This is a genomic window from Agrobacterium sp. (genome assembly GCF_032092815.1).
In the GTDB taxonomy this organism is placed as follows: domain Bacteria; phylum Pseudomonadota; class Alphaproteobacteria; order Rhizobiales; family Rhizobiaceae; genus Agrobacterium.
Window position 1 is genome coordinate 1 of the sequence record NZ_DAMDBP010000004.1, and the last position, 93024, is coordinate 93024.

Consider the following 93024-nt stretch of genomic DNA (forward strand, 5'->3'; position numbering starts at 1 on the left):
ACCGGCTACGGCGCAATCCGCTATTACAAATTGGGCCTGATCGATGGTGAAGGCAGCCCCGATACGATGATGCTCGGCGCCTATTACATTCTCGACGGTGCCTTGCGGCAGACCATGCCGAAACGCGCAACCTATCCATTCCCTGACGGTGGCAATGTGCTGGTCAATTGCCGCAGTGGCCGCAGCCGGTCTGTGTCCCTTGTGGCGCTGTTTCTGCACAAGCAGCAACCTGAACTTTATCCGACGCTCGATGATGCCGTCGCCGTAATCCGGGAACGCCGTGAATTGCGCCCGGACGAGTGGTTCGAAACGCCAAAACCAAGCCTTTATGAGGCCGCGCGCCGCGCATCGGTCTGGATTGACGTGATCGAAGGCCGAAAGAAGGCTTGATCATGGGTTCACGCAGTTTTCCACCCGTAGCAGTGATCGCCGACGCGCATTTTCATGACACGGCGGCAGATTTTGGGTTTGCCGGCATCGCTGTCGATGGCCAGCAAATGACCATGCGCAGCTGGTCTGATACGCGCCAGTCGACCCGCGTTTTTAATGAAAGCGCAGATGCGTTGCGCGCCGCTTTGGACAGAGTGGCGGCCCGCAATATTCGCCACGTCGTGCTGCTTGGTGACTATACCGATGACGGCCAGCGCGCCACGACGGAAACGTTGCGAGGCCTGTTGCAGGCCCATTCGGAGAAACACGGCACGGCCTTTTATGCCTTGCCAGGAAATCACGATATTTTTGGTCCGAAAGGCCGCCATCACAGCAAGGAGTTTCTGGGCGAAAACGGCCAAGGTGTTGATATTACCAGCGATCCAACACTGGCAGGCAATGGTGCCGTTTTTAGTGAGGACATGTATTGCGAAGGTTATCCTTCCGGCCTCAACCCAATGGCGGATTTCGGATATTTCCGCCGTCCGGAATATCTGCATTGGGAAACACCGTTCGGCACAAGCGATGCCGTTGAAGACCGTGTTTACACGGTGGTCTCGCCGGACGGTAGAAACCGGTATGAGCTGATGGATGCGTCTTATCTGGTCGAACCGGAACTTGGGCTTTGGCTGGTGATGATCGATGCCAATGTTTTCGAGCCATTGGATGGCAGTTTCGCTCCCGGAGAGGAAAAAGCCTTTACCGACAGCACGTCAGGCGGTTGGAACGCCATGTTGCGGTCCAAGCGCTTTATCATCGACTGGCTTGTCGATGTCAGTCAGCGCGCGCGTCAACAGGGCAAAACACTGCTCGCATTTTCGCACTATCCGGCGCTCGACCCGTTTGACGGTGCATCCGGTGCGGAGGCCTCGTTGTTTGGTGAAACCAATGTGGTGCGCCGTACGCCTGTAAAGGCGGTTGAAGACGCATTGATTGCAGCTGGCATATCTGTGCATTTCAGCGGCCATCTGCATGTCGAGGGTGTGACGCGGCGAGAGCAGGGTGATCACTCGCTGACCAACATTGCCGTTCCATCGCTGGTGGCTTTTCCACCGGCCTTCAAGGTGGTCCATGCCGCGGGTCATGAGATCGCAATCGAAACGGTCGAAATGTCCGACTTGCCGGTCAATGCGGGCCTGAGTGCAGGTTATGCGCGGGAAACGGACCTCAGAGGTGAGAAGCCGGATCCTGCATTTTCTGCCGAGGATTACGGTGACTTCCTGCTGCAACACAAACGGGCGCTGGTTCGCCACCGTTATTTCGTCAAGGAATGGCCGACCGAGATTGTTGCGGCGATTGGTGACAAAAGCGTTATTGACGTGATTGGACCTATCTTTGCCGTCGATGAAGCGGCCACCAGCCGGTTTGCCAGGCTGGCTGGCCTGCCAATGTTTGAATTGATTGCCGATTGGTACTGTCTGCGACAAGGCGCGTCGCTGGCTTTGCTGCATATCGAACCGGAAAAGCTGATGTTTTACCGTTGGCTGGCCTCAAGATTTGGGCAAGCGCCGGATGCTAATGATGGTTCGCGTTCAAGATTTTTTGCGATATTCTTGGGTGCTCTCGGGCTTTTCCTTGATCGTGCCGAGGGTGGTTCGCAAAATCTGGTTCTGCCGGTTCCGGCGGTTGGTGATGCCGTGCCGGCATGATTGTCGATAAGGGGTGAATGCATGGAATCGGCCATTGTCAGCATCAATCTGTTCGGCGCTGTTGCCTTGCTGCTGTTTGGCCTGCGTCAGATCAAGGACGGCATGTCGCGGGCACTTGGCGCAAAGCTGCGTACAGGTCTTGCCGCCGGTACACGTAGCAGCCCACGTTCCTTCCTTGCCGGGTTCCTGGCCACTGTCGCCTTGCAAAGCTCCACCGCCACTGCCTTGATGGTTGCGTCTTTCGTAGAGAAAGAAATGATCGTGCCTGCCATGGCCCAGATCGTCATGCTCGGGGCCAATATCGGCACAGCAACGACGGCCTGGATTGTCGCCCTTGGGCTTGGCTGGCTATCACCCTTGTTGATCCTGGCCGGTGTCGTTTTGATGCGCATGGCATCATCGACCAAACAGGGTGCCGGTACGGCTCTCGTCGGTGTTGGCCTGATGCTTCTGTCGCTGCATCTCTTGTCGGCTGCGACGGATCCGCTTCGCCAGTCTCCGGTTCTCAATCTTTTCATCACCATGCTTGGCAATGCCTGGCCGGTGGCGCTGCTGTTTGCGGCGGGTCTTGCCATACTGGCATCCTCAAGCCTGGCGGTGGTCATTCTGATCCTGTCATTGGCGGCGAGCGGCAGCATCGATTCCAGCCTTGTCATCGTTCTGGTGCTAGGCGCCAATCTTGGCGGTGCCGTGCCGCCAGTTCTAGCGACCATGAAGGCATCGATTGCGGCAAGGCGCGTGACGCTTGGCAACCTGATCATTCGCGCCATTGGTTGCGCCACTGCCATGCCGCTCGCCGGTTATGGTGCCGCGATTTTGGAACTTCCCTATTTTTCCCACCAGCAGCTCGCAGTTGATGCGCATCTGCTGTTCAACATCGCCGTGGCGCTGATTGCCTGGCCATTGTCGCCGTTCATCTTGCGACTGACGGCGACCATCCTGCCGGAGAAAAAGACAGGCGATGATCATCGCAGCTTCCTTGATAGCCATGATCTTGATCAGCCAGTTGCAGCCCTTGCCGGTGCAAGCCGTGAGGTGATGCTGGTCGGCGATCTGGTCGAGCGCATGTTGCGTCAGGCTGCCGAAGCAATGCGCCGGAATGACCTGTCGCAGTTGAGCGAAATCAGCGCGCTTGAGGGTCGCGTTGACCGTATTCAGCACGAAATCAAGGTTTTCGTGTCGCGGGTCGGGCAGGGGCAGTTGAGCGATGAAGACTATCGCCGCTCGATGGATATCGTCGAATATGCCATCAATCTCGAACATATCGGTGACATCATCGAAAAGGGTATCCGGCCGGAGATTGCCAAGAAAGTTGGCCTTGGTCTGACCTTTTCCGAGGATGGCCAGCAGGAATTGCTGCGCCTGTTTACCATCACACTGGACAATCTGCGCATGGCGCAGACCGTTTTTGCCACCAAGAATTCTGAACTTGCCCGTCGTCTGGTCGAGGTGAAGGAAGACGTACGTCGACTGGAAAAACAGTCTTCGGCTCGCCATCTCCAGCGGCTGCGTGACGGAAGAGCCGACAGTATCCAGACGAGTTCGCTGCATCTCGACCTGCTGCGTGACCTGAAACGGATCAACGCCCATGTCGTGGCGGTGGCGCTTCCCATTCTGGATGACAGCGGTCTTTTGAACGAAAGCCGAATTCGTCAGATGAGCTAACGGGCGGTTGTCCGTTCGACCATGCTGACCGGCACCACCTGCAAACGGGTTTCCGGTTCATCGCTATCCAGCGCCGCCAAGACCTTTTCCGTCAGCGCATCGAAGGACTGGGCGATGGTGGTCAACTGATAGCTTTTCCAGCCGGCCTGGGGAATGTCGTCAAAACCGACAATGGAAAGATCCTGCGGAACGCGTCTTTTCATTTCCAACCGGGCGGCATCAAGAAAACCCAGCGCCAGAAGGTCGGTGACACAAAAGGCTCCGTCGATATCCTTGTCCTTCAACAATTCGCAACCGGCCTGGTAACCGCTTTCATAGCTGGTGGGGCCATCTGACCAGGAAACAACGGAAATTCCTTCGCTTTCCATGCGTTTTGTGAAGGCGTTGGCACGGCGGATTTGCGCCGGTGTCTGACTGCCGCTGGTGACCACGGCCACCTTCTTGCATTTCGCAGACCTCAGTCGCATTGCAGCAAGATCGGCACCATGCGAGTCGTCACTGAGCACGACATTTGTGTCAGTGCGGTCCATGCTCTGGTTGATCAGGATGAGGCGCACGCCATTGGCAATACATTCATCGACAATCGAGGCTGGCGGTTCACCGGACAGAACAACGATTGCCTGGGCGCGAAACTCGAACAGAAGTTCGATAAGAGGGGCGATATCCTTGCGGGCATCGGCAGCGTTCAGCAACAGGCATTGCGAACCGCGCCGCAGAAGGCCAAGGCTCAAGGCGTCGAGCTGTTTGGAAATGAACGGCGAACTTAGATTGGCACCGACCACGCCAATCAGGTTGGATCGGTCGTTGTTGAGACCCTGCGCCAGACGATTGACGCGGTAACCCAGTTCCTGCGCGGCTTTCAGAACCTTTTTGCGTACGGCCTTTGACACGCTGCCACCTGGAGTAAAGGTACGCGATACCGCAGACCGCGACACGCCGGCCCGTTTTGCCACTTCTTCTGCCGTTACAAAGCCTCGTGCCATCCACTCCCCCTGACTATTCCTTGGTACATCACAGGCCACAAAGTTGGGGTTTTTCCAATCCCCAAAATGTCGAAACCTTGATTTCTAGTGCCGGATTTTTCTGAAATCAGGAACCAGACAGTTGTATTTTTAGCCTGTCGCTCAACCATGCCAATGAAAGGTCTGGCGATGTTTTTACATATCAGATTTCGAGTATGATCGCGTGTGCAATAAATATTCAAAATATACACGAAATAATCAAATAAAAACAATTGATTACAATATTGCACACGTGAGCATTTTTATGATTGACAAAACCTTCTGCAACATTGATCATCCCCCTATAGACGAGGGCCGTGGATCGTAAAATTCAGGTGTTCGATGTGCAAAGGGTCCGGATCGGGCATTTGCTAGGGCTGACGGGTCGGGAGTCCCGTTGGGAGGATTGAAGACATTGCTAGTGCCTGGACAACGCAGAGCCGCTTGAGTGCGGTTTTGGCGAGAGGACAATCGTGTGTCCTTCACCACGAAGCGTTTGGCACCGCGATTGATGGCCTGAGGAGGAATGATGGCTCTTCTAAGTGATACAAACAAAGCCGACACGCTGGAGAAAGGCGCCGTTGGTGCGCCTTCCGCTTGGCAGGCATGGCGATATCGATTGAAGATCGCGCTACGAGAGCCGACGACATTGATCGGCGTTTTGACGGCCCTGCTGTTCACCTATCTGATTGTTGTACCGATCATTTCGATCGTGCTGGATTCTGTTCGGGTGCAGTTCGGGCATGAACGCCGTCTCGGCAAGGGTGTCGGTGATTTCACCACCTATTATCTGGACCGTGCGTTTTTCTCACCCGTTGCAACAGATTTGTTCTGGCGACCTCTGGCCAACACGCTGACCGTGGCGCTGGGGGCGATTTCTCTGTCGCTGGTCATCGGTACCGTGCTCGCATGGTTGATCAGCCGTACTGACATGTTTGGTCGTCGCTGGTTTGCGACCGCGCTGATCGTGCCTTACATGCTGCCGGCCTGGACATTTGCGCTTGCCTGGACAACTCTGTTCAAGAACCGCACTGTTGGTGGCCAGCCCGGCTGGTTTGAAACCATTGGCCTGACGCCGCCGGATTGGGTTGCCTATGGGCGTTTCCCGATCACCATCATTCTGGCGTTGCATTACACTCCATTCGTCATCCTGCTGTTTGGTTCGGCCCTGCGCCGCTTCGACTCGCAGCTGGAAGATTCTGCCCGTATTCTTGGCGCGCGCCGTTATCAGGTCGCCATCCAGATCATCATGCCATTGATGCGTCCGGCACTTCTGTCGTCCATGGTACTGATCTTTGCAAAATGCCTGGGCGAATTTGGTGTGCCCTATGTGCTTGGTCTGCCTGTGAAATTCGAAGTGCTTTCGACGTCGCTGTTCCGCAGCATTGCCTCGCGCCAAACCGGTGTTGCCGGTGTCGTTGCAGCATCGATCATGCTGATCGGCATCATCACTTTGATGATCGATGCAAGGCTGGTGCGTGAAGCCCGTCGTTTCGTGACGATCGGTTCAAAGGGATCGATGAACCGTCAAAGCCGGCTCGGCAAGCTACGTCTTCCGGCAACCGGTTTTGCTGCTGCCATCTTCATCCTGAGCGTTGGCCTGCCGCTGCTGACCCTCGTTTTGTCGACGGTGATGAAGGTGCCAGCCCGTTTCAGTCTCGACAACTTCACGCTTGATTACTGGATCGGCACCAACCTGCATACGGTTGCCTTGCAGACCGGTGTGTTGCTGAGCCCTGATCTGTGGGCTGCTGCGAAAAACACCATGATGATTGTCGGTCTTGCATCGCTGACATCAGGTGTTCTCGGTCTGCTGGTTGGTTATGTGGTCATCCGCACTCCGGTGCGCAGTCTGTCGGTGTTCCTGCGTCAGGTTACCTTCCTGCCATATCTGGTGCCAGGCATTGCCTTCGCCGCCGCTTATCTCTCGCTGTTTGCGGTCCAGCGCGGTCCAATGCCAGCCCTGTACGGCACGGTGACCATCCTGATGCTGGCCCTGATTGCCGACCAGATGCCTTATGCCTCACGCGCCGGTATTTCCGCCATGACGCAGCTTGGCAAGGATCCAGAAGAAGCAGCACAAATTGCCGGTGCCGGCTGGTTCCGCCGCATGATTTCCATCGTGATCCCGATCCAGAAGGGCTCACTGGTCACCGGCGTGCTGTTGCCATTCATCTCGGGCATCAAGGGCCTCAGCCTCTTCGTGATCCTGGCGGTGCCAAGCACTGATGTTCTGACCACATTTTCCCTGCGACTGGTCGATTACCACTACACCCAGGCAGCCAATGCCGTGGTGCTGATCATCGCCGCAATCGCCTATTTCGGCACCCTGTTGGCCCAGAAGCTGACACGTACAAATCTTGCAGAAGGACTTGGAAGCTAATGCCTACGATCAATTTGCGCGGGGCGCAGAAGAACTATGGTGTCAATGCTGCAAATGCGGTGGCCGATCTTGATCTGGAAATTCGCGATGGCGAATTCATGTGCCTGCTTGGCCCTTCGGGCTGCGGCAAGACCACGACATTGCGCATGATTGCCGGGCTGGAAAACCTGTCAGGCGGTGAAATCAAGGTGGGTGAACGGGTGGTGGATTCCGTGCAGCAGGGCATCTTCGTGCCGCCGGAAAAACGCGAAATGGGCCTGGTATTCCAGTCCTACGCGCTGTGGCCACACCTGACCATCGAGCGCAACACCGATTTCGGTCTGAGACTGCGCAACCTGCCAAAGGCCGAGCGTGAAGCACGGGTGGAGCGGGTCATGCAGGCGCTGGATATCGCCAAATACCGTGACCGATATCCGTCACAGCTGTCCGGTGGTCAGCAGCAGCGCGTGGCACTGGCCCGTATGCTGGCGGTCAATCCGGGTGTGCTTCTGCTCGATGAGCCGCTGTCCAACCTTGATGCGCGCCTGCGTCTTGAAATGCGTGCCGAATTGAAGCGCCTGCACAATGAATTCAAAACAACGATCGTCTTTGTGACCCATGACCAGTGGGAAGCGATGACGCTGGCAACAACCATCGCCGTGATGAATGAAGGCACATTGCAGCAGATGGGCACGCCCAACGACATCTATGATCGTCCGGCCAATCGGTTCGTTGCGGAATTTGTCGGCAGCCCGCCCATCAACATCCTGACCTTTGGAAAGTCTGGCGTGTCCGACATTGCCGACAAGGCTGAGGCCTACTTCGAGAAGAACTATCCAAAACTGCGCGGTATCGGTTCTGTCGGTATTCGCCCGGAGGCACTGGAATATACGACGAAGCAAAAATCCGTACCGGATAATCATTTCAGCATGGAGATGACGGTGACCGGCGTGCTGCCGACCGGTGGCAGCTGGATCCTCGAACTGAAAAGCGCAAACCACACATTGTTCCTGACAACCCACGTGTTGCCACGCATCGACAGCGGTGAACGGATTGTTGTGCATGCGGCACCTGAAGCCTTGCATGTGTTCGATGCAGAGGGACGGCGGGTCAACGAGGCCGACCTGCTGTTGAGGAAGAGCACGTACAACTGAACAGATCGGTTACTGAAATCGACAGGATATTGGGCGATTACTGAAGGAGGAGCAGTATGAAGCGTGATGTAAAAGGGTGCATGGGCCGGCTTATGCTGACGGCTGCGGTTTTGACGACATTGGGTGGCGCGGTAAAGGCGGAGGAGCCTTTTAACCTCGACGCTCTGGTCGAGGCCGCCAAAAAGGAAAAGCCGATCACTGTCTATGACAGCACCGGCAAGATCGTTGAAATGGCGAACAACTTCGCCAAGAAATACGGACTTTCCGCGGAGGGTTCCAAGGTCAAGGCGACGGCGCAGCTTGAGATGATCATTCGTGAGGCGCGCGCCAACAACATCCAGGGTGATGTATCCATCATCAGTGATGCACCGGCGGCCATGGCGCAGCTGATCCCGCAAGGCTTTGCGGAAAGCTGGCTGCCGCCAGATCTCGCCGACAAGATCCCAGCTGAATACCAGTCGCCGCTGACCGTGGTGAATAGCGCCAATGTCTGGGCCTACAATACCGAGCTTTTCGACAAATGCCCGGTCAGCAACATCTGGGAGCTGACCGAGCCGAAGTGGAAGGGCAAGGTTGCCATGCAGGATCCGCTCGGCAAGGCGTCCTATGTCGACTGGTTCAACCAAATGGCCAAACACGGTGATGACAAGGTGGCGGCTGCCTACAAGGATTTCTACGGCAAGGACCTGGAAAAGGGTGAGGAGACGGCAACGGCAGCCTGGATCAAGGCGCTTGCAGCCAATGCACCACTTCTGACCGATGCTGATGCGGCGGCGGCCGATGCCGTTGGCGCACCCGGACAGTCTGAACCCTTCATGGGTCTGATCAGTTCGGCCAAGTTTCGCGACAATGCCGACAAGGGCATGAAGCTGGGTCTGTGCAAGGATCTGAAACCATGGCTCGGTTGGCTTTATCCCGGTGTGGGGCTGATTACCAAGGGCACGGACAGCCCGCACGCTGCCAAGCTGTTCATGCATTACGTGATGACCGCCGAAGGCATCGCGCCGCAGGCAATCGACGGCAAGATGTCGACCAACCGCGATGTCGGTCTGCCAGGCGACGAGCCATCCGGCATCGGTGCCGTCCTCGATCAGGTCTTCCCCTACAGCATGGCAAGCGCCCTTGAAGATTGGGACGCACGGGAAGACTGGCAGGATTTCTGGCGGATGAATTACAAAAAATGAATGACGGATGTGGAGCCAATATCATGACCAAAACCAACCCGACCACGCTCAATCGGCGCAAGTCTGCGGTTTCCGCTCTTGCGCTGATGTTCGCGGCAGCTCTCAGTGGCGCGGCCCATTCGGAAGAAGCCTTTGATCTCGATGCCATGATCGAAGCGGCGAAAAAAGAGCCGCCAATCACTGTTTACGCCGTGACTGGCAAGATCGTCGATACCGCCAAGTCCTTCACCGAAAAATACGGTGTTCAGGCCAGCGGCAAAAAGGTGAATGAGGCAACGCAGATCGAGCTGATGATCCGCGAGCATCAGGCTGGCAATATCGTTGGTGACGTTAGCGTCGCCACGGATGTTGCTTCTGCGATGGGTGAGCTTTTGCCTCAGGGCATTGTTACCAACTGGACGCCGCCGGACCTCGCCGGCGATATTTCGGAAAAGCTGCGAGATCCGCTTGTTGTCGTCTCGGACCCACATGTGTGGACCTACAACACCGAGAAATACGACAAATGCCCGGTCAACAACATCTGGCAACTGACGGAACCGCAGTGGAAGGGCAAACTTGCGATGCTCGACCTCTTCGACAAGCCGCTTTACGCCGACTGGTTCAACCAGATCGAGACCCACCATGACGCGGATGTCGCCAAGGCTTATGAGGCGCTTTATGGCAAACCGCTCGATACGACCAACCAGACGGCGACAGCGTCCTGGGTGAAGGCTTTTGCCGAAAACGCGCCGCTATTGTCGGATTCCTCGACGGTTGCCGAAGCGGCCGGCGCGCCGGGTCAGGCGGATCCGTTTTTCGTCATCACCTCGACGGCGAAATATCGCGATAACGAAGCCAAGGGTCTGAAACTAGGTCTCTGCACCGGGGTCCAACCCTTCACCGGCTTTCTTTATCCCGGTTTCGGTCTGATTGCCGGCCAGACGAAAAGCCCGAACGCCGCGAAACTCTTTGTTCGTTATCTGATGACCGAAGAGGGCATTGCGCCACAGATCGCTGACGGAAAAATCTCGGGCAATTCCAAGATTGGTTTGCCAGCCGATGAGCCGTCGGGCGTTGGCAAACATCTGGATGAGTTGATGGTATTTGATGCAGCGACTGCCGGTGATGACCTGGAAAAGCGCGAAAGCTGGCAGGATTTCTGGCGTGTGAACTACAAGAAGTGACATGCGGGCAGGCGAGAGGCCTGCCCCATTTTTCCTTGGGAGGGGAAGTCATGTTGAACAGCAAACATATGATGCCGGTGCTGATGGCGGCGAGCCTTATGGCGGGTGTATCGGCGACGGCCTTACGAGCCGAAGAGGCCTTTGATCTTGATGCGCTGGTTGCTGCTGCCAAGCAGGAAAAGCCGATCAATATCTATGACAGCACAGGCAAAATCGTTGAGATGGCCGAAAACTTCAGCAACAAATACGGGCTGAAGGTGACGGGCATGAAGGTGTCGGCCAACAGCCAGCTTGAAATGATCATCCGCGAAAGCCAGTCAGGCAATGTGCAGGGTGATGTGGTGCTGATTACTGATGCGCCTGCCGCGCTGGCTCAGCTTTTGCCGGAAGGTTTCGTCGAGAATTATCTACCGGGCGACATGGCATCCAAAATTCCCGCCGAGTTCCAGGATCCTCTGGCGATTTCGACCAATGCCAATGTTTGGGCCTATAATACAGAGGCTTACGACAAATGCCCGGTCAGCAATATCTGGGAGCTGACCGAAAGCAAATGGAAGGGCAAGGTAGCTCTCGTCGATCCCCTGACCAAGGGCACCTATACTGACTGGTTCAACCAGCTTGAAACGTATGGCAATGACAAGGTTGCTGCCGCCTACAAGGCGCATTTCGGCAAGGATCTGGAAACATCCGAGAAGAGTGCCGCCGCCGCATGGATCAAGGCTTTGGCGCAGAATGGTCCACTTGCAACCGATGGTGACGATCCCATCTCCGAAGCGGTGGGCGCTGCAGGCCAGAAGGAGCCGTTCTTTGGGCTGCTCAGTTCCGCCAAGTTCCGTGACAATAAGGACAAGGGATACAAACTCGGCGTGTGTGCCGATCTCGATCCATGGGTGGGCTGGACCTACATCAAGCTCGGTCTGATTGCCGCCAAAACGAAAAGCCCCAACACTGCAAAGCTCTTCGTGCATTACATTTTGACGGAAGAGGGTATTGCACCTCAGATGAAGGACGGCAAGATCCCGACCAATATCGACATCAAGATGCCTGACAGTGAACCATCCGGTCTTGTGAAAGTGGCCGACAAGCTGCTGGGGTATCGTTCGGCAACCGGTCTCGATGATTTCGACCGCCGCGAAGAGTGGCAGGATTTTTGGCGGGTCAATTACAAGAAATAACACAGTGCGGCGCGGTTTACGCCGCGCCGTCCATCAATCGCGCAGAGATGAGGTAAATATGCAGACCGGCCAGACTTCCCCATATCAACACAAAGAACCGCAGGACGCGCTTGATCGTTCAAGGCGTCTGATGGAACTTGCCAAATCGGCGGCACTGGCGGTGCGTGAGCCATTGCTTGATGCGTTTCGCTCGGACATGGCGGTGGATTACAAGGTTGATCTGCATGATGTTGTGACGGTTCACGACAAACGCGCTGAAGCAACGATCAGGTCCTTTATTCTCGAGCGGGAGCCCAACTCGGCGATCATGGGCGAAGAGGGCGGTCAGATCGGTGCCGGCGACATCCAGTGGTATGTCGATCCGATTGATGGCACGTCGAATTTTGCCCGAGGTCTGGCGTTTTGGTGTGTGTCTGTTGCTGCGGTAATTGATGGGGTCGTGGTGGCAGGAGCAATTTATGATCCTGTGGCGGATCTGATGTTTTCTGCCGATCTTGAGGTGGCCTATCTGAATGGTGAGCGGATCCAGTCTCAAGCGGTGCCGGACGAAAGCAAGGCAACACTGATCACCGGTTATCCGGTCTCGCGGGACTTTCGTTTTGACGGAAAAAGCGCAGCACTTGCCAATCTCGGCGTGTTGATTGAAACCTTCTCGACACTGCGTCGTCCCGGCAGTGCTGCCTTAAGTATTGCTCATGTCGCAGCCGGTTGGGCAGATGCGGCAGCCGGGTTCGGCGTCAACGCCTGGGACGTGGCAGCAGCCACGCTTATTCTAAAAAATGCCGGCGGAACCTACGAACCGCTAACGCTTGGCAAGGTGTCGCCGGGTTCCTTGGATTTTCTGTGCCCTGGTTATATCGCAACCGGGCAGGGCGCGAATTATCCGGTTCTGGAGGGTGTGGCGCGCTCCATTTCAGAAATTCGCATTGCCAAGGTCGCACAGACAAAAGTCGCGACACGGGCTGGATGAAAAGGCGACAGGCCATATTCACCAGCCGATATTTGCAGAGGACATCATGCAGCAACTTGAAGTTGAGAATACAAAAATGCCGGAAAGCAGCACGCTGCCAAAGCTAAGCCTGATCTATGAACAACATCCGACCTATGGCGTCGATCTGTTTATTTCAGGCAAGGAGGGCGCCAGCAATCTAGAGCTGTTGCGTCGCAATGGCATTACCACTGTCGTCAATTGTGCGGTCAATCTCGATTTCAATTATGTGCGTCAGCCGCAGGTGGTTTCCGATCATGAAGGCAGTGTCTATGGGCCGGGTGAAATCCGCTATTACAAGATTGGCCTGATCGACGGTGCCGGTAATCCTCAGACGCAGATGGTGGCGGCACACTATATTCTTCGTGCGGCGTTGGAGCAGATCCTGCCCGACAAACCCTCCTATCCGCGCCGGGAACGCGGCAGTGTCCTGATCAACTGCCGGGGCGGCCGATCCCGTTCGGTTGCCGTTGTTTCGCTGTTTCTGCACCTGACCTTGCCGGACGAATTTCCGACGCTTGATATTGCGATCAGCTATGTGCGTCTGCAGCGGGAACTTCCGGAAAATGAATGGTTCAAGGCGCCTAAACCGGTTCTGGCCGACGCTGCGCGCAGCGCTGCCGCCTGGATACGAATGATCGATAACGCCAAATAGGCGTCTGCGGACACTTCGACTTCGATGCGGTGAAACAAAGACAGGTATCGTCAGGGGGGCGATGCCTGTCCTTGTGTTTTTACGCATGCCCAGTGAGGCGTAGCGTCTACCACACGCGCTTTTGAATGCGATGAGCCGCTTTCGGCTGACAGCGATATTTTCAAAACCGATCATAAACTTCACTGTGATGACACCGCATTGGTTTTGCCAAGGCGGGTCTCTCCTGGTGCGCCTACTTGGACCCACGACAATTGTGAATTTTATGATTGTATTATTGTCATTTTGTGATATTACCCTTTGCAAGGGCTAGGTTACGCAAAAGGGGAGGTTTGCATGCCGACACTGGAGGGACTGCGTGCCGTTGTTACAGGTGGAGCGAATGGCATTGGACTTGCCATCGCGGTAGGCCTGGCAAAGGCCGGTGCGACGGTCGGCGTGCTTGATAATGATGCCACGCGACTGGATGATGTGATCAGCCAAAACAAAGGTCTCGATCTTGTTGCCATGCCTTGCGATGTCAGTGACCGCCAGGCTGTTCACGATGTGATCGGTGATTTTGCCGCCAAGGGCGGTCTGGACATTCTCGTCAACAATGCTGTGGTTTTCCACTATTCACCGCTGGCAGCATTCCCTGAACACGAAGTGCATCGCATGCTGGATGTAGGCATCAAGGGCTTCCTCTGGGCAACGCAGGCTGCAACGCCATTCATTGAAAAAAGCGCGAACGGCAGCGTCATCAATCTTTCCTCCATTGCTGTTTCGATGGCCGTCGGCCGCACCTCGGTTTACACGACGATCAAGGGTGCTATCGACGCTTTCACGCGCCAGCAGGCGGCCGAACTGGGTGCCAAGGGCGTGCGCGTTAATGCGGTGGCGCCTGGTTCCGTGCGCACACCGGGCGCCAGTGCCGTGATCACCGATGCCGGGTGGGCGCAACGGGAGGCGAAGTCACTGCTCGGCCGACTTCCTGAAGCGGAAGATGTTGCCAATGCCGTGGTATTTCTGGCTTCGGATGATGCGCGCTGCATTACCGGCGTGTCTCTGAAAATCGACTGTGGAATGTCAATCGCAGGCGCTTAAAGCGCGACTGCCAAGGGTTATCGCATTGAAATGATTGAATGCTGGCGCTCGTTGCGGGCGCCTGGGCCTTGGTGCGTGCCTGCCTGCCGGGAGCGGTGAGGGTTTGCGGGCCGAACGGGCAAAAGGGAGAGAGTTTCATGAAGAACAGTACGCTCCTGCGCGATCTGGTTGCTCAGGCAAGACCATCAGGTGGATTTCCGGCCGAAGTCCGCTCAAAGGCTGCGACCTGCCTTGCCGACTTCATTTCTTGCGCAATCGAGGCTGCCGATTTGCCATGGAGCCGACAGGCGTTGGCGGTTGCTGCTGGTGGAACCGGTCCTTGTGCGGTGATTGGTGAAGCCGCGACGGTCGGTGCACTGGATGCTGCATTTGCCAATGGTGTTCGCGGTCACGGCCTCGTGCGTGAGGACATGCATGCTGGCAGCATCAGCCATATGGGTGTTGTCGTATGGCCGGTTGTGCTGGCGCTTGTTGCCGAAAACCCTGATCTCGCTGCAGATCCACTGGAAGCAGCCATTGCGGGTTATGAAATTGGCGGACGCATTGGGCGCGCGCTAGTTACACCTGACATGGCGCGTCGGTTCAGGCCAACTGGCCTGATTGGACCGCTTTCCGGTGCACTGGCTGGTGCGATGTTGCTCGGCCTCGATCAGGAAAAGACAGTCAACGCACTGGCACTGGCTGCCAATGCATTTGGTGGTCTCAATGAATGGCCGCATAGCGGCGCCGATGACATGTATTTCCACCCGGGTTTTGCGGCACGCAGTGCGCTGACCGCGGTGAAACTTGCAGCGCTTGGCGCGAAGGGTTCTGACAGCGCGCTTGATGGGGTTGCCGGCCTGTTTGCAGCCTTTGGCATTCCGCTTCCAGCCGGTGGCATCTCGCTTTATCCCGATGGTGCTTCCGAAATCATGGCGGTGTTCAACAAGGAAGTACCAGCCTGCAATTTTGCGCAGTCACCTTGCCAGGTGGCATTGGCAGCCATCAAGCGCGTGGCGGAAGGCGATGCCGTCGAAAAGATCCATCTTTCCACCTATCGTGCTGCGCTCAATTATCCCGGTTGCAACTATCGTGGCCCGTTTGAGACGCCGTTGCAGGCCAAGATGAGTATCTTCTTTGGCATGGCCGCGACGATTGCCCGTGGCGAGATTGCTGAGGCCAATTACGCGTTGCTCGATGACAAACGCATCGCCGATCTGATCGACCGCACAGAGATCACCATTTCCGATGCGCTGGACGGTGCTTTTCCCGCCCGGCAGGGCGCGGAACTCCGGGTGGAGACAAAACGTGGCGAGGTGATCGTTGAACGTCTTGATGATGTGCGTTCGGCATCACCCGAACTGGTGCGCAACAGGCTGGCTGCCGCTGCTGCACATCGCCTCGGTGAAGATCAGGCTAGGAAAATCGGACTTGCCATTGAAAACCTGACGCAGAGCAGGGCCAGCGCCGGCGCGGTCGCGGCACTGGAACAACTATGCCGAATTGGAGGAGGAGAAAGAGCCGTATGAGCGACTTTCAGATATTGATTGAAAGCATCTTGCAGCTCCTGATTACAGGAGTGCTGGTTGGTGCGCTTTACGGGATGATGTGCGTTGGTCTGGCTATGATCTTCGGCATCATGCGCGTGATTAACTTCGCCCAGGGCGATTTCATGATGCTCGGCATGTACGCGACTTATTTCGCGTTTGGTGCCTTCGGCATTCAGGCGTTTTTCGGTGCCGAGCTCGGTGCCTATGTTGCGGTTATGGCCGCAGCGCCTGCCATGTTCCTGTTTGGATGGATCATTCACCGGCTGATGATCCGTCGGGTGACGGGCACGCGTACCGTCGGTATGGAGGCCGATGGTCACTACGCGCAACTTATCCTGACGCTTGGTATCGCGCTCATCCTGCAAAACGGTGCCATGATCCTGTTCGGAGCCGATCTTGTGTCGATCCGCACGCCTCTGTCGAGTGACGCATGGGCCTTGGAACCGTTTGGTGAAAGCCTGCCGATCCTGTTGTTCTTCAACAAATCCCGCGTTTTGACCGCGGTGTTTTCAGCGGTCGCCATCATTGGCCTCTGGCTTCTGATCCAGCGCACGTTCCTTGGAAAATCGCTGCGTGCCGCAGCCGATAATGCTGAAGCTGCGACCTATATGGGCATCAATGTCGACAAGTCGCACCGTGTGGCTTTCGCCATCGGAACTGCGGTGACAGCAATGGCCGGCGGTCTGCTTGCCACCAACTATCCGTTCAGCCCGTTCGTTGGCCTCGAATACGTGATCATCATGTATGCCGGCGTTGTTCTCGGCGGTATTGGCAGCGTCATCGGTGCCTTCTGGGGCGGCATGCTGATTGGTCTCATCCAGCAGTTTTCGACACTGGTCCTGCCCACCCAATTGCAGAACGCGACGATTTTCGTGTGCTTCCTGCTGGTTGTCATGTTGCGACCTCAAGGCCTGTTCGGCCGTAACGTGGAGAGAACCTGATGAATATGGCTGTTCTCAAATCCATCAAGGTGTTTTTCGCGCTGGCGCTCGCCTATATGGTGCTCGCAATCTTCGTGACCAATTCCTACTACCAGCTCATTTTGACGCTGGTGCTCATCTGGGCCATTTTTGGCCTGAGTTGGAACATTTTCAGCGGTTATACCGGGCTCGTTTCCTTCGGTCATGCCAGCTTCTTTGGCATCGGTGCCTTTGCGACCGTGCTGGCGCAGATCTATTGGGGTCTGTCGCCCTGGCTGATGTTCTTCGTTTCCGGTTTCATCGGCGCTCTTGCCGGTGTGGTGATCGGTTTTCCGACATTCAAACTACGCGGCCATTATTTCGCACTCAGCATGCTCGCTTACCCGCTGGCGCTGATGTACGTCTTCCAATGGCTCGGTTTTCCAGAAGTCAGCATTCCGCGCGTCATCGACAATCCGGCTGCCTATATGCAGTTCGCCGATGGTCGGGTCTATACGCTGATTGCCATGATCTTCCTCTGCGCCGTCGTCATCCTGTCGCGGGCAATCGAAGCCTCACGTTTTGGTATGGCGCTCATCGCCATCAAGCAGAACGAAGCAGCTGCCGAGGCTGCCGGTATTGATACCCTGCGATGGAAACTCAAGGCCATCGCGCTGAGTGGTGCCATTGCCGCCATGGCTGGTTCGCTGTACGCCGTCGTCATTCTCGTCATCACGCCGCAGTCGGTGTTCGGCATGCTGGTCTCTGCGCAGGCGCTGACGGTGACGATGTTTGGTGGTGCGGGCACCCTATGGGGGCCAATCATCGGCGCGTCCTTCCTGATCCCGATTGCCGAAATCCTGCATGCGGAACTCGGCAACTTCCTGCCCGGCATTCAGGGCGTGGTTTATGGCGTGGCCATTGTGGTTCTGATCACCGCTGCACCGGAAGGCATGTTCTGGAAAATCCGTGACCGCTTGCGGTCTCGCAAGGGAACAGACGTGCCGGTTGTTCCTGAACAGACAACCACGACCAATGTCACACCGCTGCCGGCGCGTGAAACCCGTGCGCTCAACCCTGAAATCGTTCTCGATGTTCGCAGCATGTCGAAGAATTTCGGCGGCCTGAAAGCCGTGCAGAATGTCAGCTTCCAGGTCAACAAAGGCATGATCCTTGGCATTATTGGACCGAATGGTGCCGGCAAAACCACGCTGTTCAATCTGCTCAACGGCTTTCAGTTGCCAAGCGAGGGCGAAGTGATGGTTGACGGCGTCAACATGGCGCGTCGCAAACCGCATGAACTGTGCCAGGCCGGTGTCGGTCGTACGTTCCAAATCATGCGTCCATTCACCCGCATGAGTGTTCGCGACAACGTGAAGGTTGGCTCCTATGTGACGGCGAAAACCGAGGAAGAGGCTGAAACCATCGCTGACGATGCACTTCGTCAGGTCGGGCTGTCGCATATCGCCCATCAGCTGGCCGGCGGTCTCTCGACCAAGGACCTGCGCCTGATGGAGCTTGCCCGTGCTCTGGCCGGCAAACCGCACATCCTGCTTTTGGATGAGACGCTGGCCGGGCTTGGCAAGGAAGAGGCAGTCGAAGTGGTTGCCGTTATCCGTCGCCTGTCAGCCTCGGGTGTCACGGTCGTGATTATCGAGCACACGATGCATGCCATGGTTCAGTTGGTGGATCGTTTCCTCGTGCTCGATCACGGGCAGGTGATTACCGAAGGACTGCCGCAGGAAGTCACCCGGGATGCCCGGGTTATCGAGGCCTATCTTGGAAAGAAATGGGTGGCAAATGCTTGAGATCGAAGACATCACTGCCGGTTATTCATCATCCATCGCGGTTCTGCATGGCGTGTCGATCAAGATCGGCCAGGGGCAGTTCATCTCGGTCGTCGGACCGAATGGTGCGGGCAAGACCACACTGTTCAAGGCAATCTCCGGCACCATTCCCCTGCGCGGAGGACGCATCCGTTGCGAAGGGCAGGATATTTCCAACCTCGAACCGTCGCTGCGGCCGCATCTGGGCATCGCCCATGTGCCGGAGGGACGCCAGGTTTTCCCGTCAATGACCGTTCTTGAAAACCTTGAAATGGGGGCTGCCACCGAAAAGGGGCGGCGCGAATGGAAGGACAATCTCGAGCGGATTTATACGTGGTTCCCGGTGCTCAAAGAGCGTGCCAGCCAGTATGCGGGCACCTTATCGGGCGGCCAGCAGCAGATGCTTGCCATCGGTCGTGGATTGGCGTCGTCGCCAAAACTGCTGATGCTGGATGAACCATCCATGGGGCTTGCACCATCGATTGCTGATCTGGTGTTCGACAAGATGATGGAGATCAGGCGCGATATCGGCCTGTCGATCCTGCTGGTGGAGCAGCGGGTGGCGGAAGCCCTGCAATTTGCAGATCGCGGATACGTTCTGGAAACGGGGCGAATTGTGCTCGAAGGAAACGGAGAGGCGTTAAAGGCCGATGACCGCGTCCGTCAGGCATATCTTGGAATGTAACCAAGCAATAATGTGTGGAGGAGTGAACACATGAAAAGCAATGCGAAATTTTTTCTGACAGCAGCGTTGGCATCAACAATACTGAATGCCGGCATGGCTCATGCCCAGTCGGCAGAGCCGATCCAGATTGGTCTGATCGCGCCAACCTCGGGTATTTATGCCCGTCCGGGTCAGGTGATGAAGATGGGTGCCGAAATGGCGATTGAGGACGTTAACAAGGCTGGTGGCATTGCCTGCCTGGGCAACGCGCCACTGGAATTGGTCACCATCGACTCCGGAGATTCCGTTGAAAAAGCCACCAACTCGGCACAGCGTATGGTCGCAGATTTTCCGGGGCTTGTCGGTGCGACCGGCGCTTACCTGAGCTCGTTCACGCTGGCGGTCAGTGAAGTGACAGAGCGCGCCAACCTGCCGCTTTTGACTTTGTCCTATTCGGACCTGATCACCAGCCGTGGTTTCAAGAACATTTTCCAGACATCGGCGACAGCGGGCGTACAGGCGCAGATCGCGCTGCCGATCATTCTTGATCTTGCCGAGCAGCAGACTGGCACACGCCCAAAGACAGTGGCGATCATCACCGATAATACGGCCGCATCGCTTGCCTCCGTTGATCGCATGAAGAAGGGGCTGCTGAAGGATGTTGGTCTTGACCTGTCCTTCGAGCAGGTGTTCACGCCGCCATTGGCCGATGCGACCTCGCTTGTGCAGCAGGTGCGTCAGAAAAAACCTGACCTCCTGTTCTTCCTGCCGACGGTCATTTCCGACAGCAAGCTGATCCTTGAGAAGATGAAGGAATTCCGCGTCAATACGCCGGTTGTTTCCTTCGGCATCGCGATTGCCGAACCTGAGGTTCTCAACACCATGCAGGCGAACCTGCTCGAAGGTGTGATGTCCGCTGTGGCCAACTGGGGGACCAAGGGTCAGGAAGATCTGATCAAGCGCCTCAACGAGAAATATGGCGAGCCATGGATGACCCAGAACGCCATTTCCACCTATGGCGACATCTGGTTATTGAAGGATGCGCTCGACAAGAGTTGCAGCCGCGACCGTGCTGATCTTGGTGAAGCGCTGAGAACCCTTAATGCAGGCCCCGCCAAATACTACCCGGGCGGCACGCTCAGCTTCGATGACAAGGGACACCGCGAGGGCGCAAGCCTGACGATCATCCAGTGGCAGAACGGCGTTCCCGTGACTGTTTACCCGGATGACCTGGCTCTGGCAAAACCGATCTGGCCAAAGTGATGTGACGCGCCCGGCATTTTGTGCCTGACGTCCAAAGCATTCCCGGGGCGGCGATGTCTCGCCCCGGCCTCTCAATACCCCCGCACTTCAAGTGCAAACGCAATGAGGATGGGAATGGCTGACGAAATATATGAAGTGCTTGCCGTGAAATATGCCCATAATGGACGGCAATCCTCGCAGAATTTCATCGGTGGCGATGAACATGATCGCCCGATGCCGCTCGATTACTTCGTATGGGTCATTCGCAATGACAGAAGAACCGTTGTTGTTGATACCGGTTTTAATCCCGAATCCGGCAACCGGCGTGCGCGTGAACTGACAACGCCGGTCAATCAGGCGCTTTCGGCGGTTGGCGTGGATTGCAGCCGTGTCGAACATGTCATCACCACGCACATGCATTATGATCATGCCGGCAATAACGACATGTTTCCCAATGCCTGCTTCCATATGCAGGAAAGCGAAATGGCGTTCGCGACCGGTCCATGCATGTGCCATCACAGTCTCAACCACCCCTATGAGGTGGATGACGTGACCGGCATGGTGCGGCGCGTTTATGCTGGTAAGGTTGCCTTTGCACAGGGCGACAGCCAACTCTTTCCTGGAATTTCCGTTCATCACATTGGTGGGCATTCGCGCGGACTACAGTGCGTGCGTGTCGACACGGCGCGCGGCGCGGTGGTTCTGGCGTCAGATGCAACGCATCATTATGCGCATATGAATTCCGGTCGTGTCTTCCCGACTTGCGACAGTGTTTCTCAAACGGTTGCCGGATATGGGCGGCTGATGGAGCTTGCCGGAGACAAGCGTCTTATTGTGCCGGGACATGATCCTGAAGTGCTCAAACGTTATCCCGCCTACAGCAAACAAACCGAAGGCATGGTTGCCAAACTCGATGTCGATGAACTGATGTCCTGAAAAGTCATCGTTCAATATTGTATTATTGACATATTGTATTAACGTCATGTAGCGTGAGCTTATATGATGATCATGGAGGGAAATTCGATGATCTTTGAAATGCGTGTTTATTACTGCGCTCCAACCAGACTTCCTGCGCTGATGGACCGTTTCCGCAACCACACGCTTGGTTTTTTCGAAAAACACGGCATCGAACAGGTGGCATTCTGGACGACCTTGATCGGCAGCGACAACCACACGCTGGGTTATATTCTCAAGTGGAACAGCATGGCCGAGCGTGAAGAACGCTGGAATGCATTTCAGGCTGACGCAGACTGGATTGCCGCACGTGCGGAAACCGAACGTGAGCGTCCGATCGTGGCGCGTGTGGAAAACAGCTTCCTTGCGCCGACGGACTTTTCGGCGATTCGCTAAAGGATTGTTGGAAATGTCTTTCGGTGCAGGGTCGAAAGACGATGGGAACAAATGAGGTTAGGCAATCAGATGGCCGGAAAAACGATAGGCTTCATTGGCTTGGGAATGATGGGCGCACCGATGTGTGCATGCCTGGTCAAATCAGGGTTCCGCCTGCTGGTGGCAGATGCGGACCAGGCGAGGATCAAGACGATTTGTGACGAGCTTGCTGTCGCGCCCTTGACGAAGGATGTGGCCGCTGAGGTTGATGTGCTCATCACCATGCTGCCAAACTCGAAGATCGTCGAGACAGTACTTCTGGAAAATGGCTGGGCTGCATCCTTGCGCAAAGGCGCGCTTGTCATCGACATGAGTTCGTCTGAGCCAGTGCGCTCGCGTGAACTGGCGGCGACGCTTGAAGCGCAGGGACTGGACTATCTTGATGCGCCGGTTTCCGGCGGTGTCAAACGCGCCAAGGAAGGAACACTTGCCATTCTCGTGGGTGGCAAGGAAACCGTGAAGACCGAGACGATGCCAGTGCTTGAGGCGATGGGCGGCTCCATTCTGTTCATCGGTCCGGCCGGGTCCGGTCACGCGGCCAAGGCACTCAACAACTTCGTGTCGGCCTGCGGCCTGATGGTCACGGTCGAGGCACTGCATGTGGCGCAGCGCTTTGGCATTTCGCCAGAAGCGATGACCGATGTGCTCAATGCCTCGTCGGGCAAAAGCAATACGTCTGAAAACAAGGTCAAGCAATTCATGCTGTCTGGCACCTATGGTTCCGGGTTCTCCCTGCATCTCATGGACAAGGATCTCGGTATTGCCCGGGCGCTGGCGCAATCGGTCGATTATCCGCTGACCTTCGGTCGCAATGGTATCGATCTCTGGCATGAGCAGGCAGGTGAGGTTGGCCCAACCGCCGATCACACCGAAATGTACCGCTTGCTCGAGCAGGAACAAAGTTGAGGTTTTGCCATGATCGTCCTGGACAGGGTTTACATCGATGGTGCCTGGGTTGAGCCACTTGGTGGCAAGACCATGGATCTCATCGACCCCGCCACAGAAAAAGTCATCGGCCAGTTGTCGCTCGGCAATGAAGCGGATGTTGACAGGGCCGTGGCGACGGCCAAGCGTGCTGCACCCGCCTTTGCCGCCACGTCAGTGGAAGAACGCATTGCTTTGCTCGAGCGGATTCTTGCTGCCTACAACAGACGTTATGATGAGTTTGCCGAAGCGATGCGGCTGGAAATGGGCTCGCCCATTAGCTTTGCAACGAAGGGGCAGGCGGCGCGTGGACCTTTGCATATCGAGGCACTGCTGAAGGTGCTGAGAGAGTTTCGTTTCGAAGAGGATATGGACAGCGGCACACGTCTGCGGCACCAGCCGATTGGTGTCTGCGGTCTGATCACGCCGTGGAATTGGCCGGTCAATCAGGTCATCGTCAAGGTAGGGCCGGCACTGGCGGCCGGATGCACCATGGTGCTGAAACCCAGCGAATTCTCCGCGATCAGCACGGTTCTGTTTGCCGAAGTTCTGCATGAGGCCGGTGTTCCAGCCGGTGTGTTCAATCTGATCAATGGTGACGGGTTGACGGTTGGTTCGGCGATCGGCGCCCATGAGGATATCTCCATGGTATCCTTTACCGGTTCGACACGGGCAGGCATTGAAGTCGCACGGGCTGCCGCACCGACCGTCAAGCGCGTTGCGCAAGAACTGGGTGGCAAATCGGCCAATATCCTTCTTGATGATGTTGATCTGGACGATGCTGTGCGTCGCGGTGTGGCGGCCTGTTTCACCAATTCGGGCCAATCCTGCTCCATCCCCACCCGTATGCTGGTGCCCGCGCATCTTATGGATCGTGCTGCGCAAATTGCCGCCGAAGCGGCTAATGGTTACAGGCTCGGACCAACCGATGACGCCGAAACCCAGCTTGGACCGATCGTCAATCGCAGCCAGTTTGAGCGCGTGCGTGGGTTGATCGACAGCGGCCTCAAGGAGGGCGCGAAGCTTGTTGCGGGCGGTCCAGACAGACCGGATGGTTTGCCTGGGGGCTATTATGTGCGCCCGACTGTGTTCAGCCACGTTGCGCCTGACATGACGATTGCGCAGGAGGAAATCTTCGGCCCTGTCCTTTCGATCATTCCCTATGAAAACGAAGAGGAAGCCGTCGCCATTGCCAATGGCACGTTTTACGGGCTTGCCGCTTATGTGCAGTCCGCCGACCGTGAACGGGCACGGACCATTGCCCGCAAGCTCAATGGCGGTCAGGTGCATATCAATTATCCGCCTGCCGATTTTGGTGCGCCCTTCGGTGGCTTCGGCCGCTCCGGCAATGGCCGCGAATGGGGTGAGGCGGGACTGCGCGAATATCTCGAGACCAAGGCGATGATTGGATACGGAGCCCACGAATGACGTCGCTCGCCCACATCCGCCAAACAGAAACAACAGTTGCAACGAGGGAGGCACATCGGAATGCCAACTGAAAGCGAAATCTTCGCCAAAGGGTTCCAGAACCGCAAGCGCGTGCTGGGCGCGGCCCACGTCGAAAAGTCGTGGGAAAATGCTGATGATTTCAACCGGCCAGCCCAGCGGCTCGTCACCGAATATTGCTGGGGGGAGGTCTGGGGGGATGAGCGTCTGCCGTTTGAAACCCGCAGCATGCTGAACCTCGCCATGCTGACTGCCATGAACCAGCATCACGAACTGGCAGTGCATGTGCGTGGCGCTCTGCGCAACGGCGTGACACCGGACCAGATCCAGGCCGTCTTGTTGCAGGCCATGGTCTATTGCGGCGCTCCGGCGGCTCTGGCGGCCTTCAGAACGGCCAGCACGGCCATCAAGGAATGGCAGGCGGGGCAGACCAAGGCTGGCGAGGCCTTGAACGGAAGCGGCAAATGAACTGTTCCAGCGTCTGTAACGACAATGCTGGCAACAGTGTGAGGGAAGAGCAACGCACACTATGGGTCTGGTTCAATCGCCAGCGATAGTGTTGCCGCATGAGGGATAAAGGCATGTCTAATCCGAGAGTGGGATTTATCGGGCTTGGAAACATGGGAGGGCGGATGACACGCTGCATCGTGGCAGGCGGTGTCGATGTTCTCGGGTATGACAAGGATACAGAGGCCGCGCCCCGGTTTGGCGCCACGGCCTCGAACAGCATCCGTGAGGTGATGGAAGGGTCGGACATCGTTCTTTTGTCTCTGCCCGACAGTGTCGTCATTGAACGTGTGGTTGAGGGTGAGGGCGGTGTTCTAGACCATATCCGCCCCGGACAGGTCGTGGCGGATATGAGCACCGCATCTGCTGCATCAACCAAAAGGCTCGCCCGCCTTTTTACGGAAAAGGGCGCGTTTCTTGTCGATGCCGGCATTTCTGGTGGTGCGGCGGCAGCCGAAAAGGGTGCTTTGACACTGATGGTTGGTGGTGAAGCCGATGCGATCGCGCGTTTGCAGCCGGTCTTTTCGCTGATTGCCACCAAGGTCATCATCATGGGAGAAAGCGGTGCCGGGCATACGGCCAAGCTGCTCAACAATTTCCTCAATGCCGTCAGCCTCGCTGCCACGGCAGAAGTAATGGTGGCTGGCAAGAAGGCGGGACTTGACCTGCACAAGTTGCTTGAGGTGCTGAATGCCAGCAGCGGCGTCAATTTTGCCACGCTCAACCGCTTCCCTAAGATCGTTGACGGTGATTATCTCGAAGGTGGCCTCACCAGCAAGCTGATGACCAAGGATGTGCTGCTCTATTGCGATCTGCTGCATGAGCTGGGTGTTTCGTCACTCAATTCTGCCGGACCGATGGCCAGTTTCGGTCTTGCGACCGCGCTTGGCTACGGCGACGTCATCAGCAATCGTGTCGTTGATGCCATTGGTGATATTTCGGGCGGTGTCCGCCTGCACAAAAAGAAGGACTGATGTGATGAAGATTTTCCACGGACGCCAGGCTGGCGCGGTTTCCGAAGTCAGGTCTTCGACATTTACCGGAACGGTTCATGCCGATCCTGTGATGCCGACGACCGATGGCGTAACCATCAACAATGTGTTTTTCACGCCCGGCGCACGCACTTACTGGCACACCCATGAAGTCGGTCAGGTCTTGACCGTTGTTGCCGGTGAAGGTTGGGTCTGCGTTGATGGGGAAGAGGCGCAGCGCATTCGTGTGGGCGACATTGTCTGGATCCCGGAAGGCGAACGTCACTGGCATGGCGCAACGGCCACCAGCTACCTGCTGCATACGGCTGTTTCGATTGGCAAAACTGTCTGGCAGGAAGAAGTATCCGCCGAGCAGTTCGCATCCGCAGGCGCATAATTGTCGTTCAGACTGATATTTGGACAGGCGAGCAACAGCTGTTGAACACCACTGCGCACAACTTGTTACAGGCCGTCGCTTCATGTAAATGTAGGATGGTCATAATGTAGTATAGGGATTACTGATGGTTGTACGCGGAATTACCTTGCAAGCGGATACTCTTCGCAGACAAATCGAAAACGCTGTGCGTGATGGCATAACCTCGGGCCGTTACGCCCCGGGCAGCCGTCTTGTCGAGCGTGAATTGTGCGAGGAGCTGGGCGTCAGCCGGACATCCCTACGTGAGGCCCTGCGCAAGCTGGAAGCTGAAAAGCTGGTCGAGATCGTGCCCCACAAGGGACCGGTCGTTGCCAGCATTTCGCTAGAGGAAGCGCGGGAAATCTATGCCTTGCGTGAACTTCTGGAAGGTTTTGCCGCGCAGGAATTTGCAACACGTGGCACGGATGTGGACCTGAACGCCTTTGGCCGGGAAGCGGCGGTTCTACGCGCACATGCGCTTGCTGGCGAAACGGCTGAGGTGCTTGAAGCCAAAAGCCGGCTTTATTCGATCATGCTTGGGCGCTGTGGCAACACGCTGGTGCGTGAAGTGTTGCAGAGCCTGTTTTCGCGCATCAACATTCTGCGGGCAACGTCTCTTATGCACCCCGAACGTATTTCCCAGAGCCTTGCGGAAATCGACGCACTAACAAAAGCCCTTCAGGCGCGAGACGCCGATACCGCCAGAATATACGCATCACAGCACGTCAAGAACGCGTCGGTCGTTGCACTCAAACTGCTGGGTGAACAGCAGCAGGCTGCATTGGTGGAAGGCTGAGACAACAGGCTCAACGCGTGTGACTTGGTCCTGATATCCCAGTCACGCCGTCCTGGCTGTTCCGTCGATGTTTTTAAACATCACAGACACCATCAGACCGCTGCCCTGCCTGTTCTCAATCGACAATGTCAGGCCATAGGCCTCGCAGATTTCCTTGACGATTGACAGGCCAAATCCCGTCCCCGGCGTCTTTCTGTCCAGCCGCACGCCGCGTTCGGTCATGTCTCCGATTTTTTCGGGATCAACACCTGGTCCGTCGTCAGAAATCATCAGCCGATCGTTTTTCCAGACGATACGCACACTATCCTTTGCCCATTTGACGGCGTTTTCTGTCAGGTTGCCGACCAATTCGCGAAGATCATGTGTGTCGAGCGGCACGTTTGGCGGCTCCCCGATCTCGATATGCCATTCCAGAGCCTCGCCCTTCGGCGTTCGCTGCAAGGTTTTGACCACCTGGCCGATGATCTCTCTGACGTCCGCATCGCTTTGGCGCATGTCGGCATTGGCCACAATACGACTGCGGGCCAGTTCGTGATCGACATGGCCGCGCATCAACTGCACCAATTGCTCGATTTCGTCGGCCATGTCTGACTGCCCGCTTTCACGTAAGGTCAGGGCATCGGTGGACAGTATGGTCAGTGGTGTTTTTAATCCATGGGCCAGATCACCGGCACGGGTACGCGCCTTGGCAAGTGACTGTGCCTGTGTGTCCAGCAGGCGATTGACAGCATTTTCGACCGGTTCGAATTCGGCGGGCAATGCACCGTTGAGGCGCCCGCTATGGCGTTCGCGGATGCGGTCGAGCTCCGTGGTCAGATCTGCCAGTGGTTTCAGGCCATAAATCACCTGCACCAGCGATGCTCCGATCAGGAAAACCGCAAGACCCGCGAGATAGGGAAATATTTCGAGCGCAAAACCACGGCTGGCTTCATCCAGCGCCTTGGTGTCGGCGGCAACTGAAATCTGCACCGGTTTGAGGCCGGTCGCGGCACTGATCATGATTTGCCGTTCCAGCACGATCAGCCGGCTGCCTTCAGGCCCTTCGGATATGTAGCGGTGTACGGCGCCATCATCCGGCAAATCGTCCGGACGGCTGAGACTGGTATCCCATAAGGAATCCGAGCGGAATAAAGCCGGCTGGGCAGCGTCGCCGATCTGCCAATAAAGGCCGCCATAGGCTTGGGTGAAACGCTGATCCATCAGGCCTGACGGTTGCTCGATAGCACCATCGGCAGTGAGGCGGATGGAACCTGCAAGCGTGTTGATGTGCCCTTTGAGTTCTTCTTCAAGCCGCTGTTCAAGGTTGGCTGAAAAGATCGAGGTCATGAATATGGCGGCAAGCGCCAGCGCCAGAGGCACGGCAATGAGTGATACCAAGAGAAAACGAACGCGGATTGAAAGCGGACGTTTCATGCCGTGCCAATCCTGTAGCCATATCCACGGCGGGTGGTGATCAACTCCTTGCCGAATTTCTTGCGCAATCGTCCGATCAGGACTTCAACGGAGTTGCTTTCACGCTCAAAATCCTGCGCGTAAAGCTGTTCTGTCAGCTCAAGCTGCGACACGTGCCGTTCTGAATTGGCAATCAGATAATGCAGGCAACGATATTCGAGCGGGCTGAGGTCCACGGGCTCCGCATCCAATGAAACGGTGCGACTGCGCGGATCAATCACGAGCCGACCTGCTGTCAGGATCGGGCTGGCGTTGCGTTGCGAACGGCGAATGATTGCCCGCAAACGGGCCAGAAGCTCAGGCACATGAAAGGGTTTTGCGAGATAATCGTCAGCCCCGGCATCGATGCCTTCGACGCGCTCCTCCCAGTTGCCACGCGCGGTCAGGATCAACACCGGCAATTCCCGTTCGTCCTTGCGCCAGCGTTTCAGCACCGACAGACCGTCCATACCTGGCAGCCCGAGATCAAGCACAACGGCTGCAAATTCTTCGCTGTCGCCGCGATACCAGCCGCTTTCGCCGTCACTTTCATGTTCGACAAGATAACCAGCACGCGCAAGGTGATGCGTGACGTCTCGGGCGATCAGCGGATCATCTTCAACAAGCAGAATGCGCATGGTTCTCAATCGTCGTCATCGTCAACATCGAGAATGGTACCATCCTTGGCATCCATCTCGATCTCGTAAAGCCGGCCATTGGCCTGCAGAACCTTGAACTCATAAATAAAACGGCCATCGTCTTCGTCGAGTTCTACACGAATAATGTCGCCGGGATAGGAGGCGCGCAGTTTTTCCTGGAGGGTGGAGAGTGGCAGCACATCTCCGCGCCTGACGGCGTCCCGCAAACGATCAAGGTCCTTTGCCGTAGCGTTCAGCGGTGCCAGCGCCAGCATGAATGTGCATGCGAGAAGCATGGCCAGGAATATTGAGTGAAAAAGACGGTTCGACATTTGACCGAGACTATCATGCCGAAACTGACAATTAGCTGACCACGCCTGTCAGTTAACGCTCAGGGCGGGTTGGTTAGGGTTGCTTCATCGAACAGGCAATGGTGCCTGCAACCCCGGAAGGATGTTTGAGATGAAGACACTGATGATCACCGCCGTACTTGCCACTGCTGCCATGACGTCGATGGCCCACGCAGATGACCGACATGACCGCCGTTGCGGCAATGTGCAGATCGACAGGTGGATGAGCGAGGCACAGATCCGTGATCGTGCAACCTCCCTTGGCAGAGAGGTGCGTGAGGTCGATATTGATGATGGTTGCTACGAGATCGAAGGCCGCAACAAGGATGGTCGTCGTATCGAAGTGCGCTTCAACCCCGAAACTGGAGAACAGGTGTCGATCGATGGTGATGATTGATGGGGTTGGTAGCACCACATTGCCATAGCAGATGAATTTCGAAATCGGGGGCGTCCAGTACGCCCCCATTTTTATAACTGTCACAACTCTGTTGTTGCCACAGGTCTCGTCAAGGCAATATATCTCATTGGATATATCGATTGGGGGTTCTTATGGCAGCAGTTTCAAAGTTTTTACTCGGTTTGTTGTTCGTCGCGGGATTTGTTTCCGCCACGCAGGCGAGAACCATCACCGATGCCGCTGGCCGCAAGGTGGAGGTTCCCGATCACATAGAAAAGGTCCTGGCCGCTGGCCCGCCGGCTTCCGTGCTGGTCTATGTTCTGGCCCCGGAAAAACTGGCCGGCTGGGTGCGTGAGCCCGGCAAGGCAGAAAAGACATTTCTTCTGCCGTCCGTTCGTGATCTGCCAACCTATGGTCAGCTGACCGGCAAGGGCGGCACTGCCAATATTGAAGCCGTGCTGGCTGCCAAGCCGGATGTGATCATTGATGTCGGAACGGTCAACCCAACCTATGCGTCACTTGCTGAGAAGGTTCAGGAGCAGACAGGCGTTCCCTATATTCTGGTCGATGGCGGATTTGGTCGAAGTGCAGAAACCTTGCGGGAGGCCGGTGTCATCCTCGGTGTTTCCGAGCGGGCGGAAAAACTGGCGGCCTATGCGGATGACGCGCTGAGCAAGCTGAACGCCGGGCTTGAAAAGGTAGAGGCATCTGCACGACCAAACGTTTATTACGGCCGCGGACCGGAAGGTCTGGAAACAGGTCTCGCCGGGTCGATCAATGTCGAAATCCTTGAAGCCGTCGGGGCAACCAATGTGGCCGCAGCCGCTGGAAAAGGTGGTTTGACGCAGGTGTCACTGGAACAGGTCCTTGCCTGGAAGCCGGATGTCGTTCTGGCTGCTTCGCCCAAATTCGCCGCTTCGGTCAAAAGCGACCCGTTGTGGGCCGAATTGCCGGCTCTGAAGAGTGGCAAGGTCTACGTCACACCCAATCTGCCATTTGGCTGGTTTGACGCTCCTCCCGGCATCAACCGTCTTATCGGGCTGACGTGGCTCGAACAGCTGTTCTACCCAGAGGTTTTCAAGGTGGATATCGACAAGCAGGTGCGTGAATTCTTCAACCTGTTCTATCAGGTCGAACTGACAGATGCGCAGGTGGCGGAGTTGCTCGGCACCAAGACGAAATGATGAGCGCACCCGATAAGCCGGTACAAAGTGCTGGCCGCCGTTGGTTGGCGGCCGGTGCCCCTCTTGTGCTGCTGCTTGCCGTTATCTCGATGATGGTGGGCAAATATGGCGGTGGGCCAGGCCCATTGTGGTCGGCTCTGCATGGGTTGATGACGGGTAAGGCCGATGACCCCATGCTGGCGACGGTTTTCTGGAATGTGCGCCTGCCAAGGGTAATGGCGGCCATCTTGGTTGGGGCAGCACTGGCTGCCGCAGGCGCGACATTTCAAGGGCTGTTTCGTAACCCGCTTGTATCACCCGATCTGCTGGGTGTTTCAGTGGGCGCGAGCCTTGGCGCTGTTCTCGGCATTTTTCTATCGCTGAACGTGCTTCTCATTCAGCTCGCTGCCTTTGCGGGAGGCCTTCTGGCTGTGATTGTTGTCTACGGTATCGGTTCACTGGTGCGGCGACATGATCCGGTTTTGACACTTGTTCTGGTTGGTATTGCGGTTCAAGCCCTGATTGGCGCGGGGATTTCGCTGATCAAGATATTGGCAGATCCCTATGACCAGTTGCCAGCCATTACCTACTGGCTTCTGGGCAGCATGACCGCGATCACCCGGTTTGATGTGCTGTCGATTGTACCGGCTGTGGTGATCGGGCTTTTGCCGATGGTGCTTTTACGCTGGCGCATCAATCTGATGACGCTTGGTGAGGATGAAGCGCAGGCGCTTGGTGTCGACACCCGCAAGGTGCGCTTGCTGCTTGTCACGGCGGCTACACTGGTGACTGCGGCAACCGTTTCGGTAACCGGTATTATCGGCTGGATCGGGCTGATCATTCCACATATCGCCCGCATGTTGATCGGTCCGGATTTTCGCCTGTTATTGCCAAGCTCCATGCTGGCGGGCGCTGCCTATCTTCTGGTGGTCGATATGCTGGCGCGCAGTATTGCAACGATTGAGGTTCCGCTTGGCATATTGACCGCCGTGGTCGGTGCTCCATTCTTTTTATGGCTGCTCGTTTCCGGCTGGAGGGGTTGGAAATGAAGCTGGAGCTGCGATCACTTCGTACCGGGCATGGCCGCCGCATTGTCGGCGAAAACATTTCTCTGACGATTACAAGCGGTGAAGTGCTGGCTTTGCTTGGCCCAAACGGATCCGGCAAAACGACGCTTTTCAGAACCATGCTCGGATTGTTGCCCATCAAGGCGGGAGACGTTTTTCTCGATGGAAAACCACTGTCGGCGTGGTCACGTCGCGAGCGCTCGATGCGAATTGCCTATGTGCCGCAAGCCCATGAGGGTCTGTTTCCGTTTTCGGTTTATGATGTGGTTTTAATGGGAAGGGCCGCACATCTCGGACCATTTTCCGTACCGGGATCGCGAGACCGGCAGATTGCCGAGGCGGCAATCGAAACGGTTGGTATTCAGGGGCTTGCGACAAAACCATACACCCAGATCAGCGGTGGAGAACGGCAGCTGGCATTGATTGCCCGCGCCCTGGCACAGCAGGCGAGGATCATCGTGATGGATGAACCGGCATCCAGTCTCGACTACGGCAACCAGATGCGGTTGCTGGTGCGGATCCGTCAGTTGGCGCAAGAAGGATTGGCCGTGGTGGTTTCCACCCACAATCCCGACCATGCGTTTTTAATGGCGGACCGGGTTGCCATTTTGAAAGACGGTGCCCTGCATTCTGAGGGTACGCCGAGGGATGTTTTGACCCCTGGGGTCATGAAGGAAATTTACGGTGTCGATGTGGTGATTGGCATGGTGGCGGGCGGTGAAAGGCCCGTATGCTCACCGCTGCTTGATCCATCGTCGTCAAAGGAGAAAACCAATGGTGCGTGAAAATGAAGTCCGGCTGAACGAGATATCCGTGGACGTGCCTGACGGGGTCGATGCCGGTCTGGTGTTCATTGGCCGTATTCATAGCCCGTGGACGTCGCGTCTGGAGACGCCAAGGCAAGGCCGTCACGATGGGCCTTTATGTACCATCGAGATTTTCGAGCCATGGGTTGCCGCACTCAAGGGTATCGAAAAATTCGAGCGGTTGGAGGTTCTCTACTGGCTTGATCGGTCGCGCCGTGATCTGGTGCTGCAAAGCCCGGCATCCAGTGGGGAGGTGCACGGCACCTTCTCCATTCGCTCACCGGTCCGTCCCAATCCGATTGGCACCTCGATTGTTGTGCTGGAGAAAGTTGAGGGTGCCAAACTCTATGTTCGTGGAATGGATTGCCTTGACGGCACACCGCTGATTGATATCAAGCCAGACCGGACGTTGTTCAAGCCGATTGCGCCGCCCCAGAAAGGCGATTTTGAAACCGGTGAGAGCAGCCACTGCCAAAAGTCTGAAACAGGAAAGGCCTGATCATGTTCGCGACCGGAAAAATCGAGACAGCCGACAAACAGGTATTTTATCGCGAACTGTCTGCCCAGCTCGAGGGGCTTTTGCATGGTGAGCGGGATTTCATTGCCAATGCCGCCAATTTTTCCGCACTGATTTACAGCCTCGTGCCTGACCTGAACTGGGCGGGGTTCTATTTCCTGAAGCAAAAAGACGAACTGGTGCTTGGACCATTTCAGGGCAAAGTTGCCTGCGTGCGCATTCCGGTTGGCAAGGGCGTGTGTGGTGCTGTGGTCGCGACAGGCAAGACCCAGCTGGTTCCTGACGTTCATGCCTTCCCGGGACATATTGCCTGCGATGCAGCGTCTCGCTCGGAGCTTGTTGTGCCGTTGGTAAAGGGCGACCGCATGATCGGGGTTCTTGATCTGGATAGCCCGCTACCCGGTCGTTTTGATGCTGAGGATCAGGCTGGCTTCGAGGCGCTTGCTGCCCTTTATATCGAAGCCAGCGATTTTTGACCTCTTAGTCGACAGCGACCATCACGTCGGATGCCTTGACCACCGCATAGGCGTCACCACCCACGGCCAGTCCCAGCTCATCGACGGCTTCATTGGTGATAGATGAGGTGATGACGATGCCGTTGCCGATATCGATACGGACATGTGCCGTGGTTGCGCCTTTTGTGACTTCGACAATCTTGCCTTTGAGGCGGTTGCGCGCACTGATTTTCATGATGGTCTCCCTGACAGGTTTTTGGTCTGTCCTTTCATAACCGGCGAAAGCGACGCGGGGCAAATTTGCTTGAATTTTGCGCGGCGTTGTCTGGCCTCACAGCAGCACGAAATCCTGTGGCTGCGGTGGTTCTTGCAGGTCCGTTTCCCCCAGCGCATTGCGCAGACCGATTTCGATCATGGTGGCAATCGCGGCAATTGGTAGGTCGTTGGGTGACGTGCCGAAGGGTTCCTCCAGTTCTTCGCTCAGCGCATCAAGTCCGAAAAATGCATAGGCAACAACACCGGCTGCCAGAGGTGTTGCAAAGCCGAGCGCGTCCGCGAAGCCAAACGGCAGCAGGAAACAGAAGAGATAGGCTGTGCGGTGCAGCAGCAGGGTGTAACCAAAGGGAACGGGTGTGTTGCGAAGGCGCTCGCAGGCCGTCAACACGCCTGAGATTTCACCAATCGTCCGGTCAAACATCGAGAATTCGATATCACTGATCACATTCGATTGCCTTAGCTGGGCAAGCGTTTCACCCATCAGATAGGTGATATGTTCCGGTGCATTTCTTGCAGAGTGGATGGCTTTCAGATCCTGCTCATCAAGGCTTCTCTGCAATGCAGCGGTCGAGGTGTTTCCATCCCTGAGATGATCGACAAGTTTCTGGGTGAAGATGATCGACAGGTAAAGCAGGCGAAGGCGTGCCTTTATGGCGTCGGGTCCGCGCACCTCCAGCAGAAGGGTCTGGCGAGGGAGATCGCGATTGATCGCGACCAGATGGCCCCATAATTTGCGTGCCTCCCACCAGCGATCGTAACAGGCATTGTTGCGAAAACCGAGAAAGATGGAGAGTGCGATGCCGATCAGCGCGAAAGGTGCGCCAGCGGCAGACGGGATGATGTCAGGTTTGTAGAGATGGCCAGAGACGACAAGAGCCGACAGGCCCATCACAAACAGCAATTGCGGATAGATGCGTTCCATCACCGAAAGGCGGAAAATGAAGAACAGCCTGAAAAAGCCGGGTTTGTCTCGAACGATCATGGAATTGCCGTGGGATATTGAAGCGTGTCTGTATTGCGGCGCGATAATGCACCCGCCGCCCTTCGGTGACGAGAGGCATTCCCGATTTTTTGCTCAAAAATCCTGACATCGACCTCTCGGTCACGAGAATGGCAGGTGTGGCGTTTCCGTTGCGTCCGTGGCATAGGGATGCGCGCAACCCAGAAGGCCGTTTTATTCCATGATCCGCATCGAAAATATCAGCAAGTCCGCCAGCCACCGCATTCTCTATATCGAAGCGTCCGCCGCGCTCAATCGTGGTGAGAAGATTGGTCTTGTTGGCCCCAACGGTGCGGGCAAGACGACACTGTTTCGCATGATCACCGGTGAAGAGTTGCCCGATGAAGGACAGGTCTCGGTCGAAAAGGGCATGACCGTCGGTTATTTCGATCAGGATGTCGGCGAAATGGCCGGCCGTTCCGTGGTTGCCGAAGTCATGGAAGGGGCGGGGCCTGTCAGCATCATCGCCGCTGAATTGCGTGAGCTGGAAGCGGCGATGTCCGATCCTGATCGCATGGATGAGATGGACGCGATCATCGAGCGTTATGGCGAGGTTCAGGCGCGTTACGAGGAGCTGGACGGCTATGCGTTGGAAGGTCGTGCGCGTGAAGTCCTCGCTGGCTTGAGTTTTTCGCAGGAAATGATGGACGGTGACGTCGGCAAACTGTCCGGTGGTTGGAAAATGCGCGTGGCACTGGCCCGCATTCTTCTGATGCGTCCTGATGTCATGCTGCTCGACGAACCGTCGAACCATCTGGATATCGAAAGCCTGATCTGGCTTGAGAACTTTCTGAAGACCTATGACGGCGCGTTGCTGATGACATCGCATGACCGCGAGTTCATGAACCGCATCGTCAACAAGATCATAGAAATCGACGCCGGTTCACTGACCACCTATTCTGGTGACTATGCATTTTACGAAGGTCAGCGCGAGCAGAACGAAAAACAGCAGCAGGCCCAGTTCGAGCGCCAGCAGGCCATGCTTGCCAAGGAAATCAAGTTCATCGAGCGCTTCAAGGCTCGTGCTTCCCACGCTTCGCAGGTGCAGAGCCGTGTCAAGAAGCTGGAAAAGATTGACCGGGTGGAGCCGCCGCGTCGTCGTCAGACGGTTGCCTTCGACTTCCTGCCTGCACCACGCTCGGGTGAAGACGTGGTAAACCTTAAGGGTGTGCACAAGGCCTATGGCAGCCGCACCATCTATGATGGCCTTGATTTCATGATCCGCCGCAAAGAACGGTGGTGCATCATGGGTGTCAACGGGGCTGGAAAATCCACTTTGCTGAAACTGGTCACCGGCTCGACGGATCCGGATCAGGGTGCGGTCACGTTAGGCGCAAGCGTCAAACTTGGATATTTTGCACAGCATTCGATGGATTTGCTGGACGGCGACCTCACCATTCTCCAATGGCTGGAGCAGCGCTTCCCAAAAGCAGGACAAGCGCCGCTGCGCGCACTTTGCGGCTGTTTCGGTTTTTCTGGCGATGACGTGGAAAAACGCTGCCGGATTCTGTCGGGTGGTGAAAAGGCGCGTCTGGTTATGGCGGCCATGTTGTTTGATCCGCCGAATTTCCTCGTTCTCGACGAGCCGACCAACCACCTTGATCTCGATACCAAGGAAATGTTGATCAAGGCGCTTGCGACCTATGAAGGCACCATGCTTTTCGTTTCGCACGACCGTCGTTTCCTGGGCGCGCTGTCCAATCGCGTGCTGGAGCTGACGTCGGATGGCATTCACCAATATGGTGGCGGTTACACCGAATATGTCGAGCGCACGGGCCATGAAGCGCCAGGCGTAAGCGGATAATTTTTCATGTGCTCGTAGGCCGGATAATAACTGGTACTTGGATGTTTGTGCTGGCCAATCGCTGATTGATCGCAGCTTTCATATCGGCTCGACCGACGCCCCCCGGATTGCCGTTTTAGGTTTGTTGTGCTGACATGTCTGGGGGATGGCCAGTTAACCACTTGGTGGTGAACGTTCGGCCGAGGAAGAATGGAAATGACGGAGACAGCGATTGGCTGTCTCCTCAAAGAGCGAAAAGGCGCTTAGGCAGCCTTGCTTTCATCGTCGAAATGTCCGCACCAGTCGCTACCCGTCACAACCGGCCACAGGCCACGCGCGTTGGCGTCTGGCTGAGAAACCGGTGGGTTGAAACGACAGAGACCTGCGTCACCAGCAACGGTACCGGAATTTGCAGCGTGGTCTTCGTAGAACGAGCAGGCTTTGCAGGACGCTTTGTTGGACATGGATAGTTTCCTTCTTTGTAAAATTACGCCGAAACATGAGGTTGATACTCATTTTTTCTAGAATGATTCTAAAGTGGCTTGTGAGATCTGGCAACCGCTGTCGGCAATTTTTTCGAGTAATCGTCGAAATTTAACGCCTAAAAGTGGAGTAAAAATCACGTCTTTGTTTTGACTGAAGTCGAGCCAAACGTCGTGAAACGTCGCATTTTCCGGGCTGTCGCCCAGGATAAAGAGGCATGCACCTACGTGCCAAATTCCGTGAATTTATAAACATCAAAGCCCATATTTAATCGAATTATGGCAATGCACATATGTGCAAAGTGTCATTTGCCTGTCATGTGACCTGCCTATGGTCGCCCCCGTGAAGAGATGAGGGCGCCGATATGGTGGATATAGGGCAAACAGGCAAAACTGCGCGGGCAGGGGCAGGACATTCGTCATTCAGACGTTTGCGTCATTATCTCACTGTGACCAGTCACGAGCCAGTGATCTTTATTGGGCTGGCTTTGGCCGTCGTTTTCCTTCTGCTCATTCTCGCGCCGGTGATTTCAATCCTCGTGAATGTCGCCATCGTGCAGATTGGCGATGCAGCGCGCACGCACGCTCCAGAAGGAGCTTGGACACTTTATTACGTCACACGTGCCTTTGCCTCGCGCATGTCGACCATTCTTTTGTGGCAGCCCTTGTTGAACACGGCCTCGATTGCGGCCGGTTCCATTATCCTGTCAATGTCGGTTGGTGGTCTTCTCGCTTGGCTGATCAACCGCACCGAGCTGCCGGGTCGGCGCTGGTTTGCAACAGCCCTGATCATTCCCTTCATGTTGCCGACATGGACGCTGGCGCTTGCCTGGACGACGATTTTCAAGAACCGTACGGTCGGCGGGCAGCCGGGCTGGATGGAAACGCTCGGTTTTTCAACGCCGGACTGGTTGGCCTATGGTCGCCTGCCGATGATCGTCATCCTGTCGCTGCATTACGCACCGTTTGTCATCCTCATTCTTGGTAGCGCCTTGCAGCGTGTGGATGCCCAGTTGGAGGATTCTGCACGTATTCTCGGTGCCAGTCGCAGCCGAGTGGCTTTCCAGATCGTGCTGCCATTGATGCGACCGGCACTGCTTTCCTGCGGCCTGCTTATTCTCGCCGACTGTATCGGTGAGTTTGCGGTTCCTTATGTGCTCGGTCTGCCGGTTGGTTTCGATACGCTTTCCACCTCGCTTTACCGTGCCATCTCGTCACGTCAGACGGGGATGGCTGCGGTCATGGCAGCGGTCATCATGACGATTGGCGTGGTGACACTTTACATCGATACACGGATGATGCGTGAGGCACGGCGGTTTGCCATCGTTGGCGGCAAGGGAGCGATGGACCGCCGTCGCCCGCTTGGTCGCTGGCAGTTTCCGGCCATCGGTTTTGCACTGGTGTTCTTCACCATCGGTGTGATCATTCCGCTGTTGACGCTGTTTCTGTCGACCATCATGCGTGTGCCGGGCCGTTTCACACCGGAAAACTTCACCTTTGACTACTGGATTGGTGCCAACCTCGATACGGTCGCCTTGCGCAACGGCATCCTGATGACGCCGGAGTTCTGGAGTGCCGGTCTCAACACGCTGGTGATCATCGGTGCTGCATCGTTGGCCTCGGGTATTCTCGGCCTGTTGGTTGGTTACGTGGTTATTCGCAGCCCCTTTGCGGCACTTGGCAACTTCCTGCGACAGATCACGTTTCTGCCCTATCTGGTGCCGGGTATCGCTTTTGCCGCCGCTATCCTGACCCTGTTTGCCGTGCCACGTGGCCCGATCCCGGCGCTATACGGAACCTCGATCATACTCATTCTGGCGCTGGTTGCCGATCAGATGCCGTTTGCCTCACGCTCCGGCATTGCCGCCATGGCGCAGCTTGGCAAGGAGCCGGAAGAAGCAGCGCGCATTTCCGGTGCGGGCTGGTGGTGCCGCATGATCAGCATCGTCATGCCGATCCAGAAGAGGGCTCTGGCCAGCGCGATCCTGCTGCCGTTCATATCAGGTATCAAGGGTGTCAGCCTGTTCATCATCCTCGCCGTTCCGGCAACCGATGTGCTGACGACCTATTCGCTGCGTCTCGTTGATTACAACTACACCCAGGCAGCCAATGCCGTGGTGCTGATGATCGCGCTTCTCGCGCTGTCTGGCACCATTCTTATCAACCGTCTCACCGGCAATGGCATTGCCAAGGGACTGGAGAGCTGACATGCCCGATATTACCCTCACCAATGTTTCCAAGAGCTATGCAGGCCATGGAAATGCTGCCGTTGATAGCCTGAACCTGACGATCGCCGACGGTGAGTTCATGTGTCTGCTGGGGCCGTCGGGCTGTGGCAAAACCACGACCCTGCGCATGATTGCCGGTCTGGAACATCTGAGCGACGGCGAAATTGCCATCGGCCACCGGGTGGTCGACAGCGTTTCGACATCAACCTTTGTACCACCGGAAAAGCGCGGCCTGGGCCTGGTGTTCCAGAGCTATGCGCTCTGGCCGCACATGACGGTGGAGCGCAACATCGATTTCGGTTTGCGCCTGCGCAAGCTGCCGGAAGCGGAGCGCCGCGCCAAGGTCAATGACGTGATGGAAAAGCTGCGTATTCGTGACTACGCCTCTCGTTATCCGGCGCAATTGTCGGGTGGCCAGCAACAGCGTGTGGCGCTTGCGCGCATGCTGGCGGTTAATCCCGGTATTCTGCTGCTCGATGAGCCGTTGTCCAATCTCGATGCGGCTTTGAGGTTGGAAATGCGCGCTGAACTGCGTCGCCTGCATGAGGAATTTCGCACCACAATCGTCTTTGTGACCCATGACCAGTGGGAAGCAATGACACTGGCGACCACCATTGCCGTGATGAATGGTGGCCGATTGCAGCAGGTTGGTGCGCCCGACGACATTTATTCCCGCCCGGTCAATCGCTTCGTCGCCGAGTTCATCGGCAACCCGCCGATCAACATGATATCGCTGGAGAACAAGTCAGCTGCGGAAGGCCTTGCTGGACGTCTCTCCGACCATCTTCCTCTGGCGGATGCAGCCGTCATCGGGTTGCGCCCGGAAGAGATTTCGTTGGTTGCATCGCCGGACGCGGTGCCATTGGGGGCGCTACGGCTGGAAAGCATCATGCCGACGGGCGGCAGTTGGATCATGGAACTTTCCCTGGGCAATGAGCGGCTATTTCACGCCACTCACAGCCGTCCGGCCGCAAGGCCGGGCGACATGATCAGCTGTTTTGCCCGTCGCGAAGGCCTTTACCTGTTCGACGCTGCCGGTCAGCGTTTCGATACCACCGAAATCCGCGCGCCGAGCGCGGCACAGCCTGCCGGTGCCGACCGTCAGGCGCTTCTACCCGCATAAATTCACGAAAACATCTTTGTTCAAATCACTCAAAGGAATACCGATGAGACATTCTCACACTCTGCTCTCTTCCCTGATGCTGGCCGCTGCCGTTCTGTGTGGCGTAGAAAATGCTGGCGCTGAAGAGGCTTTCGATCTCGACAAGCTGATTGCCGCCGCCAAGCAGGAAGCACCGATCACCGTTTACGATTCGACCGGAAAAATCGTTGAACAGGCAAAGGCCTTTTCCGAGAAATACGGTGTTCAGGCCACTGGTGTGAAGTCCAGCGCACCTGAAACGCTTGAGATCGTCATTCGCGAAGCTCAGGCAAACAACGTCAAGGCTGACGTGGTTATTCTGGCGGATGCACCTGCCGCCCTATCGCAGATCGTTGCCAAGGGTTATGCCAAGAGCTGGCTGCCAACAGATCTGGCAAAGGATATCCCTGCGATCTATCAGGATCCGTTGACAATCGTGCTCGCTCCAAATGTCTGGACCTACAACACCGCGCTGCATGACAGCTGCCCTGTCACCAACATCTGGCAACTGACCGAAGCCGATTGGAAGGGCAAGGTTGCCATGCAGGATCCGCTTGGCAAACCGTCCTACACCGACTGGTTCAACCAGATGGCAACCCATGCCGACAAGGCCGTGGCCGATGCCTATCAGGCACAGTATGGCAAGCCATTGGAAACCGACGAAGCCAGCGCCACCGCCGCCTGGGTCAAGGCGCTTGCCGCCAACAACCCGCTGCTGACCGATTCCGACGGTGCCGCGGCAGAAGCGATTGGCGCCCCTGACAGCAAGGACAGCTTTGTCGGTCTCGTCAGCACGGCAAAATATCGTGACAACAAGGACGGCATGAAGCTTGGTCTTTGCGCCGGTCTGTCACCTTTCGCCGGTTGGACCTATCCGTCGCTTGGCCTGATTGCCTCGGGCACCAAAAGCTCCAACAGCGCACAGCTGTTCATTCGCTACATGATGACGGCGGAAGGGATCGCGCCGCAGGCAAAGGATGGCAAGATGTCGACCAATACCACCATCAGCCTACCGGATAATGAACCATCAGGTGTTGGCAAAGTGCGCGATCAGCTTCTGTCCTATGATGCGTCGACCGGTTCCAGTGACTGGGAAGCCCGTCAGGATTGGCAAGACCTCTGGGCCTTGAATTACAAGAAGTAACCGCCGAATAATCAATGCAAACGATGGCAGGCCTTGGTTTTGACAAGGCCTGCACCATTCATTCGAAAGAACCCATGCTGACTGTCGATGAACTGAACCACCGTGAAGCTGTGTTGCGCGATGTGGCCGCTTCCGCAGGCGCTCTTGCACTTTCTGCTTTCAACTCCCGCAAACCGGGCGATTTTACCCTTAAAGGACGGCAGGATTTTCTGACCGAAGCAGATGGTGCGGTGGAGAACCATGTCCGCGAGCTGATTTCGACGGCGTTTCCATCCGACGGTATTCTCGGAGAAGAGGCTGGCGGCGGTGTCTCGGACAGGCTGTGGGTGATCGACCCGATTGATGGCACCGCCAATTTTGCCCGTGGCATTCCGCATTTTTGTATTTCGATTGCCTTTCATGAACACGACGAAACGCTGCTGGGCGTGATCTTTAATCCGGCCTCCAATGAATTCTATTTTGCGCGCAAAGGGCAAGGCGCGACCAAGAATGGTGCTCCGCTGATCGCTGCAGCAACCGATGCGATGTCCAATGCATCCGTCGAAATCGGCTGGTCTCCGCGTGTTGAAAGCGCAGACTATCTGGCGGCGCAGCAGCGGGTGCTGGACATGGGTGCCAATATTCGCCGGGGTGCGTCCGGCGCATTGGCCATCGCCTGGGTGGCCGAAGGCCGCACGGACGGTTATGCCGAATATTACATGAATGCCTGGGACTGCCTTGCCGGTCTGTTGATGGTGCGCGAAGCCGGCGGTGTGACGGGCTCCTATCCGGCAACGTCAAACGAGCTGTTGAGCGGCGGTGCGATCTTTGCTGCAGCCCCGAAGATCGCAGCCGATTTTTCGGCGGCGATGCAGATATCGATTGCTGAGGTTGATGAGAAGGGAGAGGCGGCATGAGCGCTTCACCACGTTATGATCGCCCACATCTCAGTCTCATCGAAAGCTATCTGCCCGGCTGGAACGTCGATCTTTATATCGGAGGCCGGGAAGCCGTTTGTGATCCGGCACTGCTAGCGCAACATGACATCAAGATCATCGTCAATTGTGCGATCAATTTCGACGTCAATTTCGTGACGGGTCGCCACCCGGATGATGAGGCGATTTTGGCCTCCGGCCCCGGATTGCTGCGTTATTACAAGCTGGGCCTCGTAGATGGTGCCGGAAATTCCGACACCATGTTGCTTTGTGGTTATTATCTGCTGCGTGGCGCATTGGACCAGACATTTCCAGAGCGGGCCTCTTACCCGCACCGCGAAAAGGGCAATGTGCTGGTCAATTGTCGTGCTGGCCGCAGCCGCTCGGTGACCCTTGTGTCGCTTTTCCTGCATCTGGAAATGCCGCAGACCTACCCGACACTTTCTGCCGCGATTGATCATGTACGGACAAGGCGCCAATTGCACCCTGATGAATGGTTCGAAACTCCGAAGCCGCAATTGATCCATGCCGCCGAACAGGCGGCAGACATGATCCGTGTCGTGGAAGCCAGGAAGAAAAGGGCAGTTGCATGAACAATCGGCCGCCACAGAGTTTTGCAAGCGCCAGTGAGGTGGCGCGGAAAGCGGGTGTCTCCCGCTCCGCTGTCTCCCGTACCTTCACCGAAGGCGCCAGTGTCTCGGAAGAGACCCGTCGCAAGGTTCTGGCTGCGGCCGAGGAGTTGAATTATCACGTCAACCATCTGGCACGCGGGCTGTCGCAGGAAAAAAGCCGGCCGATCTGCATTCTGGGTGGCGACCTTCATGCGCCTTACCAGTCTGCTCTGCTCGAAGCGATAACCCGGCGCATTCAGGCGGTTGGCCGGGCAGCCATGGTCATCAATACCGCCGGCAATGAAGCTGACATTCACGCAGCCCTTCATCAAACGCTCAACTACCGTGCCTCGGCGACAATCGTTCTTTCAGGCGCGCCACCGGTTTCGCTGGTGCGCACCTGTATCGAAAGTGGCCAGCATGTGATCCTCATTAACCGCGCAGGACAGATCGAGGAGGCGGACCATATCAGCCTCGATCACGAGACTGCGATGAATGATGCCTGGCACATGCTGGCCCGCGCGGGCTGCCGGTCTTTTGCAATCGTGTCATCGACAAACGGCTCCCCCAGTCTTTTGGCACGTGAGCAGCTTTTCAGTGATGCGGTCGTCGAGGCAGGTTTTGAACCGCCGCAGGTCATCAAGGCGGGTTCGACAAGTTATCGTAGCGGTGCCGAAGCCGCGCGCCGGTTGTTGCCGGGGGCGGCGCGCCCGGACGCGGTTTTCTGCGTCACCGATCTGCTTGCCTGCGGGTTTCTCGATGTCGCGCGCAATGACTTCCAACTGAAAATTCCCACTGATCTCTGCGTCATCGGTTTTGATGATATCGAGCAGGCCAGTTGGGAAGGTTACGCCATTACCACGTTTCGTCAGCCAATCGAGGAAATGGCTGAGGCCATCGTCAAGCGCCTGACCGACGAACGCAGTGACGCTGAAAAGGGCCATGTGATCACTTTCAAGGCTTTTCCTGTGTGGCGTAAAACCGTCCGCGCCTGAGGCGGGCGTTGATGTCTGGCACTGTTAAATCTGCGGCAGCAGAACACCAACGGCAAACTCTCCATTTGCTCCGCCCGGGGACGCCTGTGTCTTGCGAAACTCGCTGGGGCTCAGTCCGCGTTCGGCTTTCATAACGCGCGTGAGGTGAGGCGCATCACAAAAGCCGCTGGCCAACGCAATCTGCGTGACGGTTTCATGGGTGGTACGCAGCAGGGAAAGGGCACGTTCCAGACGGATTTCCAGATATAGCTTGGATGGTGAAACGCCGAGATCACTGAGAATTCGCCGCTCGAGACTGCGCCGTCCGATCCCCAGCTCCTCGGCAAGCTCCGCAACTGTTTTGGGCGTTTCGATATTCTGCTGCATGCGCAGGATCGACTTTTTGACGAGCGGATCATTGGCGCGTCTGGTGCTTTGTTGCCCCGGCTGTGGTTTTTCGCCACTCAGCGCATTGTCGATCATCATGATGTTGAGGCTTTTGACCGCAGCGGACTGTCCGATATGCCGCTCCACCAGGAAGGCTGCCAGATGGGCGGCACTGTGACCGCCGGAACAGGTCAGCCGGTTGCGATCCACCACAAAGATCTGATCCGCAACCAGTTGTTCGGTATCGAAGCGGTCCAGAAAATCCTGATGATGGAACCAGCTTACGCAGCAACGGTAGCCATCCAGCAAGCCCGCCTCATGCAGGATGAACACGCCTGTGCACAGGCCGACAACCGGAACACCAGCGCTGGCCCGCATTTGCAAAAAGCGGGTGGTTTCCAGATCAAGTGCACTTTGGTCGCCGATCAGCCCCCCCACCACAACGATATAGTCATAGTCCTTCGCCTGGGTAAGACGGGTATCCGGCTGGACCTTGACGCCGCAACTTGATCGCACGCTGTCCATGGTCGCTGACAGCACCGACCATTCGCACAGGATGGGTCGTGAGCGGTCTGCCTCGTCGGCGGCAAGGCGCAACACATCAACGAAATTTGCGAAAGCTGACAGGGTGAACCGGTCGGCAAGCAGAAAGGCAACGCTGAGACGTTTCTTGGGGCGCTGAAGTGTCATGCGCAAATCTTCATGCAAAGAGACGCAATTGTCCAGCTTGGCCGCAATAAATCTCAGTAGGTTTTTCAGCACGAGATGTTCCAACCAGCAGGTCCGCTCATGACGCGCTTTAATGCCTTTAACCTATTGCGGAACGCCCTTACCGGCCACAAGAACTGGGATGAGCAATGGCCCGACAGTGCGCCAAAGGCCGAATATGACGTGATCATCGTCGGCGCTGGCGGTCATGGTCTGGGTGCTGCCTATTATCTGGCAAGCCAGCATGGCATTACCAATGTCGCAGTTATTGACAAGGGCTGGCTTGGCGGCGGCAATACCGGCCGCAACACCACGATCATCCGTTCCAATTACCTCTATGATGAGAGTGCGCGGCTTTACGACCACGCCGTCGATCTGTGGGAAAATCTGAGCCAGGAACTGAACTATAACGTCATGTATTCGCGGCGCGGCGTTCTGATGCTGGCTCATACGGTGCATGATGTGCAGAGCTTCAAGCGACATATTCATTCCAACCGGTTGAATGGCGTTGATAATCGCTGGCTGAGCGCCGAGGAGTGCAAGGAATATTGCCCTCCATTGAGCATTTCGCCCAATGCCCGTTACCCCGTTGTCGGCGGCGCGTTGCAGGAGCGTGCAGGGACGGCACGTCATGATGCGGTTGCCTGGGGTTATGCCCGTGGTGCAGCGGCGCGTGGTGTCGACATCATCCAGAATTGCCCGGTTACGGCCATTCGCCGCAATGCTGACGGTTCCGTTGCCGGTGTCGAAACCGCAAAAGGTTTCATCAAGGCCAAGAAGGTCGCCGTTTCTGCCGCTGGCCACACATCGGTTGTCATGGAAACCGCAGGCGTTCGCCTGCCGCTGGAAAGTTATCCGCTGCAGGCGCTGGTTTCTGAACCGGTCAAGCCGATTTTCCCATGTGTGGTGATGTCCAATGCGGTGCACGCTTACATCAGCCAGTCCGACAAGGGCGAGTTGGTGATCGGTTCAGGGACGGACCAATACACATCCTATTCGCAGCGTGGTGGCCTGCCGCTGATCGAACACACGATTGCGGCGATTACGGAAATCTTCCCGATTTTCAACCGCATGCGCATGTTGCGCAAATGGGGCGGCATTGTCGATGTGACGCCGGACCGCTCGGCCATTCTCGGCAAGACACCGGTTGATGGTCTGTATGTGAACTGTGGCTGGGGGACTGGCGGGTTCAAGGCAACCCCGGGTGCTGCCCATACCTTTGCCTGGACCATTGCGAAAAACGAACCGCATCCGATCAACGCGCCGTTCACGCTGGAGCGCTTCCGCTCCGGTTGCCTGATCGACGAGGCCGCTGCCGCGGCCGTGGCGCACTGAGGACCAAAACGATGTTGTTGATCAATTGCCCCTATTGCAATGAAACACTGCCCGAAGCCGAATTCACCTATGCCGGGCAGGCGCATATTGTTCGCCCCGCTGATCCCTCGTCACAAACTGACGAGCAATGGGAAGAATTTCTGTTCATCCGCGCCAATGTCAAAGGTCTGCATTTTGAACGCTGGCGGCACCAACATGGCTGTGGCCGTTTCTTCAACGCTGTGCGCGATACGGTCAGCGACCGCTTCCTGACCACCTACCGTGCAGGTGAACCACGTCCTGATCTTGCTTCTTTGCCAGGTGTTCCTGCCGGTTCGCCAGTTCGCTCCGAGGTGTCGAAATGAACTCCTATCGTGTTTCCGGCCGTGGCCGGGTGGATACTGCCAAGTCCGTGAGCTTCACCTTTGATGGCAAGCCCTATCGCGGTGCCAAGGGGGATACGGTTGCGTCCGCATTGCTGGCCAACGGCGTGCATCTGATGGGCCGCTCCTTCAAATATCACCGACCACGTGGTCCGGTCGCCGCCGGTTCTGAGGAGCCAAATGCGCTGATCGGTACACGACGGGGCGCTGGACGGTTTGAACCGAACACCCGCGCCACTGTGCAGGAAATCTGGAATGGGCTGGAAACCACGTCGCAGAACAAGTTTCCGAGCCTGAAATTCGACATCGGCGCGGTCAATGACATGGCCTATATGCTGTTTTCGGCCGGCTTCTACTACAAGACCTTCATGTGGCCGAAGAGCTTCTGGAACAAGGTTTATGAACCTTTCATCCGGGCCGCAGCGGGTCTCGGTGTCTCTCCGACCGAAGAAGACCCCGATCATTACGCGTCGCGCAACCTGCATTGCGATGTACTTGTCGTCGGAACTGGTCCAGCCGGGCTGGCGGCGGCGCGTGCTGCAGCAGTCGATGGGCTCAAGGTGGTCATTGTTGACGAAAATGCCGAAGCTGGCGGTACTTTGCTGTCTGAGCCGCAGGCGCAGATCAACGGCCAAGCGGCCTGGAGCTGGCTGGCCGATGAGTTGAAGGCATTGAAGGATAGTGGTGTGCGGATCATGACGCGCACGACGGCCATCGCCTATTACCACCAGAACATGATCGGTCTTTGCGAAAGACTGACGGATCATCTGGAAACCCTTCCGCAGGATGTGCCGCGTGAACGCCTGTGGCGTGTGCGGGCTCGTCAGGTGGTACTGGCGCAAGGCGCGCTGGAAAAGCCATTGGTATTCCATGGCAATGATCGGCCAGGTGTGATGCTGGCCGGTTCTGCCCAGACCTATCTCAACCGTTATGGCGTTAAAGTCGGCAACCGGCCAGTGGTGGTCACCAGCCACGACAGCGCCTGGTATGCGGCCTTTGATCTTCATGGCGCTGGGGCTCGCGTTCAGGCAATCATCGATACACGGAATGATGTACGGCCAGAACTGGTGAATGAAGCCCGGGCACTCGGCATCCCGGTCCTGATGTCACATACGGTGACAGCGACCTCGGGACGGCTGCGTGTCAGTTCGGTTCGCGTCAATCCAGTCAGTGGTTCTAGCGTGGGGGCCGGACAATCTATCGCCTGCGATGCGCTGCTGATGTCGGGCGGATGGACCCCATCCTTGCATCTGTTTTCCCATACGCAGGGCAAGATTGCCTGGGATGATGAACGCACCACCTTCCTGCCAGCTATAACCAACGAAGATTGCCTGATTGCTGGTGCAGGACGTGGGCTATGGGGCATCGAAGCCGCGCTGAAGGACGGCGCGGAGCGTGGTCGCGAGATCGCTGCCGCCCTTGGCAAGGCGGGTGCGTCTGCCGGTTACACGGTGGAACATGACCGCGTCGGCTCAGGTATCTCGCATACAGAACTGCCAAGCGACCGTAATCCCGGCAAGGCAAAAGCCTTTGTCGATTACCAGAACGACGTGACGGCCAAGGACCTGCGGCTGGCGGTTCGTGAAGGCATGCGCTCGATCGAACATGTCAAACGTTACACCACAAATGGCATGGCGACTGATCAGGGCAAGATGTCCAACATCAACGGCCTGAACATCGCGGCCGATGCCCTTGGCAAACGCCAGCCGGAAGTGGGTCTCACCACCTTCCGCCCGCCATATACACCGACGACCTTTGGTGCCTTTGCAGGCTATCATCGCGGCGAACATTTTGAGGTAACACGCAAGACGCAGATCGATGGCTGGGCCGAAGAGCATGGCGCTGCCTATGAGCCGGTCGGGCAATGGCGCCGCGTCTGGTATTTCCCCAAACCCGGCGAAGACATGGATGCAGCGGTTGGCCGCGAATGCCGTGCAGTGCGCGATAGCGTCGGTATTTTCGACGCCTCGACACTTGGCAAGATCGAAGTTGTTGGCCCCGATGCGGTTGAATTCATGAACCGGATGTATACCAATCCGTGGACCAAACTGTCACCAGGTCGTTGCCGATATGGTCTGCTGCTCGGCGATGACGGATTTATCCGTGACGACGGTGTTATCGGTCGCATGACCGAGGATCGTTTCCACGTGACCACCACGACCGGTGGCGCGGCGCGCGTCCTCAACATGATGGAAGACTACCTTCAGACGGAATGGCCTGATCTTAATGTCTGGCTGACCTCGACCACCGAACAATGGTCGACCATCGCTCTGAACGGTCCGAATGCGGCAAAGATGCTTGCGCCACTGGTTGAAGGTGTCGAGCTTACGGAAGAGGCATTCCCGCACATGTCCTGTGTGGAGTGCACGGTGGCTGGAATGCCGGCGCGACTGTTCCGCGTCAGCTTTACTGGTGAGATCGGATTTGAGGTCAATGTGCCGGCACCGCTTGGCCGCAAGCTTTGGGAAATTCTCTGGGAGGCTGGCCAGCAATACGGGATCACCGCCTATGGCACGGAGACCATGCATGTTCTGCGCGCCGAAAAGGGCTACATCATCGTCGGTCAGGACACCGACGGCACGGTCACGCCTTATGACGCGGCGATGGGCTGGGCAGTTGGCAAGAACAAACCTGACTTCGTTGGCAAACGTGGCCTTGCACGCCCTGATCTTACTGCCAAGGGGCGCAAACACCTAGTCGGCCTTCTCACCGAAGACCGTTCGAAGCTGGAAGAGGGCGCTCAGATCGTCTTTGATCCAAACCAGCCGATCCCGATGAAAATGGTAGGTCACGTAACCTCCGCCTACCACTCGGACGCGGTAGGCCAGCCCATCGCGCTGGCTCTGGTGGAGGGTGGTCATGAGCGGACCGGCGAGACGGTTTATATCCCAATGCCGGACCGCACCATTGCCGCAAAAATCACCGGCATGGTGTTTGTCGATCCCGAAAACTCCTGCCTGAAGATTTGATCTGGAGATGACCATGAATATGCGTGTTTCTTTTCCCGCCTCAGGTACGCTGGCCGAAAGCAAGGCCGCCCGGGTCAGCATTTCTCCGGCCAATGGGCGGCTGTCGCTGCGGGCGCGTGGTGACCTGTCTCCGCTGAACACTGCCCTCGGCCTTGTTTTGCCAGACAGGATTGGTGCGCGCGTTTCCTTAGGCGCAGTCGAGGTGGTTCACCTCGGCCCGGATGAGTGGACAATCCATTGCCCGGTGGATGACGTTGCCGGTCTGGTGGCAGCCTGTGCAAACATCTATACCGCCCATCCGCACAGTCTTGTCGATATCTCCGGCCGCGAGGTGACGGTGCTGATTGAGGGGCCACAGGCCGCCGAGTTGCTGACGCTGGGCTGCGCCCGCGACATCGATACCATTCCTGTTGGAGAGGCACGTCGCACGAATTTCGACGGTGTGACCGTCGTGCTGTGGCGTGACGCGGCCGATCGCTTCCGCATGGATATCTGGAACAGTTTTGCGCCGCATCTTGGCCATCTGCTTGAAACCGGCTGCAAGGAACTTGCTGCAGACATCAGCTGATCTCGTGTGAGGTCGTATTTTGAAGGAGGATCGAATGCTTGACCGTTTGTCACAAAATGCAGTTTCAGATGATGTTATCGCCAGTGCCATTGCCGAGGAGCTTGAGCGCCAGCAGACCCAGATCGAATTGATTGCGTCCGAAAATATCGTTTCTGCTGATGTTTTGGCCGCGCAAGGCTCCGTGTTGACCAACAAATATGCCGAAGGTTATCCCGGTAAACGTTATTACGGCGGCTGCGAATTCGTCGACAAGGTTGAAGCCGTCGCCATCGACCGGTTGAAGGCGCTGTTCGGCGCGGAATTTGCCAATGTGCAGCCGCATTCCGGCGCGCAGGCCAACCAGGCAGTTTTTCTGGCGCTTCTTCAACCCGGTGACCGGATCATGGGGCTGTCACTCGCCCATGGTGGCCACCTGACCCATGGCTCACCGGTGACCATGTCCGGCAAATGGTTTGATGTGGTGTCCTATGAAGTTGATGCCGACACACATCTCATCGACATGGAAAAATTGCGGGAAAAGGTGCTGGAAACGAAACCGAAGCTGATCGTTGCAGGCGCTTCGGCCTATCCACGCCAGATCGATTTTGCCGGGTTCCGCAGGATTGCCGACGAAGTCGGCGCTTATCTGGTGGTGGACATGGCACATTATGCGGGTTTGATCGCCGGCGGAAAATATCCCAACCCGGTGCCGCATGCCCATGTCGTGACCTCGACCACCCACAAGACGCTGCGTGGACCGCGCGGTGGCTTCATTCTGACCAATGATGCAGATCTCGCCAAAAAGCTCAATTCGGCCGTGTTTCCGGGCAATCAGGGCGGGCCTTTGATGCATGTGATCGCGGCCAAGGCTGTTGCCTTTGGAGAGGCTTTGCGACCGGATTTCGCTGACTATGCGGGGCAGGTGATCGACAATGCTCAGGCGCTTGCAAGCGTACTGATCAAGGGTGGCCTCGGCATCGTATCCGGTGGCACCGACAGCCACATGGTGCTGGTCGATCTGCGGCCAAAAGGTGTGACCGGTAAGGTGGCGGAAATTGCGCTGGAGCGTGCAGGTCTGACTTGCAACAAAAATGCGATTCCCAATGATCCTGAAAAACCCTTTGTCACATCAGGTATCCGTCTTGGCAGTTCGGCCGGTACGACCCGTGGTTTCGGTGTGGCCGAGTTCGAGAAGATCGGTGAGATGATCCTGCGGGTTATCGATGCACTTTCGGCCAATGCGGAAGGCGATGCTAAGGTGGAGGCTGAGGTGCGCGCCGAGGTTCTTTCATTGTGCAAAGCCTTCCCGATCTACGGTTCGTAAATGTTCCTGTCGGTCTTCGATATCTTCAAGATCGGCATCGGTCCCTCCTCATCGCACACGATGGGACCCATGGTTGCCGCCGCACGATTTCTGACTGATCTTCGCAGCGGCGATAAGATGCCTGGGGCCGGCGAACTGTTTGGTCTGCGGGCAAGTCTGCACGGCTCGCTTGCTTTCACGGGCAAAGGCCACGCAACGGACCGTGCCGTCATTCTCGGGTTGTGCGGTTTGATGCCCGATACCCTCGACCCTGATCTGGCCGAGGGTATTGAAGCAGAGGTGCGAAAAAGCGGTCTGGTTCACCCGCAAGGCTTGCCAGCGCTGCGCTTTAACCCCGATACGGATCTGGTGTTTGACTACGGCCCGCCGCTGCCCGGCCATGCCAACGGGTTGATCCTCAGTGCTGTCGACCGGCACGGCAATACCTATCACAGAGAGGTTTACTACTCTGTGGGGGGTGGCTTTGTGGTGACCGAAACCGAGCTGCAAAAGGCTGCCGCAGGGCGAGGGGCTGCCAAACAGCAGCCTGTGCCTTATCCCTTCAGCACGGCCGATGAGATGCTGCGCATGGGCCGGATGTCGGGCAAAACAATTGCCCAGATGAAACGTGCCAATGAGGAAGTGGTGCATGGTTCGGAACTGGATGCGCGACTGGATCGCATCTGGGAGGTGATGGAAAGCTGTATCGAGCGCGGGCTGACGCAGGAGGGCATTTTGCCCGGCGGGCTGAAGGTAAAGCGCCGGGCAAGTGCGATCCATGCGCAACTGCAGTCAGAACGGGGGCTCAACCTTACCCAGCCGCATCAGGCCAATGACTGGATGAGCGTCTATGCCATGGCCGTTAACGAGGAAAATGCCGCCGGTGGGCGGGTTGTTACCTCACCAACCAATGGTGCTGCAGGTGTGGTGCCGGCTGTTGCCCGTTATTACCTCGACCATTGTATCGGCGCACATCGCGAAGGCATTCGTGACCTTTTGCTGGTGGCTTCGGCGATTGGCGGGTTGATCAAACACAATGCATCGATTTCGGGTGCAGAAGTTGGTTGTCAGGGTGAGGTGGGTTCGGCAGCTGCGATGGCCGCCGCCGGACTGTGTGCCGTGCTTGGCGGCAGCAATGCGCAGGTGGAGAATGCCGCCGAAATTGCGCTTGAGCACCATCTTGGCATGACCTGTGACCCTGCCGCCGGACTGGTTCAGGTGCCCTGCATCGAGCGCAATGCACTGGGTGCGATCAAGGCCGTTTCGGCTGCCAGTCTGTCACTGCGCGGCGATGGCACACATTTCATGCCGCTCGACAATTGCATCAATGTGATGCGCGAGACCGGCCGCGACATGCATGTGAAATACAAGGAAACCTCGCAGGGCGGCATTGCTGTCAATCTGCCTGAGTGCTGACGGCTGCATGCCACCTGTCGGTGGATTGCGACCCAGGCCAATGAACGAAATTAAGACGTCGAGTGTGGAACGAACCTGAAAGATCGTGACACGCTCCAGCAGGAGAGCAGGATTTGACCACCTTTGTCATGAAAGTCTCATGCCCTGCACGCAGCGGCATTGTCGCTGCCGTGTCCGGTTATCTCGCCCAGTCCGGGTGCAATATCAACGACAGTTCGCAGTTTACCGATCAGGAAACCGGTCGCTTTTTCATGCGGTTGAGTTTCGTTTCAGAAAAGACCATCCAGCGTTATGCGCTGATTGACGGATTTGCGTCGGTCGCGGCCGATTTCGACATGGAATATGAAATCCATGATCAGTCGCGCAAGACGAAGGTCGTGATCATGGTGTCGCGTTTTGGTCACTGCCTGAACGACCTTCTCTATCGTTCGCGCATCGGCGCGCTGCCGGTTGAAATTGTCGCGGTGATTTCCAATCACCTCGATTACCAAAAGCAGGTGGTGAACGAGGATATTCCGTTTCATCACATCCGTGTAACACCTGCGACCAAAGCGGATGCCGAAGCCGAAATCCTGCAGGTCGTGCAGGATACTGGTGCCGAACTGGTTGTGCTGGCGCGTTACATGCAGGTGCTGTCAGACCAGCTGTGCCAGGAAATGTCTGGTCGGATCATCAACATCCACCATTCCTTCCTGCCGTCATTCAAGGGTGCCAATCCGTACAAGCAGGCCTATGAACGTGGTGTTCGCCTGATTGGCGCAACCGCGCATTATGTGACGGCCGATCTGGATGAAGGCCCGATCATCGAACAGGACACCACACGAGTTACCCATGCGCAAAGTGCGATGGATTATGTGAGCCTTGGGCGTGATGTGGAAAGCCAGGTGCTGGCGCGTGCCATTCATGCCCACATCCATCACCGGGTCTTTTTGAACGGAAACAAGACGGTGGTGTTTGCGGCTTCTCCCGGCGAATATGTGTCCGAACGGATGGGCTAATAAGGCCCAAAATAGGCTTCCATGAAGGTGGTTCGACGATCTAACGCAAACCGCTTTTCAGCCCCTCGCAAACAGCCTTTCATCGATAGGACAATGCAGAGAGACGCGCAAAGCGCGTGATCTGCATTGCGCCATTTTGAGGCTTTTGTATGCATCCAGGTTTGAACCTGACATCCGCTGCCACTTGCCCTCTGACGAGGCGTGGTAGACGGGCCTTTTTGTGCCCTCGATAGAGGCCGTTTTTCCTGAATTTCATCACCGGTAAACAGCGGCGCATGATGCGTTGTATCGTTGTAATGTGTTGTTTTTAAATGATGTATTTTTTGAGTGTAAATATTGTGTACGAAGATTATACATTTTTCTTGACTCATTTTGGAATGCGTGTGAGCCTGCTTGGGAAGACAGAATTTGCCGTTGAAACATGGAGGGATATTTCGGTGAAGGGCGGAAAGAATGGCCTATACGACGACCTGAAACGTCAGATCCTGACGATGGAGCTGGACCCCGACGAGGATTTGGATGAGGTGACGTTGAGCGAGCAGTACGGCTTGTCCCGTACGCCGGTACGCGAAATCTTCCGGCGCCTGGAAGGCGAGGGGTATATCGATATCCGCGCCAACCGTGGTGCTCGCGTCATCCCGATGAACCATGACACTTTGCGGCATTTCTTTTTGGTCGCGCCAATGGTGTATGCGGCAATCGGACGTTTGGCAGTTCAGAACTTCAAGCCCAAGCAGCTTGCGGATCTGACCGACACCCAGGAGCGGTTCCGACGTGCCAGCACGGTCAACGATCCGCTGGCGATGGTTCTGGAAAACAATCGTTTCCATGAAATCATCGGCGAGATGTCCGGCAATGTTTACCTCAAGGCGAGCCTTGGACGGTTGCTGATCGACCACGCACGCATCGGTCACACATTCTTCCGACCCAAGAACGGTGACATGCGCGACCGGCTGGAGTTGGCCGTTGGGCACCATGACGGGTTCATCTCGGCCTTTGCCGCTCATGATGAAGATACGGTCGTCGATCTTGTGTTCGAGCACTGGGAATTGTCGCGCGAGAACATGGAGATGTTCATTGCGCCGCAGGGAATGAAGGCGGACGCGCTTGTGGCGATGCCGACCGAAGACATGGAGAGATCGTCGTGAAATTTGAAGGCATTTACACCCCGGCTATCACGCCGCTTTTCCCCGACGGGAGTATCGACAAGCAGTCGTTTGCGGCGGTGCTGGAATCTCTGATCGAAGCAAAGGTCCACGGCATCATCGTGGGTGGTTCGACAGGTGAATATTATGCCCAGAGCACGCAGGAGCGTTTTGATCTTGGTGCCTATGCAAAAGAGGTGATTGGTACTCGTCTGCCTCTGATCATCGGAACCGGTGCGGTGCGCACCGAGGATTCCGTCGAATATGCAAAGGCTGCCAAGGAAATTGGTGCCGACGCAATTCTGGTGTCTACGCCTCCCTACGCCCTGCCAACCGAGCGTGAAAATGCCGTCCATGCCCTGACGATCGATCGGGCCGCCAACCTGCCAATCATGCTCTACAATTACCCCGCCCGTATGGGGGTGATGATGGGTGAGGAGTATTTCTCGCGGGTTAGCAAGTCGCGCAACATTGTCGCCATCAAGGAAAGCTCGGGCGACATGGCCAACCTGCATTTGTTGGCGCGCAAGTTTCCGCACATTGCCCTGTCCTGCGGCTGGGATGATCAGGCGCTTGAATTCTTCGCCTGGGGTGCCAGAAGCTGGGTCTGTGCCGGCTCCAACTTCCTGCCGCGCGAACATGTGGCGCTTTATGAAGCCTGCGTTCTTGAGAAGAATTTCGACAAGGGCCGCGCCATCATGACGGCAATGCTGCCGCTGATGGACTTCCTTGAAACCGGAAAATTCGTCCAGTCGATCAAGCATGGCTGCGAAATCATTGGTCTGAAAACAGGGTCGGTGCGCGCACCGCTGCGTCCCCTGAATTCGGACGAAAAACGAACCCTCCAGACTGTCGTCTCCACCTCGAAGCGCACGGTCGCCCAGCTCACGTCGGGAGCCAACAATGCATGAACCGTTAACCGCCGCCGAATACCGCGCGATTGCCGCTGGTGTGGCATTTCCAACCAATGCCTTCATTGACGGAACCTTCGTTCCAGCAAAGTCCGGCAAGACATTCAAGACAACCAATCCGGCGACTGGCGAAGTTCTGGCCGAGATTGCGGCCTGCGATGCCAGTGATGTGGATTTTGCCGTCGCAAAGGCAAAAGAGGCGTTTAATGATGGCCGCTGGCGCAACCAGACGCCAAGCGAGCGCAAGGCTGTTCTGCTCAAACTCGCCAAGCTCCTCGAAGAAAACCGCCACGAATTGGCGGTTCTGGAAAGTCTCGATAGCGGCAAGCCGGTACGTGAATGCCAGACGGTTGATGTGCCGGATACAATCCACACGATCCGCTGGCATGCCGAACTGATCGACAAGCTTTACGACAATACCAATGCGGTTGGACCGAATGCGCTGGCCATGGTTGTCCGTGAGCCAATCGGTGTTGTTGGCTGCGTATTGCCGTGGAATTTCCCACTGCTGATGCTGGCGTGGAAAATCGGTCCAGCACTGGCGGCCGGTTGCTCGGTGATTGTAAAACCGGCTGCGGAAACAACACTGACCACATTGCGTGTCGCCGAACTGGCGCATGAAGCCGGTGTGCCGTCCGGCGTGCTCAACATCGTTACCGGTGGCGGCAAGGAAGTTGGCGAGCCGATTGGCCTGCATAACGATGTCGATATGGTGGCCTTTACCGGATCGACGCCGACGGGTCGTAAATTCCTGCGTTATGCTGCCGATTCCAACCTCAAGAAGGTTGTGCTGGAATGCGGCGGTAAAAACCCAGCCGTCGTGCTTGATGATGCCGAAGACCTCGATCTGGTCGCCGAACAGGTGGTCAATGGTGCCTTCTGGAACATGGGCGAAAACTGCTCGGCAACCTCACGCCTGATCGTACATGCAAGTATCAAGGACGATCTGCTGGAACGGATTGGTGCTTACATGCGCGAGTGGCGAACCGGTGATCCGCTTGATCCGGAAAACCGTATTGGCGCGCTGGTCAGCAAAAACCACTTCGACAAGGTCAATTCCTTCCTGGATGACGTCAAAACGGAAAAACTGTCCCTCGTTCATGGTGGTGAAACCCATCAGGGTATCTTCATCGAGCCAACCGTGGTTGATGGTGTGACGCCGAAAAGTCGGTTGTTCCAGGAGGAAATCTTCGGGCCAATCCTGTCGGTGACGACCTTCGAATCCTTGGCGGAGGCCATTACCCTTGCCAATGATACCAATTACGGTTTGACCGCATCGATCTATACCGGGAGCCTGCGCAACGCCATCCGGCTTTCCCGTGACATTCGCGCCGGTCTCGTTACTGTCAACTGCTTTGGTGAGGGCGATGCGTCCACGCCATTTGGCGGTTACAAGGAATCCGGTTTCGGCGGACGCGACAAATCGATCTTCGCACATGACAATTATTGCGAACTCAAGACGATCTGGATCGACATTTCCGAGCGCTCTATCGACGAGACGATCCGATGATCACACGGTCCGTCAAACGTCTGCCCGTCGAAAATGGTGTCTCGGGATGGGAGGCCATCAGCAGCCTGTCTTACTCGTCGCAGCAGCTCGACGGCAACGTGACTGCGGACTGGATCATCATAGGCGCGGGATTTGCAGGATTGTCCGCTGCCCGCCGCCTGTCACAACTGCGCCCGCACGACAAGATTGTCGTGCTGGACGCCAGCGAGGTTGGCAAGGGAACGGCCGGGCGAAATTCCGGCTTCATGATCGATGTTCCGCACAATCTCTCATCCAGCGAATATTCGGCGGGTGGCGCGAATGCGACGCGTGTCGAGATGGCGCAGAACCGTCTGGCCATCGCCTTTGCGAAAGAGGCGGCGCAAGAATACGGCATGTCCGGCGATACGTTCGATCCGGCCGGAAAGATTAATGCCGCGGCCACCGACCGTGGGCTGAAACAGAACCTGAGTTTTGGGGCGTCGCTTAAGGGTGTTGATGAAAAACACGTTTTTCTCGATGCCAAGGAAATGCGCGAGATCACCGGTTCCGACTACTACATCGGCGGGCTTTACACGCCCGGCGCCGTGCTGATCCAGCCAGCCGATTATATTCGCAGCCTGGCAAACGGGCTTTCACGTCGAGTGACGATTTTTGAAAAATCCCCTGTGACATCTTTGAAACGGGAGGGTGGAACCTGGACGGTCGTGTCGCCACGCGGCACGGTGACTGCACCCAAGGTCATTCTTGGCGTCAACGGCCACATTGATGACTTCAGCCATTTTGGTGGGCGGCTGATCCATATCTTTGCCTATGCCTCAATGACCGCTGCCTTTCCGGCGGATGCCAACAACCAGCGCCGCACCGGCCGCGACAAATGGGCCTTGCTGCCTGCTGACGCGATGGGTGCGACGGTTCGCAAGATTACCAGGGATGGCCATTCCCGCATCGCAATCCGTACCCGATACACTTACGACTGGTCAGTTGCAGTGTCGGATCAGCGGTTGCGTAAAATGGCAGATGAACACCGGCGCTCGTTTGATGCCCGCTTCCCAGGCCTTGAAGACATACCGTTTGAGCACAGTTGGGCCGGGCGTTTGTGCCTGAGCCGCAATCATGTGCCAGCGTTTGGCGAGGTAGAGGGCGGGCTTTTTTCGGCGTGTTGTGAAAACGGTCTGGGAACGGTCAAAAGCACGCTTGCCGGCATGATGGCAGCGGAGTTGGCAACCGGCACACAGTCCCCGCAGCTCAGCGAATACATGAACCACGAACAGCCTCAGCGTCTGCCGCCTGAGCCGTTCGCCTGGCTGGGCATCAATGCGGTTATCCGTTTTCAGGAATTGCGTGCAGGCCGCGAGGGATGAAACCCCGCCGCGCAATGTGAAGATCAGGCTGATGGCGGATCTTCGATAAAAAGTGGGAACTTGAACCAGGAGAGACAACATGAAGTTCTTGTGGAAGGCAATGTGCGCAGCCGCCATGCTTGGCGCATCCATATTCTCTGCGCATGCCGAAGAAAAAACCATCACTCTGGGCACCATGACCTGGGAGGATTTGACGCCGATCACCGGTATTACCAAAAAGGTGCTGGAAGATTCCGGTTATACGGTCAAAGTCGTGCCCTTCACGGAATGGGGTATTGCCTACGCCGCTTTGACCAAGGGCGATATTCAACTTCTGGCATCGCAGATCGACTATGCTGCCCAGGATTACTGGGACAAGAACAAGAACCGCCTCGAAAAGATTTCTCCCGTGTCGCACGGCCTTTATCAAGCGATTGCCGTTCCAAACTATGTGACGATCGACTCCATCGATCAGCTTAACGAAAATGCAGACAAGTTTGGCGGCAAGATCGTCGGTATCGAACCGGGTTCGGGCCTGATGCGTGACGCGGACTCTGCCGTCAAGGCCTATGACCTGAAGCTGCAGCTGCTGGAAGGCAGCACGGCTGCGATGACAGCGGCGCTGAAATCGGCTGTCGACCGCAATGAATGGGTCGCCGTGACGGTATGGGAGCCGTCATGGATGATGCAGAAATATCCGTTGAAGTTCCTCAAGGATCCAAAGGGCGTATTCCCTCCACCACAGGGTTACTACTGGGTCGGCAAGAAGGGTTTTTCGGCTGACAATCCACATGCCCGTGAAGTCGTCGCCAGCGTCTATGTGCCGCTTAAGGACATCACTGCCATCAATGGTGCCGTTAGCGACGGCAAGACCATGGACGACGCAGTTGCAGACTGGGTTGCAAGCAACGCTGATCTCATCAAGCGCTGGGAAAACATCAAGAGCGAATGACACTTGCATGGGCCGTCTGTGCGGCGGCCCATTTCTGTCCGGTTAAAAGAAGCTGACGTCAGGTCGGCTCGCGGGGAACGAACATGAATGTCAAGGTGAATGAACCCAGCGAAGTTCTGGTTGACTGCCAGAATGTCTGGAAAATCTTTGGAGCTCGGACCAATGCGGCGGTCAAGGCCGTCAAGGAACGGGGTTTGACCAAAAAGCAGGTTCTCCAGGATTTCAACTGCGTGGTGGGTGTGGCCGATGCCAGCCTGCAGGTTCGTCGCGGCGAAATCTTCTGTATCATGGGCCTGTCCGGCAGTGGGAAATCAACGCTTGTTCGGCTGCTGAACCGGTTGATCGAACCGAGCCTTGGCAAGATTACCATCAAGGGAAAAGACATTTCCAAACTCAACGCGTCTGAACTTCGCGACATGCGGGCGCGCAATATTGGCATGGTGTTTCAAAGCGTTGCTTTGCTGCCGAACCGCACTGTTCTGGATAATGCAGGTTTCGGCCTTGAAGTGCGTGGCGTGCCGAAAGACGAACGTAACAAAACTGCGCAGGCTGCGCTGGCCAAGGTTGGTCTGTCTGACTGGATTTCACGTTACCCATCCGAACTGTCCGGCGGCATGCAGCAGCGTGTCGGTCTGGCGCGTGCACTCGCAGCCGACCCGGAAATTATTCTCATGGACGAGCCATTCAGTGCGCTCGATCCGCTTATTCGCCGTCAGCTTCAGGACGAGTTTCGCGAGCTGACCAAATCACTCGGCAAGTCCTCGGTGTTCATCACCCACGATCTGGAAGAGGCGATCCGTATCGGTGACCGCATTGCCATCATGAAGGACGGCGTGATCGTGCAGGTTGGTACGGCGGAAGAAATCGTCACCAAGCCGGCGGATGATTATGTCTCCGACTTTGTGGCCGGCATTTCACGTGTGCATCTGGTCAAGGCCCATTCGGTCATGGAACCGGTTGCCGCATTCAGAAATGCCAACCCCGGCTGTGACATCGACACGCTGCAAAAGACCACGACGGAAGCCGATATTGGCGAACTGATCGAATTGACCATGCAGACCGACCGCGACGCACTTGCGGTTGTTGAAGAAGGCAATGTGGTTGGTGTTGTGACGACGCGTGGCTTGTTGCGTGGTGTGGCGGGCGCCCCATCTGCCGTATCAGCGTGATGGAGGTGTTGTCATGGACCTTTCCGATTTCACCGACACTTTCGATAACTGGACGGACGACACCCTTGGTTGGGTAAACGACAATGGCGAATGGCTGTTTGAAACCATCAGAGCCATTCTTGAAGGTACCTATGGTGTCATTCTCTGGCTTCTGCAATTGCCGCCTTTTTATGTGATTGCGCTTGTTCTGGCCGCGTTGAGCTGGTGGTTGATCGGCCGCGCCGCAGGTCTGCTGACCCTGGTTGCAATCATCTTCTGTGCCGTCATGGGTCTGTGGGCTGAAACCATGAGCACGCTGGCGCTGGTGGCGTCAGCGACGATCCTCGCACTTGTGGTCGGTATTCCAATCGGCATTGCAGCAGGTTTCATCCGTTCATTCGACCGGGTGCTGGAGCCAGTTCTCGACCTGATCCAGACATTGCCGCCTTACATCTATTTGCTGCCGGCCATCGCGCTTCTCGGTTATGGCCCGGCGACGGCGCTGGTGGCCACCGTCATCGTGGCGATGTCACCGGCCATTCGCCTGACATCCCTGGGGATCCGGCTGACACCACGCGAATTTATCGAACTGGGGCAGGCAAGCGGCCTGACACCCTGGCAGATGTTTACCAAAATCCGTCTGCCCTTTGCCATACCCAGCATCATGGCCGGCATCAACCAGAGCCTGATGATGGCATTCGGCATGGTGGTCATTGCCGGGATTGTCGGGTCTGGCGGACTGGGCGAGACCATCTACGGTGCGGTTCGAACGCTTGATATTGCCACATCGATCAATGCGGCCATTGCCATCGTGATTTTGACCATGGTGCTCGACAGGCTTACCCAGAGTGCGGCTGCACAGGCCAAGGCAGGTGGAAGATGAATTTGGATGTGTTGCGGTTTTCGCCGGGTGCCTATCTTGCGCCAATCGTTGATTGGCTGAACAGAAATTTCCATCCGTTTTTTGACGGACTGGCGAAGTTTATCGAGGCCGTTCTGGGCGGGTTTGAAGCGCTGCTGCTCTATCCGCCCGCCTATGTGATCATTGTTGTGGCGGCGTTGCTGTCCGCATTGCTCATCAATGTTCGTGTGTCCATCGTCACCGCAGTTGCCTTGGTGTTCTGTCTGCTGACCGGACTATGGACGGCATCGATGCAGACGCTGGCTCTGGTCACGGTTGCGGTGATCATCTCGGTTGCCATTGCCTTTCCTCTCGGCGTGCTGGCTGCTCGCCACAAGAGGTTTGAAGCGACCTTGCGACCCGTGCTTGACGTGATGCAGACGGTGCCGCCATGGGTCTATCTTATTCCGGCGGTGATGATTTTCAGCCTTGGCCGTGTACCGGCAATCATTGCAACGATTGTTTACGGTGTGCCTCCCATGTTGCGTCTGACGACACTGGCGTTCAAGCAGGTGCCGAAAGACTTGCTGGAGTTGGGCCAGGCAACCGGTGCGTCACCACGTGCCATTCTGTTCAAGATCGAAATCCCGGCTGCAACGCCGACCCTGCTGGTTGGCCTCAACCAGTGCATTCTTCTGTCACTGGCCATGGTGGTGCTGGCTGGCCTTGTTGGGGCAGGTGGTCTGGGTGCCGAGGTGACGCGAGGCTTGACGCGTATGGAAATGGGCCTTGGATTGCGGGCCGGGCTTGCAATCGTCGCCGTGGCGATCCTTCTCGACCGGCTGTCGAAAGGTGCCCTGCAGGGCCGTCAGCGGTTGTCACCAGTCAAAAGCTGAGGAGCTTCAGATGCGTCACAGTTTTTTCTGTATCGACTCCCACACCTGCGGCAATCCTGTTCGTCTGATTGCCGCAGGGGCGCCGATGTTGCCGCACCTGCTGGTTGCTGAACGGCGTGCGCTGTTCGTTCGCGATCATGACTGGGTGCGCAAAGCCCTGATGTTTGAGCCTCGTGGCCACGACGTGATGTCTGGCGCAATCATCTACCCGCCTTACCGCGACGATTGCGATATTGCCGTGCTTTTTGTCGAGGTCAGTGGTTGCCTGCCCATGTGTGGCGCGGGAACGATCGGACTTGTGACGGCTGCGATTGAAGAAGGTCTTGTCACGCCGAAAGTGCCTGGAAAGCTGTCGCTGGAGACACCAGCCGGCAAGGTCGATATCGACTATGAAAAGCCCGGTGACTTCGTGGAAAGCGTGCGTATGTTCAATGGCGCAAGCTACCTTCATGCCGCAGATGTTGTCGTTGATGTGCCCGGTCTCGGCGAACTGACCGTCGATATTTCCTATGGCGGAAACTACTACGCCGTTGTTGAGCCGCAGAAGAACTGGCAGGGCCTCGATGGTATGTCGGCCGACGAGATTATTCGCCTCAGTCAGCGGCTGCGTGACGCATTGCAGGGCGTTTGTGACCCCGTTCACCCGGATGATGCTCGGATCGGCGGTGTGCACCACGCGCTGTGGTGCGACAAACCAACGGATGCTTCTGCGGATGGTCGTGGTGCCGTGTTTTACGGTGAAAAGGCAATCGACCGGTCACCGGGAGGCACGGGCACCTCTGCGCGGCTGGCGCAGCTTTATGGCAAGGGTCGCTTGAAACCCGGGCAGACCTACCGGCAACAGAGCCTGATCGGCACTGTGTTTGAGGGACGCATAGAGCGGGAAACCATGGTTGGTTCCTTCCGCGGTATCAGCCCCAGTGTGCGCGGTTGGTCGCGCGTGATCGGACACAATACGATTTTTGTGGATGATCGCGATCCACTGGCGCACGGGTTTCAAATCACCTGACGCTGGCTCGGTTCAACAAATACACTGACAGATAAGGCGACGCGTTAATGCGCGGCGCCTGACTTGTTGTTGCCACGCAGTGCGCTGCCAAACGTAATCACCGCGACAACGATACCGCCCAGCACGATGCCGAGGGCCGCTTGCAGAAGTGACGCCGTAAACCAGCCAAGGACTGCTGGAAGTGCAGGTACCGCTGTCTCCACGGCATGTTTTGCGGCTTCGATGATATGTTCGGGTTGATGTATGCCAAGACCTGCCAATCCATGCACGATGATGCTTCCGCCAACCCACAGCATGGCTGCAGTGCCCACGAAAGTAAGGATTTTCATGAAAACCGGCACGCCTTTGACAAGGCCCAGTCCAACAAATTTCAGGAAGGAATGACCGGTTTTGACCATGTGAAGACCAACATCGTCAGCCTTTACGATCATCGCCACCACGCCATAGACCGCAACAGTGATGAGAATGCCAACACCTGCCAGAACTGCAGCCTGGGTGTAGATGTCGGAAGTCGAGACTTCCGCCAGGGTCAGGGCCATGATTTCGGCAGACAGGATGAAATCGGTGCGGATTGCGCCGGAAACCTTTTGTGTTTCGAGTTTTGTCTGGTCCGTGGTGGCATCGACTGAAATCGCGTCATGAGAGGCGTGGGGAAACACGGCTTCATAGACTTTTTCCGCCCCTTCGAAACACAAATACATGCCGCCCATCATCAGCAGCGGCGTTATCAGCCATGGCGCGAAATATCCAAGCAGCAGGCAGAGCGGCAGCAGAAAAATCAGCTTGTTGCGCAGTGAACCAAGTGCAATTCGACCGATGATCGGAAGCTCTCTGCTGGGTGACAGACCCACCACATAGGCAGGTGTGACGGCCGTATCGTCAATCACCACACCGGCGGCCTTGACGCTTGCCTTGGCTGTCTGGCCGGCAACATCATCAAGGGAGGCCGCAGCCAGCTTGGCTATCCCGGCGATGTCGTCCAGAAGAGCAATCAGACCTGTCGCCACGGCTATTCTCCTTGTCTGCGGGTATGGTTCACTGAATTTTCGAGCATGCATTCCATCTGGGACGAGATGGTTTGATGATGGCAGGTTGTCGGGCAGGGGATGCCCGTGCAATCATGCGTTTTCTATGCCTAGTTCGCTTTGTTGCATTGCGCAAGTCATCTCGCCACCTGATCAGGTGACTGAGAATATTGCTTTTTTAGGCAGGCGAAGTCATTGACGCAAACCAGACTGCCTTGAAGATGCTGCCGGGATTGCGCCCAAAACAAAAACAGCTCCGGATGTTATCCGGAGCCGCATGGCAGGTTAAAGGTCGGTCAGATCAGATAACGCCCTGCGCACGCATGGCTTCTGCCACGCGAATGAAACCGGCAATATTGGCGCCGAGCACGTAATTGTCCTTGGCACCGTATTCTTCGGCCGTTTCTGCGCAGCGGTCATGAATGCCCTGCATGATCTGGCCGAGACGCTCGCGGGCGGTCTCGAAGCTCCAGCTGTCGCGGCTGGCATTTTGCTGCATTTCGAGTGCCGAGGTGGCAACACCACCGGCATTGGCAGCCTTACCGGGGCCGAACAGAATGCCGGCTTCCTGGAATGCACGCACAGCTTCTGGTGTTGAAGGCATGTTGGCACCTTCAGCAACGGCCATGACGCCATTTGCAATCAGTGTCTTTGCATCGCGGCCGGACAATTCGTTTTGCGTGGCGCAAGGCAGTGCGACATCGCAAGCAACATCCCAGATCGAGCCCTTGTCGGATGGGATGAAATGAACGCCCTTTGGTTTCAGGCGCGAATATTCCGACACACGCTCGCGGCGCACTTCCTTGATCTCCTTGATGAGATCAAGATCGATGCCGTTTTCATCGACGATGTAACCGCTGCTGTCAGAGCAGGCGGTGACCTTGGCGCCGTAGCTGATGGCCTGCTCCATGGCGTAGATCGCCACATTGCCGGACCCGGACACGGTCACCTTCTTGCCTTCAAAGCCGGTGCCTTTTCTCTCCAGCATGGCGCGGGTGAAATAAACGGCGCCGTAACCGGTCGCTTCCTTGCGCACCAGCGAGCCGCCATAGTTCAAGCCCTTGCCGGTGAACACGCCCGCTTCAAAACGGTTGGTCAGGCGTTTATACTGGCCAAACATCCAGCCAATTTCACGACCGCTGACGCCGATGTCGCCGGCTGGCACATCAGTATGTTCGCCGAGGTGCCGGTGAAGCTCGATCATGAAGGACTGGCAAAAGCGCATGATTTCGCCCTCTGAGCGGCCCTTTGGATCGAAGTCCGAACCACCCTTGCCACCGCCAATCGGCAGGCCGGTCAGAGCGTTCTTGAAGATCTGCTCGAAACCGAGGAACTTGATGATGCCGAGATTGACCGAGGGGTGGAAACGCAGGCCGCCCTTGTAGGGGCCAAGCGCCGAATTGAACTGCACGCGGAAACCGCGATTGATCTGAACCTGGCCCTTGTCGTCAACCCAGGGAACCCGGAAGATGATTTGCCGCTCAGGTTCACAAATGCGCTCGATCAACGCATCGGCGAGATAACCGGGATGTTTCGAAACGACGAGGCCGAGGCTTTCAAGCACTTCGCGTGTGGCCTGATGAAACTCCGGTTCGGCAGGATTGCGCTGCAGGACCTGGGCCAGAATTGGTTCAAGTTTCTCGTCGACGGTCGCCATGGCGACACTCCTTTCGTCATCAATAATGAGGCTTTTGGGCTGCCGGATCACCACCGGAAAACCCGCCGGGACAGTGTGTCTGTTCCAGGTGGAAAGCCGCGCGGCGGCTGGTTTTTTGCTCCTTGTGGCTTGGAGCGTGCTGCCATGCGGGGAACTTCGAGCTAACGGCTCTTTGAGAGGTTGATGGCAAGAATTCAGGCAGATTGCTGCGACAAACAGCAGGATAACGACGAGGCACCAAAATCAACCTGATTCCAAAAGAGGCAAATGATTAATTGGAAGGCTTATCGGCCTGTCCATTGCCGCTTGCAAGGACGGAAAGCCTGATTTCGGTACTCGCATAGGCTTTGTGCGGTTTCACGCACTGCAATCATGTGGTTGTGCCTAAAGAAGGTTGAATGGCACGCGAAATCACATTGGTTTTACGTGTTTCTGGTATTGCTGATATAAAAATGTACGAACAAGTACGTATGTAGTTGCAAATGCCCTGCCAGCGGCATTATACCGCACCCATGGGAGGGAGAGTCCGAGCTGTCATGCAACGGGAGGGCATGGTGGTGAACAATTGAAGTCCTCGTTGGGGGCGCTTCCCGTTTGGCCGGCTTATGTTTCCCGGCACGACGTCGGTGCCCTGTCGAAAGCAGTGTGGTAGCCGTCCGTGATTCTGATTTCCGCTTCTGCTTGCGATGCTGTGGGCTGCGACTGTCGACTCTGTCGAATCCACAATTGGAGCTAGAGATAAATGAAAGCCTCTGAAGGCACCCCATCCACGATAGCCAAGCTCTGGCTGTTCGTGCTCGGCGCCGTCCTTGTCCTTGCCGGTTTGTTCTTCACCGTTGGTGGCGGCAAACTGGTGTCGCTGGGCGGTAGCTGGTACTTCCTGCTCTCCGGTATCGCAATCATTGCGGCCGGTGTGCTGATCATTCTGCGCAAGCCTGTTGGCGCGCTTCTGTTCGGTCTTGTTACTGTCGCCACCATTGTCTGGGCGCTGTTGGATTCAGGTCTGGCCTTCTGGCCGCTGATCTCACGCCTTCTGGCTTTCGGTGTTGGCGCAACCGTGATTGCGGCCAGCTTCCCACTGCTGCGCAAGGCGGCAGGCAAGACGCCGGCCTATCTGCCATCCTTCGTTATTGCCGCGATCCTGGCGGTCGGTTCGGCTGCCGGTTTTGCTGGCATGTTTGTGCCACACCCGACTGTTGCCTTTAATGGTGCTGAGGTGCCTCTGACGCCCGTTGATCCTGCCGGTGAGCAGAAAAACTGGGAAGCCTATGGCAACACATCAGGTGGCTCGCGATTTGCAGCGCTTGACCAGATTACCCGCGATAACGTCAAAGACCTGAAGGTTGCCTGGACCTATCAGACCGGCGATACGCCAATCAGCCCCGGCGGCGGTGGCGCTGAAGACCAGCAGACCCCGTTGCAGGTTGGCGACCGCGTTTTCCTGTGCACGCCACACAATAACGTCATCGCAATCGATGCCGATACCGGCAAGGAAATCTGGAAAAACGAGATCAATGCCAAATCGTCCGTCTGGATGCGTTGCCGTGGTCTTGCCTATTTCGATGCGACCCGTCCGCTTGAACAGCCAACCGTTGATGGCTCTACGCCAGTCACGGCTGTGACCGTTCCGGAAGGCGCTCTTTGCCAGCGCCGTCTGCTGATGAACTCGATCAATGCCGAACTTTTTGCGATTGATGCCGACACCGGCGCATTTTGCCCGGATTTTGGCACGAACGGTCGCGTCGATCTGAAGATCGGCATGGGCGATGCGCCTGATCCGCAATATGTGCTGACCTCAGCCCCGACACTGGCAGGCACCACGGTGGTGATTGGCGGTCGTATCGCCGACAACGTGCAGGTCGACATGCCTGGCGGTGTGATGCGTGGTTTCGACGTGATCACCGGCGAATTGCGCTGGGCGTTTGACCCGGGCAATCCTGAAATCACCAAGCTGCCGCCAGAAGGCCAGACCTATACACGTTCGACCCCGAATGTGTGGGCGGCCATGTCCTATGACGCGGCATCCAACACGGTATTCCTGCCGGTCGGCAGCCCGTCGGTTGATCTTTACGGCGCAACCCGCACCGAACTTGATCACAAATACGGGGCCTCCATGCTGGCGCTTGACGCCACGACCGGTCGTGAAAAATGGGTTTACCAGACCGTTCACAACGATCTGTGGGACTTTGACGTGCCAATGCAGCCGTCCTTCTTCGACTTCAAGAAGGCGGATGGTTCAACGGTTCCAGCACTGACTTTCGGTACCAAGGCCGGCCAGATCTGGGTGCTTGATCGCGCCACAGGCCAGCCGCTGACTGATGTGGCTGATGTGCCTGTCAAACCGGGCAAGATCCCGAACGAGCCCTATGCCCCGACACAGAAACTGTCGGTCGGCATGCCGCAGATCGGTGCGCAGACACTGACGGAAAGCAACATGTGGGGCGCTACCCCGTTTGACCAGCTGTTGTGCCGTATTGCTTTCAAGGGCATGCGCTATGACGGTGTCTATACGGTTCCGGGCACTGATCTGGCGCTCAACTTCCCAGGTTCGCTTGGTGGCATGAACTGGGGTGGTTTCTCGACCGACCCAACCACCAACACCATCTTCGTCAATGACATGCGCCTTGGCCTGTGGATCCAGATGAAGGAAGCTGCACCGAGCACGGCTGTCAATAGCGGTTCGGAAGCCACCAACACGGTCATGGGCGTTGTGCCGATGCGGGGCACGCCTTACGCGGTCGACAAGAACCGTTTCCTGTCGGCGCTTGGCATTCCCTGCCAGGAGCCGCCTTACGGCACGCTGACGGCCATCGACATGGATAGCCAGCAGATCAAGTGGCAGGTTCCGCTTGGTACGGTGGAAGACACTGGCCCACTTGACATCAAAATGGGTCTCCCGATCCCGATCGGCATGCCGACCATTGGCGGTTCATTGGCGACACAGGGTGGTCTGGTGTTCTTTGCTGCCACTCAGGACTACTATCTGCGTGCCTTTGACAGCGCGACCGGCAAGGAAGTCTGGAAGTTTCGGATGCCGGTTGGCAGCCAGGGCACGCCAATCACCTACAAGTCGCCAAAGACCGGCAAGCAATACATCGTCATTTCGGCGGGTGGTGCACGTCAGTCGCCGGATCGCGGTGATTATGTGATCGCCTACGCGCTGCCGGATTGATGAACGCATTGACGCAGATATGAAAAAAAGATGCCCGGCCACGCGCCGGGCATTTTTATGGGTCGGTTTTCTGAGCGGTGGAACAGTCACTCGTGACATAGGCAAGGATGGTGTCGGATGCCATTTGTCTGTGCCGACGATAGGTCTCAGGGTCGGAGAGATCGCACTGGAAGATCGTTCCGAAGGTGTGCCGGTTCGTGACGCGGAAAAAACAAAGCGAACTGATCAACATATGCAGATCAACCGCTTCGATCTCGTGTTTGAACACACCGGTTTCGCGGCCGCGCCGGATAATGTCATCGAGAGCTGTCAGCGCCGGCACGCTGAAGTCCGCAATCACCTTGGATTGTTTGAGATGTGCTGCGCGGTGGATGTTTTCATTCATCACCAGCCGCACAAAATCGGGGCTGGCTTCGTCATGATCAAAGGTGTGATTGATAAGTTTGCGAAGCGCTTCAATCGGTTCCAGAGCCGCCAGGTTGAGATCGGTCTCATAGGTTCTGGCCTGACTATAGGCCTTCTCCAGCACGGCGAGGTAAAGGCCGTTTTTACTGCCGAAGTAGTAATAAATCATCCGTTTTGAAGTCTTGGTCCGCTCGGCTATGGCATCGACCCTGCCGCCTGCCAGTCCCAATGCCGCAAATTCTTCCGTTGCGGCGGCCAGAATGTCTTCCTTCGTTTTGTCGGGATCATTCTTTCGCGTTTCACGCTTTGAACTTCGCATTAAACGTCAGCTTTCTCTGCATCCAAATGAATCTGCGCATTCTGGATCATCTCGCCCAGAATGCGAGTAGAAATAAGGCCGGCCCGTCGCTGACAATCAGTTCCAACTTCAACCGCTGGTCGGGTCGGTTGCTATCTCTGGTCAGGGACTGTCGCCGCAAACATTGCCCCGATGCCATAGTCGGTGAGCCGACTGATGTCATCAACTACCTCAAACTATCTTGTCCTGCATTGCCGTGGGTATCGGCACTATTGCTGACGTGACGGTAGGATGTCATTCAGCATCCGATCAATCCGGAGCATCAAGAACCGGGGCAAAGATGGTGGCGTTGAAGACCTCGAGACGCGGCTCTTGCTTTGGAAAGGCAATGATTGTCAGGCTTGCAGGGCCGACGGGAATGATGCGTGCCGGCGGCAGGTCAAGGGCGCCATGAAGTGCTGCGCGGATAACGCCGCCATGGCAGACCATGAGGATGGTCTGAGCCTCGGAGGACCGGGCCTCGGTGATCACCGAGGCGACACGGGTCTTAAAGTCATCCCAGAGTTCACCATTGTCAGGTGCGAAAGTGCCTGCGCGCCAGGCAGCATAGGCATCAGGCTGTTTTTCCATCAGGTCGGCGATTTCAGCGCCCGTCCAGTCTCCGACATTGTGCTCACGCAATCTCGGTTCGGGTTTCGCATCGGGATAACCGAGCAGCTTTGCCGTATGTTGCGCACGCTTCAAATCAGAGGTGAGGACCAGATCCGGCCGGTAGGTGGCAATCATCGGGCCAAGCGCGCTGGCCTGGCTTTCACCCCGTTGTGACAGGTTGATATCGGCCTGTCCCTGAAGGCGGCGGATGGCGTTCCATTCGCTCTCGCCGTGGCGTACGAGAAGAATACGTTTCATGAAATGCGATGTCCTTGCTTGTCAAAAATGGCGGCCGGTGCGCTGGGTAGCCGGAAGCGCAGTGTCTCCGTCGCGTGAACGCGGCGGTCTGAAATGGCGGTAATGCGGATACCGTCGATGAGACCGGTTATGAGGTAGCGACCGGCCATCGGCACCACTTCTGCAAGTGTGACATCGACAGTGTTATCGCCTGCATCATCAACGATGCTGATCTGTTCGGCGCGAACCATCGCCTGACCTGTCTGGCCCCCAAGTCCGGGATCGGCGATCTTTCCAAGCCATTTGCCTTCGCTGATCGGGATGAGGTTTGCCGCTGGCGTGCCCACAAAACCGGCGACAAAAGCCGATGCAGGTTTCTCAAGCAGTTCTTCCGGCGGGCCGAACTGTTCAACGCGACCATTGTTCATTACGGCCACATGGGTTGCCATGGTCATGGCCTCAACCTGATCGTGGGTGACGTAAACAGCCGTTGCGCCGGTAGAGGCATGCAGCTTGAGCAGTTCAAAGCGCATTTCAACACGCAGCGTTGCGTCGAGGTTGGAAAGCGGTTCATCGAACAGCATCACTTTCGGGCGTGGTGCGATCATTCGCGCAAGAGCAACACGCTGCTGCTGGCCACCGGAAATCTCACCGGGATAGCGGTTGGCGAGCGCCGAAATGCCCAGCATCTGCATGGCGTCATGAATGCGGTTTCGGCATACTTCCTTGGCAAGGCCTGCGACCTTCAACGGCCATTCAATATTGCCGGCAACCGTCATGTGCGGCCACAGCGCATAGGACTGGAACACAAGACCGGCATTTCTGTTGGCCGGGGGCAATGAAAAGCTGGTTTGGCCATCGGCCACCAGTGTTTCACCGTAATGGATCTGGCCGGATGTTGGCTGATCAAGACCGGCCAGCATGCGCAACATGGTGCTTTTTCCGCAGCCGGAAGGCCCGAGTAGAACCAGAAAGGCGCCTTCGGGAACAGAGAAGCTGACATCAGAAACGGCATCGTGGCCGGCGAAGGATTTTGTGAGATGAGTGAGCGAAATCATGGGCTGGGCCTCATGCGAATGTCTGGCGTTTGCGCCCACGCAGCAGCGTGGCAGCGCCGGTGGCCAGCATGGAGATGATCAGGATGAGAAGGGTGACCGCATTTGCAAACTGGTGAAACCCGTCCGAAGCGTAGCTATAGGAAAGGACGGCCAGAAGCGGTGACGTTGGTGTGTAGAGCAGAATGGTAATCGCCAGATCGCCGATGACATTGACGAAGGAAATAAGCAGACCAGCCACCAGACCGCGTGCCGCCAGCGGCACGGTTATGGCACCGAGCCTGCGTAAGAAACTTGCGCCTGTCAGTCGGGCAGCCTCATCGATGTCGCCAGAAATCTGCGCAACCGTTGCCCTGCCGGTTTGCACGGCAAAGGGCAACATGGCAGCGGTGAGCGCCAGACCCAGCAACAGTTTCGTGCCGTAGAGTGCGGGAATGGGACCGATCGGCGCACCATAAAGCGCGATATAGGCGGCAGCAAAGGCAATACCCGGCAGCAGCATGGGCAGGAAGCTGAGCTGCGAAACCAGGCTGCTGAGCACCGGTGTTTGCTGCCGCGTCAGGGCAACGGCGATCAGGATACCAATGACATTGGCGGCAATGGCGACGCAGACACCTAGCATCAAGGTGGTGGAGAGTGCCGAAATCAGTTGCGGGTTATGGAATATTCCGGGCTGTCCGCGTGCAAATGCCGGACTGCTCTCCCCGATCCAGTAATGCATCGTCCAATCGGAAAACAGTGCGAGTGGTGATGGCGCGAGGCTTGCAGCAGCAAGCAGCAGGATCGGCAGGATGGTTGTGATGATACAGATTGCCCAGGCAATGATGGCCAATGGCATTCTGGCATTGCCGAGTGCAAAACGGCGTGCGCGTGCACCCTTGCCACTGATCGTTGCAAAACTGCGGCGACCTGACAGCAGACGGTTGCCGAATCCCAGGAAAATTGCCGAGATACCAATCAGCAGGATTGCCAGCACGTAACCGCGTTCGGTCTGACCGATCTCGATCATGCCGAACAGACGTGTGGACAATGTCTGCATACGCACGGGCAGACCGAGCAGGGCAGGGGCCGCGAAATTCGAAACGGCGCCGGCAAAGGACAGTGAAGCACCGGCGATCAGGGCCGGGGTGACAACCGGCAGCACGATGCCGAACAGAATACGCTTGCGCGACGCGCCAGTCATTTGCGCTGCTTCAACCAGATCGCCATTGACGGTTGCCAGAGCAGCGGCAATGACCGTGAAGGCCAAAGCGTAATAATGGGCGGTCAGCACGACGATGGTCGGCGTCATGCCCCAGGATAACCAGTCCGGCACGCTGAAACCCCAGCCTTCGAGAAGGCCCCCACCGCCGCCAACACGCCCGTTGCGAAACACGGTTCCCCACGCGAGGGCTGTGGCAAAACTTGGGATCATGAAGGGCAGTGTGGCGAGAAAGGCGATGACAGGTCTTCCCGGTACATCGGTCATCACCACCAGCCACGCGAGAAAACCGCCGAGCAGCACGCAGCCGGCTGCCACGCCGAGACCGATGACCATGGTGTTGATCGTTGGGCGCCAGAACAGGTTTTGCGACAGACGGCTTGCCAGAACGTCTACCCAGGCACTGGCACCGGAGCGGGGCTGCAGGGTTTCCAAGAGAATGGTGAAAAGAGGCGCAACGACCAGAACAACAAGGATCAGCGCCATGGCCGTTGTCAGGCCATGGCGTCTTAGGGTTTGGGCGCATCGGCGCAAGGTCAATGTCATGCGAGGCTCCAGAGAAACGGGTGGCGTGCCACCCGTTCTCCTGTTTGGCAATTATTGCAGGGCGAGGATGAAATCGGCCACCTGGGCACGAATTTTCGCAGTATCGGCCGGAGCAATCTGCCATCCCTTGAAGTCCGCCAGAGCAATGGCATCCTTGTGCGGTGTAATGTCGGTGCGGGTCGGCCAGTCACCGGCCACGTAGAAAGGCTTGAAGCCTTCACCACCGGTTTCACTGTCATCACCCATCAGGAAATCGATGGCGAGACGTGCAGCGGCAGGGCTGGCCGGTTTCGGGTTGAGGGCGAGGAATGCCGGAAAAACGATGCCGTTGGACGGCGTCACGTCATTGGCAACCTGCAAAGCCCAACCTTTATCCTCGTTGTCGCGGCGGTCCGAATAGCTGGTGAAACCAATGGGCGGGTTTTGCTGACCCTTGGCGCCGACAGCCTTGTTGACCTCATCGGTGGAGCCAACGAGCACGAGATCATTGGCAAACAGGTCCGTGATGAATTGCTCTCCGGCATTTTCATTGCCGTTGCTCAGTGCGATCGGCTTGCCGAATGCTGCCTCATAGGCGGTGGCCATCTCGTCGGACTTGAGGACGATTTCAGTCATCAGATCGAGATAGTCGCCGCGCTGCAGCGGGTCGACCATGATGACGCGACCTTTCCATTCCGGCTTGGTCAGGTCCCACAGGTTCTTGACAGGCGAGCCGTTTGGATTGGCCTCTTCATTATACATCAGCACCTTTGTCGAAAGGCGCTGGGCAAGCAGTGGTGTCTTGAACTGCTCGGCGACAACGCCGGCAACGCGTGGCGGCACGTAAGGGACAACGAGATTGTTGGCAACAAGCTCGGTCAGAACGACGGGTGCATCGGAAATATAGATGACATCGGCGCCGGGAAGGTTGGCCTGCGCTTCGCTTTTGATGCGGGCAATCTGTTCGGTGGACGACATGTCGATGGTGACCATGTCGATGCCGGGATAAGCGGCTTCAAAAGCCTTTTCAACGCGAGCAATGCGGCTGGTGAAGGCATAGACGATAACTTTGCCTTCCTGTTGTGCCTGCGGCAGCAATTCTGCTGCCGACTGCGTGTCGAGATTCTGGGCATGGGCTGACGTCGCCAGCGCAAGTGCGCAAAACGATGCAATGATTTTGTACATGGGCGTCTCCTCTTGCTGAGTGTTATAGCCAATGTAGAGTGATCTTGCTACAGTTTTATGACGTGCAAGTTATCTTGCAGAGTTGGTCTCAAATTTTGCAATCAACTCCCCCAGCCGGTCGAGCTGCGACAGAGCCTGGTCGCCGCGTCGCGCCGCCAATGCGAGGTTGATGGCATTGCAGATGGCCATCGGCACGGTGAGTGTTTGAAAGCTGTCCGGCATGCCCGCCCTCGGCGCAGACAGCAGAACATCGGGACGCGGTGTCAGCGAGGGGCCAACCGTGCCTGATATGACGACGGTTGACGCGCCAACATTGGCCGCAACCTCCATCAGCCTGGTATAATCGGGCGGTTGCCTGCGGAAAGCGAACAGCAACAGGGCGTCCTTGGCAGACAGGGTCAGGATCTGCTCGGCAAGATCGCGCGGGCTGCCCGAAAGGGGATGGCTGTCGATGCCAAGCCGCCGCAGGCGCCTCTCCATCAATACGGCCAGTGCCTCGGCATTGCCGTGACCGTAAATGAAGACACGGGGACAATCGAGTTTTTCGGCTGCCTCCAGAATGCGGGCATCGGTGACGTGATCGGTCATCGCCGTTAAAGCGGCAAGTTCACTTGCCACAAGTAGCGGCAGAAAACCTTGTGTCTTGGCGTCACTCAGCGTCGCGGAAATCCGCTCAGCCGGGTCAGCAACTTTCAAGAACTCGCGGCGCAGCTCGTCGCGAAATTCCGAGTAGGACGAGAAGCCGAGCTTGCGGGCCAGTCGTGAGGTTGTGGCTTCATGAACGCCAAGCCGTGCGGCGAATTCATTTGAGGTGCCAATGGCGATGTCACGCGGGGCTTTCAGCAGTTCGGAGATCAGTTTCTGCTCGGTGCCGGTCAGATCTGTGGCAACCGCCTGGACACGTTCAATCAGCGGCAACTGAACCTTATTTTTCGACATGGCAGCTTACATCCGGCTTTCACGTTGTGGTCGGGCTAACAGGTCATAGGCGTAAAAGCACCCCGATGGCCAGTGGCGAAGAACTGAATTGATCACGACCGGGCTGCCAATCCGGAGAAATAGCCGAAAAGGTCGATGTTGATGCTTTCAGCAGCCTTGACCCGGCTTTCCCGTGTGTGACCATTTTTAAACAGTCAACTCTGATTACGAAGTAATATTTTTTTACTGAAATACGATATCTTGCAAGTCGGCCCTGGTTGACGTACTCGAAAACAGCACGCCCCTTGGGCCGATTAACAATACTGTTAGATGGCGGCTGCGTTTCAGCGCCATACACATCATGACGTTGGGATTAGGATGAACCTTTATTTGGATTACCTGGCTGAGATCAAAAGCAGAGAAACTCAAGGGCTCGCTCCCAAGCCGATTGATGACGGTGCCCTTGTTGGTGAGATCATTGCGCTGATCAAGGATTCCGGTAGCGAACACCGCGCGGATGCCCTGAAATTCTTCATCTACAATACGCTGCCGGGCACCACCAGTGCAGCTGGCGTCAAGGCTGCGTTCCTGAAGGAAATCATCCTCGGTCAGGCCATTGTTCCGGAAATCACACCGACCTTTGCTCTTGAGCTGCTGTCGCACATGAAGGGTGGTCCTTCGGTTGAAGTGCTGCTTGACATCGCGCTTGGTGATGATGCCGCAATCGCTGCCAAGGCCGGTGACGTGCTGAAGACACAGGTCTTCCTTTATGACGCCGACATGTTCCGCCTGCGCGATGCGTACAAGGCTGGCAATGCTGTGGCGAAGGACGTGCTGGAAAGCTACGCCAAGGCAGAATTCTTCACCAAGCTTCCAGATGTGGAAGATGAAATCAAGGTCGTTACCTTCATCGCTGCCGAAGGCGATATCTCGACCGACCTTCTGTCGCCGGGCAACCAGGCACACTCGCGTTCCGACCGCCAGCTTCATGGTCAGTGTATGATCACGCCGGAAGCGCAGCAGGAAATTGTTGCGCTTCAGAAGCAGCACCCGGACAAGCGGGTGATGATGATCGCCGAAAAGGGCACCATGGGTGTTGGTTCCTCGCGTATGTCGGGTGTGAACAACGTGGCGCTGTGGACCGGCAAGCAGGCCAGCCCTTACGTGCCTTTCGTCAACTTTGCGCCGATCGTTGCTGGTACCAACGGTATCTCGCCAATTTTCGCGACCACCGTTGATGTGACTGGCGGTATTGGCATTAACCTGAAGAACTGGACCAAAAAGACCGGCGACGACGGCAAGCCGATCCTCAACAATGACGGTAACCCGATCCTGGAACAGAAGTTCTCGGTTGAAACCGGCACTGTTTTGAAGATCGACGCCAAGAACAAGAAGCTGCGCGACGAAAGCGGCAATGAGCTTGTTGACGTTGCTGCGGCCTTCACACCGCAGAAGATGGAATTCATGAAGGCGGGCAGCTCCTACGCTATCGTCTTCGGCAAGAAGCTCCAGACATTTGCTGCACAGACCCTTGGCGTTGAAGCAACTCCGGTTTTTGCACCAAACAAGGAAATTTCCATCGATGGTCAGGGCCTGACAGCTGTTGAAAAGATCTTCAATCGCAACGCCGTTGGCGTGACGCCGGGCAAGGTTCTGCATGCGGGTTCTGACGTTCGCGTGACCGTGAACATTGTTGGTTCGCAGGACACGACAGGCCTGATGACCGCGCAGGAACTTGAGGCGATGGCGGCCACCGTCATTTCGCCGCTGGTTGACGGCGCCTACCAGTCCGGTTGTCACACGGCATCGGTTTGGGACAAGAAGGCTCAGGCGAACATTCCAAAGCTGATGTCCTTCATGAACAACTTCGGTGTTATCACCGCGCGTGACCCGAAGGGCGTTTACCACTCGATGACGGACGTGATCCACAAGGTGCTGAACGACATCACCGTGGATGACTGGGCGATCATTATCGGCGGCGACAGCCACACCCGTATGTCCAAGGGCGTTGCCTTTGGTGCCGATAGCGGCACCGTGGCGCTGGCGCTGGCAACCGGCGAAGCAACCATGCCGATCCCGCAGTCGGTCAAGGTGACCTTCAAGGGCACGATGCAGCCTTACATGGACTTCCGTGACGTCGTTCATGCCACACAGGCACAGATGCTCAAGCAGCACGGCGATAACGTTTTCCAGGGTCGTATCATCGAAGTCCATATCGGCACGCTGCTCGCCGACCAGGCCTTTACCTTTACCGACTGGACGGCCGAAATGAAGGCCAAGGCGTCGATCTGTATTTCGCAGGATGACACGCTGATCGAGTCGCTGGAAATCGCCAAGTCGCGTATCCAGATCATGATCGATAAGGGCATGGATAATGCTGTCGGTACACTGAAGGGCCTGATTGCCAAGGCTGACCAGCGCATTGCCGAAATCCGCTCCGGTGAAAAGCCAGCACTGGCGCCTGACGCCAACGCGAAGTATTTTGCCGAGGTCGTCGTCGATCTCGATATCATCAACGAACCGATGATCGCCGACCCTGACGTTAACAATGCCGACGTTTCCCGTCGCTACACGCATGACACGATCCGTCCGGTTTCCTACTACGGTGGCACCAAAAAGGTTGATCTTGGTTTCGTGGGTTCGTGCATGGTGCACAAGGGCGACATGAAGATCGTGGCCCAGATGCTGAAAAACATCGAGAAAGCCGAAGGCAAGGTCGAGTTCAAGGCTCCTCTGGTGGTTGCAGCGCCAACCTACAACATCATTGATGAGTTGAAGGCTGAAGGCGACTGGGAAATCCTGCAGAAGTATTCCGGTTTCGAGTTCGATGACCTGAAGCCGAAAACGTCGAACCGTACCGAATACGAAAACATCCTGTATCTCGAGCGCCCAGGCTGCAACCTTTGCATGGGTAACCAGGAAAAGGCTGAAAAGGGTGACACGGTTCTTGCAACCTCGACCCGTCTGTTCCAGGGCCGCGTGGTGGAAGACACCGCCGAGAAGAAGGGTGAATCGCTGCTTGCTTCGACCCCGGTTGTGGTTCTGTCGGCAATTCTTGGCCGTACGCCAAGCATTGAAGAATACCGCTCCGCCGTTGATGGCATCGACCTGACCAAGTTCGCTCCGCCAAAGACCACACCGATCGATTCGCTGTCGGTTCACTACTAAGTTTCTCACCTTGTGAGCTTACGCCCCCGAGTGCATCGCATTCGGGGGCGTTTTTGTTTGGATATCGTGCGTTTGGTGCCGGACGACTTATGATGCCCAGCCCTCTTCACATGAAACTATGTCCGCTTATCCTTTGAGATATTGAGTTCGCTGAAATTTGGCGTGTTACGCTGGCTGATCGGCCAGTTTTCCAAGGCAAACAGCGACCGGAGTCTCAGAAAAAGCAGCTGATCCTGATCATGCGCTTGCAGATATCTTGATGAGGTGACCACAAGTGCCCAGACATCATAGAGAAATATCAAAAATGCGGTCGGGAAAACCGGATAAACAAGGTCGAACCACAACAAGATGGGCACGAGTTAGGCAATGACAGCTGAAAGTGCCTGATGTCTCCCGACATCCAGCTAACTAGAGCTGGTTTTAGAAACTCACCAACAGATTGGCTTGGGCTGCATTGGATTTGAAGTCGCTGGCAAATTCCCCGGCATAAGTCAGCGTCAGGCGTGCAGACTTGGAGAGTTTGGCACTTATTCCGGCTTTCACCACAAGGCTGTCGCGCGGCATGGTGACACCCTCCAGAATGAAGGGCGAGCTGCCATCAAAGGCAAACAGAGACATTGGTGTGATATCGCCGGCAGCATGGCGCCATCCAATCATACCGGAGGCAACCACCGGCATATCCGTCGGCAGGTTTGCAGCCCAGCGCATGCCGATGGTCGATAGGGTCAGATTATTCGATTTGTTGGTGACGGTGAGTGCAGCGGCACCACCATCCTCCCGGAAATCATCCGTATCGAGATGGATATAGGCAAGATTTGCAAAAGGCTGCAGCTTGATGTCGTTCAACTCCATGGTCCAGGAGATATCACCAAAGACCTGGGCGGTATCGCTGGCGTAATCGGCGAGAAGCTGATCAGAAAACACACCAAAGGAAATATCGCGCTGCGTTGAAATGTCATTTCGGGTGTAGATCGCACCACCAAGGAAATTGAGCGGGCCAAAATCACCGGCTGCATAAAGACCCGCATAATAGGAGTCTGCGGTGGCTTGAGGCTGAGCCGAGAGATAGCTGTATCCGAGAATGCCGCCGAGGCGCCACTGATCCGACACGGGCAGATCAGCACCAAATATCGAACCGGTCAGACGGGTGTCGAGGTCACGCGCCGTTCCATCGTTCGAGAAATTGCTTTGCGCAAAGATGCCAGATGCCCAGAACGACGCGCCACCTGAATAGGTAGAATGCGTTTCGACGATAGAATTCGTCTGGTCGATGATTGCGTCGCGCGGAAACTGGCTCCCCCACAACAGGGCAGTTTTCAGTGAGGCGTGCACTTCGCCATTCAGCTGTGAGAATGCGCTTTCTGCAGTCGGGGTGTTCAGTGACAACACAGACTGGAAAAGCGTGTTGGTTGCGCCGAGGTCTTCAATGATGGCGGCAGTTGTCCGGTCATTTTTGCTGAGCGCGACATTGGCAAAGCGGACATTGTTACGGTCGAGGGTAAGATCGACGGTGGTCGAATTGTAGATCGGTGTTGCCGTCAGGAATGCGAAATCACTGGTAACGGTGTCGAATTCGCCGACAATGCTGCCCGCCGTCAGGATCGTGTAACTCGTTGAGAGGCCGTAAGTGCTGCTTGCGGCACGAATGTCGAGTGTGCTTCCTCCTGCTATGGTCAGCTGACCAGATGTATTAACCAGATCGGAAAGTCCGGTGGACGTGATATCCACCTGATAGGTGGAGCCGCTGCCAAATGTCAGATTTCCATTGACGGCCAGCGTCTGAATGCCAGGGCCGGGTGAAAGCGTTCCGCCATTGCCAATCGTCAGCCCGCCTGACACGCCGCTGCCGGACAACAAACCGCCATCGAAGACATCAATGGTGCCGATGACGGTTCCCTCATTGACCAGTTCACCGCCCGTGACGATTGCCGCTCCGCTGATCGTGCCAGTGTTGGAGAAAGACCCGGCGTTGTTCAACAGTGAGGCGATTGTTCCATCATTGGAGGCCGTTCCGGCATTGGTGACGGCACCTGCTGTTCCCGCACTGTTGTTGGTGAAGGTGCCTACGCTGCCAATATCGACATTGGCGAGCTGCGCATTGTTGGTGACGGTGCCGCCATTGATCATTGTGGTGCCGCTCACGACACCGCCACCATTGTTGGTGAAGGACCCGGCGCCGTTTTGCAGCGACGCGATCTCACCGGCATTGGTAACGGTGCCGGAATTTCTGATGTTTCCAGCAATACCGTCAGAATTGTTGACGAACTCAGCGGCTGCCGCAACATCTGCGTCGGTGATCTCGAAATTGTTGATAACCCTGCCGCCAGAAACGGTGGTGAGCCCCAGGATCGTGCCGCCCGAATTGTTGACGAATTCGCCTGCAGTGTTGGTCAGCGAGGCAATTTCACCTGAGTTCGATGTGTTGTTGCCCGCATTGGTGACCGCGCCTGCAACACCATCCGTGGCGTTGGTGAAGGTGCCGTTGGCACCGACATTGACATCCTGCATGGTCGCATTGTTGGTGACCGTGCCGCCAGAGATATTGGTCGCTCCACTGACAACGCCACCGAAGTTGTTGGTAAAGGTGCCAGCATCGTTTTGAAGTGACGCGATGGTGCCGTTGTTTGTCGTGGTGCCGGAGTTTCGCGCATGGCCGGCGGTGGCACCATTATTGTTGACGAAAATGGCAGCTGCAGCGACGTCGGCATCTGTCATTTCGAAATTGTTGGTCACCTTGCCGGCGGAAACGATGGTTTTCCCGGTAATCTTGCCATCACTGTTGTTGGTAAACTCGCCGCCCGTGTTGGTCAGTGAGGCGATTGTGCCCGAATTGGAGGCGGTGCCGGCATTGGTGAGTGCACCGGCAACACCTGTTGTGTTGTTGGTGAATGTGCCGTCGGTTTCAACGGTTACGTTGCCGACCGTTCCATTGTTGGAAAGTGATGTCGTTGCCCCGACGGTCGCGCTGCCCAGCGTTCCGTTTACGGCAACGCCCCCGGCATTGAGCGTCAGCTTGCCGTTCAGTGTGCCGTCAATAAACAGGTTACCACCATCGAGACTGACATCGGAATTTAAAATGCCATCTGCATTGATGCCGATGCTGCCCGAGGTCAGCGTCGTGCCATTGATGACCGTCAATGTGCCGGTGTTGGTGATGGTGACGTTGCCGCCATTGACACCAAGCTGGCCAATGGTGGCATTGTTTGTGACCTGCGGTGAACCGTCATCAACCGTTGCAGCATCGTTGGCACCCGGCAGGCCAGGGTCCCAGTTGGTTCCGTCGCTGAATTCATTGTTGGTGTCGCCAGTCCAGACGGACTGGGCAAAAGCGGGCGCGATAATGGCGAGTGAGGCCAATGCAGTGAAAAGACCAAGGCGTCGAGAAAATACCGGAAGCAGTTCATGTGTCATTTAGCGACCGATGCCAACGAGCGCCGCCATACATCGGCGGATAGATAATGATTCCTTACCGAAGCATGGTTAATGGAAACTTAACTGTCAACGGACGCACAGCGCCGGAGCCTGCAGTGCAGAGCTTTCAAACACCCACGAAATGGGGGGCTAGGCCTATCTGAGGAAACTTCTGAACCGTCGCAGTGCCAGCATGAACAGAACAACGGCGATGATGAGCAGTGCGAGAAGTTGAGGCCAGACGACATCAAGGGATGCCCCGCGGAAAAGCACGGCCTGCGCAAGAATGACGAAATGCGTGTTGGGGGCCAGAAGCATGATGTATTGAATGATGTCGGGCATGCTTTCACGCGGCGTCATCGCGCCGGACAGAACCTGTAGCGGCAATAGCACAAGGATCAATAGCAGGCCGAATTGCGGCATGGAGCCGGCAACGGTGGCCAGGAAGATGCCCATGGATGTTGTGGCAAACAAAAACAGTGCCGTACCGATCAGGAAGATGGCGGGAGAGCCTTCAATCGGCACACCAAGCAGCCCTTTCACAACGCCGAACAGTGCAAAGGTCGCTGCCAGCAACACGACAAGGCCCATCGACCAGATCTTGCTGAGCATGATTTCGGTTGGCGTTACCGGCATGACCAGCAGATGTTCGACCGTTCCGTGCTCACGTTCGCGGATCAATGCTGCACCGGTCAGAATGATCGACAACATGGTGATCGAGGTGATGATGTTGTTGATCGAGCCGAACCAAGATTTGTCCAGTGACGGGTTGAAACGTGCGCGAAGTGTAAGATCAACCGGCACGTTGCTTTGGCCACGATAGCGTTCCAGAAACTCGCTGACTTCGCTTGATACGATCGACTGGATATAGCTGCTGCCGCTAAAGGCCTGGCTCATGCGCGTGGCGTCGACATTGAGCTGAATGGTGGGATGCTGGTTGGCCAGGACGTGGCGCTGAAAGTCCGGCGGAATGTTCAGGGCAAATGTATCTAGCCCCGCATCCATTCTGCGATCCATCTCGCTGATGTCGATCTGTTTGGGTGGCACGAAGTAGGGCGGTGTAAAGGCGGTGCTGATGCGACCGGAAAGAGGAGACTGGTCTTCATCGACAATGGCAATGGCGGCATTGTTGAGTGTTTCCGGCAGTGCGCTCGAGCCAGTATAAATCTGCAGGCTGAAGGCATAGAGGATCAACAATACCAGCATGGGGTCACGCGCAAGACCGCGCAGTTCCTTCAAACCAAGCTGGAAGATGTTGGATGAGAACATGGCTCAGTTCTCCTGCTTCTTGAGAAGCACGGCACCCAGTGTCGCAAGGATGGGAATGGCGATCAGTAGCGGGATGAAGGACCCGGCAAGGCCTGCAAAATCCAGCGCCTTTGAAAACGCCCCACGCGAGATCGTCATGAAATAGGTGGTCGGATAAATCTCGCCAATGAAGGCGCCAGCACCCTGCAGCGAAGAAACCGGGTCCGTCATGCCGGAATATTGTGTGGCCGGGATAAGTGTCAGCAGGGCCGTTCCGAAGATTGCAGCGATCTGGCTCGACATGAAGGTGGACATGAAGATGCCAATCGAGGTGGCAATGATCACATAAAGCAGTGCCGCAGTCGTATAGGCAATAAAACTGCCGGTGAGGGGAACACGGAAGATCAGCGTTGCGAAAGCAACCAGCAGCAGGAAGTTCATAACACCCAGAACGATGTAGGGTATCTGTTTGCCAAACAGGAATTCGAGCCGGGTGACAGGTGTGACGTAAAGGTTGATGATGGAGCCGAGCTCCTTTTCTCGGACGACGCTGAGCGCTGCCAGCATGGCGGGGATCAGCATCAGCAGCAGCGGAATAACCGCAGGCACCATGGCAACGAGGCTTTTGACATCAGGATTGTATCTGAACCGCGTTTCGATTGAGAACGTGCCCTGTGTTGCCTGTGATCCGTAAAGTTCGCGGGCCTTGCGGGTCAGCCAGTTGGCATGCATGCCCTGCACATAACCGCTGACCGTTTCGGCCCGTTGTGGCATGGCACCGTCGATCCAGGCGCCAATCTCGACGCTGTCACCGCGCTGAACCTTGCGTCCAAAGCCCGGCGGAATTTCAATGGCGAGACTTATCTCGCCATCCCGCATTCGCTTGTCCATGTCGGCATAGTCGCGAATGGGTTCTTTTTCGATGAAGTAGCGAGAGCCGGCAATGTCGAGGACATAATCCCTGCTTATGGTGGTATCGTCCCGGTCGAGTACGGAAAAGGTCAGGTCTTCCACATCCATGTTGATGCCATAACCGATGACAAACATCAGGATGACGCTGCCCAGCACCGCAAGCGTGGCACGAATGGGATCGCGCTGCAGTTCCAGCGCTTCTCGTCGTGTGTAGCTGAACATGCGCCTGAAATCGAAAAAGCGTTTTCTGCTCGTCTTTTGCGGATGGCTGGCCGCGGCAAGTTTGGTGATATCAGCGGTTTGAGAGGTTTTTGTCTTATCTGTCTTGTCCGATGGCGAGATGCCGGAGGCTTCTTCAAGATAGGCGATAAACGCATCTTCCAGCGTGGGAGAATTGCGGCTTTTGGCAATGGCTGCCGGTGTGTCACTGATCAGTACCTTGCCGGCATGCATCAGCGAAATGCGGTCACAACGTTCCGCTTCATTCATGAAATGCGTGGAGATGAAGATGGTGACATTGTCCTTGCGCGACAGGCCAACCAGAATTTCCCAAAACGCATCGCGGGCAATCGGGTCAACGCCCGACGTCGGCTCGTCCAGAATGAGCACATCCGGTGAGTGGATCATCGCCACGGCCAGTGACAGGCGTTGGCGGATGCCAAGCGGCAAGCCGTCGGGCAGGGTATCCATCACCTCTTGCAGCGTGAAATGTTTGGCCATTTCCTCAATGCGGGCGGCGATCGTGTCTTCGGGCAGTTTGAAAAGACGCGCATGCAGATCAAGGTTTTGACGAACCGTCAGTTCGCTATAGAGCGAAAAGGCCTGGCTCATGTAGCCAACGCGGCGGCGCACCGCCATGTCACTGGCATCGACCTTACGACCGAAAAGTTTTGCTTCACCTTCACTGGCAGCCAGAAGGCCTGTCAGCATTTTCATTGTCGTTGATTTGCCGCAGCCGTTGGAACCGAGAAAACCGAAGATCTCGCCGCGCGGTATCTGGAAGCTGACATTGTCGACGGCGGTGAAACTGCCAAAACGCATGCTCAGATGGCTCGCCTCAATGGCGTATTCCTGAGGGCCGCTTTCGTCTCGTGGAGGAATGACCACATCCACATGGCTTTTGCGCTCTGCCTCGGGCAACATGGCGATAAAGGCGGCATCGAGATTATCGGTGCCTGTGCGCGCCAGCAATTGCGCCGGCGTGCCGGTGTCAAGGATTTTGCCGGCATTCATCGCGACAAGCCAGTCAAAGCCGGCTGCCTCTTCCATATAGGCGGTGGCGACAATGACGCTCATGCCGGGACGCCCGATGCGGATGGCATCAATCAGCTCCCAAAACTGGCGACGCGACAAGGGGTCTACGCCGGTTGTCGGTTCATCGAGAATAAGCAGGTCAGGGTCATGGATCAGGGCGCAGCAAAGACCGAGCTTCTGTTTCATGCCGCCTGAAAGCTTGGCGGCCGGTCGATCCGCAAAGGGGCCAAGACCGGTGCTGTCAAGCAACTCCCGAATACGGCTTTCCCGTTCCTGCCTGTCCTGTCCGAACAGACGTCCGAAAAAATCGACATTCTCGAACACGGAAAGGGTGGGATAAAGATTCTTGCCCAGCCCCTGCGGCATATAGGCAATACGGGGGCAGGTATCATCACGATGCTGGGCGTCAGACATATCGCCACCCAGAACCTCGACTTTTCCCTTCTGTACGGCACGCGCGCCAGAAACCAGCGACAGAAGGCTGGATTTTCCCACCCCGTCAGGGCCAATCATCCCCACCATGCAGCCCGAAGGAATGTCCAGCGACACATCGCTGAGAGCGATTGTTTTCTTGTATGCGAGTGTCACTTGTTGAAGCCGGACAACGGCGTTCTGGCAGTTGCCTGCATCATCCTTGTGTGTGTCAGCCTCGGTCATACTGGCACCGTTATTTTACAAGGTTCTTTTCGATGTTTTCCGGCCATTCCGCTTGCGGATCGAGCCGAACATACGCCATGCCGGGCAAGCCGGTTTTGACGTATTGAATGTACTTTTGCAGCAGTTCCTGTGGAATTTGAGCGCGAACCCTGAAGGTCAGTTTCTGGCGCTCTTCTTCAGTTTCCACTGTTTTCGGCGTGAATTGCGCCACATCGGCAACGAAGGAAACCTGAGCCGGTATGGTCAATTGTGGTGCGGCATCCAACACCAGACGAACATCCGAACCGATGGAGGTGCGGCCTGCCTCTGCGGTTGGCAGGAAGAAAGTCATATACACATCGCCAAGATCGACGAGGTTCAGAACCCGGCCACCGGACGAAAGGACCTCTCCCGGCTGTGCGATGCGATACTGGATCCTGCCATCACGCGGTGCCGTCAGCGTGCTGTCGGTAATATCGGTTTCAATACTGTCGATCTGGGCTTTCGCGGCATCAACGGCGGCTTCGGCATCGACGACCTGGGCTTTGGCGGCATTGATTGCGGCATCTGAGGCAGCAAGCGACGCTTCTGCAGCGGCAAGTGTGGCACGGGCACCCTGTTCTGCGGCCTCGCTGTCATCAACCACCTGTTGTGACACGGTGTTGTTGCTCAAAAGCTGCCGTGAACGGGCGTTTGTCTTGACGGCCGAGTCGAGCTGAGCCTTGCGCTGTTCGATGACGGCTAAGGCCGATTTCTTCTCCGCTTCACGCTGGGCAACCAGGCTATGAGCCGTATCAACCGATATTTGTGCCCGGCGGAGCTGCGCTTCTGCCTGACGTTTGCTGGCCTCAAGCTGGGCTGTGTCCATTTGTGCAAGCGCTTGACCTGCTTTGACAAATTCGCCCTCACGAACCATTAGGTCCTTAAGCCGTCCGGCGGTTTTGGTGGATATGTCAATCTCGACGGCTTCTATGCGGCCGTTGCTGGCAACGAAGCCGGCGGGCAGGCTGTTACCGCGCAATACGGTCCATGCGTAATATCCGACGCCAATTGCAATCACTGCGATCACGCCCAATACCCAACCTTTTGCAGATTTGAACATTACACTTAATCCGATTTTTCGTTGCCGAAACTATGCATTTAGAGTTGAAGAAATGAATACCGTCTTGAAAGGCATGTCAAACCGCTGGTGGTGCCACGCCATAGAAAATGTGGGGTCTGAGACAGCAAGTCGCACATCATCATGTCGTGTCCCTGCCAACTCTTGGCCTTCACTGAATGCTGCTCCGTCGATCATCACGGCAGGGAAAAGTGCGGCACAACGAAGCTATATCAAAAGTTCTTCTGACCCCATCAAAGCAGCAGCATGCTACGTCTAGTTCAGTCGAAGGTGAGCCCGTGTTTTGTGGGGATCGCTGAGCGGCGTCGAACAATGCCGAGTATGCTCATGGACCTGCCAAAGATAAAAGCGCTGATTGATTTTGTCGGGCGATCAAACGTTACCGAGCTTAAGGTAACGGAAAAAGACGTCACCGTCAGGATATTCCGGACGGGTAATGAGGTCTCTGCCGCGACAGTCACAACACCGGTTGCCGGTGTGCAAAGCGTTTTGCCTGATGTGCAGGTTTCGCCAACTGAAAACAAAAAATCAGGAACGGCTGTTCGTGCACCGATTTTTGGCGTCCTCCACCGTGCCTCTGCACCTGGCCAGCCACCCTTTGTTCAAAATGGCGATACGGTGGAAGAAGGGCAGACACTGTTCATTATCGAAGCGATGAAGGTTTTCAACAAGATCCCCGCACCCTGTGCAGGTCGCATCAGTTTTGTGACTGAGATTGATGGCGGAGAGGTTGAAACCAACGATCTGTTGGCGGAGATCGTGCCATGACGGATGTTTTTACCGGCTCTACTGAACTTTTTGACACTGTTTTGATTGCTAATCGCGGCGAGATTGCCGCACGTATTCAGCGCGCCTGCCGTGAACTGGGCCTGAAGACGGTTTCCATTTGTTCCGAGGCCGACAAGCAGGCATCCTATGGAGAAACGGCGGACAGTTTCATTTGTGTTGGTCCAGCCAATGCGACAAGAAGTTATCTTAACAAGGATGCCATTCTGTTGGCGGCGCGCCTGACCGGTACCGGTGCGGTTCATCCCGGTTATGGTTTTCTGTCCGAAAACACCAGCTTTTCAGATGCGGTTGAAAAGGCGGGTCTGGTTTTTATCGGACCTGATGCGCAATCCATTGCAACGATGGGTGACAAGATTACTGCCAAGCGGGCAATGATTGCCGCAGGCGTGCCCTGTGTGCCCGGCCCTGATACATCGCTTCCTGACGATGCGGGCGTGGTTGCCGGTATTGCCGAGGAGATTGGATATCCTGTTATCATCAAGGCAGCCGGTGGCGGCGGTGGGCGCGGCATGCGGGTTGTACACGAACCCGCTTCGCTGCAAGAGGCAATCACCCTGACACGCGAAGAAGCCAGGCAGGCGTTTGGCAATCCGGCGCTTTACATGGAGAAGTTTCTCCAGCATCCGCGCCATATCGAACTTCAGGTGCTTTGCGACACCCATGGCAATGCCGTGTGGCTTGGGCATCGTGACTGCTCCATGCAGCGTCGCCACCAAAAGGTGGTGGAGGAAGCACCAGCACCGGGGATTTCAGCCGAGATCATGCAACCGGTTGGCCTTGCCTGTGTCGAAGCCTGCCAGCAGATCGGTTATCGCGGCGTTGGAACATTCGAGTTCCTGTACGAAAACGGCAAGTTCTATTTCATCGAAATGAATACCCGCCTGCAGGTCGAACATCCCGTAACGGAAATGACGAGCGGCATCGACATCGTGCAGGCCCAGATCAAGGCGGCGCAGGGCAAATATCTGGAACTGCGCCAGGATGACGTCATCTGTGAGGGGCATTCCTTTGAATGCCGCATCAATGCCGAAGATCCCGATACGTTTTTGCCGTCAGCGGGTGTGGTGACTGATCTCGCCTGGCCGCATGGTGAGGGCATCCGGCTCGATACACATATTCATGCCGGTTACCGCGTGTCGCCCTATTACGACTCCCTCATTGCCAAGCTGATCGTACACGCACCGACGCGGCCTGAAGCCATTGCCAAAATGCGGCAAGCGCTCGCTGAGACACGTGTCGAGGGCATTTCCACCAATCTACCGCTGTTGCGCGCCCTGTTCGAGGATGCGGCATTTGCGCAGGGCGAAACGGATATTCATTACCTCGAGCATTGGCTCAAAGCATGGAGAGCGGCATGAGCCGGTTCGATTTTACCGATCCTGATGCTCTTGCCGCCCTGACGGATATGCTGACGGCGGCCGGCGTGGATGGTCTGGAAATCTCCACACCCGATACTGAGGTGCGACTTGTCATTTTTGCGGCTGGCAATGCTGCGAAATCATCTTCTGAGACAACGGTTTTGCCCAGGACTGCGGCATCCCGCGTTGTGGTGAAGGCGCCCATAGCCGGTCATTTTCATCTGTCGCATTCGTCCGTAGTCGCCGACGGTGACAGGTATCCGCGTGTTGTGGTTGCCGATGACGTGATTGGTTTCATCCGCATCAGCCAAGTCCTTGTTCCTGTGCGGGCCGGTCGCGCCGGTTCGCTGACTGGCCAACTTGTCGAGCAGGGTGCGTTGGTTGGTTACGGTGATCCCCTGTTCGAACTCGAGCTTCAATCATGATTGCTACATCAAGCATCCCAGTGTCGCGCCACGATGTTCAGCCTGTTGTCAAAGGCCGGGCGAAAGTGTCTTTCATCGGTTCAAGATCCTTTCTGCTTGAGGCGCCCGGCGCCTTTGATTTGCCCGCCCAGCGCTGGATCTGGGCGCTGTCGCAAACCGTCAGCGCTTGGGTCGATGTTGTGGAAGTTATTCCCGGCATGACCAACCTTCTGACGATCCTCAAGGAAACGCCAGAAAACCCGGATTTTATCGTGGCCCGTCTGCTGGATGCCTGGGACAACGCAACAAGTGTCGATCTCTCGGGCAAGACGGTTGAAATCCCGGTCCATTACGGCGGCGACTATGCCACTGATCTGGCCGCTGTTTGTGATTTTTCAGGGCTGAGCGACCGTGAGGTCGTGCGCATTCATCATGAGGCAACCTACCGGGTGTTTGCACTCGGCAGTGCGCCGGGTTTTGGTTATCTGCATGGGCTTGATGCGCGTATCTACATGCCGCGGAAGACCGTGCCATCGATCAAGATGGAAAAGGGGTGTGTGACCATTGGCGGCATGCAGACCGGTGTGGCCATGTTGACCGGCCCCAATGGCTGGAACTCGATTGGTTATGCGGATTTGCAGATGTTTGACCCGACATCATCCACTCCGGCCCTTCTGGCACCTGGCGACACGGTTCGCTTCATCCCGGCGAGGGTAGAGCTATGATCGAGATTATCGAAACGGGCCCGTTTAATACCGTTCAGGACCTTGGACGCCCTGGTTTCCGCGACATTGGCGTATCGGCCGGTGGCGCGATGGACCCGCTTGCGGTCAAGATTGGCAATCTTCTGGTTGGAAACACCGCAGATGCGGCTGCCATCGAAGTGCAGACCTTTCCGTTCAAACTGCGCTTTTCAGCGCCTTGTGTGTTTGCAGTGACCGGTGCCGGTGGCGCCAGTCTCTTGAATGGCAAGGCATTGTTGCCATGGTGCGCGCATGCCGCTGCGCAAGGCGACGTGCTGGAATTGCGCCACCCGCCCAAACTGGCACGTGCCTATATTGCGGTTGCAGGTGGCCTGGATGTGCCAGTGCTGATGGGTTCTCGCAGCACGGCATTGCGTGGCAATTTCGGTGGCAATGAGGGAAGGCCGCTTTCCAAGGGTGACCACCTTGTTGCAGGCTCCGTGGCTGATCTTCTGCCATTGCCGGCAACCGGTTTGGCGGTTGTCGAGCCGTCCGAGGCCTTGGCCGATATCTTTGCGCCTGTTGTTGACGGCGTGTTGCAGGTCCGGGCCATTCCAGCCGGTGAACATGATCTTTTCGCTGATGATGGTGACGCTTTCTGGAGCCAGACCTGGCGGATTTCTTCGCGCAGTGACCGCACCGGTTACCGGCTGTCTGGCGATCCTATCAAGCCGACCGAAGTGGTTGAAATGCGCTCCCACGGCGTGGTTCCGGGTGTCGTGCAGGTTCCGCCGGGCGGTGAGCCGATCATCCAGATGAGCGATGCCAATACTGCCGGTGGTTATCCCAAAATTGCAGGTGTCATCGATGCCGATCTCTGGCGGCTGGGGCAGGCCCATGCCGGTGGCAAGATCAGGTTCGTGCGTTCCAGCCATGAGGAAGCCCGCAAGGTTGAAAAGGCGGTGGCCGCTTATCTCGAAGACATCAGCCAGACCACCCAAATGGTGAAACGTGCCCTGAATGCAATGGCTTAAGGCGAAAACGGAAGCAAGAGGGAGGACCGGATGAAGATCGATCTCAATTCCGACATGGGTGAAGGTTTCGGCCCTTACCGCTTGTGTGACGACGAGGCGATGATGAAGCTTGTTTCATCCGCCAATATTGCCTGTGGTTTTCACGGCGGTGATCCCGACACGATGGGCCGCATGGTGCGTCTGGCCAAACAAAATGGCGTTGGAGTTGGCGCGCATCCGGGTCTGCCAGACCGGGCGGGTTTTGGCCGGCGTGAATTGCCGTTCCAGGCGGATGAACTGCGCCAGCAGATGCTTTACCAGCTTGGCGCATTGATCGCGATTGCGAAAAGCGAGGGCGTCGAGGTCGGCCATTTCAGTTTCCATGCCGCAATGGGCAATATGGTCAACCGTGACCCGGCACTTGCCGACATGATGATGAATGCCATTTTT

Annotated in this window: 80 protein-coding genes and 1 pseudogene; 61 read left to right on the forward strand and 20 right to left on the reverse strand. The window is 56.5% G+C overall.

Annotated features, from left to right (window positions below):
* The 3 genes and pseudogenes from RT613_RS02815 to RT613_RS02825 form a co-directional block, all read left to right on the forward strand.
* A pseudogene (locus RT613_RS02815) lies at positions 1-390 on the forward strand (protein phosphatase); the annotation flags it as partial.
* 2 nt (positions 391-392) lie between these two features.
* The gene (locus tag RT613_RS02820; protein ID WP_313612806.1) at positions 393-2078 is read left to right on the forward strand and encodes a metallophosphoesterase; all 1686 of its coding nucleotides are present in this window, start codon (positions 393-395) and stop codon (positions 2076-2078) included.
* 21 nt (positions 2079-2099) lie between these two features.
* Complete coding sequence (locus RT613_RS02825; RefSeq protein WP_313612808.1) at positions 2100-3743, forward strand: Na/Pi cotransporter family protein; 1644 nt, start codon at positions 2100-2102, stop codon at positions 3741-3743.
* On the opposite strand, the gene RT613_RS02830 is transcribed toward RT613_RS02825, so the two are convergent.
* The gene (locus RT613_RS02830) at positions 3740-4726 is read right to left on the reverse strand and encodes a LacI family DNA-binding transcriptional regulator (protein ID WP_313612810.1); all 987 of its coding nucleotides are present in this window, start codon (positions 4724-4726) and stop codon (positions 3740-3742) included. The genes RT613_RS02825 and RT613_RS02830 overlap by 4 nt on opposite strands.
* Positions 4727-5273: 547 nt before the next feature.
* On the opposite strand from RT613_RS02830, the gene RT613_RS02835 reads away from it, so the two are divergent.
* The 21 genes from RT613_RS02835 to RT613_RS02935 all read left to right on the forward strand — a co-directional run bounded on the left by RT613_RS02835 (position 5274) and on the right by RT613_RS02935 (position 27113).
* Positions 5274-7127, forward strand: coding sequence for an iron ABC transporter permease (locus tag RT613_RS02835; RefSeq protein WP_313612812.1), 1854 nt, complete (start codon positions 5274-5276; stop codon positions 7125-7127).
* Positions 7127-8260 carry an ABC transporter ATP-binding protein gene (locus tag RT613_RS02840; RefSeq protein WP_313612814.1) on the forward strand — a complete coding sequence of 378 codons (1134 nt, stop codon included), beginning with the start codon at positions 7127-7129 and terminating at the stop codon, positions 8258-8260. The genes RT613_RS02835 and RT613_RS02840 overlap by 1 nt, the downstream gene beginning before the upstream one ends.
* A gap of 56 nt (positions 8261-8316) precedes the next feature.
* A complete protein-coding gene (locus RT613_RS02845; RefSeq protein WP_313612816.1) occupies positions 8317-9444 on the forward strand; it encodes an ABC transporter substrate-binding protein in 1128 nt (375 codons plus the stop codon).
* 23 nt (positions 9445-9467) lie between these two features.
* Positions 9468-10607, forward strand: a complete 1140-nt coding sequence (locus tag RT613_RS02850) for an ABC transporter substrate-binding protein (RefSeq protein ID WP_313612818.1) — start codon at positions 9468-9470, stop codon at positions 10605-10607.
* Positions 10608-10657: 50 nt separating this feature from the next.
* Complete coding sequence (locus RT613_RS02855; protein ID WP_313612820.1) at positions 10658-11782, forward strand: ABC transporter substrate-binding protein; 1125 nt, start codon at positions 10658-10660, stop codon at positions 11780-11782.
* A gap of 58 nt (positions 11783-11840) precedes the next feature.
* Positions 11841-12752 carry an inositol monophosphatase family protein gene (locus RT613_RS02860; protein WP_313612822.1) on the forward strand — a complete coding sequence of 304 codons (912 nt, stop codon included), beginning with the start codon at positions 11841-11843 and terminating at the stop codon, positions 12750-12752.
* Between the two features lie 46 nt (positions 12753-12798).
* Positions 12799-13425, forward strand: coding sequence for a dual specificity protein phosphatase (locus RT613_RS02865; protein WP_313612823.1), 627 nt, complete (start codon positions 12799-12801; stop codon positions 13423-13425).
* A gap of 333 nt (positions 13426-13758) precedes the next feature.
* Entirely contained in the window at positions 13759-14505 is a 747-nt protein-coding gene (locus tag RT613_RS02870) for an SDR family oxidoreductase (protein WP_313612825.1), read from the forward strand.
* Positions 14506-14642: 137 nt separating this feature from the next.
* Positions 14643-16013, forward strand: a complete 1371-nt coding sequence (locus tag RT613_RS02875) for an MmgE/PrpD family protein (protein WP_313612826.1) — start codon at positions 14643-14645, stop codon at positions 16011-16013.
* The gene (locus RT613_RS02880; protein WP_313612828.1) at positions 16010-16975 is read left to right on the forward strand and encodes a branched-chain amino acid ABC transporter permease; all 966 of its coding nucleotides are present in this window, start codon (positions 16010-16012) and stop codon (positions 16973-16975) included. The genes RT613_RS02875 and RT613_RS02880 overlap by 4 nt, the downstream gene beginning before the upstream one ends.
* Positions 16975-18741, forward strand: coding sequence for a branched-chain amino acid ABC transporter ATP-binding protein/permease (locus RT613_RS02885; protein ID WP_313612830.1), 1767 nt, complete (start codon positions 16975-16977; stop codon positions 18739-18741). The genes RT613_RS02880 and RT613_RS02885 overlap by 1 nt, the downstream gene beginning before the upstream one ends.
* Positions 18734-19444: an ABC transporter ATP-binding protein gene (locus RT613_RS02890; RefSeq protein ID WP_313612832.1), complete on the forward strand. Its 711-nt coding sequence runs from the start codon at positions 18734-18736 to the stop codon at positions 19442-19444. The genes RT613_RS02885 and RT613_RS02890 overlap by 8 nt, the downstream gene beginning before the upstream one ends.
* A gap of 30 nt (positions 19445-19474) precedes the next feature.
* On the forward strand, positions 19475-20686 hold the full coding sequence (locus RT613_RS02895; RefSeq protein WP_313612834.1) for an ABC transporter substrate-binding protein: 1212 nt from the start codon (positions 19475-19477) through the stop codon (positions 20684-20686).
* A 114-nt stretch (positions 20687-20800) separates the two neighbouring features.
* Positions 20801-21601, forward strand: a complete 801-nt coding sequence (locus tag RT613_RS02900; RefSeq protein WP_313612836.1) for an N-acyl homoserine lactonase family protein — start codon at positions 20801-20803, stop codon at positions 21599-21601.
* Positions 21602-21688: 87 nt separating this feature from the next.
* Positions 21689-22015 carry an NIPSNAP family protein gene (locus RT613_RS02905; protein ID WP_313612837.1) on the forward strand — a complete coding sequence of 109 codons (327 nt, stop codon included), beginning with the start codon at positions 21689-21691 and terminating at the stop codon, positions 22013-22015.
* 3 nt (positions 22016-22018) lie between these two features.
* A complete protein-coding gene (locus tag RT613_RS02910) occupies positions 22019-22960 on the forward strand; it encodes an NAD(P)-dependent oxidoreductase (RefSeq protein ID WP_313613061.1) in 942 nt (313 codons plus the stop codon).
* A 9-nt stretch (positions 22961-22969) separates the two neighbouring features.
* Complete coding sequence (locus tag RT613_RS02915) at positions 22970-24406, forward strand: aldehyde dehydrogenase family protein (protein ID WP_313612838.1); 1437 nt, start codon at positions 22970-22972, stop codon at positions 24404-24406.
* A 60-nt stretch (positions 24407-24466) separates the two neighbouring features.
* A complete protein-coding gene (locus RT613_RS02920; protein ID WP_313612840.1) occupies positions 24467-24892 on the forward strand; it encodes a carboxymuconolactone decarboxylase family protein in 426 nt (141 codons plus the stop codon).
* Positions 24893-25005: 113 nt separating this feature from the next.
* Complete coding sequence (locus tag RT613_RS02925) at positions 25006-25905, forward strand: NAD(P)-dependent oxidoreductase (protein WP_313612842.1); 900 nt, start codon at positions 25006-25008, stop codon at positions 25903-25905.
* A gap of 4 nt (positions 25906-25909) precedes the next feature.
* Complete coding sequence (locus tag RT613_RS02930; RefSeq protein WP_313612844.1) at positions 25910-26299, forward strand: cupin domain-containing protein; 390 nt, start codon at positions 25910-25912, stop codon at positions 26297-26299.
* Positions 26300-26423: 124 nt separating this feature from the next.
* On the forward strand, positions 26424-27113 hold the full coding sequence (locus tag RT613_RS02935) for a GntR family transcriptional regulator (RefSeq protein ID WP_313612845.1): 690 nt from the start codon (positions 26424-26426) through the stop codon (positions 27111-27113).
* Between the two features lie 42 nt (positions 27114-27155).
* Here the strand turns inward: RT613_RS02935 and RT613_RS02940 are convergent, their stop codons facing one another.
* The 3 genes from RT613_RS02940 to RT613_RS02950 are packed head-to-tail and all read right to left on the reverse strand — an operon-like array spanning position 27156 to position 29514.
* Positions 27156-28526 (reverse strand): HAMP domain-containing sensor histidine kinase, encoded by a 1371-nt coding sequence (locus tag RT613_RS02940; RefSeq protein WP_313612847.1) that lies wholly within the window; start codon positions 28524-28526, stop codon positions 27156-27158.
* A complete protein-coding gene (locus RT613_RS02945; protein ID WP_313612848.1) occupies positions 28523-29182 on the reverse strand; it encodes a response regulator transcription factor in 660 nt (219 codons plus the stop codon). The genes RT613_RS02940 and RT613_RS02945 overlap by 4 nt, the downstream gene beginning before the upstream one ends.
* Before the next feature lie 5 nt (positions 29183-29187).
* Positions 29188-29514, reverse strand: a complete 327-nt coding sequence (locus RT613_RS02950; protein WP_313612850.1) for a PepSY domain-containing protein — start codon at positions 29512-29514, stop codon at positions 29188-29190.
* A gap of 130 nt (positions 29515-29644) precedes the next feature.
* Here RT613_RS02950 and RT613_RS02955 point away from each other — a divergent pair, with 130 nt between their 5' ends.
* The 6 genes from RT613_RS02955 to RT613_RS02980 all read left to right on the forward strand — a co-directional run bounded on the left by RT613_RS02955 (position 29645) and on the right by RT613_RS02980 (position 33958).
* Entirely contained in the window at positions 29645-29929 is a 285-nt protein-coding gene (locus tag RT613_RS02955; RefSeq protein ID WP_313612852.1) for a PepSY domain-containing protein, read from the forward strand.
* Positions 29930-30081: 152 nt separating this feature from the next.
* Positions 30082-31113 carry an iron ABC transporter substrate-binding protein gene (locus RT613_RS02960; protein WP_313612854.1) on the forward strand — a complete coding sequence of 344 codons (1032 nt, stop codon included), beginning with the start codon at positions 30082-30084 and terminating at the stop codon, positions 31111-31113.
* A complete protein-coding gene (locus RT613_RS02965; protein ID WP_313612856.1) occupies positions 31113-32141 on the forward strand; it encodes an iron ABC transporter permease in 1029 nt (342 codons plus the stop codon). The genes RT613_RS02960 and RT613_RS02965 overlap by 1 nt, the downstream gene beginning before the upstream one ends.
* The gene (locus RT613_RS02970; RefSeq protein ID WP_313612858.1) at positions 32138-32944 is read left to right on the forward strand and encodes an ABC transporter ATP-binding protein; all 807 of its coding nucleotides are present in this window, start codon (positions 32138-32140) and stop codon (positions 32942-32944) included. Before RT613_RS02965 ends, RT613_RS02970 begins: the two co-directional genes overlap by 4 nt.
* On the forward strand, positions 32934-33464 hold the full coding sequence (gene tsaA / locus RT613_RS02975) for a tRNA (N6-threonylcarbamoyladenosine(37)-N6)-methyltransferase TrmO (RefSeq protein WP_313612860.1): 531 nt from the start codon (positions 32934-32936) through the stop codon (positions 33462-33464). Before RT613_RS02970 ends, tsaA begins: the two co-directional genes overlap by 11 nt.
* Before the next feature lie 2 nt (positions 33465-33466).
* Positions 33467-33958: a GAF domain-containing protein gene (locus RT613_RS02980; protein ID WP_313612862.1), complete on the forward strand. Its 492-nt coding sequence runs from the start codon at positions 33467-33469 to the stop codon at positions 33956-33958.
* A 4-nt stretch (positions 33959-33962) separates the two neighbouring features.
* Here RT613_RS02980 and RT613_RS02985 read toward each other — a convergent pair whose 3' ends face one another.
* Together RT613_RS02985 and RT613_RS02990 are read right to left on the reverse strand one after the other, a co-directional pair.
* Complete coding sequence (locus RT613_RS02985) at positions 33963-34172, reverse strand: molybdopterin-binding protein (protein WP_313612863.1); 210 nt, start codon at positions 34170-34172, stop codon at positions 33963-33965.
* A 96-nt stretch (positions 34173-34268) separates the two neighbouring features.
* A complete protein-coding gene (locus RT613_RS02990; protein WP_313612865.1) occupies positions 34269-35195 on the reverse strand; it encodes a bestrophin family ion channel in 927 nt (308 codons plus the stop codon).
* Positions 35196-35394: 199 nt separating this feature from the next.
* Between RT613_RS02990 and abc-f the strand changes: the two genes are divergently transcribed.
* A complete protein-coding gene (gene abc-f / locus RT613_RS02995; RefSeq protein WP_313612866.1) occupies positions 35395-37017 on the forward strand; it encodes a ribosomal protection-like ABC-F family protein in 1623 nt (540 codons plus the stop codon).
* Between the two features lie 242 nt (positions 37018-37259).
* Here abc-f and RT613_RS03000 read toward each other — a convergent pair whose 3' ends face one another.
* Positions 37260-37460, reverse strand: coding sequence for a hypothetical protein (locus RT613_RS03000; RefSeq protein WP_313612867.1), 201 nt, complete (start codon positions 37458-37460; stop codon positions 37260-37262).
* 383 nt (positions 37461-37843) lie between these two features.
* Between RT613_RS03000 and RT613_RS03005 the strand changes: the two genes are divergently transcribed.
* From RT613_RS03005 to RT613_RS03030, 6 genes are read left to right on the forward strand one after another with little or no spacing between them, the layout of a single operon-like run.
* Positions 37844-39685 (forward strand): iron ABC transporter permease, encoded by a 1842-nt coding sequence (locus tag RT613_RS03005; protein ID WP_313612869.1) that lies wholly within the window; start codon positions 37844-37846, stop codon positions 39683-39685.
* Between the two features lies 1 nt (position 39686).
* Positions 39687-40829 carry an ABC transporter ATP-binding protein gene (locus RT613_RS03010; RefSeq protein ID WP_313612871.1) on the forward strand — a complete coding sequence of 381 codons (1143 nt, stop codon included), beginning with the start codon at positions 39687-39689 and terminating at the stop codon, positions 40827-40829.
* Between the two features lie 43 nt (positions 40830-40872).
* Entirely contained in the window at positions 40873-41991 is a 1119-nt protein-coding gene (locus RT613_RS03015; protein ID WP_313612872.1) for an ABC transporter substrate-binding protein, read from the forward strand.
* 14 nt (positions 41992-42005) lie between these two features.
* Positions 42006-42887, forward strand: a complete 882-nt coding sequence (locus RT613_RS03020) for an inositol monophosphatase family protein (protein WP_313612874.1) — start codon at positions 42006-42008, stop codon at positions 42885-42887.
* The gene (locus RT613_RS03025; RefSeq protein WP_313612876.1) at positions 42884-43498 is read left to right on the forward strand and encodes a dual specificity protein phosphatase; all 615 of its coding nucleotides are present in this window, start codon (positions 42884-42886) and stop codon (positions 43496-43498) included. The genes RT613_RS03020 and RT613_RS03025 overlap by 4 nt, the downstream gene beginning before the upstream one ends.
* Positions 43495-44511, forward strand: coding sequence for a substrate-binding domain-containing protein (locus tag RT613_RS03030; RefSeq protein ID WP_313612878.1), 1017 nt, complete (start codon positions 43495-43497; stop codon positions 44509-44511). The genes RT613_RS03025 and RT613_RS03030 overlap by 4 nt, the downstream gene beginning before the upstream one ends.
* A gap of 24 nt (positions 44512-44535) precedes the next feature.
* Here RT613_RS03030 and RT613_RS03035 read toward each other — a convergent pair whose 3' ends face one another.
* On the reverse strand, positions 44536-45567 hold the full coding sequence (locus RT613_RS03035; protein ID WP_313612880.1) for a GlxA family transcriptional regulator: 1032 nt from the start codon (positions 45565-45567) through the stop codon (positions 44536-44538).
* Between the two features lie 99 nt (positions 45568-45666).
* Between RT613_RS03035 and RT613_RS03040 the strand changes: the two genes are divergently transcribed.
* The 16 genes from RT613_RS03040 (at position 45667) to RT613_RS03115 (ending at position 64249) form a co-directional block, all read left to right on the forward strand.
* Positions 45667-46920: a sarcosine oxidase subunit beta family protein gene (locus RT613_RS03040; protein ID WP_313612882.1), complete on the forward strand. Its 1254-nt coding sequence runs from the start codon at positions 45667-45669 to the stop codon at positions 46918-46920.
* Between the two features lie 11 nt (positions 46921-46931).
* A complete protein-coding gene (locus tag RT613_RS03045; RefSeq protein WP_313612884.1) occupies positions 46932-47264 on the forward strand; it encodes a sarcosine oxidase subunit delta in 333 nt (110 codons plus the stop codon).
* Positions 47261-50251 carry a sarcosine oxidase subunit alpha gene (locus RT613_RS03050; protein ID WP_313612885.1) on the forward strand — a complete coding sequence of 997 codons (2991 nt, stop codon included), beginning with the start codon at positions 47261-47263 and terminating at the stop codon, positions 50249-50251. Before RT613_RS03045 ends, RT613_RS03050 begins: the two co-directional genes overlap by 4 nt.
* 13 nt (positions 50252-50264) lie before the next feature.
* Entirely contained in the window at positions 50265-50819 is a 555-nt protein-coding gene (gene soxG, locus RT613_RS03055) for a sarcosine oxidase subunit gamma family protein (protein ID WP_313612887.1), read from the forward strand.
* 34 nt (positions 50820-50853) lie between these two features.
* Positions 50854-52122: a serine hydroxymethyltransferase gene (glyA, locus tag RT613_RS03060; protein WP_313612889.1), complete on the forward strand. Its 1269-nt coding sequence runs from the start codon at positions 50854-50856 to the stop codon at positions 52120-52122.
* Positions 52123-53517, forward strand: a complete 1395-nt coding sequence (locus tag RT613_RS03065; RefSeq protein WP_313612891.1) for an L-serine ammonia-lyase — start codon at positions 52123-52125, stop codon at positions 53515-53517.
* Between the two features lie 113 nt (positions 53518-53630).
* Entirely contained in the window at positions 53631-54515 is an 885-nt protein-coding gene (gene purU / locus RT613_RS03070; RefSeq protein ID WP_313612893.1) for a formyltetrahydrofolate deformylase, read from the forward strand.
* A gap of 437 nt (positions 54516-54952) precedes the next feature.
* Positions 54953-55663, forward strand: a complete 711-nt coding sequence (locus tag RT613_RS03075) for a GntR family transcriptional regulator (protein WP_313613062.1) — start codon at positions 54953-54955, stop codon at positions 55661-55663.
* Entirely contained in the window at positions 55660-56571 is a 912-nt protein-coding gene (locus RT613_RS03080) for a dihydrodipicolinate synthase family protein (RefSeq protein ID WP_313612894.1), read from the forward strand. The genes RT613_RS03075 and RT613_RS03080 overlap by 4 nt, the downstream gene beginning before the upstream one ends.
* Positions 56564-58081 (forward strand): aldehyde dehydrogenase, encoded by a 1518-nt coding sequence (locus RT613_RS03085; protein ID WP_313612896.1) that lies wholly within the window; start codon positions 56564-56566, stop codon positions 58079-58081. Before RT613_RS03080 ends, RT613_RS03085 begins: the two co-directional genes overlap by 8 nt.
* Entirely contained in the window at positions 58078-59424 is a 1347-nt protein-coding gene (locus RT613_RS03090; protein ID WP_313612897.1) for an FAD-binding oxidoreductase, read from the forward strand. The genes RT613_RS03085 and RT613_RS03090 overlap by 4 nt, the downstream gene beginning before the upstream one ends.
* Before the next feature lie 79 nt (positions 59425-59503).
* A complete protein-coding gene (locus tag RT613_RS03095) occupies positions 59504-60355 on the forward strand; it encodes a glycine betaine ABC transporter substrate-binding protein (RefSeq protein ID WP_313612899.1) in 852 nt (283 codons plus the stop codon).
* An 83-nt stretch (positions 60356-60438) separates the two neighbouring features.
* Positions 60439-61524 (forward strand): glycine betaine/L-proline ABC transporter ATP-binding protein, encoded by a 1086-nt coding sequence (locus RT613_RS03100; protein ID WP_313612900.1) that lies wholly within the window; start codon positions 60439-60441, stop codon positions 61522-61524.
* Between the two features lie 13 nt (positions 61525-61537).
* On the forward strand, positions 61538-62386 hold the full coding sequence (locus tag RT613_RS03105) for a proline/glycine betaine ABC transporter permease (protein WP_313612901.1): 849 nt from the start codon (positions 61538-61540) through the stop codon (positions 62384-62386).
* Positions 62383-63240 carry an ABC transporter permease gene (locus RT613_RS03110; RefSeq protein ID WP_313612902.1) on the forward strand — a complete coding sequence of 286 codons (858 nt, stop codon included), beginning with the start codon at positions 62383-62385 and terminating at the stop codon, positions 63238-63240. The genes RT613_RS03105 and RT613_RS03110 overlap by 4 nt, the downstream gene beginning before the upstream one ends.
* Positions 63241-63250: 10 nt before the next feature.
* Complete coding sequence (locus RT613_RS03115) at positions 63251-64249, forward strand: 4-hydroxyproline epimerase (RefSeq protein WP_313612904.1); 999 nt, start codon at positions 63251-63253, stop codon at positions 64247-64249.
* Between the two features lie 44 nt (positions 64250-64293).
* Here the strand turns inward: RT613_RS03115 and RT613_RS03120 are convergent, their stop codons facing one another.
* The gene (locus RT613_RS03120; RefSeq protein WP_313612905.1) at positions 64294-65256 is read right to left on the reverse strand and encodes a DUF808 domain-containing protein; all 963 of its coding nucleotides are present in this window, start codon (positions 65254-65256) and stop codon (positions 64294-64296) included.
* A 319-nt stretch (positions 65257-65575) separates the two neighbouring features.
* On the reverse strand, positions 65576-66931 hold the full coding sequence (gene gdhA / locus RT613_RS03125; RefSeq protein ID WP_313612907.1) for an NADP-specific glutamate dehydrogenase: 1356 nt from the start codon (positions 66929-66931) through the stop codon (positions 65576-65578).
* 742 nt (positions 66932-67673) lie between these two features.
* Between gdhA and RT613_RS03130 the strand changes: the two genes are divergently transcribed.
* Complete coding sequence (locus RT613_RS03130; RefSeq protein WP_313612909.1) at positions 67674-70103, forward strand: glucose/quinate/shikimate family membrane-bound PQQ-dependent dehydrogenase; 2430 nt, start codon at positions 67674-67676, stop codon at positions 70101-70103.
* A 55-nt stretch (positions 70104-70158) separates the two neighbouring features.
* Here the strand turns inward: RT613_RS03130 and RT613_RS03135 are convergent, their stop codons facing one another.
* The 6 genes from RT613_RS03135 to RT613_RS03160 form a co-directional block, all read right to left on the reverse strand.
* Positions 70159-70827 carry a TetR/AcrR family transcriptional regulator gene (locus tag RT613_RS03135; RefSeq protein ID WP_313612911.1) on the reverse strand — a complete coding sequence of 223 codons (669 nt, stop codon included), beginning with the start codon at positions 70825-70827 and terminating at the stop codon, positions 70159-70161.
* A 288-nt stretch (positions 70828-71115) separates the two neighbouring features.
* Complete coding sequence (locus RT613_RS03140; protein WP_313612913.1) at positions 71116-71715, reverse strand: histidine phosphatase family protein; 600 nt, start codon at positions 71713-71715, stop codon at positions 71116-71118.
* Entirely contained in the window at positions 71712-72752 is a 1041-nt protein-coding gene (locus tag RT613_RS03145; protein WP_313612915.1) for an ABC transporter ATP-binding protein, read from the reverse strand. The genes RT613_RS03140 and RT613_RS03145 overlap by 4 nt, the downstream gene beginning before the upstream one ends.
* Positions 72753-72762: 10 nt before the next feature.
* Positions 72763-74496 (reverse strand): iron ABC transporter permease, encoded by a 1734-nt coding sequence (locus RT613_RS03150; RefSeq protein ID WP_313612917.1) that lies wholly within the window; start codon positions 74494-74496, stop codon positions 72763-72765.
* A 51-nt stretch (positions 74497-74547) separates the two neighbouring features.
* Positions 74548-75660 (reverse strand): ABC transporter substrate-binding protein, encoded by a 1113-nt coding sequence (locus tag RT613_RS03155; RefSeq protein WP_313612919.1) that lies wholly within the window; start codon positions 75658-75660, stop codon positions 74548-74550.
* A gap of 69 nt (positions 75661-75729) precedes the next feature.
* Positions 75730-76599 carry a MurR/RpiR family transcriptional regulator gene (locus RT613_RS03160; protein WP_313612921.1) on the reverse strand — a complete coding sequence of 290 codons (870 nt, stop codon included), beginning with the start codon at positions 76597-76599 and terminating at the stop codon, positions 75730-75732.
* Positions 76600-76956: 357 nt separating this feature from the next.
* Here RT613_RS03160 and RT613_RS03165 point away from each other — a divergent pair, with 357 nt between their 5' ends.
* Complete coding sequence (locus tag RT613_RS03165; RefSeq protein ID WP_313612923.1) at positions 76957-79746, forward strand: bifunctional aconitate hydratase 2/2-methylisocitrate dehydratase; 2790 nt, start codon at positions 76957-76959, stop codon at positions 79744-79746.
* 420 nt (positions 79747-80166) lie between these two features.
* On the opposite strand, the gene RT613_RS03170 is transcribed toward RT613_RS03165, so the two are convergent.
* The 4 genes from RT613_RS03170 to RT613_RS03185 all read right to left on the reverse strand — a co-directional run bounded on the left by RT613_RS03170 (position 80167) and on the right by RT613_RS03185 (position 88309).
* Complete coding sequence (locus tag RT613_RS03170; RefSeq protein WP_313612925.1) at positions 80167-83157, reverse strand: autotransporter domain-containing protein; 2991 nt, start codon at positions 83155-83157, stop codon at positions 80167-80169.
* A gap of 156 nt (positions 83158-83313) precedes the next feature.
* Complete coding sequence (locus RT613_RS03175) at positions 83314-84426, reverse strand: ABC transporter permease (RefSeq protein ID WP_313612926.1); 1113 nt, start codon at positions 84424-84426, stop codon at positions 83314-83316.
* Positions 84427-84429: 3 nt separating this feature from the next.
* Positions 84430-87228 carry a ribosome-associated ATPase/putative transporter RbbA gene (rbbA, locus tag RT613_RS03180; protein ID WP_313612928.1) on the reverse strand — a complete coding sequence of 933 codons (2799 nt, stop codon included), beginning with the start codon at positions 87226-87228 and terminating at the stop codon, positions 84430-84432.
* Positions 87229-87238: 10 nt separating this feature from the next.
* Entirely contained in the window at positions 87239-88309 is a 1071-nt protein-coding gene (locus RT613_RS03185) for an HlyD family efflux transporter periplasmic adaptor subunit (protein WP_313612929.1), read from the reverse strand.
* A gap of 345 nt (positions 88310-88654) precedes the next feature.
* Here RT613_RS03185 and RT613_RS03190 point away from each other — a divergent pair, with 345 nt between their 5' ends.
* The 6 genes from RT613_RS03190 to RT613_RS03215 form a co-directional block, all read left to right on the forward strand.
* Positions 88655-89095, forward strand: a complete 441-nt coding sequence (locus tag RT613_RS03190) for an acetyl-CoA carboxylase biotin carboxyl carrier protein subunit (RefSeq protein ID WP_313613064.1) — start codon at positions 88655-88657, stop codon at positions 89093-89095.
* On the forward strand, positions 89092-90474 hold the full coding sequence (accC, locus tag RT613_RS03195) for an acetyl-CoA carboxylase biotin carboxylase subunit (RefSeq protein ID WP_313612930.1): 1383 nt from the start codon (positions 89092-89094) through the stop codon (positions 90472-90474). Before RT613_RS03190 ends, accC begins: the two co-directional genes overlap by 4 nt.
* Positions 90471-90899, forward strand: coding sequence for an acetyl-CoA carboxylase (locus RT613_RS03200; RefSeq protein ID WP_313612932.1), 429 nt, complete (start codon positions 90471-90473; stop codon positions 90897-90899). The genes accC and RT613_RS03200 overlap by 4 nt, the downstream gene beginning before the upstream one ends.
* Positions 90896-91603 carry a 5-oxoprolinase subunit PxpB gene (gene pxpB / locus RT613_RS03205; RefSeq protein WP_313612933.1) on the forward strand — a complete coding sequence of 236 codons (708 nt, stop codon included), beginning with the start codon at positions 90896-90898 and terminating at the stop codon, positions 91601-91603. Before RT613_RS03200 ends, pxpB begins: the two co-directional genes overlap by 4 nt.
* Positions 91600-92595 carry a biotin-dependent carboxyltransferase family protein gene (locus RT613_RS03210; protein ID WP_313612934.1) on the forward strand — a complete coding sequence of 332 codons (996 nt, stop codon included), beginning with the start codon at positions 91600-91602 and terminating at the stop codon, positions 92593-92595. The genes pxpB and RT613_RS03210 overlap by 4 nt, the downstream gene beginning before the upstream one ends.
* Before the next feature lie 30 nt (positions 92596-92625).
* The coding region (locus RT613_RS03215; RefSeq protein WP_313612935.1) for a 5-oxoprolinase subunit PxpA at positions 92626-93024 on the forward strand (399 nt) is incomplete at its 3' end.

What these genes read in the sequence shown, in the direction of transcription:
- RT613_RS02940 (WP_313612847.1), bottom strand. Translation starts at nt 28,526, where the DNA reads ATGAAACGTCCGCTTTCAATCCGCGTTCGTTTTCTCTTGGTATCACTC.
- RT613_RS02900 (WP_313612836.1), top strand. Translation starts at nt 20,801, where the DNA reads ATGGCTGACGAAATATATGAAGTGCTTGCCGTGAAATATGCCCATAAT.
- RT613_RS02895 (WP_313612834.1), top strand. Translation starts at nt 19,475, where the DNA reads ATGAAAAGCAATGCGAAATTTTTTCTGACAGCAGCGTTGGCATCAACA.
- glyA (WP_313612889.1), top strand. Translation starts at nt 50,854, where the DNA reads ATGCTTGACCGTTTGTCACAAAATGCAGTTTCAGATGATGTTATCGCC.
- RT613_RS03115 (WP_313612904.1), top strand. Translation starts at nt 63,251, where the DNA reads ATGCGTCACAGTTTTTTCTGTATCGACTCCCACACCTGCGGCAATCCT.
- RT613_RS03050 (WP_313612885.1), top strand. Translation starts at nt 47,261, where the DNA reads ATGAACTCCTATCGTGTTTCCGGCCGTGGCCGGGTGGATACTGCCAAG.
- RT613_RS03020 (WP_313612874.1), top strand. Translation starts at nt 42,006, where the DNA reads ATGCAAACGATGGCAGGCCTTGGTTTTGACAAGGCCTGCACCATTCAT.
- RT613_RS03035 (WP_313612880.1), bottom strand. Translation starts at nt 45,567, where the DNA reads ATGACACTTCAGCGCCCCAAGAAACGTCTCAGCGTTGCCTTTCTGCTT.
- gdhA (WP_313612907.1), bottom strand. Translation starts at nt 66,931, where the DNA reads ATGGCGACCGTCGACGAGAAACTTGAACCAATTCTGGCCCAGGTCCTG.
- RT613_RS02855 (WP_313612820.1), top strand. Translation starts at nt 10,658, where the DNA reads ATGTTGAACAGCAAACATATGATGCCGGTGCTGATGGCGGCGAGCCTT.
- RT613_RS02985 (WP_313612863.1), bottom strand. Translation starts at nt 34,172, where the DNA reads ATGAAAATCAGTGCGCGCAACCGCCTCAAAGGCAAGATTGTCGAAGTC.
- RT613_RS03185 (WP_313612929.1), bottom strand. Translation starts at nt 88,309, where the DNA reads ATGTTCAAATCTGCAAAAGGTTGGGTATTGGGCGTGATCGCAGTGATT.
- RT613_RS03030 (WP_313612878.1), top strand. Translation starts at nt 43,495, where the DNA reads ATGAACAATCGGCCGCCACAGAGTTTTGCAAGCGCCAGTGAGGTGGCG.
- RT613_RS03015 (WP_313612872.1), top strand. Translation starts at nt 40,873, where the DNA reads ATGAGACATTCTCACACTCTGCTCTCTTCCCTGATGCTGGCCGCTGCC.
- RT613_RS02965 (WP_313612856.1), top strand. Translation starts at nt 31,113, where the DNA reads ATGAGCGCACCCGATAAGCCGGTACAAAGTGCTGGCCGCCGTTGGTTG.
- RT613_RS02950 (WP_313612850.1), bottom strand. Translation starts at nt 29,514, where the DNA reads ATGTCGAACCGTCTTTTTCACTCAATATTCCTGGCCATGCTTCTCGCA.
- RT613_RS02990 (WP_313612865.1), bottom strand. Translation starts at nt 35,195, where the DNA reads ATGATCGTTCGAGACAAACCCGGCTTTTTCAGGCTGTTCTTCATTTTC.
- RT613_RS02830 (WP_313612810.1), bottom strand. Translation starts at nt 4,726, where the DNA reads ATGGCACGAGGCTTTGTAACGGCAGAAGAAGTGGCAAAACGGGCCGGC.
- RT613_RS03025 (WP_313612876.1), top strand. Translation starts at nt 42,884, where the DNA reads ATGAGCGCTTCACCACGTTATGATCGCCCACATCTCAGTCTCATCGAA.
- RT613_RS02955 (WP_313612852.1), top strand. Translation starts at nt 29,645, where the DNA reads ATGAAGACACTGATGATCACCGCCGTACTTGCCACTGCTGCCATGACG.
- RT613_RS02850 (WP_313612818.1), top strand. Translation starts at nt 9,468, where the DNA reads ATGACCAAAACCAACCCGACCACGCTCAATCGGCGCAAGTCTGCGGTT.
- RT613_RS02840 (WP_313612814.1), top strand. Translation starts at nt 7,127, where the DNA reads ATGCCTACGATCAATTTGCGCGGGGCGCAGAAGAACTATGGTGTCAAT.
- RT613_RS02860 (WP_313612822.1), top strand. Translation starts at nt 11,841, where the DNA reads ATGCAGACCGGCCAGACTTCCCCATATCAACACAAAGAACCGCAGGAC.
- RT613_RS03145 (WP_313612915.1), bottom strand. Translation starts at nt 72,752, where the DNA reads ATGATTTCGCTCACTCATCTCACAAAATCCTTCGCCGGCCACGATGCC.
- RT613_RS02865 (WP_313612823.1), top strand. Translation starts at nt 12,799, where the DNA reads ATGCAGCAACTTGAAGTTGAGAATACAAAAATGCCGGAAAGCAGCACG.
- RT613_RS03190 (WP_313613064.1), top strand. Translation starts at nt 88,655, where the DNA reads ATGGACCTGCCAAAGATAAAAGCGCTGATTGATTTTGTCGGGCGATCA.
- RT613_RS02960 (WP_313612854.1), top strand. Translation starts at nt 30,082, where the DNA reads ATGGCAGCAGTTTCAAAGTTTTTACTCGGTTTGTTGTTCGTCGCGGGA.
- RT613_RS03140 (WP_313612913.1), bottom strand. Translation starts at nt 71,715, where the DNA reads ATGAAACGTATTCTTCTCGTACGCCACGGCGAGAGCGAATGGAACGCC.
- RT613_RS03045 (WP_313612884.1), top strand. Translation starts at nt 46,932, where the DNA reads ATGTTGTTGATCAATTGCCCCTATTGCAATGAAACACTGCCCGAAGCC.
- RT613_RS03000 (WP_313612867.1), bottom strand. Translation starts at nt 37,460, where the DNA reads ATGTCCAACAAAGCGTCCTGCAAAGCCTGCTCGTTCTACGAAGACCAC.
- accC (WP_313612930.1), top strand. Translation starts at nt 89,092, where the DNA reads ATGACGGATGTTTTTACCGGCTCTACTGAACTTTTTGACACTGTTTTG.
- RT613_RS03165 (WP_313612923.1), top strand. Translation starts at nt 76,957, where the DNA reads ATGAACCTTTATTTGGATTACCTGGCTGAGATCAAAAGCAGAGAAACT.
- RT613_RS02970 (WP_313612858.1), top strand. Translation starts at nt 32,138, where the DNA reads ATGAAGCTGGAGCTGCGATCACTTCGTACCGGGCATGGCCGCCGCATT.
- RT613_RS02885 (WP_313612830.1), top strand. Translation starts at nt 16,975, where the DNA reads ATGAATATGGCTGTTCTCAAATCCATCAAGGTGTTTTTCGCGCTGGCG.
- RT613_RS02980 (WP_313612862.1), top strand. Translation starts at nt 33,467, where the DNA reads ATGTTCGCGACCGGAAAAATCGAGACAGCCGACAAACAGGTATTTTAT.
- RT613_RS03160 (WP_313612921.1), bottom strand. Translation starts at nt 76,599, where the DNA reads ATGTCGAAAAATAAGGTTCAGTTGCCGCTGATTGAACGTGTCCAGGCG.
- abc-f (WP_313612866.1), top strand. Translation starts at nt 35,395, where the DNA reads ATGATCCGCATCGAAAATATCAGCAAGTCCGCCAGCCACCGCATTCTC.
- RT613_RS03095 (WP_313612899.1), top strand. Translation starts at nt 59,504, where the DNA reads ATGAAGTTCTTGTGGAAGGCAATGTGCGCAGCCGCCATGCTTGGCGCA.
- RT613_RS02870 (WP_313612825.1), top strand. Translation starts at nt 13,759, where the DNA reads ATGCCGACACTGGAGGGACTGCGTGCCGTTGTTACAGGTGGAGCGAAT.
- RT613_RS02925 (WP_313612842.1), top strand. Translation starts at nt 25,006, where the DNA reads ATGTCTAATCCGAGAGTGGGATTTATCGGGCTTGGAAACATGGGAGGG.
- RT613_RS03090 (WP_313612897.1), top strand. Translation starts at nt 58,078, where the DNA reads ATGATCACACGGTCCGTCAAACGTCTGCCCGTCGAAAATGGTGTCTCG.
- RT613_RS02915 (WP_313612838.1), top strand. Translation starts at nt 22,970, where the DNA reads ATGATCGTCCTGGACAGGGTTTACATCGATGGTGCCTGGGTTGAGCCA.
- RT613_RS02920 (WP_313612840.1), top strand. Translation starts at nt 24,467, where the DNA reads ATGCCAACTGAAAGCGAAATCTTCGCCAAAGGGTTCCAGAACCGCAAG.
- RT613_RS03010 (WP_313612871.1), top strand. Translation starts at nt 39,687, where the DNA reads ATGCCCGATATTACCCTCACCAATGTTTCCAAGAGCTATGCAGGCCAT.
- RT613_RS03210 (WP_313612934.1), top strand. Translation starts at nt 91,600, where the DNA reads ATGATCGAGATTATCGAAACGGGCCCGTTTAATACCGTTCAGGACCTT.
- RT613_RS02820 (WP_313612806.1), top strand. Translation starts at nt 393, where the DNA reads ATGGGTTCACGCAGTTTTCCACCCGTAGCAGTGATCGCCGACGCGCAT.
- RT613_RS03170 (WP_313612925.1), bottom strand. Translation starts at nt 83,157, where the DNA reads ATGACACATGAACTGCTTCCGGTATTTTCTCGACGCCTTGGTCTTTTC.
- RT613_RS02935 (WP_313612845.1), top strand. Translation starts at nt 26,424, where the DNA reads ATGGTTGTACGCGGAATTACCTTGCAAGCGGATACTCTTCGCAGACAA.
- RT613_RS02930 (WP_313612844.1), top strand. Translation starts at nt 25,910, where the DNA reads ATGAAGATTTTCCACGGACGCCAGGCTGGCGCGGTTTCCGAAGTCAGG.
- RT613_RS03175 (WP_313612926.1), bottom strand. Translation starts at nt 84,426, where the DNA reads ATGTTCTCATCCAACATCTTCCAGCTTGGTTTGAAGGAACTGCGCGGT.
- RT613_RS03065 (WP_313612891.1), top strand. Translation starts at nt 52,123, where the DNA reads ATGTTCCTGTCGGTCTTCGATATCTTCAAGATCGGCATCGGTCCCTCC.
- soxG (WP_313612887.1), top strand. Translation starts at nt 50,265, where the DNA reads ATGAATATGCGTGTTTCTTTTCCCGCCTCAGGTACGCTGGCCGAAAGC.
- RT613_RS03085 (WP_313612896.1), top strand. Translation starts at nt 56,564, where the DNA reads ATGCATGAACCGTTAACCGCCGCCGAATACCGCGCGATTGCCGCTGGT.
- RT613_RS02890 (WP_313612832.1), top strand. Translation starts at nt 18,734, where the DNA reads ATGCTTGAGATCGAAGACATCACTGCCGGTTATTCATCATCCATCGCG.
- RT613_RS02905 (WP_313612837.1), top strand. Translation starts at nt 21,689, where the DNA reads ATGATCTTTGAAATGCGTGTTTATTACTGCGCTCCAACCAGACTTCCT.
- RT613_RS02835 (WP_313612812.1), top strand. Translation starts at nt 5,274, where the DNA reads ATGGCTCTTCTAAGTGATACAAACAAAGCCGACACGCTGGAGAAAGGC.
- RT613_RS03150 (WP_313612917.1), bottom strand. Translation starts at nt 74,496, where the DNA reads ATGACATTGACCTTGCGCCGATGCGCCCAAACCCTAAGACGCCATGGC.
- RT613_RS02875 (WP_313612826.1), top strand. Translation starts at nt 14,643, where the DNA reads ATGAAGAACAGTACGCTCCTGCGCGATCTGGTTGCTCAGGCAAGACCA.
- rbbA (WP_313612928.1), bottom strand. Translation starts at nt 87,228, where the DNA reads ATGACCGAGGCTGACACACACAAGGATGATGCAGGCAACTGCCAGAAC.
- RT613_RS03135 (WP_313612911.1), bottom strand. Translation starts at nt 70,827, where the DNA reads ATGCGAAGTTCAAAGCGTGAAACGCGAAAGAATGATCCCGACAAAACG.
- RT613_RS03200 (WP_313612932.1), top strand. Translation starts at nt 90,471, where the DNA reads ATGAGCCGGTTCGATTTTACCGATCCTGATGCTCTTGCCGCCCTGACG.
- RT613_RS02945 (WP_313612848.1), bottom strand. Translation starts at nt 29,182, where the DNA reads ATGCGCATTCTGCTTGTTGAAGATGATCCGCTGATCGCCCGAGACGTC.
- RT613_RS03155 (WP_313612919.1), bottom strand. Translation starts at nt 75,660, where the DNA reads ATGTACAAAATCATTGCATCGTTTTGCGCACTTGCGCTGGCGACGTCA.
- RT613_RS03105 (WP_313612901.1), top strand. Translation starts at nt 61,538, where the DNA reads ATGGACCTTTCCGATTTCACCGACACTTTCGATAACTGGACGGACGAC.
- RT613_RS03110 (WP_313612902.1), top strand. Translation starts at nt 62,383, where the DNA reads ATGAATTTGGATGTGTTGCGGTTTTCGCCGGGTGCCTATCTTGCGCCA.
- RT613_RS03100 (WP_313612900.1), top strand. Translation starts at nt 60,439, where the DNA reads ATGAATGTCAAGGTGAATGAACCCAGCGAAGTTCTGGTTGACTGCCAG.
- RT613_RS02845 (WP_313612816.1), top strand. Translation starts at nt 8,317, where the DNA reads ATGAAGCGTGATGTAAAAGGGTGCATGGGCCGGCTTATGCTGACGGCT.
- RT613_RS03040 (WP_313612882.1), top strand. Translation starts at nt 45,667, where the DNA reads ATGACGCGCTTTAATGCCTTTAACCTATTGCGGAACGCCCTTACCGGC.
- RT613_RS02880 (WP_313612828.1), top strand. Translation starts at nt 16,010, where the DNA reads ATGAGCGACTTTCAGATATTGATTGAAAGCATCTTGCAGCTCCTGATT.
- RT613_RS03005 (WP_313612869.1), top strand. Translation starts at nt 37,844, where the DNA reads ATGGTGGATATAGGGCAAACAGGCAAAACTGCGCGGGCAGGGGCAGGA.
- RT613_RS02825 (WP_313612808.1), top strand. Translation starts at nt 2,100, where the DNA reads ATGGAATCGGCCATTGTCAGCATCAATCTGTTCGGCGCTGTTGCCTTG.
- pxpB (WP_313612933.1), top strand. Translation starts at nt 90,896, where the DNA reads ATGATTGCTACATCAAGCATCCCAGTGTCGCGCCACGATGTTCAGCCT.
- RT613_RS03130 (WP_313612909.1), top strand. Translation starts at nt 67,674, where the DNA reads ATGAAAGCCTCTGAAGGCACCCCATCCACGATAGCCAAGCTCTGGCTG.
- tsaA (WP_313612860.1), top strand. Translation starts at nt 32,934, where the DNA reads ATGGTGCGTGAAAATGAAGTCCGGCTGAACGAGATATCCGTGGACGTG.